Annotated in this window: 92 protein-coding genes and 1 pseudogene (1 of these 93 running past the window's edge); 33 read left to right on the top strand and 60 right to left on the bottom strand. The window is 70.6% G+C overall.

Annotation, left to right across the window (positions count from 1 at the left end; translation table 11 throughout):
• The 6 genes from ACH414_RS28935 to ACH414_RS28960 form a co-directional block, all read left to right on the top strand.
• On the top strand, positions 1-524 hold a 524-nt coding region (locus ACH414_RS28935), incomplete at its 5' end, for a methylmalonyl-CoA mutase family protein (protein ID WP_398943972.1).
• Positions 525-558: 34 nt separating this feature from the next.
• On the top strand, positions 559-969 hold the full coding sequence (locus ACH414_RS28940; RefSeq protein WP_382547207.1) for a cobalamin B12-binding domain-containing protein: 411 nt from the start codon (positions 559-561) through the stop codon (positions 967-969).
• Entirely contained in the window at positions 966-3830 is a 2865-nt protein-coding gene (locus ACH414_RS28945) for an AMP-binding protein (RefSeq protein WP_398943974.1), read from the top strand. Before ACH414_RS28940 ends, ACH414_RS28945 begins: the two co-directional genes overlap by 4 nt.
• Positions 3831-3842: 12 nt before the next feature.
• Positions 3843-4766 carry an NAD-dependent epimerase/dehydratase family protein gene (locus ACH414_RS28950; protein WP_382547213.1) on the top strand — a complete coding sequence of 308 codons (924 nt, stop codon included), beginning with the start codon at positions 3843-3845 and terminating at the stop codon, positions 4764-4766.
• Between the two features lie 13 nt (positions 4767-4779).
• Complete coding sequence (locus tag ACH414_RS28955; protein WP_398943976.1) at positions 4780-5856, top strand: methyltransferase; 1077 nt, start codon at positions 4780-4782, stop codon at positions 5854-5856.
• Positions 5853-7307, top strand: a complete 1455-nt coding sequence (locus tag ACH414_RS28960) for an FAD-dependent oxidoreductase (protein WP_382547218.1) — start codon at positions 5853-5855, stop codon at positions 7305-7307. The genes ACH414_RS28955 and ACH414_RS28960 overlap by 4 nt, the downstream gene beginning before the upstream one ends.
• A gap of 442 nt (positions 7308-7749) precedes the next feature.
• On the opposite strand, the gene drmC is transcribed toward ACH414_RS28960, so the two are convergent.
• The 6 genes from drmC to ACH414_RS28990 form a co-directional block, all read right to left on the bottom strand.
• Positions 7750-8511, bottom strand: a complete 762-nt coding sequence (gene drmC, locus ACH414_RS28965) for a DISARM system phospholipase D-like protein DrmC (RefSeq protein ID WP_398943977.1) — start codon at positions 8509-8511, stop codon at positions 7750-7752.
• On the bottom strand, positions 8508-10418 hold the full coding sequence (drmB, locus tag ACH414_RS28970) for a DrmB family protein (protein WP_398943979.1): 1911 nt from the start codon (positions 10416-10418) through the stop codon (positions 8508-8510). Before drmB ends, drmC begins: the two co-directional genes overlap by 4 nt.
• Positions 10415-14275 (bottom strand): DISARM system helicase DrmA, encoded by a 3861-nt coding sequence (gene drmA / locus ACH414_RS28975; RefSeq protein ID WP_398943981.1) that lies wholly within the window; start codon positions 14273-14275, stop codon positions 10415-10417. The genes drmB and drmA overlap by 4 nt, the downstream gene beginning before the upstream one ends.
• Positions 14276-14400: 125 nt before the next feature.
• Positions 14401-16656 (bottom strand): sigma factor-like helix-turn-helix DNA-binding protein, encoded by a 2256-nt coding sequence (locus ACH414_RS28980; protein ID WP_398943983.1) that lies wholly within the window; start codon positions 16654-16656, stop codon positions 14401-14403.
• 133 nt (positions 16657-16789) lie between these two features.
• Complete coding sequence (locus ACH414_RS28985) at positions 16790-17251, bottom strand: hypothetical protein (RefSeq protein WP_398943985.1); 462 nt, start codon at positions 17249-17251, stop codon at positions 16790-16792.
• Between the two features lie 15 nt (positions 17252-17266).
• On the bottom strand, positions 17267-18583 hold the full coding sequence (locus ACH414_RS28990; protein WP_398943988.1) for an AAA family ATPase: 1317 nt from the start codon (positions 18581-18583) through the stop codon (positions 17267-17269).
• Positions 18584-18700: 117 nt separating this feature from the next.
• Here ACH414_RS28990 and ACH414_RS28995 point away from each other — a divergent pair, with 117 nt between their 5' ends.
• Both ACH414_RS28995 and ACH414_RS29000 read left to right on the top strand, forming a co-directional pair.
• Positions 18701-20344: a restriction endonuclease fold toxin-2 domain-containing protein gene (locus tag ACH414_RS28995; RefSeq protein WP_398943989.1), complete on the top strand. Its 1644-nt coding sequence runs from the start codon at positions 18701-18703 to the stop codon at positions 20342-20344.
• Positions 20345-20413: 69 nt separating this feature from the next.
• Complete coding sequence (locus ACH414_RS29000; protein WP_398943991.1) at positions 20414-20866, top strand: hypothetical protein; 453 nt, start codon at positions 20414-20416, stop codon at positions 20864-20866.
• 1 nt (position 20867) lies between these two features.
• Here ACH414_RS29000 and ACH414_RS29005 read toward each other — a convergent pair whose 3' ends face one another.
• The 8 genes from ACH414_RS29005 to ACH414_RS29040 form a co-directional block, all read right to left on the bottom strand.
• The gene (locus ACH414_RS29005; RefSeq protein WP_398943993.1) at positions 20868-21713 is read right to left on the bottom strand and encodes a helix-turn-helix domain-containing protein; all 846 of its coding nucleotides are present in this window, start codon (positions 21711-21713) and stop codon (positions 20868-20870) included.
• 258 nt (positions 21714-21971) lie between these two features.
• Positions 21972-22175: a DUF397 domain-containing protein gene (locus tag ACH414_RS29010; protein WP_398943995.1), complete on the bottom strand. Its 204-nt coding sequence runs from the start codon at positions 22173-22175 to the stop codon at positions 21972-21974.
• Positions 22172-22999 carry a Scr1 family TA system antitoxin-like transcriptional regulator gene (locus ACH414_RS29015; RefSeq protein WP_398943996.1) on the bottom strand — a complete coding sequence of 276 codons (828 nt, stop codon included), beginning with the start codon at positions 22997-22999 and terminating at the stop codon, positions 22172-22174. The genes ACH414_RS29010 and ACH414_RS29015 overlap by 4 nt, the downstream gene beginning before the upstream one ends.
• A 391-nt stretch (positions 23000-23390) precedes the next feature.
• Positions 23391-27602: an Eco57I restriction-modification methylase domain-containing protein gene (locus tag ACH414_RS29020; protein ID WP_398943997.1), complete on the bottom strand. Its 4212-nt coding sequence runs from the start codon at positions 27600-27602 to the stop codon at positions 23391-23393.
• Positions 27599-30847 carry a DISARM system SNF2-like helicase DrmD gene (drmD, locus tag ACH414_RS29025; RefSeq protein ID WP_398943999.1) on the bottom strand — a complete coding sequence of 1083 codons (3249 nt, stop codon included), beginning with the start codon at positions 30845-30847 and terminating at the stop codon, positions 27599-27601. Before drmD ends, ACH414_RS29020 begins: the two co-directional genes overlap by 4 nt.
• 125 nt (positions 30848-30972) lie before the next feature.
• Entirely contained in the window at positions 30973-32154 is a 1182-nt protein-coding gene (locus ACH414_RS29030; protein ID WP_398944001.1) for a hypothetical protein, read from the bottom strand.
• Entirely contained in the window at positions 32151-32612 is a 462-nt protein-coding gene (locus ACH414_RS29035; protein WP_398944003.1) for a DUF4365 domain-containing protein, read from the bottom strand. Before ACH414_RS29035 ends, ACH414_RS29030 begins: the two co-directional genes overlap by 4 nt.
• 193 nt (positions 32613-32805) lie before the next feature.
• Entirely contained in the window at positions 32806-35430 is a 2625-nt protein-coding gene (locus tag ACH414_RS29040) for a DUF262 domain-containing protein (protein ID WP_398944005.1), read from the bottom strand.
• Between the two features lie 94 nt (positions 35431-35524).
• Here ACH414_RS29040 and ACH414_RS29045 point away from each other — a divergent pair, with 94 nt between their 5' ends.
• Entirely contained in the window at positions 35525-37717 is a 2193-nt protein-coding gene (locus ACH414_RS29045) for a UvrD-helicase domain-containing protein (protein ID WP_398944007.1), read from the top strand.
• Positions 37718-37769: 52 nt separating this feature from the next.
• Here ACH414_RS29045 and ACH414_RS29050 read toward each other — a convergent pair whose 3' ends face one another.
• The 14 genes and pseudogenes from ACH414_RS29050 to ACH414_RS29115 all read right to left on the bottom strand — a co-directional run bounded on the left by ACH414_RS29050 (position 37770) and on the right by ACH414_RS29115 (position 62147).
• Entirely contained in the window at positions 37770-37964 is a 195-nt protein-coding gene (locus tag ACH414_RS29050; protein ID WP_398944009.1) for a hypothetical protein, read from the bottom strand.
• Positions 37965-38057: 93 nt separating this feature from the next.
• Positions 38058-38567 (bottom strand): annotated as a pseudogene (locus ACH414_RS29055) (DUF6602 domain-containing protein); the annotation flags it as partial.
• 344 nt (positions 38568-38911) lie between these two features.
• Entirely contained in the window at positions 38912-39313 is a 402-nt protein-coding gene (locus tag ACH414_RS29060; RefSeq protein WP_398944011.1) for a hypothetical protein, read from the bottom strand.
• Positions 39313-41085 carry a hypothetical protein gene (locus ACH414_RS29065; RefSeq protein WP_398944013.1) on the bottom strand — a complete coding sequence of 591 codons (1773 nt, stop codon included), beginning with the start codon at positions 41083-41085 and terminating at the stop codon, positions 39313-39315. Before ACH414_RS29065 ends, ACH414_RS29060 begins: the two co-directional genes overlap by 1 nt.
• A 509-nt stretch (positions 41086-41594) precedes the next feature.
• Positions 41595-43580 (bottom strand): serine/threonine-protein kinase, encoded by a 1986-nt coding sequence (locus tag ACH414_RS29070; RefSeq protein ID WP_398944015.1) that lies wholly within the window; start codon positions 43578-43580, stop codon positions 41595-41597.
• A gap of 522 nt (positions 43581-44102) precedes the next feature.
• The gene (locus ACH414_RS29075; RefSeq protein ID WP_398944017.1) at positions 44103-45416 is read right to left on the bottom strand and encodes a TIGR02679 family protein; all 1314 of its coding nucleotides are present in this window, start codon (positions 45414-45416) and stop codon (positions 44103-44105) included.
• Positions 45413-49546, bottom strand: a complete 4134-nt coding sequence (locus tag ACH414_RS29080) for a TIGR02680 family protein (protein WP_398944019.1) — start codon at positions 49544-49546, stop codon at positions 45413-45415. The genes ACH414_RS29075 and ACH414_RS29080 overlap by 4 nt, the downstream gene beginning before the upstream one ends.
• The gene (locus tag ACH414_RS29085) at positions 49543-50844 is read right to left on the bottom strand and encodes a TIGR02678 family protein (protein ID WP_386570241.1); all 1302 of its coding nucleotides are present in this window, start codon (positions 50842-50844) and stop codon (positions 49543-49545) included. Before ACH414_RS29085 ends, ACH414_RS29080 begins: the two co-directional genes overlap by 4 nt.
• Positions 50841-52397 (bottom strand): TIGR02677 family protein, encoded by a 1557-nt coding sequence (locus ACH414_RS29090; RefSeq protein WP_367814125.1) that lies wholly within the window; start codon positions 52395-52397, stop codon positions 50841-50843. The genes ACH414_RS29085 and ACH414_RS29090 overlap by 4 nt, the downstream gene beginning before the upstream one ends.
• A 104-nt stretch (positions 52398-52501) precedes the next feature.
• Complete coding sequence (locus ACH414_RS29095; protein ID WP_398944021.1) at positions 52502-52966, bottom strand: hypothetical protein; 465 nt, start codon at positions 52964-52966, stop codon at positions 52502-52504.
• Positions 52953-55820, bottom strand: coding sequence for a pPIWI_RE module domain-containing protein (locus tag ACH414_RS29100; RefSeq protein WP_398944023.1), 2868 nt, complete (start codon positions 55818-55820; stop codon positions 52953-52955). Before ACH414_RS29100 ends, ACH414_RS29095 begins: the two co-directional genes overlap by 14 nt.
• Positions 55821-55889: 69 nt before the next feature.
• Complete coding sequence (locus ACH414_RS29105; protein ID WP_398944024.1) at positions 55890-59336, bottom strand: signal recognition particle; 3447 nt, start codon at positions 59334-59336, stop codon at positions 55890-55892.
• Entirely contained in the window at positions 59329-60525 is a 1197-nt protein-coding gene (locus ACH414_RS29110; RefSeq protein WP_097865988.1) for an HU-CCDC81 and SPOR domain-containing protein, read from the bottom strand. Before ACH414_RS29110 ends, ACH414_RS29105 begins: the two co-directional genes overlap by 8 nt.
• Positions 60522-62147 (bottom strand): PD-(D/E)XK nuclease family protein, encoded by a 1626-nt coding sequence (locus ACH414_RS29115; protein WP_398944026.1) that lies wholly within the window; start codon positions 62145-62147, stop codon positions 60522-60524. Before ACH414_RS29115 ends, ACH414_RS29110 begins: the two co-directional genes overlap by 4 nt.
• Before the next feature lie 139 nt (positions 62148-62286).
• Between ACH414_RS29115 and ACH414_RS29120 the strand changes: the two genes are divergently transcribed.
• The 4 genes from ACH414_RS29120 to ACH414_RS29135 are packed head-to-tail and all read left to right on the top strand — an operon-like array spanning position 62287 to position 67212.
• Complete coding sequence (locus ACH414_RS29120; RefSeq protein WP_093436642.1) at positions 62287-63186, top strand: hypothetical protein; 900 nt, start codon at positions 62287-62289, stop codon at positions 63184-63186.
• 53 nt (positions 63187-63239) lie between these two features.
• Positions 63240-64364, top strand: a complete 1125-nt coding sequence (locus ACH414_RS29125; RefSeq protein ID WP_376307668.1) for a hypothetical protein — start codon at positions 63240-63242, stop codon at positions 64362-64364.
• The gene (locus ACH414_RS29130; RefSeq protein ID WP_398944028.1) at positions 64361-65872 is read left to right on the top strand and encodes a hypothetical protein; all 1512 of its coding nucleotides are present in this window, start codon (positions 64361-64363) and stop codon (positions 65870-65872) included. Before ACH414_RS29125 ends, ACH414_RS29130 begins: the two co-directional genes overlap by 4 nt.
• A complete protein-coding gene (locus ACH414_RS29135; RefSeq protein ID WP_359386989.1) occupies positions 65869-67212 on the top strand; it encodes an AAA family ATPase in 1344 nt (447 codons plus the stop codon). The genes ACH414_RS29130 and ACH414_RS29135 overlap by 4 nt, the downstream gene beginning before the upstream one ends.
• A gap of 78 nt (positions 67213-67290) precedes the next feature.
• Here ACH414_RS29135 and ACH414_RS29140 read toward each other — a convergent pair whose 3' ends face one another.
• The 3 genes from ACH414_RS29140 to ACH414_RS29150 form a co-directional block, all read right to left on the bottom strand.
• Positions 67291-68226, bottom strand: a complete 936-nt coding sequence (locus tag ACH414_RS29140; RefSeq protein WP_398944031.1) for a tyrosine-type recombinase/integrase — start codon at positions 68224-68226, stop codon at positions 67291-67293.
• 213 nt (positions 68227-68439) lie between these two features.
• Positions 68440-68646: a helix-turn-helix domain-containing protein gene (locus ACH414_RS29145; protein ID WP_121827678.1), complete on the bottom strand. Its 207-nt coding sequence runs from the start codon at positions 68644-68646 to the stop codon at positions 68440-68442.
• Between the two features lie 315 nt (positions 68647-68961).
• Positions 68962-69246, bottom strand: a complete 285-nt coding sequence (locus ACH414_RS29150) for a helix-turn-helix domain-containing protein (RefSeq protein WP_398944032.1) — start codon at positions 69244-69246, stop codon at positions 68962-68964.
• Between the two features lie 270 nt (positions 69247-69516).
• On the opposite strand from ACH414_RS29150, the gene ACH414_RS29155 reads away from it, so the two are divergent.
• The 8 genes from ACH414_RS29155 to ACH414_RS29190 all read left to right on the top strand — a co-directional run bounded on the left by ACH414_RS29155 (position 69517) and on the right by ACH414_RS29190 (position 76861).
• Positions 69517-70407 (top strand): hypothetical protein, encoded by an 891-nt coding sequence (locus ACH414_RS29155; RefSeq protein ID WP_398944129.1) that lies wholly within the window; start codon positions 69517-69519, stop codon positions 70405-70407.
• Positions 70404-71105, top strand: a complete 702-nt coding sequence (locus ACH414_RS29160) for an ATP-binding protein (protein WP_398944131.1) — start codon at positions 70404-70406, stop codon at positions 71103-71105. The genes ACH414_RS29155 and ACH414_RS29160 overlap by 4 nt, the downstream gene beginning before the upstream one ends.
• Positions 71106-71212: 107 nt before the next feature.
• Positions 71213-72025, top strand: a complete 813-nt coding sequence (locus ACH414_RS29165) for a DUF2637 domain-containing protein (RefSeq protein ID WP_398944033.1) — start codon at positions 71213-71215, stop codon at positions 72023-72025.
• A gap of 63 nt (positions 72026-72088) precedes the next feature.
• Positions 72089-72697, top strand: coding sequence for a plasmid mobilization protein (locus tag ACH414_RS29170; protein ID WP_398944034.1), 609 nt, complete (start codon positions 72089-72091; stop codon positions 72695-72697).
• The gene (locus ACH414_RS29175; RefSeq protein WP_398944036.1) at positions 72694-74409 is read left to right on the top strand and encodes a relaxase/mobilization nuclease domain-containing protein; all 1716 of its coding nucleotides are present in this window, start codon (positions 72694-72696) and stop codon (positions 74407-74409) included. Before ACH414_RS29170 ends, ACH414_RS29175 begins: the two co-directional genes overlap by 4 nt.
• A gap of 103 nt (positions 74410-74512) precedes the next feature.
• On the top strand, positions 74513-74893 hold the full coding sequence (locus ACH414_RS29180) for a hypothetical protein (protein WP_398944038.1): 381 nt from the start codon (positions 74513-74515) through the stop codon (positions 74891-74893).
• Positions 74894-74913: 20 nt separating this feature from the next.
• Positions 74914-75267, top strand: a complete 354-nt coding sequence (locus tag ACH414_RS29185; RefSeq protein WP_398944039.1) for a hypothetical protein — start codon at positions 74914-74916, stop codon at positions 75265-75267.
• A 205-nt stretch (positions 75268-75472) separates the two neighbouring features.
• Positions 75473-76861, top strand: a complete 1389-nt coding sequence (locus ACH414_RS29190; protein ID WP_398944041.1) for a hypothetical protein — start codon at positions 75473-75475, stop codon at positions 76859-76861.
• Positions 76862-76916: 55 nt separating this feature from the next.
• On the opposite strand, the gene ACH414_RS29195 is transcribed toward ACH414_RS29190, so the two are convergent.
• Positions 76917-77468: a flavoprotein gene (locus tag ACH414_RS29195; protein WP_398944043.1), complete on the bottom strand. Its 552-nt coding sequence runs from the start codon at positions 77466-77468 to the stop codon at positions 76917-76919.
• Positions 77469-77793: 325 nt separating this feature from the next.
• On the opposite strand from ACH414_RS29195, the gene ACH414_RS29200 reads away from it, so the two are divergent.
• On the top strand, positions 77794-78723 hold the full coding sequence (locus tag ACH414_RS29200) for a phosphotransferase (RefSeq protein WP_398944133.1): 930 nt from the start codon (positions 77794-77796) through the stop codon (positions 78721-78723).
• Here ACH414_RS29200 and ACH414_RS29205 read toward each other — a convergent pair.
• The 10 genes from ACH414_RS29205 to ACH414_RS29250 all read right to left on the bottom strand — a co-directional run bounded on the left by ACH414_RS29205 (position 78720) and on the right by ACH414_RS29250 (position 86598).
• Positions 78720-79751 carry a glycosyltransferase gene (locus ACH414_RS29205; protein WP_398944045.1) on the bottom strand — a complete coding sequence of 344 codons (1032 nt, stop codon included), beginning with the start codon at positions 79749-79751 and terminating at the stop codon, positions 78720-78722. The genes ACH414_RS29200 and ACH414_RS29205 overlap by 4 nt on opposite strands.
• Positions 79752-79757: 6 nt before the next feature.
• On the bottom strand, positions 79758-80372 hold the full coding sequence (locus tag ACH414_RS29210) for an AAA family ATPase (protein ID WP_398944047.1): 615 nt from the start codon (positions 80370-80372) through the stop codon (positions 79758-79760).
• Complete coding sequence (locus ACH414_RS29215; protein WP_398944049.1) at positions 80366-81292, bottom strand: PIG-L deacetylase family protein; 927 nt, start codon at positions 81290-81292, stop codon at positions 80366-80368. The genes ACH414_RS29210 and ACH414_RS29215 overlap by 7 nt, the downstream gene beginning before the upstream one ends.
• Positions 81289-82020: a glycosyltransferase gene (locus tag ACH414_RS29220; RefSeq protein ID WP_398944051.1), complete on the bottom strand. Its 732-nt coding sequence runs from the start codon at positions 82018-82020 to the stop codon at positions 81289-81291. Before ACH414_RS29220 ends, ACH414_RS29215 begins: the two co-directional genes overlap by 4 nt.
• A complete protein-coding gene (locus ACH414_RS29225) occupies positions 82017-82796 on the bottom strand; it encodes an aminoglycoside phosphotransferase family protein (protein ID WP_398944052.1) in 780 nt (259 codons plus the stop codon). Before ACH414_RS29225 ends, ACH414_RS29220 begins: the two co-directional genes overlap by 4 nt.
• A gap of 101 nt (positions 82797-82897) precedes the next feature.
• Entirely contained in the window at positions 82898-83785 is an 888-nt protein-coding gene (locus tag ACH414_RS29230; RefSeq protein WP_398944054.1) for a glycosyltransferase family 8 protein, read from the bottom strand.
• A 65-nt stretch (positions 83786-83850) separates the two neighbouring features.
• The gene (locus tag ACH414_RS29235) at positions 83851-84045 is read right to left on the bottom strand and encodes a hypothetical protein (RefSeq protein WP_398944056.1); all 195 of its coding nucleotides are present in this window, start codon (positions 84043-84045) and stop codon (positions 83851-83853) included.
• Entirely contained in the window at positions 84042-84488 is a 447-nt protein-coding gene (locus ACH414_RS29240; protein WP_398944058.1) for a hypothetical protein, read from the bottom strand. Before ACH414_RS29240 ends, ACH414_RS29235 begins: the two co-directional genes overlap by 4 nt.
• A 193-nt stretch (positions 84489-84681) precedes the next feature.
• Entirely contained in the window at positions 84682-85884 is a 1203-nt protein-coding gene (locus ACH414_RS29245) for a helix-turn-helix domain-containing protein (RefSeq protein ID WP_398944060.1), read from the bottom strand.
• Positions 85885-85974: 90 nt separating this feature from the next.
• Positions 85975-86598 carry an HAD-IA family hydrolase gene (locus ACH414_RS29250; RefSeq protein WP_398944061.1) on the bottom strand — a complete coding sequence of 208 codons (624 nt, stop codon included), beginning with the start codon at positions 86596-86598 and terminating at the stop codon, positions 85975-85977.
• Between the two features lie 205 nt (positions 86599-86803).
• On the opposite strand from ACH414_RS29250, the gene ACH414_RS29255 reads away from it, so the two are divergent.
• The 3 genes from ACH414_RS29255 (at position 86804) to ACH414_RS29265 (ending at position 89508) form a co-directional block, all read left to right on the top strand.
• Entirely contained in the window at positions 86804-87490 is a 687-nt protein-coding gene (locus ACH414_RS29255) for a DUF488 family protein (RefSeq protein WP_398944063.1), read from the top strand.
• Between the two features lie 118 nt (positions 87491-87608).
• Complete coding sequence (locus tag ACH414_RS29260) at positions 87609-88394, top strand: hypothetical protein (protein ID WP_398944134.1); 786 nt, start codon at positions 87609-87611, stop codon at positions 88392-88394.
• Between the two features lie 613 nt (positions 88395-89007).
• A complete protein-coding gene (locus ACH414_RS29265) occupies positions 89008-89508 on the top strand; it encodes a very short patch repair endonuclease (RefSeq protein ID WP_352147780.1) in 501 nt (166 codons plus the stop codon).
• Positions 89509-89781: 273 nt separating this feature from the next.
• Here the strand turns inward: ACH414_RS29265 and ACH414_RS29270 are convergent, their stop codons facing one another.
• Together ACH414_RS29270 and ACH414_RS29275 are read right to left on the bottom strand one after the other, a co-directional pair.
• Positions 89782-91101, bottom strand: coding sequence for a class I SAM-dependent RNA methyltransferase (locus tag ACH414_RS29270; protein WP_382547221.1), 1320 nt, complete (start codon positions 91099-91101; stop codon positions 89782-89784).
• 61 nt (positions 91102-91162) lie between these two features.
• Positions 91163-93217 carry an APC family permease gene (locus ACH414_RS29275; RefSeq protein ID WP_382547224.1) on the bottom strand — a complete coding sequence of 685 codons (2055 nt, stop codon included), beginning with the start codon at positions 93215-93217 and terminating at the stop codon, positions 91163-91165.
• A 369-nt stretch (positions 93218-93586) separates the two neighbouring features.
• Between ACH414_RS29275 and ACH414_RS29280 the strand changes: the two genes are divergently transcribed.
• Both ACH414_RS29280 and ACH414_RS29285 read left to right on the top strand, forming a co-directional pair.
• Positions 93587-94255 carry a potassium channel family protein gene (locus ACH414_RS29280; RefSeq protein ID WP_382547227.1) on the top strand — a complete coding sequence of 223 codons (669 nt, stop codon included), beginning with the start codon at positions 93587-93589 and terminating at the stop codon, positions 94253-94255.
• Entirely contained in the window at positions 94255-94932 is a 678-nt protein-coding gene (locus ACH414_RS29285; protein WP_382547230.1) for a potassium channel family protein, read from the top strand. The genes ACH414_RS29280 and ACH414_RS29285 overlap by 1 nt, the downstream gene beginning before the upstream one ends.
• 90 nt (positions 94933-95022) lie before the next feature.
• Here the strand turns inward: ACH414_RS29285 and ACH414_RS29290 are convergent, their stop codons facing one another.
• The 8 genes from ACH414_RS29290 to ACH414_RS29325 all read right to left on the bottom strand — a co-directional run bounded on the left by ACH414_RS29290 (position 95023) and on the right by ACH414_RS29325 (position 102401).
• Positions 95023-95766, bottom strand: coding sequence for a DUF3159 domain-containing protein (locus ACH414_RS29290; protein ID WP_382547236.1), 744 nt, complete (start codon positions 95764-95766; stop codon positions 95023-95025).
• Positions 95767-95769: 3 nt separating this feature from the next.
• Entirely contained in the window at positions 95770-96168 is a 399-nt protein-coding gene (locus ACH414_RS29295) for an OB-fold nucleic acid binding domain-containing protein (RefSeq protein ID WP_132914891.1), read from the bottom strand.
• A gap of 46 nt (positions 96169-96214) precedes the next feature.
• Positions 96215-96901 (bottom strand): response regulator, encoded by a 687-nt coding sequence (locus tag ACH414_RS29300; RefSeq protein WP_382547240.1) that lies wholly within the window; start codon positions 96899-96901, stop codon positions 96215-96217.
• 124 nt (positions 96902-97025) lie between these two features.
• Entirely contained in the window at positions 97026-99575 is a 2550-nt protein-coding gene (locus ACH414_RS29305) for an ATP-binding protein (protein WP_391770227.1), read from the bottom strand.
• Between the two features lie 98 nt (positions 99576-99673).
• Positions 99674-100342, bottom strand: a complete 669-nt coding sequence (locus tag ACH414_RS29310; protein WP_382547536.1) for an ABC transporter ATP-binding protein — start codon at positions 100340-100342, stop codon at positions 99674-99676.
• 199 nt (positions 100343-100541) lie between these two features.
• Positions 100542-101303, bottom strand: coding sequence for a DUF3710 domain-containing protein (locus ACH414_RS29315; RefSeq protein ID WP_382547245.1), 762 nt, complete (start codon positions 101301-101303; stop codon positions 100542-100544).
• A gap of 1 nt (position 101304) precedes the next feature.
• Positions 101305-101817 carry a dUTP diphosphatase gene (gene dut / locus ACH414_RS29320; protein WP_017237679.1) on the bottom strand — a complete coding sequence of 171 codons (513 nt, stop codon included), beginning with the start codon at positions 101815-101817 and terminating at the stop codon, positions 101305-101307.
• Complete coding sequence (locus tag ACH414_RS29325) at positions 101817-102401, bottom strand: PaaI family thioesterase (RefSeq protein ID WP_382547248.1); 585 nt, start codon at positions 102399-102401, stop codon at positions 101817-101819. The genes dut and ACH414_RS29325 overlap by 1 nt, the downstream gene beginning before the upstream one ends.
• Before the next feature lie 58 nt (positions 102402-102459).
• On the opposite strand from ACH414_RS29325, the gene ACH414_RS29330 reads away from it, so the two are divergent.
• Positions 102460-102969: a DUF3093 domain-containing protein gene (locus tag ACH414_RS29330; protein ID WP_391770226.1), complete on the top strand. Its 510-nt coding sequence runs from the start codon at positions 102460-102462 to the stop codon at positions 102967-102969.
• Here the strand turns inward: ACH414_RS29330 and ACH414_RS29335 are convergent.
• The 4 genes from ACH414_RS29335 to ACH414_RS29350 all read right to left on the bottom strand — a co-directional run bounded on the left by ACH414_RS29335 (position 102966) and on the right by ACH414_RS29350 (position 106563).
• On the bottom strand, positions 102966-103964 hold the full coding sequence (locus ACH414_RS29335) for a hypothetical protein (RefSeq protein ID WP_382547254.1): 999 nt from the start codon (positions 103962-103964) through the stop codon (positions 102966-102968). The genes ACH414_RS29330 and ACH414_RS29335 overlap by 4 nt on opposite strands.
• Before the next feature lie 12 nt (positions 103965-103976).
• Positions 103977-104273: a DUF4193 domain-containing protein gene (locus ACH414_RS29340; RefSeq protein ID WP_003955561.1), complete on the bottom strand. Its 297-nt coding sequence runs from the start codon at positions 104271-104273 to the stop codon at positions 103977-103979.
• A 396-nt stretch (positions 104274-104669) separates the two neighbouring features.
• A complete protein-coding gene (locus tag ACH414_RS29345) occupies positions 104670-105905 on the bottom strand; it encodes a sensor histidine kinase (protein WP_382547257.1) in 1236 nt (411 codons plus the stop codon).
• Between the two features lie 4 nt (positions 105906-105909).
• Positions 105910-106563, bottom strand: a complete 654-nt coding sequence (locus ACH414_RS29350; protein WP_024758527.1) for a response regulator transcription factor — start codon at positions 106561-106563, stop codon at positions 105910-105912.
• A 359-nt stretch (positions 106564-106922) separates the two neighbouring features.
• Here ACH414_RS29350 and ACH414_RS29355 point away from each other — a divergent pair, with 359 nt between their 5' ends.
• The gene (locus ACH414_RS29355) at positions 106923-107096 is read left to right on the top strand and encodes a hypothetical protein (protein ID WP_382547260.1); all 174 of its coding nucleotides are present in this window, start codon (positions 106923-106925) and stop codon (positions 107094-107096) included.
• A 73-nt stretch (positions 107097-107169) separates the two neighbouring features.
• On the opposite strand, the gene ACH414_RS29360 is transcribed toward ACH414_RS29355, so the two are convergent.
• Both ACH414_RS29360 and ACH414_RS29365 read right to left on the bottom strand, forming a co-directional pair.
• Complete coding sequence (locus ACH414_RS29360) at positions 107170-107970, bottom strand: inositol monophosphatase family protein (protein ID WP_398944136.1); 801 nt, start codon at positions 107968-107970, stop codon at positions 107170-107172.
• A 27-nt stretch (positions 107971-107997) separates the two neighbouring features.
• On the bottom strand, positions 107998-109125 hold the full coding sequence (locus ACH414_RS29365; protein WP_382547263.1) for a ferrochelatase: 1128 nt from the start codon (positions 109123-109125) through the stop codon (positions 107998-108000).
• 158 nt (positions 109126-109283) lie between these two features.
• Between ACH414_RS29365 and ACH414_RS29370 the strand changes: the two genes are divergently transcribed.
• Positions 109284-110546, top strand: coding sequence for an MFS transporter (locus tag ACH414_RS29370; RefSeq protein ID WP_382547265.1), 1263 nt, complete (start codon positions 109284-109286; stop codon positions 110544-110546).
• Positions 110485-111825 carry a D-arabinono-1,4-lactone oxidase gene (locus ACH414_RS29375; RefSeq protein ID WP_386568708.1) on the top strand — a complete coding sequence of 447 codons (1341 nt, stop codon included), beginning with the start codon at positions 110485-110487 and terminating at the stop codon, positions 111823-111825. Before ACH414_RS29370 ends, ACH414_RS29375 begins: the two co-directional genes overlap by 62 nt.
• Before the next feature lie 3 nt (positions 111826-111828).
• On the opposite strand, the gene ACH414_RS29380 is transcribed toward ACH414_RS29375, so the two are convergent.
• A complete protein-coding gene (locus ACH414_RS29380; RefSeq protein ID WP_382547271.1) occupies positions 111829-112608 on the bottom strand; it encodes a hypothetical protein in 780 nt (259 codons plus the stop codon).
• 454 nt (positions 112609-113062) lie between these two features.
• Between ACH414_RS29380 and sepH the strand changes: the two genes are divergently transcribed.
• Positions 113063-114118: a septation protein SepH gene (gene sepH, locus ACH414_RS29385; RefSeq protein WP_382547274.1), complete on the top strand. Its 1056-nt coding sequence runs from the start codon at positions 113063-113065 to the stop codon at positions 114116-114118.
• Between the two features lie 116 nt (positions 114119-114234).
• Here the strand turns inward: sepH and ACH414_RS29390 are convergent, their stop codons facing one another.
• Entirely contained in the window at positions 114235-115062 is an 828-nt protein-coding gene (locus ACH414_RS29390; protein ID WP_382547277.1) for a sulfurtransferase, read from the bottom strand.
• Positions 115063-115276: 214 nt separating this feature from the next.
• On the opposite strand from ACH414_RS29390, the gene ACH414_RS29395 reads away from it, so the two are divergent.
• Positions 115277-115343: the beginning of a VOC family protein gene (locus ACH414_RS29395; RefSeq protein ID WP_382547280.1), read on the top strand. 713 nt of this gene lie beyond the right edge of the window; the window shows 67 of its 780 coding nt (coding positions 1-67); its start codon is at positions 115277-115279; its stop codon lies off the right edge, out of view.

A 115343-nucleotide genomic window follows, 5' to 3' on the forward strand; every position in this document is an offset into this window, starting at 1 on the left:
TGCGCACCCAGCAGGTCCTCGCCTACGAAACCGACGTCACCGCCACCGTCGACCCCTTCGCCGGCTCCTACGCCGTGGAGAAGCTGACCGACGACATCGAAGCCGCCGTCCTGGAACTGATGGCGAAGGTGGAGGAGATGGGCGGCGCGGTCGACGCCATCGAGCGCGGTTTCCAGAAGAACGAGATCGAGCAGTCCGCGTACCGGATCGCGCAGGAGACCGACTCCGGCGAGCGGGTCGTCGTCGGCGTCAACCGCTACACCATCGACACCGAGGAACCCTACGAACCGCTCCGCGTCGACCCCGCCATCGAGGCCCAGCAGGCCGAACGCCTCGCCCGCCTGCGCGCCGAACGCGACCAGCCGGCCGTCGACGCCGCCCTCACCGCACTCCGCAAGGCCGCCGAAGGCACCGACAACGTGCTCTACCCCATGAAGACCGCCCTCAAGGCCCGCGCCACCGTCGGCGAGGTCTGCGACGCCCTGCGCGCCGTCTGGGGCACGTACAGCCCCACCACCATCTGAGACACAGCGCACGCCAGAACACAGGGGGAATCCGATGGACACGCCCATCAGGGTCGTGATCGCCAAGCCCGGTCTCGACGGGCACGACCGAGGGGCGAAGGTCATCGCCCGCGCCCTGCGCGACGCGGGGGTCGAGGTCGTCTACACGGGGCTTCACCAGACCCCGCGCCAGATCGTCGACACCGCCCTCCAGGAGGACGCCGACGGCATCGGCCTGTCGGTGCTCTCGGGGGCCCACATGACGCTCTTCGCCGAGGTCCTGCGGCTCCTCGACGAGGCCGACGCGCGGGACATCACCGTCTTCGGCGGCGGCATCATCCCGGCGGCCGACGTTCCGGTCCTCCAGGAGATGGGGGTGGCGGCACTCTTCACCCCCGGTTCGCCCACCCGTGACATCGCCGACTGGGTGACCGGCAACATCCGCGCGCTGGAAGGGACACGATGAACACCGAGCTGGAGACGCCCGCTCGCCGGACCGCCCCGATACCCGGCGGCGCCCAGCACCCCGCAGACCTGGGCACGCTGCTCCTGAGGGCCGCCGAACGCTTCCCGGAGCACGGAGTGCGGTACGGGTCGGCGGAACGGCCGCTCGACTTCCGGCTCCAGACGTATCCCGAACTCCTCGGGGAGTCGCTGCGGTTCCTCGCCCGGCTGCGGCGGGCCGGGGCGGACCGGAACAGGACCGTCGCGCTGCTCCTGGAGCGGCCCGAGGACTTCCTGCCGGCGCTCTGGGCGTGTCTGCTCGGCGGGATCACGGTGTGTCCGCTGGTCCCGCTGCGCAACGACCCGCAGCGCTGGGCGGCCCAGCTCGACCACGTCGACAGGCTGCTCGACGGGCCGCTCCTGGTCACCGACGGGCGCACCCGCGAGGAGATGCCCGCCGTCCGGGACCTGACGGTGGTCACGCTGGAGGAGCTGGCGCGGGACGCCCGGGACACGGTCCGGGAGGGCCCGGAGGCGGACACGGACACCGGCGCGACCGCACTCGCCGCGCTCTCTCCCGTATCCCCTGAGGACGTCGCCCTCCTCGTCCTCACCTCCGGTTCCACCAGCGCCTCCAAGGCCGTCCGGCTCACCCACGCCAATCTGCTGGCCTCCATGGCCGCGAAGGCCGGTACGCAGTCGCTCACCTCGGACGACATCACGCTCAACTGGATCTCGTACGACCACGTCGCCGCGCTCCTCGAAGCCCACCTGCTGCCGCTCTCGGTCGGCGCCGTGCAGCTGCAGACGGCCCCGGAGTCGGTGCTCGCCGCCCCACTGCGCTTTCTGGAGCTGATCGACGCCCACCGGGTGACGATGACGTTCACGCCGAACTTCCTGCTCGGCCAGCTCAACAAGATCGTCGACCAGCTGCCCGACGGCACCTCCCTCGACCTGTCCTGCCTTCGGCACATCGTCTCCGGCGGCGAGGCCAATCCCGTCGCGACGGGCGTCGGCTTCCTCGACCGGCTCGCCCGGTACGGGCTGCGCCGCGGGGCCCTGTGGCCCGCCTTCGGGATGACCGAGACCTGCGCCGGCAGCATCTACAACCGGGAGTTCCCCGAGGCCGACCTCGACGCCGAGTTCGCGGCGGTCGGCCGGCCGGTCGACGGCCTGCGCATCCGGATCGCGGCCGAGGACACCGGCGCGCCCCTCGGCGCGGGAGAGACGGGCGAGGTCCAGCTGACCGGCCCGATGGTCACGAGCGGGTACTGGAACGACAAGGAGGCCACCGAGGCCGCCTTCACGGCGGACGGCTGGTTCCGCACCGGTGACCTCGGCCGTCTCGACGGGGACCGGCTGACCCTGGTGGGGCGCAGCAAGGACAGCGTCATCGTCAACGGCGTCAACTACTACAGCCACGACCTGGAGTCGGTCCTCGACGGCCTCGAAGGCATCGAGAAGTCCTTCGTCGCCGCGTTCCCGATCCGGCCGAAGGGCAGCGACACCGAGCAGCTGGCCGTGGCGTTCGCGGCCGCCCCCGAGGTGGCCCGCGACGAGCGGGCGCTGCACCGGCTGCTCATCGCCGTGCGCAACAGCGTCGTCCTGCACTGGGGCTTCCGCCCCGGGCTGCTGCTTCCGCTGCCCAAGGACGCCTTCCCGAAGACCAGTCTGGGGAAGATCCCGCGCGCCCTCATGCGCCGCCGGCTGGAGGCCGGCGACTACGCCGAGCACCTGGACTCGGTCCAGGCGCTGGTCACCCGGCAGCTCGGCGGGTACGTGGCACCCGAGGGCGCGCGCGAGGAGGCGCTCGCGGAGCTGTACGGAGAGCTCTTCGAGACGGATCCGGCGACGATCAGCGCCACGGCGAGCTTCTTCGACCTCGGCGGTACGTCCCTGGACATCCTGCGCCTCAAGAGCCTGATCGCCCGGCGCTTCCCGGGCACGGAGCCGCCGGTCCTGGCGATCCTCACCTCGCCGAGCGTGCGCGAGCTGGCCGCCCGCATCGAGGCGGACCTGAGCGACGCGCCCGCCGTCTACGACCCGATCGTCCCGCTGCAGACCAGCGGGGACGGCACGCCCCTGTTCTGTGTGCACCCGGGCGTCGGCGAGGTGCTCGTCTTCGTCAACCTCGCCAAGTACTTCGTGCACGAGCGGCCGTTCTACGCCCTGCGCGCCCGCGGCTTCAACCCGGGCGAGAAGCCGTTCGCGTCGTTCGACGAGATGGCCCGCACCTATGTGGACGCCATCCGGGCCAAGCAGCCGCACGGCCCGTACGCGATCGCCGGGTACTCCTTCGGCGCGGCGGTGGCCTTCGAGGTGGCCAAGCTGCTGGAGGCGGCCGGCGAGCGGGTCGACTTCCTGGGCAGCTTCAACCTCCCGCCGCACATCAAGTACCGCATGGACGAACTCGACTTCGTCGAGACGGCGGTCAACCTGGCCATGTTCCTTGACCTGGTGTCCGAGCAGCAGGCGAAGACCCTGCCCGCCGAACTCCGCCCGCTGGACCAGGAGGCGCAGCTGCGCCGGCTGATGGAGCTCGCTCCCCCGGACCGGCTCGCCGAACTCGACCTGGACCTGGAGCGGTTCACCGCGTGGGCGGAGCTCGCGGACAGCCTCACCGGCCTCGGCCGCAGCTACACGCCGTCCGGCGACGTCGCCCGGCTGAGCGTGTTCTACGCGGTGCCGCTGCGCGGCAGCAAGCGGGACTGGCTGGAGAACGAGCTGAAGCGGTGGAGCGACTTCACCCGCGAGGAGCCCCGCTATCTCGACGTACCCGGCGAGCACTACACGCTGATGGGTCCCCGGCACGTGAGCACCTTCCAGTCGATCCTGCGGGCCGAACTCGCCCGGTCGCTGTCCACCCCGCCCGACGCACGCTAGAGGGAGCCAGAGATGCCGACCGGCAAGAAGATCCTGATCACCGGCGCGACCGGGCTGGTCGCCCGTACGGCCGCGGAGACGCTCGCCCGGGACAACGAGGTGTGGTGCCTCGGCCGGTTCTCGGACCCGCAGGCCGAGGCCCGGCTCGTGGACCTGGGCATCCGGACCCGGCGCTGGGACATGGCGACGGACGGGCTGGACGGGCTCCCCGACGACTTCACCCACGTCCTGCACGCGGCCGTGGAGCGGGGCGAGGGGGACTTCGAGGAGGTGGTGACGGTCAACGCCGTCGGCACCGGGCGCCTGATGAGCCACTGCCGCGCCGCGGAATCCTTCCTGTTCCTCTCCACCAGCGCGGTCTACGCGCCGCGGGAGCTGGACCACCGCTTCACCGAGACCGACCCGCTGGCGGCGCACTCGGCCTTCCTGCCGACCTACCCGGTGGGCAAGCTGGCCACCGAGGGAGCCGTCCGCGCGCTCGCCGTGACCCTCGGCCTGCCGACCACCATCGCCCGGCTCAACGTCGCCTACGGGCCGCACGGGCACGGCGGGGCGCCGGTCATCTACTACCGGACGATGCTCGCCGGGCAGCCCGTCGCGGTCCCGCACCGCGGGCAGCACTACTGCTCCCCCATCCACACCGACGACATCGCCCGGCAGGTGCCGGGCCTGTGGGCGGCGGCCACCGTGCCGGCGACCGTCGTCAACTGGGGCGGGGACGAGGTCGTCGGCGTGAACGACCTCCTGGCCTACATCTCGGAACTCACCGGAGTGCCCGCCGACCTCGTCCCGAGCGACGTCACCCGGCCCCTCGTCGCGTACGACGACACCCGCCGCAGAGGCTTGGTCGGCGACTGCGCCTGGTCCTGGCGCGACGGGGTCCGCCAGGCCCTGGAAGCGCACTTCCCCGGCTGTGTCGCCGCAACCACCCGATAGAAAGGCCCTCCTCATGACCGCCTCCACCGTGACCTACTCCCCCGCGGCCACCGGCCCCCTCGTCGCCGCCGAGGCCGCCGATTCCTCCGAACCGCAGGTGCTCGGCCTCCTGGAACGCGCGCTGAGCTCCAGCTGCGCCGCCTCGCTGCGCGCCGCCGTGAAGCTCGGCCTCGCCGACGCCGTCGGCGACGGCCCGGTGACGGCCGAGGCCCTGGCGCGGACCGTCGGGGCCGACCCGGACGCGCTGCGCCGCCTGCTGCGCTCGCTCACCTGCCACCAGGTGTTCGCCGAGGACCCCGAGGGCCGTTTCGTCCCCACGGAGATCTCCCGGCTGCTGCGCACCGGCACCGAGGACAGCCTCGACCAGCTGGTGCTGTGGATGACCGAGCCGTGGACCTGGGAGCTGTGGGGCCGGCTCGACGAGTCGGTGCGCACCGGCAAGGACGTCTTCGTCGACCTGCACGGGCAGGAGTTCTTCGACCAGGTGCACTCCGCGTGGCCGGAGTCCGCGGCGGTCTTCGACCGGGCGATGACCCAGGCGAGCGTGCAGTCCGCCAGGGCGGTCGCCGCGGCCGTCCCGCTGTCCGGCGCGCGCACCGTCGCCGACATCGGCGGCGGCCAGGGCTGCCTGCTGGCCGCCCTGCTCGAACACCACCCCGGGCTGCGGGGAACCCTCTTCGACCGGCCGGACGTGCTGGCCGGCGCGGACGCCCGGCTGCGCGAGGGCGGCGCGCTCGCCGACCGGGCGCGCCTGGTCGCGGGCGACTGCCGCGAGGCGGTGCCGGCGGACATCGACGCCTATGTGTTCAAGAACGTGCTGGGGATGAACGACGAGGACGCGGTCGTCGTGCTCGGCAACGTCGTCCGGACGGCCCGCCCGGGCACCCGGGTGATCATCGTGGAGAACCTCGTCGACGACGGCCCCGGCCAGATGTTCAGCACCGGGATGGACCTGCGGATGCTGCTCACCGTGGGCGGCCGGAAGCACACCCGGCAGAGCCTGCTCGGGCTGGTCGAGCGGGCGGGCCTGACCGTCCGGGACGTCCGTCCGGTCAACACCTACCAGCACCTGATCGAGGCGACGGTATGACGGAGCACGACGCGGCGGACCGCACCGCGGACGTCCTCGTGGTGGGGGCGGGACCGACCGGCCTGCTGCTGGCCGGCGACCTCGCCACCGCCGGGGTGCGGGTCACCGTGCTCGAACGGCGCGAACGCGCCGCCGACACCGCGATGACCCGCTCCTTCGCGGTGCACGCCCGCACCCTGGAGGCGCTCGACGCCCGGGGTCTCGCCGACGAGCTCGTCGCCCTCGGCCGCAAGGCGCCGGTGATCGGCGTCTTCGGCCGGATCGAGCTCCGTCTGCACCGGCTGCGCAGCCGCTTCCCCTTCGCCCTGATCACCCCGCAGTACCACGTCGAACGCCTCCTGGAACGGCGGGCGCTGGCCGCCGGCGCCCGGATCGTGCGGGGCGCGGAGGTGGTGCGGCTGCGCCAGTCCGACGAGGCCGTCGAAGCGGAGACGGCCGACGGCGGGAGCTGGACCGCGGCGTACGCGGTCGGGTGCGACGGCGTACGCAGCCCGGTGCGGCGGATGGTCGGCATCGGCTTCCCCGGCAAGTCGGTCGTCCGCTCGGTGATGCTGGCCGACATCCGCCTCACCGAGATCCCCGTCGACGCCGTGACCACCAACTCCAACGCGCACGGCTTCGCCTCCCTGGTGCCCTTCGGCGACGGCTGGTACCGGGCGATCGGCTGGGTGGCGGGAGACGAACGCCCCGACGACGCCCCGGTCTCCGCGGACGAGCTCGCCGCGCTGCTGCGCCGGGTCCTCGGCTCCGACTACGGCATGCACGACCCGCGCTGGATCTCGCGCTTCCACAGCGACGAACGTCAGGCGGTGCGCTACCGCGAGGGCCGGGTGCTCCTGGCGGGCGACGCCGCCCATGTGCACTCGCCCGCCGGCGGCATGGGCATGAACACGGGCCTCCAGGACGCCGCCAACCTGGGCTGGAAGCTGGCCGCCGTGGTCCAGGGCCGCGCCGGCGGCCCCCTGCTCGACTCCTACGAGAAGGAGCGCCACCCGGTCGGCCGCCAGGCCCTCCGCGTCTCCGGAACGATCACCCGGGGCGTCCTGCGCTCGCCCCGCAGCCCCCTGGTCCGCGGCCTGCGCGAGGTGGCCCTCCCCGTCGCGAACCGGCTGAACCGCCTCACGTCAACGGGCGAGCGCCTGCTCTCCGGCGTCGGCATCGCCTACCCGGCCCCCCGGGGCAGCCACGTCCTCACCGGCCGCCGCGCCCCCGACCTCCGCCTCTCCGGCGGCCGCCGCCTCTACGAAGTCCTCCGCGAGGGCCGCTTCGTCCTGGTCACCCACGGCCACCCGGTCCCGGAAACCCCCTGGCTGACCCTGACCGCCCCCGCCGGCAACCTCCGCGGCCCCCTCCTGATCCGCCCCGACGGCCACATCGCCTGGGCCTCGGACACCCCGAACCCGGAGAGCCTGCACGAGGCCCTGAGCCAGTGGCCGCTGACGTCGGGCTGAGGACGGACGGGGCTCTACTTGACCGGCTCCAGGATGGCGACGCACTCCACGTGGTGCGTCATCGGATCCACGTCAACAGAAGATCTGCCGAGGAAAATCTGGAGGTCGGCAAACGTGCGCGAAACGAATCGGACTCAAGATCGATGTGCATGGCGTGCGCTATGGGCGCTACGTGCGCATCTTTGACGCGCACCATGCCTCCAAAAGGGACTCACCGCCGCCCGCGACGCTGACTCCCGGGGAATCCGGGAGCATTCGGGTACCCGAGCATCTCTACCGCTCGTTCGGCGACGGCCTCCGGAGCCGTGTGCGGGGGTTCGAATCCTGCCGGGGGCGCTTCGCGAAGAGTATCGAAAGGCCCCGTGATCGACGGAAACGCTGAAAGCGGGGGTTGTTGTCTGCCATTTGGTCTGGGGCCATTCACAGTGAACGGCCCCAGCCTTCACCAGTAGCGCTCGAGCACTCCCCGACGCTGGAGCTCCTGCACGTGCTCCGCCGCTCGCGCAGGTGCGGAGCCGCCCGTGATGAGCACGCCTGCTTCGATGTTGCGGTCGACTCCCGAGAGGGTGAAGTTCGCGCTCGTCGTCAGGAGCCTGCGTCGGTCGGCCACTGCCAGTTTCGCGTGGGTCTTGGCCCCCTTCTCGGTCCTGCGGCCTGGGGGCCAGTGCCAGAGGCGGATCCCGGTCACATCGGCGAAGGCCGTTGCGGGGTCCACTCCTGTGAGGGCGTTGCCCGCGCCTTGCAGGGTCTCAACGACGATGTCGACGACGACTCCCCGGGCGATCGCGGCCCGAAGGGCCTCTTCCAGCGGTGCGTAGCGTCGTGCCGAGTAGGTCATCAGGGTCAGCTCGGCCCTCGCCTCCGTGACGAGTTGGAGCAGCACTCGAGCGGTCGATCTCACGGGGACGCGATGGGTCGACGGTCCGCTCCATACGAGGGCGACGTCCTGTTCCAGCGCCCTGAGTTCATATCCAGCAGCAAGACCGTGCAGGTATGCCGCTGCCTCCTGCGGTGACGCCCCATCGGTCACCGCGGCGTCCAGGACCGTGACCGCTGCCTCCATGTAGCCCGTCGAGGCACGGGCCGTCAGCAGCTCTGCCCGAGGGCGGCCCGACGCCATGGCGTCGGCCAGCGTCCTGAGCGCTTCGGCACCTATCGCGGCCAGTGCTTGCGAGGCTGCCGGGTGCAAGGTCGCCGGCTTCATTTGAGGCCCTGGAGAAGAACGAGTTCCGGGTCGTCGATGGGGACGACGAATCGACGGTCCAGGAAGCGGTTGCCTCGTTCACATGTCGTTTCGGAGACGAAGAGGCAGACATGGCAGGCCGCGCCGTGCAGGAAGTCCTCGTGCGGGGGGCGGGGCAGCCGGTCGGCACAGAGCGGGTCGGAGGAACAGCGCTGGGCGTCCCTGAGCGCACGCTGGACGATGCGTACGAACTTCTCCGGTTCGGCGAGCGACACCAGGCCGCCCAGCGTTCCCTCCGCGTCCGGGACGGCCGTGTAGATGAGGATGCCGGTACGCCGGTCGTCCTCGTGGCCGGCGTAGATCCGTTCGGACAGACTCGCAGAGGAGTAGCCGCATTCCAGGGAGATCGCACGGATCAGCAGATGCGACAAGGTGTGCAGGGCGATGTAGCGGGCCCCGGGCCAACCGCGCAGGGGGTCGTCGGCGTCCTGCACCCGACCCGAGTACCGGTTGCGGCGGAACTCGATGTAGGCATCGCGATGCGCCGCGAGAGCGGCGGATCCCGCGACGCGCTGCTCCCAGTCGGCGACCAGGGAGTCCTCGACGCGCAGGAAGATCCCCTCGCCACGCACCTCGCTCGCCGGCACCCATGAGGGGACTCGGGCACGGGACAGCGGGGCACGGGCCACGAGGGTCGGATCCTCGGGGTCCGGCGCGTCGAGCCGAGTGAATCCAATGAGCGCGCGCACCTCTCGCAGCCGCTCCGCCTGGACCACGTGGGAGAACACTCCGCTCAGGGCGGGAGGGACAGGGACGTCATGGAGCGCGAAGTCCTCGGTCGGTTCAGGCACCTGCGGGCTGGTGAAGATCTCCCACTCGGGAGTCAGGAGGTCGGGATACGCCGGAGGTTGCACGGCCGGTGTGGCCTGAGCGCCCGAGCGCTGTGCCTCAATCGCCTCCCAGACCTCGGACTGGCTCCACTGGTGCAGATGGCGGAACTGCTGGAGCCCCCAGAAGGCATTGAGGATCTCGGGGGAGGTCGCTGCCTGGAGGTCCCCCCACAGCTGCTCGACCTTGCCCTGGAGGGCGCTGCCGCTCGTCGGGGGAACGGCGAGCACACTGAGCGTCTGCGCGAACCACTGGTTGGAGGCACCGATGACCAGCGGCTTGGGAGACTGACGGCATCCCTGGGGGGCGAACGTCGCCAGGTGGGGGTGTCTGCCACGGCAGCGCGGCAGAGTGGACTCGCCGCGCTGCCCCATGGCGTCGCGGATGTTGCGGTCCTTGCCGCAGTTCACACAGCGCACCTTGACGTTGGCGGCCTGGTTGCCGCCGTGGTCGAGCATCTCCAGGCGTGGATGACTCGCCTTGTCGCACTCGCCTCCCCGGTGCACGAACCAGGTGTAGGGAAAGTCGTCCAGGTGTCCGTCGGGGCAGGTCAGGACGAAGCGAGCGGCGACCGCGAGCGGACGCTTGCCCTTGCGCTTGGCCGTGCAGTTCTCGTGGAAGAAGCGGGCGTGGTCGGGACGTCGCGGCTTGGCGTTCTCGAACTTGAAGATCTTCGAGTCCAGTCCGCCGAGCGCGTTGCAGGCGGTGCAGCGAAGCCACTGCGGGAACGGGAGAACGGGCACTCCCACTCGGGCGGCGGGACCGCTGGGGTCGGAGTCGGTCCCGTCTGTCCAGGGGGCCGGCCGCAGCTGGGTGACCTGCGATCCGTTCTGATCTCCGAGGAGTCCGTTGACCGCCCGCAGCAGCCGAGGCTCCTTGAGGTCCGTGCAGTCGAAGGAGTCGTAGTTCCACTCGTCGATCCCCCGGACGAGTACGGCGAAGTTGGGCAGGTCGACGAGCGCGCCGACACCGCCGGTGTACATCAGGTGGCTGGGGCGCACCGAGCCGACGCGTCGGCGGTACTGGGGCTGGTCCGTCATGCCTGGGCCTTCTTCCCGTGCTGCCCGGCGGCTCCGGATCGGGTGTCCAGGACCGCGCCGGTCTCGTCTCCTTCGGGCGATTCCTCGTACCCGGTGCCGTCCGGTCCGCCCGAGCCGGGTTGGCTCCAGTCCGGGGCTCCGCCGACCACGTCGAACAGACCGCTGCCCGGCAGCAGCAGATTGATCTCGTTCTCCGTCTCACGCATCGACTGGGCGACTGTGAGTTCGTCCCAGCCGGCGCCCGTCGCCCGGTTGAGCAGTCCGCTGAGCTGCTGCCCCTGCCACTTGGCCTCTTCGTAGCCGAGACGGGCGCTGCCTTGCTTCTTGCGTGCCCAGGCGTCCTTGAGTACCTCGATGCGTTCGGCCAGGTAGCCCCGGGCCCGCGGGCCGCCCACGACGTCTGCCCGGGCCAGGAAGCGCTCGGTGACGCTCTGCGCGATCGCACCGTCCAGGTCGACGTCGTACGCGTCCTGGTTACGGGAATGGGGGGCGGTCGCGTTGCGCACGGCGGCGATCCAGGCGGCCGCGGTCGTGCGGTCCAGGGAGCGGCGCGCGAACGGGGTGACGGAGAGGGCCTCGACCTGACGGTAGAAGGTGGCGTGGTAGTGGCCGAAGTTCTCGAAGTGCGCCAGGTCCCGTGGCCGGGTCCAGTTGTAGAGCGTGACGACGAGCCCGGGGCGCTTGGCGTCACGGCCCACACGCGAGGACGCCTGGATGTACTCGGCGGTGTTCTTGGGCTGGCCCACCACCAGCATCAGGCCGAAGCGGGACACGTCCACACCGACCTGGAGCATGGAGGTGGCGAGCACCGCGTCCACGGCCCCGGCCCCCTCATTGCGGAGGCCCAGCTTCGAGACGTCCAGACGCTGCTTGTGCTGTGCCGCCGCCTTCAGTTCCTCGACGACCGCCTGGCGGCGGATCGTCGTGTCCATCTCTTCATCGAAGCCGATGTCCAGCCGGGCCAGCACCTCCGTGATGTCGCCCGAGGAGATGCGGGAGGTGAGCTCCTGGACGGAGAGCATCTCGGTCCGGCGGAGCAGGCGGTTCGAAAGGCCCTTGCGGGTGCCGTGGACGCGCACGCGCGTGGAGATGTCGTCGTCCAGGAAGCGCCGCATACCGGCCAGTTCACGGGTGGCGTTGAAGTAGCCGACGAGCGTCATGTACGGGTCGGTAACGGCGCCGTGCTTGTCGAACAGGGTCTGACCTGCCAGCAGGAGGATCTCCGCCACCCTGATCTCGGCCTGCTTCATCCTGACACCGTGGGCGCAGATGCCGAGGTAGCGACGGCCGGGAGCCTTCTCCGAGAGCTCGACCTGCTGTGAGAAGAACGTGTCACCGATGTCGATGACCTGGGGCGGGAAGATCGCCGACTTCCGTGCGAAGACGCCGGTGATCTGCTCCGCCGCGCGTTTGGTGGTCGCCGTGGAGGCGACGATCTTGGGTCCGACGAGCCGGAGGCCGCCGTCCGGGGAGGGCGCGCGCCAGGTGCACAGCTCGTCGACCGCCGCCTCGAAGAGCCCGACCGTCGTGCCCAGCGCACCCGAGATCAGGTGGAGTTCGTCCTGGATGATCAGGTCCGGCGGGCGCAGTCGGGTCACCTCCGTGCTCTTGACGGCCTCCAGCTTGCCCTTGGCGTGGTGCCTTTCGCCGCACTGCGTGCGGGCGTCGAGATCGGCGTGCCGGTAGCCGTGGCGCGGGCAGAGGTCGGTGACCCGTCCGAAGAGCATGCCCGCCGCTCCGCGCCACGGCAGCTGCGCGAGCTTGTCCACGGTGGCGATCAGCAGGCTGGGCGCCAGCCGGTAGATCTCCTCGTCCACGGTGAGGATGGGCAGACCCTCGCGGGGCGAGCGGCGCTTCGAGAAGGGGCAGGCGCCCTTGCCCTCGCCGTTGGCACAGTAGAGGAGGACCCGGCGCAGGTCGTCGTCGGGATGCAGGTCGTCCTGGGCGCTCAGGGCCGTGCCGCACCACGGGCAGGCGAGGGTCTGGAGCACCTTGGCGCCCCGCCCGCTGCCCGCCTGCTTCGCCTCGGCGATCTGCTGCGCTGCTTCCTCGTAGCGGTTCGGTGAGACCGCTCCACCGACCCACAGCCCGATACGGAAGGGGGTGGCGCCCCATCGGTAGTCGCCCCCGTCGTACGCCTCACGACGCACCACCTCGGCGGCGCAGACCAGCGCGGCGGCACGCTGGAACTGCTGGGCGGTGAGCAGGCGCAGGGTGTACCGCATCAGGACGGCCACGCCCGCGTCGCCGCTGCGGGCCTCCTCACCTGTGCCGATGGTGCCCTGGAGTCTGCGGATGGCGAAGGTGAAGGCGGCGAGTCCCAGGTACGCCTCGGTCTTGCCACCGCCGGTCGGGAAGAACAGGAGGTCGACCAGGGCCTCGGGAGAGGCTTCCCGCTCCGCCGAGGTGGGATTGGCGAGCGCCCTCAGGTTGAGCAGGAAGAACGCCAGCTGGAACGGACGCCAGGATGCGGCTTCCGGCCCCTGCTCCGCGACCCGCTCGCGCGCCGTCTCGAAGCCGAGGCCCTCCCGCTCGCGGAGGGCGGCGATGGCCGTGTGGCGCCGCTGGAGCGCCATGGCCCGGTTGGCGAAGCGGAATGCCTCCAGGACGTCCGGACGGTCGGGGTGCGACAGCAGGTCCACGCCGAGCGCGATGCGGACGGACGAGTCCCGGGCCTGCCGCACGGCGTCCAGAGCGCTGTCCCGAAGGGCTCCCGGCAGCAGCACGGCCTCGGACTCACGCTCGTCGAGCCACGCGCTGTACCCGTCCGCGAGCGGGGCGAGAGCCTCCCGCAGTGCCGCGGGTGGCAGCTGGGCGAGCTCGTCCATGGAGAGTTCGAGACCGTCCAGATGTGTCGTCTGCCCTCCGGACGGGGCGATCGTGGCCGGTACGTCGTGCGTAGGAAGCCAGGTCGTGGTGAGCGCGCGTGCCCGGCGGCTGCCGTCCTCGCGTACGACGTCCACGGCGACGTTGCGGCCCGCCGCGTGCTTCAGGCGGTCGCGGTAGAGGAGCGTGAGGTGCTGCTCCTCGGGGTCGTCGAGCCCCCAGGCGTCCTCGCCCTGCGACGCTTCGTCGAGAGGGTCGGAGATCGGCAGGAAGACGGCAGAGCTCCCGTCCAGAGCCGTGATGTGCAGCTCCGTCTGGAACAGCCAGGCCGTGTCCTTGGCCGCCGATGGCTCTTCCTGGGCGTTGACCAGGGCGAGCTCCACGACGCGGGTGGGGCCGGCGGACCCTGGGCGGTGCCGGACCTCGGCGAGCAGACGGACTCCGGGTGCCTCCGGGTCCTCGGAGGTCAGCGGCAGCACCTGTCGGGCCGGACCGTCGAGCCGAACCTCACGGGTCTCCTCGACCTGCTCCCGCGTCCACGTCGACCGCGTGGCACCCTCCTCGTTCAGCACCTGGGAACGGTGATAGCGGCCCCAGCGGGCTCTGACGGAGATCGCGTCCACCCCCTCGTCCGCCGGTACGGCGCACATGAGGCCCATCGAGGAAGCCCACATGCGCCCGGCGTTCTGTGTGGTGAGCCGTTCGGGAAGTCCCTGGTCGGTGCCGTCCCCCTCGCCGTCGGAGTCGTCCAGGGTCTGGGTGTCGGCGGCCGCGAGCGAGGTGGTCAGCGCCCGCTTGGGTCCGATGAGCCCCACCAGGTAGCGGTCCCGGGGGCCGGCGGCCCGGTGGTCGAACTCCTCGCCGGAGCCACCCCAAGGCCCCAGCAGGTCACGGCTGATGAGCTCCCCCAGCTCCTCCCTGACCTGGTAGGACGTCGCGGGGCTGAACGACTGCGACACCTCACGGACCCGCTGGAGGAGGTCCTGCTCCAGCGATCCGGGCGACACGTCGGCGTTCTTGGTCGGCGGCATCCGCGGCGTCCTCTTCTCGTCCCTCGTACGTGGCCCCGTGCGGGCCGTTCGGTCGTGCGGCTGCGCCGCCGGGACCGTGACGACCCACCACGGTCCCGATGCTAACGGCCTGCTCCGACAGTCAGTCAGTTCACCAGAACGGTCCCGGTCAGCGCCTGCTCGAGGAGCCCGACGATGTCCCGGTCTCCTCGGTCACCGAGGTGCTGGAGAAGAGCGGTCGCTTCCTGTCCCGGACCCATGCCGGTCCGGAGCCCGATGACGTCGATCGCCTCGGCCGTGGTCACGGCGGCGGTCCAGCCGGTGAGCCGGGCCGCTCTGGCCTCCGGGCGGGCTTCCGGCTGCGCGGCCGGCAGCCGCAGCGCCGTCAGCTCCCCATCGGTCGCGTTGAGGAAGACCTGGTCGCCGACGGTCGCCCCGATGTGCTCCATCAGCGGGCGGATCGATCCGAGTACGGGCTGCGTCCGCCACTGGAGGACGCTCTCGCCGGCCTCGTGTCGCAGCGGGATCGGCTCGCAGGCGGGCGCGGCACCGAGGTGTGCCGCCCAGCCGGACGGGACGGGGGCGCCGGAACCGCGCAGGTGGTCCCCGGTGACCTCGAAGCGGTACCACCAACGGCCGTCGGTGCCGACGAAGCACCGCCTGGTCCTGGCCACGTCCTTGCGCGGGTTGTAAGGAGCGGCTTCGTCCTCCGTCGGCTGCTCTGCGGCAAGCCCCACCCAGCCGCGTCGGGTGCGGGTGAACTCGGGCGCGCCGAGGTTCGTGCGTACGGAGGCCGGGACGACGTCGAAACGGCCGCAGATCGTGTCGACGAGGGCGTTGACCTCGATCTCCCCGCCGGCCCGCCGGATCTCCCGGGTGATCATCTCCCTGATGCCCAGGTACTCTTCTCCGCCCCACTGACGCAGCCCGTACAGGTTCCGGTCGAGCCGGACGAAGCGCTCGTCGGTCCAGATCTGGTTGCGCATGCTGTTGATGGTGGTGCCGTCGGCGAGCCGGTCGTGGATGTCCTCCATGGACATCGGCTCTCCGTGCAAGGAGAGCACGGCCACCGCGCGGTCGTTGACGGATCGGCCCCAGTACAGCATGTGTCCGTCCATGGTCCTGAACCGGCCGATCTCGGCCGCCCAGTCCGCGAGGACCTCGGCCCGGACCCCATGGCGCTCACCGACGGCCACGGCTTCATCCCACGCGAGCGGGGTCTCGCCGCAGGCGGCGAGCAGGTTGTCCGCCATGGCCGTCCTCAGCGCGGCGGCATCCCCCTGGACGATCCACTCGCCGTCGACGGCACGGTCGGGCAGGAGGCGGGCGACGACGTCTCCGAGCGGCAGGCCGAGCGCATCCACGGGCCGGAGGTGGTCGGGGTGCATCGTACGGACCTCTGCGGGGCGTCCCACCGCGCCGAGACGTCCCGCGACGGCGGCCAGGTGCGCGGCGAAGGAACGGCCTTGCTCGTCGTACGCGAGCCACTGCGCGATCGAGTCCAGAATGGACCGCTCCAGCTGGCGGACGCGCTCCCGGCTGACCTCGAAGCGGTCGCCGAGCGCCGCGAAGGTCTCCGGCTGCTCGGCGAAGATCCGCCGCGCGGCGATCGTGCGCTCCCTCTCGTCCCAGGTGGAGGCGTAAGCGGCGAAGGCCGCGAGCGGGGTGTCCGCCAGGTTCAGGTGGGTGGCGGGGGGCTCGCTGCCGGGCTGAGCCTCTGCATCCGCCGGCTCGGAAGCCGTCGGCTCCGAATCCTCCTCCACCACGTCTTCCGCCGCCGGTTCACCGGCCTCGACGGCCAGTGGTGCGACGACTTCCTCGTGGGCGCGCTGCACGGGCAGGGCGACGGGCTCCGGCACAGCGGCCGAGGCGGAGCGACGCTCGGCACCGTCCTGTGCCCCACGCTCCTCCGGAGCCTCGGCGGGATCCTGTTCCAGCTCCCGGAGCACCGCGAGGGCCGCGCGCACCTCGGCCGGCGCGTCGGCGGGCAGCCACTCGGAGATCACGGCCACCGCGGCCCGGACGCCGAGGGTGGCGCGGGGCACGCCGCGCCCGTGGAGCCGATCGAGCAGCACGCGCACCAGAGCGGCGAGCGCCTCCTCGCCGGCCTCTTCCGCGCTCGTGTGCGGCAGGACCACTTCAGCATCCAGGAACCGCGATGCAGGGAGGAGTTCGCCGGTCCGGATCTGCGGCCACAGGGCCCGAAGCGCCTGGGCCACCACGGAGGCCAGCGCCTGGGATCCGATCGTCCGCTCGGCCGTCGTGAGCGGGGTCGCGTACCACCAGCCGAGCGGGAGCCGCTCGTCGTCGAGCCGCTCCGCGAGCGCGTGCGGGTCGGCGTAACGAATGGCGGGAACGAGGTCGGCGAGGCAGGTGGACGCGTGGGGCACGGGCGAGGTCATGATCGGGCGACACTCCTGGGGAGGGGACGACGGCCACGGCTGACGTGTTGTCCACGACCTTAGGAGCCCCCACTGACAAGCCCCCATGATCACGGCACATCGCCGCTCTGACCAGGGGTGGAGCGGATTTCCGTCAGGTGTGCGCGGCCAGTCCCCCGTCGAGCGTCCACACCGTGGCATCCACACCGGAGGTGCGGGCGAGGTAACGGTCGCGCTCGATGAGGATGTTGACGTCTCCGCAGCCGACCCTGTTGACGGCATGGTCGACGAGGCTCATTCCCGAGCTGCCGCCCGCGATCAGCGCTTCGAGGTGGGCCGCGTTCCACTCGACCTCGTTCAGTGCCCACGGCGCCTCACCCGCCACGACCAAGCGCAGCACGGCGACGAACTTCTCCGCGCAGGTGCGGCGCTGAAACCCGTCGGCCAGCTGCGCGATGTGGTTGCCGGTCTCGATGACGGCGGTCACCGGGAGCAGGAGGTCGCAGTCGTGCGACGCCAGCTTTCCCTGCAGTTCTTCCCTGACCTTCTCCAGGTCCTGGCATTTGCCCGGCACCTCGAGGAGGTTGCACAGGATCGACGTGTCGACGAATTCCACTCTGCGGGCCATGCCTCACCCGATCCCGAAGAGCCGGTTGAACTCGCTGTAGTCGCGCTCGGCCCGACCGGCCAGGTCGAGCCGCCCCTGGGTGACGACGTCCCCCAGTGACCCGGCCGCCATCGCCTTGGGGTAGCCGTCGAGCTCGGTGAGCCGGGTGAGTCTGCTGGTGCCCGTCTTCCGGTCACGGGAGCACACCACGACCCCTTCGTGGTCGGTGCTCTCGAGGGCGGAGAGGAGTGCCGGACTGTGGGTGGTGACGAGGACCTGGGTGCCGTTCGCCGCGCTGGCGTCCCGTACGAGCCTGAGCACTTGGGAGGCCTGGGTGGGGTGCAGTCCGTTCTCCAGCTCCTCGACCACCATCATCAGGAACGTCCCCTCCTTGAAGCTGGAGGAGGGCGAGGACCCCAGGTCGAGCCCGTCGCCGCCAGTGAGCAGCGCCGTGGTGATGGCGAGGAAGCGGAGCATGCCGTCGCTCATCTCACGGGCGGGGGTCAGCCCGAGCATGCCTTCGTCGAGTGCGAGCATCACGTCACCGAGTTCGGACTTGGTGACGGACAGTCGTTCGATGTCGTGGTCGGCCAGGTCCCTGAGCTGGTGCACCAGGGACTCGAACAGCTCGGGCTGGGTCCGCTGGATCCCGCCGACGGCGGCCGAGAGGTTCTCGGCGGTACGGCGGAGGCGGCTGTCCCGGGCCTGGACGTACTGGCGCATGAGGTGCGGGACCGGGTCGAGGTGGAAGACTCCGACGAGCGCGGCCAGCATGGCCTCGGCGCACCAGATGGTCTCCCACTCCCCCTCACTCTCGCCGGCGACGCGGCCGGGGAGCTGGGAGGTCAGCAGACGGGAACCGCGGAAGGGACCGCTGGGGTTCTTGCCGGGCTTGCCGTTGTGCCAGGACGCCTGGATGTCGCCGGAGTACGGGCTCGGCTCGCCGCTGACGAGGATCTTCCGGGGCCCCTTGGCCGTGCGCCTGGTCAGGCGCTCGTCGATGATCCGCACCTCGGGCTCCACCTGGACCGTCACGTCCAGGTCCAGAGGCCCGTCCTCGGTCCGTACCGTGCAGCCGAGGGAGAACCGGTCGGACCCGTGCGGCACGCATCCGGCGAGGCCGCCGCGCACCGGTCCGGAGGAGCTGCGCCGACTCTCCAGGGCCTCGATGACGTCCTCGCCGCGGGCGAGCCTCGACAGCACTTCGAGGCCGTCGAGCGCGTTCGACTTGCCGCTGCTGTTGCGCCCGATGAGGACGGTCAGCGGCGCGAGCGGGAACCTCTCGTCCCGGAAGCTCTTGAACGCGGTGAGGCGAACCTCTTCGATGGCCAGGGCAGTCACACCGGCCAAGTTACCGCAGCGCACCGCCGTCGGACCCGGTTGTCGTCGCCGTGCGTTAGAACTGTCGTCGCACGTTCCATTGTTCGCACCCGCGACGCGGGGTACGGGAGGGGCGAAGTGACGAGCGGACTGGCACCACATCTCAAGTTCATCGCCGAAGGAATGATCAAGGGCGCGATGGGCCTGACCGACACCATGCGGGGGGCTCGGGACACCGCCATCGCCCTGTACCACGAGCTGGACCGGCAGCGCGGGATGGCAGGGGACGACGACGCCGGGCGGGCGTTCGCGAAGGTGTATCGATCGGCGGCCGCCGCCACGCTGGACAAGATCGGCTCCAGCTCGTACGTGCTCGGCGAGGCCAGCCGCGGGCTCATGCGCAACGCTCGCGAATTCATGGCCCAGGAGAGCGCGGTCGTGGCCGCCCTCCTCGGCAGGCAGGCCGATCTGACCGCCGGCATGGGCGACCCCGGGGACGGCTGCCCCGAGAACTACCTCGGCCTGGGCAGGGAACTGCCGGAAACGGTCGGGGAGACCGCGTGGTACGAGCAGTACGTGCCCGGCGGCGGCAGCGACCGCTACCGCGGATCACCCGAGAAGCTGCGCGAGGTGGCGGGGTCCTGGCGCCGTGGGGGCAGGCTGATGCTGCGATTCCTGGAGGACGCCCGGGCATCGGCCCTGACGGCCGACAAGGCGCACTCGGGTGAAGCCGTCGACGCGTTCCGGGCGTACTTCAAGATGTCCGTCGGACTGACCTGCCCGCCCGGTCAGGTCCAGGAGGACGAGCCGCTCGTCGCCAACCTCGTGGCCGCCTGCAACGAGATCGCGAAGGCCTGCGACCGGTACGCCGAGCACGTCGAAGCGGCCGAGTCGGCGATCCGGCAGCACAAGCTGGACCTCTTCGCGATGGACATGCCCTGGGACAGCCCGATGTTCGGCGGGAACGGCTTCGACGGGGGCCTGCTCGACGCCGTCCTGGGCGACCCGTGGATCCGTCGCCTGGGCGAGGTGGGGCATGCCCTGGACTCGGCCGAGAAGCGGGTACGGCTGCCGGAGGGCGGCGGGAGCCCGAGCGCGCCGGGTCTGCCGTTCCTGCCACCGCTGATCCCTGCTCCGGTGCCGGCTCCTGTGCCCCTCGTCCTCGCCTCGTACACCGGCGGGATGCCGGGGATCGTGCCCGCGGTCTACCGGGACCCCGATCCGGGCATCCCGTGGCGGGACCCGATTCCGCCGGCCGCCGTGCCTCCGCCACGGTTGCTGACGCCGGAGGAGCGGAAGGACTTCGTCAGCTGGGTCAACGGCCTGAAACCGGCGGGCTTCGGGGGCAAGCCGGACGCCACCACTCCGGAGAACGCCTACCAGCTGCGGATCGCCGGGTACCCCGAGCGGATCATCCCCCTGCCCGCCGACTACGAGAAGCCCGCGATCGGCGCGGACGGCATGCGGCCAGCCGACGGGATGATGGTGGATGCCAAATACGTCAAGGACGCCGACGACGACTGCCGGAAGACCACCTGGCGTCGCCAGTCCACGTTCGAGATCGAGGACGAGTACAAGGAGGACGGGACGAAGAAGTGGAGCAAGAAGGACGTCCTCATTGGCAGGGACGAGGGCGAACTCGAGAAGTACCGCCAGGCGATGAACGAGCACGACCAGATCCGGGGTCTGGAGATCGTCACCAACGACAAGGAGGCCGTGCCGTACTGGCAGACGCTCATGGCCCTCCAGCAGGTGCCTGGCACGGCCCGCTATGTGAAGTGACGCGGGGTTCGTCGCCGCCCCGTTCCCCTTGCCTTCCTCCTGACCGTCCCCTCTCCTAAGGACTTACTCGTGACGCCCGATGACGACGACCGGACCACTTTTCTCTTCTACGCGCCGGAGCGGCAGCCGCACGCCTGGTCCCTGGACCTCGCCGGCCTGGGCGAAGCGCTGCGGCAGTCGTTCACCGAGGCCCGCTACAAGGTCCGCCAGGACCACACCCACCAGGGCGAGCCGTACCTCTCCTTCTGGGCCGCCACCGACGACGGCACCGAATACGACGGCACGGCCACCGTCCACGGGCGGGACTGCGTGATGCTGGCCGACACGACGGCCGGTGAGGCCGCGCCCTTCCTCGTCTGGCTGCGGGACCACCACCTGCCCGCTCCCGACCTGATCCGCTTCAGCAGCGAGGCGGCCGTGGACCAGGGCATCGAGACGGACTGGCGCCTGCCGGGCGCGGGCGACGCGGCTCGAGTGGCCGACGAGCTGCGCCATCACCTGGCGGTCGTGGACGGGGCCTGACTCAGGCGGCGGCCTCGCGGCAGTCCCCGCAGGACGCGTCCGGGTCGTGACTGCGGAAGGCCCGCTCGCAGCCGTCGCAGGTGACGAGGGGCGCCGGGCCGGGCGGCCGTGACTCCTCCGCGGGCAGAGGCGGCGGGAGGAGACGGCCGAGCCGGTACTCCAGGAACCGGGCCGGGTGGTGGATCGCTACGGGCTCGGGCGGAAGGTGCGCGGTCAGGGTCCGGGTGATCTGGGCGGGCGTCGCGGCGCGGGAGAGCCAGGTCTCGACGGCGGGCGCGAGGCGCTGGACGTCTCCGGTGGAGAGCAGGAGGCGGGGGTCGGCGAGGCGGAGGTGGGCGAGGAGGTCGGCAGCGGGGCCGGTGGGAGGTGGCGGTGGCTCTGGACGGGCCGAGGGTTGCGGCTGTGCCTGGGGCTCGGTCGGTGGGGGTGGGGCCACAGGGGCGGAGGCAGGTGCGGGAGCCTGCGCGGGGGCCGGTTTCGGCCTCGGCTTCGGCTTCGACTCCGGTACGCAGCCGGGCTTGTCGTACGCGAGCGTGCGGGTGGCGAACCTGCCGCCGTCGAGGGGGACGCGGGGGCGGGCGATGTATCCGGCGCGCTCCAGTTCGTTCAGGGCCCGGCGGATGGTCGTCTCGCCTTCGCTGAAGTGGAGCGCCAGGGCTTTGGCGGTCACGGAGACGCCGTCCGGGAGCGACTGGATGTAGACGGCGATGCCGATCGCGGCGGCGGAGAGCTCGGCGTGCTGGGCGAGGTGGTTGCCGACGACCGTGAAGCGCTCGGTGTGGCGGTACCGGACGTGGATCACGCCGGAGGGCGGGGCGTCGGCGGGGATCTTGGAATACGCGGACATGGCCGCGTTAGACTGCGGGTCAGCCATCGGGAAGGTATCGCTTCCTGATCGGTCAGGCCCTCGTCAGGATTGCCGTCCTGCCGGGGGCCGAATGCGTTTATGGGGTTGTCAGGGCCGTCCGTACCGCACCTGTCCGGGTTCCGGACGAACCGTCACCCGTTCGATTGGGAGCGGGGATTGGTTGGGTGGGTTCTCACCGGTTCTTTTTCTTTGGGTGACGCGCGGGACCGGGGCGCGCGGGAGCGCGCCCCGGTGGGATCACCCGTACTTGACCACCTCGATGAAGGCCGCCCAGGCGGGGGCGGGGATGAGGAGGGCGGGGCCGGCGGGGTTCTTGCTGTCGCGGACGGGGACGGTGTGGGGGATGTTGTCGGCGATCTCTACGCAGTCGCCGCCGCCCCCGTCACTGAACGAGCTCTTCCGCCACGACGCGGCCGCCAGGTCGACTCGGGTGTCCGTCATGCTCCGAATTCCTCCATCGCCTGCTGGATCAAGGCTGTTGACGCCTCGGGCGAGAGTGCTTGGGCGTGCACAAGATCGTATCGATACGAGTGCCGCGCGACCATGGTTCGGTCTTCGACCAGCTCACCTGAGTGCCCGGCATCCAGGTAGGCCACATCGGGCCGATTCTCGAAGGACAGGACGGTGAGTGAGCCGCCCATCGCGGAGTGCCCTCCGGCGGAGAAGGGGAGCATCTGGATCTCAATGAACGGCGCCCTGGCCGCTTCCAACACCACTGCCAGTTGCTCGCGCATGACTGCCTCGCCCCCTACCGAGCGTCGAATCGCCGACTCGTCCAGGACAACCCAGAGCAAGAGCGGCCGCTGCTTTCGGAGCAGCGACTGCCGCTTCATCCGGGCCGTGACCTTCGCCTCGATCTCCCCAGAAGTGCACCACGGCTGACCACGATGCAGGACTTCCCGGGCGTACGCCGGCGTCTGAAGCAGGCCGGGCACGCTGGCCGCCACGTACTTGTGCATGGCGATGGCCTTGCTCTCGTACTCCATGAACTTGCTTACCCAGTCCGGGAACGGCGTCCGGTGGATGTGGCCCCACAGGTCCGTCAGGTCACCGTCCGCCCCCAGGATCTTGTCCAGCTTGGCGTCCACATCCTCCTGCGGGACCTCGTTGCCCAGTTCGAACTGAGCGATCCGGTTGTGTGCGATGGGGACCTCAGCGTCTAACTGGCGTTGGGTGAGCCCGGCTCGCAAGCGTAGTTTGCGCAACTTTGCGCCGTACAGGGCCGCGAGGGAAGCCGATGGGTCGAGTTCCTTCGGTGCGGGCACTCGCGGCCCCGCGTTTTCGCTCTGCGGTTCCGAAAACCGTTACCCCTAGTGATCATAGCCGTACGCATCCATGCTCGTCACAGGAAGGCACGGATGACGAGAAAGGTGCACGAACTATGGGAACGGCGAGTCAGGGGGCCGCTGTTGAGGCGATCGCGGACGCGAAGGCCGCGCGGGACGAACTGCGGCAGGCGCTGACAGAGATGGACGTGCTGCCGCCGTCCCTGGGACTCGACACCGTGTCCCTGGCCAGTGCGTACGGACCCGTGCTCGTGGACCTCGGGCGGTGTCGGCCGGATGTGGCGAGGCGGCTGGCGTCGCTGTTGCGGGAGTGTGCGGGGTGAGGGTGGGGTGGCGGCGTCCTGGGACGCCGCCACCCTTCTTCTGCGGGTCAGAACAGGCTCGGCGGCTCCTCGGCCGGAGGCTTCGGCTTCCGCTTGGCGGAGGCCGCCGCCTTCTTCTTGGCGCCCTTCTTGTCGTGCAGGCCGGCCGCGACTTCGGCGGCATAGCGGCGCTGGTTCTCTTCGAGGAGCCGGTCGAGGATTTCCTGACGGACGACGGGGCCGACGGTGTAGCGGGGGCCTTGACGGGTGTCGTGGAAACCGTGGTCGAGCCCGCCGGGCTGGGTGAGGAGGTCGTCCCAGCCGTAGGCGCGGGCGACTTCCTCGTCGATGGCGCGGTGGATCTCGCGGAGTTCGGCGATGTCGGGATCGGTGCAGGTCTCGTCGTGGACGAGGTTGTAGGTGGCGGTGAGGCCGCCGCGCTTGAGCATGATCTCGCGACGGCGGGTATCGAGCTGTTCACCCAGCTCGCGGAGGCCGGGGGTCAACTCGGGGCGCGCGAGGGTCTCGAACACGTCGGAAGGGCCATAGCGGAGGTCGCCCTTCATAGTGCCCGCGTGAGTAAGAGCCCACCAGTAGTGGACAGCACCGCTGAGCACCGCAAGCATTGCGGCGTCCATAGAAGCGAAGACCACCGTTGCCTCACTGGCAACTTGGCCCGCAGGCACGAACAGAGGCATAACCGACTTACTGTGCCTAGTGATTACGATCATGCGATCCAACTGCTCAATCGCACGGAGCAAGCCAGTGGCACGCTCGGCATACTGCCACCAGCGTTCCCTTCGGGCCGCTCGCTTGTTCTTATCGCGGTCTGGCTTGACCAGCTGTCGAACCTGCTCGTAAGCAACCGGGTACCGCTTCGCGCGCTCTTCGTCCCAGTCGTGAAAGTTAATGACCCAACGGCTCGCAGAGCCATCCGGACGAGAGTTCAAATCCTGCCCGTTAAGGTACGGAAACAGAACCTTCCGGTAGCGCTCGTCTGCCGCGATCCACGCTTGCGCAACTTCTGGTTCCAGCGTGAATCCGGTACCCAGAACGATGGATCCCTGAAATGCAAGCCTCTGGTTCTCGACGAGCCTGCTGGGCTCACACGTGATCCGTGACCCGCCTTCAAGTGCCGGGGTAATCACCTTCGCATTCCGACCGTCTGCCAGGCGCACGGCACCCTCTGCCAACGCCGCACTACTCGTCCACACCGCGCAGTACTCGAGCACCGCACTCCGCGAAGGCCACGCCTTACTCTTCACTGCCTGCCGAATCTCTACGCCGTCCGCAACGATCTGGTCCAAGCCCACCTGGCGCGTATCCCCTTGCGCCAGCGTGTTCGTCGCGACCAAGCCCGCCTGCCCACCTCCATTCAGCAACTCATGCACCCGCAACAAGAAGTACGCAACCAGGTCCGCGCTCCCCCTCGCCCCCCGGCCCAACTCCCCCACCAGGTACTCCCGGTACGCCTCTCCCATAGCGCCCGTGAGCTTTTGTCCGCCCAAGAACGGCGGATTCCCCACCACCGCGTCGAACCCGCCCCGTTCCTCCCACACCTCCGGGAACACCAGCGGCAAGTGCACCGGCTCCCTGTCGAACGCCCCCTCCGGCTGCCCCGTAGCCAGCCACCCCCGCGCCAGCCGCTCCGCAGCCCGCAGTTCCTCCGCCTCCGTCTCACCCTCCGGCGCATCCGCCACGTTGTGCGCAGCGGTCACCGCCTCGAACGACAGACGTTCCTGCTCCTTCTCGCCTCGGCCCGCACTCGCCAGCGCCGCACCCACCACCAAATCGGCGTACACGCTCGCCTGCCGGGTCTTCTCCCGTACCCGCGCCAGGATCGCGCGCTTCTCCGCCAACTGCTCCAGGTCCGTGCCCGGGATGCCAGCCAGCTTGCGGCGCTCGTCCGCGACCTCGGCAACGATTCGCCGTACGCCGCCCGTGAAGTCGAGCGAGTTCTCGTGGATCTGGCGGCCCTTCACCGGGTCCAGGTGCATCGCCTCCAACTGGTCCACGGACGTGACGCCCAGCAGCGAGTCACCCGCCACCAGCCTGTCGTCCAGGAACGTGAACGGGCGCTCCCGGTCCATCGAGACCAGCCACAGCGACAGCTTCGCCATCTCCACGGCCATCGGGTTGATGTCGACGCCGTACAGGCAGTGCTCTATGACCTGCCTACGCGCCTCCACCATCACCGGGTCCGCCTCCGCGTCCACCGCCGAGGCGGACAGCGACTCTGCCGCCTCCAGGTAGGCGGCGGCCCGCTCGTCGCCCTCGCGGCTCCAGGCCTCCACCAGCGCCTTCGCCAGGTAACGGCACGCCGCCACCAGGAACGCCGCCGAGCCCATCGCGATGTCCGCGACCTTCAGCCTCAGCAGCTCGCTCGACGGCTTCGGGCGCCACTGCGTCCTGTCCGCCGTCTGGAGCGGGCCGTATTCGTAGATCAGCGGCTCCAGCGCCCCGTCCGCGACCTGCTGGGCCAGGGTCTTCGGGGTGTAGTGCGTGCCCGTGTTCTTGCGGAGCGAGGACTCCGTCACGTATAGGGCTCCGGACTGGATGACGACCGGGAGGCCGCGCAGGTCCGGGCGGATGATGCCGTAGAAGGGGAGCAGCCGCTCCGCGAGCTCCGCGTCACCACCGGTCGCGGCGAGGAGCTTGCGCCGGGCCTCGCCAAGTGCCGGCTCCTCCAAGGGGGCCAGCGCCTTGGTCACCTTGGCTGCCGCGCCCAGGCCCGTCGTCTTGTTGTACTCGTCCGCGAGAGCCGCGCCCAGGCCGTCCCCGTGCGTGCGGGCCAACGACTCAAGGCGGGTCAGCAGGACTTCCGCCTCCAGGCCCGGCTTGCCCACCAGGCCCACGATGGTGTCCTCGGCGCGCCTGCCCTGGTACGAGAGCAGGCCCTCGTACACGTAACCGATCTGCTCGACGTCCAGGGTGCGGAAGGTGAGGCGGCGGCGCTCGCGCTTCTTGCCCGTCCCGATGGAGACGTACTGGACGGACTGGAGCATGTGGAGGACGGTCCGGTCGTCGATCGGGAGCGGGTCCGTGGGGTCGTCGGCGCCCGTGCCGCGGCCTTCGAGCCAGGGGAAGGCGTTGGGGTCGAAGATCGATCCGTCGTAGGCGTGCATCGACAACGACGGGTGGTCGACTCCGCCGTAGACCGCGTTGAAGAGAGCGATGAGCCGGTGCCAGCCGGCCCAGGAGAGCTCCAGGTCCTCCTCGGTGGTCTCGGCGGCCCGGTCCTCGAGGTCTTTGCTGAGCCTGCCGGCCGAATAGGACTGGACGTACAGCTCGTTGTCGCTGGGGAGCAGGCCGCGTTCCTCGGCGAAGAGGAGGAAGACGACGCGCATCATGATGGCGACGGCGCCCCGGTAGACGTCGTGGGCGGGGACCTCGGCAAGCCCGCGGCGGCCTTCGGCACGTTCGCTGATGTCGGCGCGGCCGATGGCCTCGACGAGGAGTTCGACGGCCTGGCGGACCTGGACGCCGAGGGCGTCGGTGACGTCTTCCTGGCTGTCCAGGGACTCGCGGAGCAGCGGCAGCAGCATCTCGTCGTCCTCGACGGAGAAGAAACGGCGGCGGCTGAGGAGCGAGCGGAAGGCGCGGACGACCACGCGCTCGGCGGGTGAGGGCCAGTCGACGGTGTCGAAGACGGCGGAAGTGGTGACGCCGCCGCGCGGCGCCCACACCAGGGCCCACCAGCGGCCGTCGGTGACGAGGCCGAGCTCGATGCCGTGGTGGCGGCAGAGGTGGGCCATGCGGTCGATGGGGGTGGCCGACCAGGTGGAGGCGGGGACGCGCTTGGCAGGGTGCTGGCCGGCGGGGACGGACAGGCCGAGGATCGCGCAGTCGGCGACCAGGGAGGCCGTGTCGGTGGCGGTGCTGCCGGGCTCCAGGAGGGCGAAGGTGGGGGCCACCCGCTCGCCGTCGTGCTCGGGGATGTCGACGGCGAGGGGCTCGGTCAGGCCCTCGCCAGTCCGCAACGCGTCTCCCCAGCCGAGGAGTTCGCCGAGGATGAAGTCGGTCCACGCCTCCTGGCCGGCCGCCGGGTCGGAGAGCCAGACGCCGTGTTCGTAGCGGAGGCTCGTCCGCAGGGGCTTGTCGATGGCGTCGAGCTGCGGCCAGGCCTTGAGCAGGACGGGCAGCGTGAGGAAGGGGCCGGACACGTCGACCAGGCTGAGCCAGTCGAGGTGCTGCTGCTTGCCGTCGGGAGCCGCCGGGCGGAAGGCTCCGCCTCGGGCGTGGCCGCGGCCGCCGGTGCCGTTCGTACGGTTGGTGCTCACTTGACGGCCTCCCGGCGGGGAACGACGAAGACGACGGCGACGGGGAAGAGGAGCGGCTTGGGGTCCGCGTAGCGCGCGGCGACGGAGGCGAGTTCGCGCTCCTTCTCGCTCTCCAGGGCGTGGACGCGCCGCTCCCAGTTCTCGCGGTCGCGGCGCTGCTGCTCGGCCTCCTCGAACTCCAGCTCCAGCTGGCCCTCCTCGATGTCCGTCCTGCCGATGGCCGCGCGCAGGGAGTCGCGGAAGCGGTCGATCTGGGCGGAGATCCGCTCCGCCTCGTCGCGGCGGCGGTTCTCCAGGCGGCTCTCCAGGGCGGTCTGGCGGTTGCGGGCGCGCCACTCCAGCGAGGAGACGAGGCCCTCGCCCACGTGGGGCCAGGCCGCGGTGAGCCGGTCACGGAGCAGTGGGGAGGCCTGGGTGGAGTCGGTGAGGGCGTCGTCGAGGATCTCGCGGACCGTCGTGACCTTCTCCAGGCGGCTGAAGCGGGCCGGGGCTCCGGCCTCCTCGCGGAGCCAGCCGCCGGCCTGGAGCACCTCCTCATGGAGGCGGATGCCGTCCGCGCCGACGAGGACGAAGCGGGCGAACGCGCCAACGAGGGTGGTCTCCAGCTCGGGGTGGTCGCTGACGACGGCGGCGACCCGGGCGAGGCCGGCCTGGTTCTTGTTCCACACGGCGGCGCGCAGCAGGCGCGTGGACATGGAGACCAGGGGGTGGCCGAGGTGGGCGAGGACCACGTCGTCGCGACCCTTCGCCGAGGCCGCGTCGAAGGTGATGGGGCGCTGGACCTCGGGGCGCAGCTTGTCGGCCAGGCCCTGCGTGGCACGCTCCCAGGAGCTGGTGAGCGTGGGGACCTCGTAGAGGCCGTCCGCGCGGCCCCGCTCGTCGGGGACCGGGCGGATGTCGTGCTGGCGGGCGAGCGGGAGGGCGGTGGAGACGACCCGGGCCACCCTGCTCGGGGTGATGCCGAGCGTGTCGACCGTGGCATCGACCTGCTCCTTGAGGCGCTGGGCCTGGGCCTGGGCGTCGCGCTCGGCGGCGACGTTGCCGCCGCGCCGGGCCTTCTTGTTCGCGTACATCTCGGCCCGGTCGACGTCGAAGTCGGCGCCGAGGTCGCCGGTCATCCGCCGCTGGACGGCCTCGGCGAGGACGGCGTTGACCTTGCCCAGGTCCTCTTCCATGCGGGCGACCTTGATGGCGACCCTGGAGAGGAACTCGAGGTCGGCGTCGTAGGTGTCGAGGGTCTTCTCGAAGCCGCTGCCGATGAAGTGGACGATCTCGGGGGCCGTGGTCTGGCCGTAGCGGTCGATGCGGCCGATCCGCTGCTCCAGCTTGTTGGGGTTGAAGGGGATGTCGTAGTTGACCAGGCGGTGGCAGTGCCGCTGGAGGTCGATGCCCTCGCTGGCGGCGTCGGTGGCCAGCAGGATGCGGACGTCGTTCTCCGCGGGCTCGGCCTGGAAGGCGAGACGGAGCCGCTCGCGCTCCTCGGCGTTCATGCCGCCATGGAGGAGGGCGACGCGGTCGCCGCCGAGGCCGTGGTCGCGGAGGAGGTTCTGGAGCCAGATCTGGGTGTCGCGGTACTCGGTGAAGACGACCACACGCTCGTTGAGCCAGTGCCCGCCGTCGGCGGTCAGGCACTGCGCCTTGAGGTAGTCGATCAGTTCGCGGGCCTTGGAGTCGGCCTGGGCCTGGTGGCGGACGGCCCACTCCCGCATCTGCTCCAGGAGGCCCGCCTCGTCGCCGTCGGTGCCGGGCTGGAGGGTGGTCGCGCGGGCGATGGCGTCGTCCTCGGCGTCCGCCAGGGGCTCGTCGTCGTAGTCCGCGTAGTCGTCGAAGAAGGTCTCCTGCCAGTCCTCGATCTCCTCGGCCGCCTCCTGTTTCCTGGTCCGCAGGGTCTCCAGGTAGACCTCGATGGTGCGGGCGAAGGCGTCCGGGGAGGAGAAGAGGCGCTTCTTCAGGAGCAGGGTGACGAGGTCGGCGGCCTTGCGTCCGCCCTTGAAGCGGGTGCCGAGCTTGGCGCGGCGCAGCGCGGCGTACTCCTTGAGGAGCCGGTGGATGCGCCGCTCGTCCTCGGTGTAGTCGACGGGCAGCGCTTTGGTCCCGCGCTTCAGGAAGCGGCGTTCGCCGGTCTCCGGGTCGCGGATGTCGTCCTTGAGACGGCGGACGACCGTGTCCTTGACCGCTTCCGGGTCGGGCTCGACGCCCCGGGCGAAACGCTGGCCGTCGATGATCTCGAGGAGGGCGGTGTACGACTCCTGGTAGCCGTTGTGCGGGGTGGCGGACAGGAAGAGCCGGTGCTCGAAGTACGGGGCGAGGCGGCGGATCAGCTTGGTCTGCTGCGAGTCGACGGGGTACAGCTGCTTGGGCGCGGAGGGGGCCACGTGGTGCGCCTCGTCGAGGATCAGCAGGTCGAAGGGGCGCTTGGCGGGTACGGCGGTGTCCGCCTCGGAGTCCTGAGCGGGCAGCACCTCGGAGAGCAGGCGCTGGGCCTTGGCGCCGCGCAGCCAAGGGAGGCTGACGATCGACAGCGGGTAGATGTTGAAGGGGTTGGCGGCGCTGCCGTGGGTGCGGCGGACCTCGGCGCTGCGCTCCGAGTCGATGACCGTGAAGTCCAGGCCGAACTTCTCGGCCATCTCGTCCCGCCACTTCACGGTAAGACCGGCCGGGCAGACGATCATGACCTTGTGGGCGCGGTTGCGGAGGATCAGTTCGAGGGCGACGAGGCCGGCCTCGATCGTCTTGCCGAGGCCGACGTCGTCGGCGAGGAGCAGGTTCACGCGGGGCGCCGCGACAGCCCGGGACACCGGTTCGAGCTGGTAGGGCTCGATGGCGACGCCGGACCGGAAGGGCGCCTGGAGCGTCCGCACGTCCGCCGAGGTGACCGCCGACCAGCGGACGGCGTCGAGGAACGCGGCGAGACGCTCCGGCGGGTCGAACTTCCCGGCCGAGACGTCGGGGAGGGAGCCGGTGGGCAGCCGTCGTCGCCCCGGCTCGACCTCCCAGATGACGGAGAGGGTGTCGTTGTAGCGGCCCTCCTCGACGCTGTTGAGGGTCACGAGCGAGCCCGCACCGGGCCTGCCGGTCCCGCCCGTGTCCGCCCCGCCCTGGTCGACCTCGGCCACGACCCAGCGCAGGCCCCGGACCTCGACGAGGTCGCCGATCTCGGGGACCACCCGCTCGTCGCCGGCCTCGGCGCTGCGGCGGACCGCCCGCTGTGCCACACCTGCCAGGTCGGTGGTCGGCGTCGTCATCGCTCTCCGCACTCCTCTTACCGCCCCGGCCTGGGCGAATACGTCAAACACAGCCATTCAAACACGTGGGCGGAGGCCCACCGGGCCCACTCTGGCACGGCCGGACACCCGGCGTACCGGTGTTGTCACAGCACGTCGAATCCGGTGATCCGGGTCAGTTCGTGGTAGTTGCCGCGCCGTGTCAGGTCGCCCTCGATCCGAAGGTCCCGCCGGTCCCGGTGGGCTTCGGTGGCGCGGTCGTACTCGGCTTCCGTGAGGTGGATGTGGATCTGCCGTTCCTGGCCGACGAGGTCGCCGTTCTCCCGCATCAGCCGGGCTACGACGGTCACATCGCCGGGACCGATGTCGGCGGCGCGCTTGAGCTTCGTGGTCCGGCCCACGATCGTCACGCCGCGCTCGGGCGCCTGGCGGCGGAGGTCCTGCGCGCCCTCACGTAGGACCTGGACGTCTCTCGGGGAGAACGACACAGGGAGGGTGTCGGCGGGAGCCGGCCAGGCTGGGGACCAGGCGAACGAAAGGGAGAAGCCGTGGAGCATCTGCGAGTCCCGCCCATCGTGACCGCCCATGCCGGCGAGGGCCTCGCAGAGGTCCGCCGAGATGCCGAAGCGGGCGCCCGCCACGAACGGCTCGGAGTCGCCTCGACTGTCCGCGAGCCCCACTGCCCAGCGCGCGGCCGACACCGCCCCATACATCCGGCGCGAGACCTTACGGGCGAACGGCTCCGGCGCCATGTCCCACTCGGGCGCGTCCTCGAAGAGCTGTCCCTGCGGCGCCGCCGCCTCCGGCAACGGCACCTGGACCTGAAAGACGTAGCTTCCCGGCGCCGACGGGCCGAATCGGGCGCTGTCGACGAATTCCTTGGCCCGCTGAGGCTTGCGCCGCGGATGGACCAGGCGCGGCCCGTCCAGGACGGTGTCGCACGCGGCCGCCATCAGCAGGTCCCGCGCACTCGTGACCGCGAGCACCGCCGCCTGCACCGGGATGGTGCCCGAGGGCGTGCGCGGCATGGTGCGGATGTACTGCACGTCGAGCCCGGACAGGGTCAGGTCTTGGTGGACGGCGGCCGGGGGCCGCCCCTCCAGCTCGGCGAGCGCGCCGATCAGATCGGCCATGCGGTCCGCGTAGTCGGCTAGCTCGCTGTCCATGGGAAGCAGTACACGGCGTGGCCGGCCGTCCCACTCCCGCTCCCAGCGGGTGCTGTAGCGGACGCGGCCGCCCGGGCGCCAGCCCCTCTGGTACAGATAACGCTCCACGTCGCGCGGTCGCAGCCGCTCCAGCTCACGCTCGGGCACCCCTACTGCCGTCATGGTGCGGGCACCTCCTCGCACGCCCGGTGGAAGAACTCGTGCAGCGCGTCGACCGTGAGCAGATTCTCCCTCGGGACAGTGACGGTGACACTCTTCTGTCCCTGCTGAATCGGGAGCGGTCGGTTTTCCAGCGAGACCCAGTACGCCGAGTGCTTCAGGGTCAACTCGGGCACGCCCACGCTGATGTAGTCGGCAGGGTCTCTCGGCACCAGGACGATCACCAGGTAGCAGGGCACCTGCCGACGCCCCCGCAGGCGCTTGAACTGGTCGATGGACAGAGTGATACCGATCCCGGATCCTGTGAGCGCGGCTTCGCCGATCCTCCGGGTCTTCACCTGGAGGGCGATCTGGACGTCGAGCTCGGGGTCCTCGTGGTCCCGCCCGAGGATCATGTCCTTGCCGATGTCCGGATAGGGCACAGCCACCTGGAATCCCGCCGCGGCGGCGATGGCGGCCACGAAGGTCTCCCCGTACCACCCCTGGTGGTTGTTGTGCTCCATCCGCCCCCGCGCTCCGGTCGCAGGCCACCCACCACGCGCACACGCCCGGAGTGACACCGATCACTGCCCGGGAGAGTAACCGAGCAGTGATCTTCCGTTAAGAGTAGATCCGGCCAGGGCCCTCGACTGTGTCAGGTCTCGTCGGGCGGGTTCACGCGGGACCCTCGGGAGCGTCGTCGACCGGCCGGCGGGCCTCCGCGAGCGCGACCGTGTGGACGAACCACTCCAGGACGCCGCGCAGTTCCTCACCGTGGTCGGCGAAGACCTCCAGCGGGAACGAGGGGCGCAGGTCCAGCTTCGCCTCCGCGAGGTCGACGCCCTCCACCTCATTCAGCCGCGCCATCAGCTCGCGCCGCAGCACCTCGTCGTCGAAGGGCGGCCGCCGCTTCAGGTGCTGGAAGACCACCTCGGCTGTGCCGGTCACCGGATACAGGGCCAGAGGCCAGAGCGAACGAGGGCGCGCACCGCCCAGGGACAGCATCGGGAAGCAGCTGGTCTCGCTCTTCTTCCCGTAGTCGAAGGAGCCGCCCTGCTCCTCCCAGAACCGCAGGGCCGTGAGCACTGCCTCCGCCGTGCCGGGCGTCTGGTTGTCGCGCAACAGCGTCTCGAATCGTGCCGCCGCGGTCTCCCCGTCGCCGATGCCCCCGGAGTCTCCTGCCCCCTCGGCGGTTCGAACCGGTGTCTCGTCCTCGAAGTCGTCCTTGCCCACCAGAGCGGCCAGGTCCGCCGCTGTGAGTCGATGGGCCCGGCGAGCGCGACCCCACTCGTCGAACGGAACGCCCTCGGACTCCAGAACGCTCCGCGGGTCGGGCGCATTCTCCTGTCCCTCGGGCCAGCGGAAACCGGGCGAGATCTTGCCGTCGGCCATCAGCACGCGATAGGCCCCGTGCAGCGCGGGACGGGTGCTGATATGGCTGCCGACCGCGACGGCATGGGTACCAATGAGGGCGGCGAGGTCACCGTACGTTGTCCACGTACCGGCCGGCATGCTCAGCAGTGCCTGGCGCAGCTCTCCCCAGCCGGCCCACTCGGCGTCGGCGTGGACCACCCCGTCGATGGGTCCGGGCCACAGCTCCACGGCCCGGTCGCTCATCTCCTCGGCGCGCGCGAGGATCTCCGCCCTTCCCCAGCGCTCCTGGGCCGCGATGCGCTGATTCATGCGCAGGGCGCTGGATTCGAGGATCTGCTGCTTGCGGTGGAAGGGATGGTTGGAGAGCCGGGTGTTGTCACCGGAGAGCGTGAGGTTGCCGAGGGTGTGCACCAGCTGGGTGTGCAGCTCCTCCGGGCTCTCGGTCTCTCCGGCCTCCTCCGCGAGGAGGTCGAACCACTGCTGGGCGGGGTGCTGCGGCAGCACGTGCTCCACGGTGAGCTTCGCCTTGCCGTAGTCAACGGGCTCGCTGGCGGCGTAGCTCTCCTCGAAGCGGCGCAGGATCTCGAAGCGCTGGTGCGAACGCCCCGACTTGTAGAAGGGGCGGCTGCGGATCGACTCCCGTGTCACCGCGTCGGAGGGCCAGACCCGCGTCCCCGTCTTGGCGGACAGGGCGTGTCGTACCGCGTCCGCGAGCGGACGCCCGTTCTCCAGCTCCTTCTCCACCTCCTTGGGCAGTTCCATGAAGGTGCGGTTGTTGCCCGTGGTGGAGTTGCCGGCGAACAGACGACGCACCAGGTAGCTCTCGGCGTACGCGAGAGCGGCCGTCGCCTCCTTGGGGTCGCAGTCCCCCTCGTCCAGCCGGTCGAGCAGCTGGAGCGCGAGCGGATAGTGGGTCTGGCCGCCCCAGCGGGCGAGCCGCTCCAGGACCTCGCGCAGACCGGGGTCGCTCTCCCGCGACGGCTCGACGATCCGCATGAGGCGACCGGCCCGCACGTACAGCCGCGAGACCTCCGCCTCCAGTGCGTCCTCGTCCGAACTGATCGGTTCGAGACGCCTCTTCTGGTCCCGGTAGATGTCGCTCTGCTTGGCCCGGTTGTCACCGTCGACGACCAGGTCGAGCCAGACGAGCAGCTCCAGCCTGGCCGGGCCGAGCAGCTCCTGCATCGGCAGCCACAGAGTGCGGTAGACGGTCTCGCCACGCTTGGGAAGGCACATGAACAGGTAGTTGCGCAGCAGATCGCTCTGACTGAGGCCGACACCCGTGTTGTTGATGGACTCGAAGATCCGATACACGTTGTCGCCCTCGGCGGCGGTGATCGACACGATGGAGAGGAAGTCCCTGAGTACGGACTCCACGGCGGCAGTCCATTCCTCGGCGGCGCGCTCCTCACCCTCGGTCAGAGCGGCCAGGAAGAACCGGTAAGCACCACCGATGTTGCCCGCGCCGCCAGCCGTGGGGAGCGATTCCACACAGGCGACGAACGCCTCACGGTCGGCCTGCGTCGGCAGGAGACGGTAGTGGTCTTTCCCGTCCTGGTAGCCGTTGACCAGGATGAGGTCGTGGATGCGGGCGGCCTTCTTCTCTCGCCCGCGAGCGCGGTGGTGATCCCGCAGGGCGGTGAAGGCGAGCATCAGCGTGGTCAGCCGCTGCTGGCCGTCCACGACGAGCCAGCGCTGCATCCCGCCCGCCGCGACGCGCTCCGGCGCGAGCACCACCGACCCGAGGAAGTGAGCCGCCGGCTCCCTGTCCTCCAGCTTGTCCTCGACGAGTTCCAGCACGTCGTCCCACAACTGCCGCAGCTCGTCACGCTGCCAGGTGTAGGTGCGCTGATACAGCGGGACCTGGAACTGCGTCTCGCCGTGGACCAGCTTGCTGAACGTCGTCTCCTGCGCGTGCACGCCCATCCCCTCCCCGACTATTGCCCCGCCGGTCCGCCATTGTGCCGTACCCGGGTACGGTGATCAGCGGAATCGACAACCGTACGACCGGGGGCGCACGATGGCGACACTGGGAATCCACAAGGACTTCCTCCTGGAATTCGCCAAGTTGGAGAAGCCTGTCCAGAAACGTGTGCATGAGGTCTTCGACAAGTTCCGGGAGCACCGGCACGCGGGCCTGCATCTGGAGAAGCTGGAGAAGTCCCGCGACCCGCGCATCCGGACCATCCGCATCAACCAGTTCATGCGCGGCGTGGTGCTGGCTCCGGAGGTGGGGGACAGCTTCCTCCTGCTCAAGGTCATGCCTCACGACGACGCCATCGCCTGGGCGGTCAAGCACCGGGCGACCGTCAACTCGGCCACGCACGGCATCGAGTTGCGCGACGACGTCGCTCTGGAACGCGCGACGGCCGGCATCGACGCCCTTCCGGGCGACCGATCCGGTGCCACCGATGGCACCGAAGGGCTGTTCGGAGGGGTCGCCGACAAGGACCTGATCAGGCTGGGTATCGACGCCGACCTGCTCCCCCTGGTCCGGCATCTCGGCACCGAGACCCATCTCGACGCCCTGCACAAGGTCCTTCCCGAGCAGCAGTACGACGTGCTGGCCGGGCTTGCGGCGGGCATGACGCCGGAGGACGTGTGGCGCGAGGTCGTCGCCGTACAGCTGGAGCAGCGCTCCGCGACCCCGCGGGAAGCCCGGTCGCCACGGACCGAGCCGCCCGCGACCCCGGTCGAGGACGAGTTCTCCGCGGCCATGGCACGGTCCCAGGGACGGATCGCGCTCGTCTCCGGCCCCGACGAGTTGACGGACATCCTGTCCCGGCCCTTCGACGCCTGGCGGATCTTCCTCCACCCCAGCCAGCGCAAGCTCGCCTACCGTTCCTCGTACACGGGCCCGGCACGCGTCACCGGCGGTCCCGGCACAGGGAAGACCGTGGTCGCGCTGCACCGCGCCCTGCACCTCGCCCAACAGCTGCCGGCGGACGCACCCGACGAGTCGATCCTCCTGACCACCTTCACCCGCGACCTCGCGGCCGACCTGCGCAGCAACCTCGAACTGCTGATCCCCGAGCCCGCACTGCGGGCAAAGATCCGGGTCGTCAACGTGGACGCCCTGGCCAACCAGATCGTCCGGGAAGAGCGCGGCGCACCACTGGCGCTGGTGGCCGCACAGAAGGAGATCCTCGCCCGCTGGAGCCGGGCGGCCCAGAGGCTGGAGATCGATTTCACCGACGTCTTCCTCGACCAGGAATGGCGGCACGTCATCCTCGCCCAGGACCTCCGGTCGCCGGAGACGTACCTGAAGGCTTCCCGCTCCGGGCGTGGAGCCGCACTCAGCCCTCTCAAGCGGGCCCAGGTGTGGCGCGCCGTCGAAGCGTTCACCCAGGAGCTGCGCCGGGCCGACGAGTGGACCTTCCTCCAGGTGTGTGCGGAGGCCGCGCGCATCCTCCAGGACCGAGGCGGGGACCGCCCCTTCCGCCATGTGGTGATCGACGAGGCGCAGGACCTCCACCCTGCCCAGTGGCGCATGCTGCGCGCTCTGGTCGACCCGGGGCCGGACGACCTCTTCATCGCGGGCGACACCCACCAACGGATCTACGGGAACCGAGTGTCCTTGCGCGGTCTCGGCATCTCGGTGGCCGGCCGATCAACCCGGCTGCGCATCAACTACCGCACGACGAAGGAGATCCTGACCTGGTCGACCCGGCTCCTCGCGGACGCGAACGTGGACGACATGGACGGCGGGCAGGACTCACTCGTCGGCTACCGATCCGCGTACCGGGGCGCCAGGCCGGAACTCGGAGGCGCGGCCACCAAACCGGAGGAGATCGCCGGCCTGGTCACCCGGATCTCCGAGTGGATCGGGACGGGGATCGCGCCGCACGAGATCGGTGTCGCCGTGCGGTACGTCCAACTGGGCAAGGACATCGCCCAGGCCTTGGAACAGGCGGGGATTCCCTCGCTCGTCCTGGGGGCGTCGGCGGCGGCCGGTGACGGCGTCCGGATCGGGACCATGCATCGCATGAAGGGGCTCGAATTCCGCTGCGTGGCCGTCGCCGGTGTGAGCGACACGGTCGTGCCGATGCAGAGCGCCCTCACCCCGGAGGAGGTCGACCCCCAGCAGCACCGGGAGGATCTCATGGGCGAACTGAGTCTGCTGTTCGTCGCCTGCACCCGGGCAAGGGACGCCTTGCGTGTCTCCTGGCACGGTATCCCGAGCCCCTTCCTCCCCGAGCGGATCACGGTCTGATGCCGTCGGTCCATGGGACTGAGCGGCATCGGAACGGCCTGTCGGCCCTGGTTCACTGCTCCTCCCGGGCGGCCAGGCGGAGATATGCGGTGAGGTGCACGTCTCTCTCAAGCCACGACGGAGCCGTCGCCGGCACCTCTGGCCCGATGATGTCACCCGTGCCGAACGGTAGGTTTCCCATGTAGTCGCCGATTCGGAGCGGCCGCCTGAGCGTCGACTGGAAGACAGCCTGCAACTGCATGGTCATGAGCGGCAGGGGAGATCCTCCTGGCGGCGGCGAAATCCGCCGCAGCCACGGGTCGCCAGCCTGCGCAGTCAACCACTCGCCGGCCGCCGAGAGTCACGTGAGCGATCCCTTGTCGAGGATCCACACCCCATCCAGACGATGCTCGGGATCCGTGTTCTGGGCAAGCTCCCACATGACTTCGCTCAGTCTCTGCAGCGACGTTGGCGTGGTGAAGGCAAAGACGAAGCCCAGAGTCGGGAAGTAGTCGTACTCCTTGCCGTACCTCTGGAGCATCGGTTTGAAGATCGGTTCGGTCGCCCTGGGGATCCAAGCTGTCTTCGCGTATCGCTTGATGGCGGCGGCGTCCTTCCACGCCTTCCGCAGCTCGCCTTCCGTCAGGACAGACTTCACTTCAATCAGGCCGTGCACGCACTCAACGGGAACAACATCGACGCCACGTGCAGACCACATCGGTGGCGTCGAGGGATCACAGATGAGTACGTCGCACTCGGTGGAGTGGTCGCCTGCACTGCTGATGATCTCCGCGTTCTGACGTACCAGCACGGTGGCAGGGAGATACCTACGGAGGAATTCGGTGACCAGGTTGTTCTCGGCACTTTCCCCCTCAGCCCTTTGTGTTTCACCAAGACGCGCGTCGTCTCAAAGTCGTCCTGCATGCGCCTAGCGATGGAACCGAAGATCGCATCCAGTTTGTCCTGCTGGCTCATTCACACAGTCTGCACGTTTCCAGGGGGCTTCGGCTCGAAAAGCCTGCAGCCACCCAGCCCGAACCAGCGAGGCGAGGTCGTCTCGGCAACGGGTGAAAGACCAGGCCAGGGGCCCTATCCGCGAGAGCGGGGCAGGCCCCTGAGTGGTCTCTGGGGCCGCTTGGGAGCCGAGTGCGAGATTCCTCCTCCTGCCCCGGCTCCACATGCCTCCTGATCGGGCGATGGATGCGCTCCCCAGCTTCAGGTCAGCAGCCCGCCGATGGCCGTGGCGAGGGCTTCTCCGCTCTGCTGGACAGCGGTCCCGAGGACAAGCGCGGGCAGTGCCTGTGCGATTCCCCTCAGCGTGTGCGCCTGCTCGGCCGGAGCCGCAAGTGAGTCGTCCGCAGTGCCCGCCATGGCTCTCAGAGCTTCCATGTGCTGCAGACCCGCCGCGTTGCGCTCCAGATCCACCCGGAACGCGACGAGGAGGGATCGTACGGCGTCGACGTCGGTGACCCCGTGGGCCGATGCAGCCTGGTGCACATGAGAAATGTTCTGCCCGACGACGTTCTGGAGTGGGGCGTTGTTGTTGCCGCCGATGCTGATGCCCGAGCCGTGCCCCGACTCGGGTGTGGGGTCAGGTCGACGTCGTCCAATGGCCATCACTTTCCTCCTTGGCTGGTAGAGCCCTGACCGATGTTGCTGTTGCCGTTACCGACGACGTTCTGGATCGGCGCGTTGTTGTCGCCGTAGATCTGGATGTTGTTGGTCACAGCAGCCACCTGCTGGTCGTAGGCTGTTGTGTCGATGCCCAGGTCCCGCAAGTAGGCAGCGACAGTGCGGAACACGCAGGTCTCCATGAGGACGACATGTCGCTTGGCGTCATCACTCTGATGCATGTCAGTGACTTCCTCAGTCGAGTACCGGTCCCGCAGGCTCACAGGATCCTCCTCCTCGGCCCGACCCTCGATGCTCTCTCCGAGCGCGATCCGGGCGACCAGGCGCCACAACGCCAAGGGGCCGGCTGCCGCGTCCAGGAGGGCTTGGGTCGTCACCCACCTGAGCAGCCGCACACCGCGCTTGCCGACGGGGGCTGCTGTCACCTTCAGTTCGTTGTAGAGCGGGGTCATGACGTGCGGCCGTACGGTGAGACGCAACTCGCCTGCCTCCAGGGCAGCGTGAACGAACACGCTGACCACAACCTGGCCGTCCCAGGTGATGCACTGCGCGCGCAGATAGAGTCGCGTCGGCTCGCTGGAGGGCGACTTACCACCCCGGCCAGTCAGGTCCGGCGCTTCCCCGTTCGCCTCCCGGGTCCGCTGTAGCCAGAGGTGAGCCGGCAACCCGAGAACTCGCTCCATGGAGAACCCTGGCAGCGGGTCCGTGATCTCCCGTTCACCCCGGCCCAGTTCGTCGAGTGCCGCACCCACGCGTCGCAGCAGTTCCGCCTCGCCGAAGGGCTTGACCGACTCCTCGGGGTCTACGGGTTTCAGAGGGATGTTGATGTGGGCGGCTCCCCAGAGATCGCGTCCGGCGCCGATGAAGTGCTGCGAGGCGTCATAGGGCAGCTGACGCCCCTCCTGCTCCTCCCTGATCTTCGCGAGCCTCCGGGTGGCCCTCGGCGCCGTCCACGGCAGCGCGTCATGGGAGACCCGCTTGCGACTCAGCACAGACAGAGCGGCCCTCGCCACCAACCGGTCCCCGACGTACACCACTGCCATCCCGGCAAGTAGGCCGGCCGGCACCGCGGCCAGCCCGAGCCTCACCTCCGGCGCCGGCTCGTACGGCACCAGCGCCAGCATCCACGGAGCGACGAGAGGCAGATACGCCAACCACGGGCGGCGGGCCAGCCGACTGTTGAGCTTCTTCTTGCGCTGCGCTCGAAACGCCGCCCACCTCATGGTGAGGGCGACCGCGACCGCGATTACCCAGATCGCCGTCGCCCACGAAGAGACATACCCGGCCGCTGTCAGGAGCAACAGGAAGCAAAGACGCCGTAGCCACCGCCCGCGACGTGCGCGCAGGCTGTGCGCCACCATAGGGACAAGATCGAACCCATACGACGGCACAGGCGCCGGCGGGCCGTTCAGCACATGGTCAATGACCCATTGTGCCGTCGGCTCGCCCAGCGGAGGGCAATCGTCACTGCCTTCCAGGTAAATGGGCCTGCGTGTACTACGCCGCGGCTTCTTCGGGGCCATGCTCTTGCCCCGAAACTTACGCCACCACGCCTTGAGCTCCTTCACTCGATCCGGCCGCGCATAGACCGCCTGGCACAGTAACCGCGTCACCTCGGTGACAGTCGGATCCACCTCCGCGGGACGAGGCGTGTCGGCCGTCCGGGCAGCCCGCTGGACGGGCACACCGGGCCACCCGTCCGTGCACGCCTCCTCCCGCTTCTTCTCCCGAGCTTTGGTGCCCCAGGCGATTCCCATGCCGCTTCCCCGTTCGCTCGTACGGCGGGCATCTTCACGACGAACGGCGGAAGCCGCCAGATCACAAAGGCGACATTGCGCGTAACAGGCCGCGAGGCAGGTAGATTGACCGAAACCTGATCAGGCAAGCCGGACGAAGCCATTCCATTTCGCAAAGGCACATGGCAGCGACCCAGGCCATCACAACGTCGACGGCTCACCGCAGGAATCACCACCAACTTCGTGATCTCCACGGCGGCAACCACCCGTAGCGCGTCCTCGCCACACCCGCGGACCCGATAGCCACCACGCCGGCCACCTAGCCGCCTCGCTGAGCACCGCGTCCCATGGGGAGCCATCTGGGAGCCGACCTACTCCCCGAGCCTCCGCCAGACCACGCCTCACCGAACCTCGATGCCAGCCCAGCGGGGTGCACTCGCTGGGCTGGCAGGCCCAAGGTCCTCCGATCGGATCGACAAACGTCGCGTTCGGTTGACTTCTGCCAGGTGCAACAACGACTTGGAGGGAGGTCAGCTCGTGCAGCTGCCGGCCGTGCCCCAGCGAAGGAACTCTGTATCTCCAGCGCCGTCGAGGATCGCCACGGCGTACTGGGCGTAGCCCCACTCCTGCCCCGCGCGAGATTCCGCGAGAACAGTCCGGCAGGCCACGCCGGCGGCGGCCTCTGCCCATTCCTCTCTTGTGCTCTGGTCCCACTCGGGCTTCGTGGCCCACACGTACATCACACCTTCGTGCGGAGCGAAGCCGATGCTGGTGTCCTCGTCGCTGATATAGCGGGGGTCTTCGAACAGCCGGGAGTTGGCGTTCCAGTCGACAAAGAGCTGGTGGACCGCCTCGGTTGCCACTCTGATTTCGCGCTTGTCGACGCTGGGGATCCGGGCCGCGGCCAGTCCTTCTTCGGTGGGGTGCCAACTCGGCTCCTGCCCGGGGTCGGCGGCGGTGCGGTCGATGGTCTGCGTGATACAGCCGGTGTTGGCGCGGAAGTCGTCCTCCCACACGATCGCCGGCGCCGTGGACGTGGTGTTGTCGACCAGGACGTACTCGTCGTACGGAAGGGACTTGTAGATGCCCGTCATCATGCGCAAGGTGAGGCAGGCGTTCTTGGCCACTCCCTGCACGACGCGTGACTCCACGGCCGGGCCGCTGATGGCTATGTAGAGCTCTCTCCGGGACGGGGCGTAGCCCACGTCGTACTGACCGCTGTAGTTGTACTCCTCGCCCATGCCGTAGCTGAGGTCGTGCCCGAGTGCGGCCTCGGTCTCGATCTCCGCTTCTCCTTTGGCACGACGAGCTGCACGCCACGTGGCGATCGTCGCCTCGTCCGGGTTCGCAGGAGGAGGGGATGACGCGGCTTCCGCCACAGCCTGGGAGCTTGCGGGCGAAGCGGAAGCCGGCATGGTGGCAGTCTTGCTGGGGGATGCGCTGGAGGGAGGACGGGAACTCGTCGAAGTCGTCTCCGTCTTGTCGGGCTGCAGGGCCAGCGCTCCGCCCGCCAGGCCACCTATGACAGTGCCCACCACCGCCGCGATGCCGACGAGTCGTCTGCTGGAACGGGCAGGACGACTCCAGTTCGGGTCGTCCAGAGCGGGGACGTCCCACTGGGCAGCGACGGGATCGCCCACCAGTGTCGGCTCCGCACCCGTCGGCGCGACCTGTGTGGCCTGTGCTGCGAGGAGGACGGCACATGTCTCGGCAGCGTCCCACGCGGTGGCTCGGTCCCGCGGCTCCTTGGCGAGAGCGCTGCGCACGATGGCGTGGAGTTCGCCAGGAAGGCCACGCAGATCAGGATCCTCGGACATGACCCGGTAGGCGACCGCGTCGGGGGCTCCCCCGCCGAAGGGCGCGCGACCGGTGGCTGCGAAGGCTATGAGGGCGCCCCAGACGAACATGTCGCCCTCGGGGCCCGTTGTACCGGTGCGGTAGTGCTCGGGGCTGATCCATCCTGGGGTTCCGGTCAGAATGCCGGTGCGCGTCACGGATGTGCCGTCGGCGGCATGGGCGATGCCGAAGTCCAGGACTCGGGGACCGACCGGGGTCAGGATGACGTTCTGCGGCTTGACGTCCCTGTGGACGACACCCGCGGCGTGGATGGCTGCGAGGGCCTGGGCTGTGCCCGTAGCAAAGGCGTAGAGGGTTCCACCGGCCAGCGGCCCGTGCGCGGCGATGTACCGATCGAGGGTGAGCCCTGGGGCATAGGCAGTGGCCAGCCACGGTGACGGTGCTTCGGCGTCAGCCGCGATCAGGGGTATGAGGCAGGGGCCCTGGACACGGGCGGAGAGCTGGACTTCTCGGCGGAAGCGCGCCCGGAACTCCGCGCCGTCCGCCTGGGCAGGGTGGACGACCTTGACCGCGACCCGCAGACCGGCGGCGTCGAGGCCGGCGAACACCGTGCCCATGCCCCCTGAGCCGAGGCGCCCGATGATCCGGTAGGGGCCGACGCGCTTGGGGTCACCGGGGTGGGCAACCAGCACCCGCCCACCAGAACGAGCACTGCTCACCGGGCTTCCGTTCTCCTTCAGACGTGCAGCAGGCCAAAGGCCGGACGCATGCCGGTACCTGAGAGCTGGATATTAGCCGCGCGTCGAGGTGATAGGCACTGCCTTCTCAGGCAATGGTCGGCAACGCTTCCTCATCGAGCGCACAAGAGCGAAACGGAGCCGACGAGGCTCGCTCGCCGTGCTCCGTCGCTTTCGCCGCAGCGCGTCTGTTCATCGGTGCGCCCCGCGGCCTGGCTCTCCCCGACAATCGACTGACGCCCCATCAGAACGAGCGTCAAAGGAACGACGCGAGCGTCATCTCAGCGTCAAGATATCGCCCGTAACGCCCACACGGCACCTACCGCGCACCCGCAAACCCCAGGTCACGCGTCCTTCTTCACCGGCTCCAGAATCGCCACGCACTCCACGTGATGCGTCATCGGAAAGATGTCACGCAAAACGGCAGTCGTCATAGCCGCAGGTCAGCACCGGTATACGGCTCCTCTGAGCGCCCCTTCGGTCGCTTGGAGCGTCAAATGAGCGTCACGAACAGCCAGCGGGGTGCTCCTGGCGAGCCGCAGCAGCGAGATCTTCCAACAGTGCATCGGCTACCAGCTCCTCGACCACGGCGATGTCGTGCTCCGCCATGGCTTCGGCCAACTCGGGATCCCACGGTGCTCCGGTGATGCGCCCCGGTCGAGGACCGTGCGCGTTGCGGACGATCGCGGATCGGTAGTCTGCCGCCGTCATGCGCCAGGGGTGCGCCCCTGTTTTCTCCATGACGTATGCGGCAATGCGGATGCCTTCGCCATCGAAGTCACCGTGGTAACGGAGAGCAGCGCCTTGGTCCGCGAGTAGGCGCAGGAGCTGGATAGCTGCGCTGTTGGGCCAGCCGGACGTGCAGACAAGCGGTGGGCAGTTGGAACCGAAGCGACGGAGGGCTAGAGCCAAGATGCTGGGGTTCTCCACGACGTGGACGATGGGTGGGGCAAGGGCGGCGGGCAGGGTCACCTCGCCCGGGTTCCTGACGTGGGCGAGGGTCAGGCTGGCGGCCTGGCCGGCCTCCGTGCACAGGCGGGCCACACGGGCGAGAAGGCCGTCGCCGCCGGGGCGCAGTCCGCCGGCGATGACGGTGGCGGACAGCTCGTCGTCGGCGACGCCAGCGCGGGACCACAGGGCGCGCCGTTCCGCTGCGGACTGCGGCGGAGCAATGTCGTACAGAGTCGCCAGGGCACGCAGGACGAGGGTGGAGACGGGTGCGCCGTCGTCGAGAGCGTGGGCGTGGCCGTTCAGGACTCGGGCGGCGAAGACGGGCAGGGGTTCGGCCTGGCCCGGTAGTTCGGCGAGCACCTTGAGCGTGTCGGTGAGGAGCGTACGGGTACGTTCCGCCGAGCCGCCGACCAATCCCGCGGCTCGACAGGACGCAGCCCAGTCGGCGAGCACCGGCTGCGCCCGTACCGTGTCGTGACCAGCCAGCCAGGCCCACAGACCGGCGCGTTCGTCCTCCTGGCGGCGGCGTTCACCGGCTCTGTCGCCGAGCGGGCCGATGAGTTCGGCGACGACTTCTCGTACTGTGCGGCCGGAGAGCTCGGTGACGGCCTCCTCCAGGCGGGCCAGGGCGACGGAGGGCCGGGGGTCCGGCAGGCGGTCCAGGCCGAGGAGGTCTGCGAGGGCTTCGCGCTGGGTCTCGTCCAGCAGTCCGAGGCGTACGCGTGTGACGGGGCGGCCGGAGGAGAGACGGTCGTGGACCGTTTGCCAGACGGGATGGAGTTCGGGGCGGCGAAGGGTCGCGTCACCCGACGCGAGATGCTCCCGAGAGGTCGTCCCGCCGGACACGGGGTGGTCTCGCAAGGTCATCCTTCCTCCATTCCGGTGCCGTTCCAGACGAAGCGCGCGCTGGTGACGGCGTCGTCTCCGTCGGTCAGGAGTTGGTGGACGGCGATGCCGGGCAGTTCCCTGTAGTTTCCCCACTCGTGGTCGGAGGTGATCATGAGGTCCAGGTCGAGTGCGGTGAGCAGGGCGAAGACCTGTCCGCGGTTGACGGTGTCGACGCCGACGAAGACCTCGTCGAGGAGGATCGGGCGGGGGGCCAGGGGCACGTCCTCGTAGTGGGCGGCGACGGCGGCGAACAGGGGCAGGTGCAGTGCGATGGCTTTCTCCCCGCCGGAGAGCGCGCCGTGCAGCCGCTTGGTCAGGGGCTGCCAGCCGCTCCCGTCCGCCCGGTCGAGGCGGACGGTGAAGGTGTGCCAGGCGGTGTAGTCGAGCACCTCGCCGAGGTGTTCCTCCCAGCTCGCGGCCGTGTCACTGCCCTTGGCCTCCTCGATGCGGGCGCGGAAGAAGGCGTGCAGGGCCTCCCGGTCGGACTCGGTGACCCGACCGGGGTCCTTCAGGAGCAGTTGGCGGGCGGTGCGGGTGCTGTCGGGGAGGTCCGGGCGGACGTCCCAGACAAGCTGGACGGCGACGTTGGAGGCGGTACGGACCCGTTCCAGGTGCCCGTTCATGTGCGCGACGAGTTCGCCGGCCCGGCGGATGCGGGCGGCGAGGTGGCGGCGGATGTCACCGGTGAGGATCTGGTCGAAGAGGCGCCGTTCGGCGGTGCTGATGTCGTCGCGGCTGCGGTCGCGCTCCTGGGTGAGCGCGGCGAGCAGACCGGTCGCCCCGACGCGGACGCCCTCCAGAGTGGCGGTGAAGAGCTGGACGTCGTCATCGGGCTCCAGCTCCAGGTCGGCGCGGACGCCGAGGTGGCGGCGGGCCTCGTGGACGGCTTCGGAGAGGCGGGTGGCGGCGTCGCCGAGGTGGCGCGGGGCGTGCGGGACCTGGGGCCACCGTGCCGCCATGGCGCGCGCGGCCTCCAGAGTGGCCTTGGTGCCGTCCCCGGCGTCGAGTTCGGGTACGACGCCCGCGTCCTCGGCCAGACCCACCAGGCACAGGTGCCGGAACCGCCGCGCCGCGCCGTCGCGGGCCTCGGCTGCCTTCTCCTGCCGGTCGGCGTCCTGGCCACTGGTGGCCCTCAGCTCTCCGATGCGGCCTTCCAGGCCCAGGAGGAGCTCGGCTGCCTGGCGGGCTTCCTTGCCGCAGCGGATCCGCTCGGCACGGGTCTCCGCAACGCGCGCGACGATCTGCCGGTAGTCCGCGCCGACCGTCTCCTCCACCGCCTTCAGGCGTGCCGTCATACCAGACGCCTTCGCTTCCGCAGCGGCCGCGTCGGCGGTCTGCTTCTCCGCGCGAAGGCGTGACCGGTCCGCCCGTGCGGCCGTCTCACCAGCCCTTTCAGCGGCCGCGATCGCGTCGATGCGGGCGTCCGTCCAGGCATCGGCGAGGTCGCGGAAGCTCTCCACGTCGCGGCCGAGTTCGCGCAGCCGGTCGCGGTCCGTGGGCAGTCCGTATTCGGCGGCCCTGCGGCTCAGCGTGCGCAGCGCGCCGGCCACGTCACCCTCGCGTGCGGCCAGATGCTCGGTCGCGTCACGCACGGCGTCGTCCCGGGCGGCCACCTTCTCCTCGGCCCGGTCCCAGCCCCGTCGGCAGGCGTCGAGTTCCCGGTGGTCGGGCCGGGCGGTGCGGTCCTCCGCCAGCCGAGCGGCGCGGGCTCCGAGTTCCCGCAGCCGGTCGGCGAGGGTGGCCAGGGAGGCGTCCTTCTCGGCGATCAGCTCGGTCAGTTCGGCGATCTCACGCTGCTTGGCCCGCTGCCGGGCGAGGGCTCCGATGTGGGCGGGCTCCGGCTTGCTCCAGGAACCCGTGGCCGGCGCGAGGCGCCAGGCGCCGTCGGAGGAGACTGCCGCAGGGTGACCGCCGGGCAGGGTGGTGCCGTACGCGATGCCGGCGAGGATGCGGGTCACCGTGCCGGCCGGTACGGGAATGTCCTCCTCGGGCCTCAGCACGTCCAGCAGGCTGGAGCCGGGGGCGGTCGTGGCGAGGCCGACCTCGACACGGGTGTCGTGCCCAGGAAGGGTGAGCCCTTCGGATGCGCTCACCCATGCGTCCAGGAGGCCCGACGCCTCCAGTGCCGCTTCCACCCCGGCCTGTACGGGGAGCGGGACGTCCTCGTGGAAGGCGATCAGCCGCCACAGCGGCGCGCCCGCCGCAGCCGTGCGGACGGTGGTGCGGGTGGGTGGAGCGACGGGCTGGAGATCGGTCTCGCCGCTGAGCTTGCGCCTCCGCGCGTCGAGCAGGTCACGTTCCTGCTCCAACCCCTGTTGCGCCGTGCGGACTCCGGCCCGCTCCGTGGTGATCTCCTGGTCCAGCGGTCGTGCGACCGTTTCGACCAGCTCGCGCACGTCTGCCTCGACGGCCGCCCTGGCGGCCAGTTCATCGAGGTCGGGGATGCGCAGCTCCGTGCAGTCCCGGGCCCAGGCGAGCAGCCGCTCCGCCTGGGCTGCCAGGGCTTCGTCCCAGGCGGCGGCGGTCGTGTCGCGGTGGGTGATCGCGTCCGCGAGCCGGGTTCGGGCCTCGTCCAGCAGGCCCTCGGCGGTACCCCGGTCGCGTACCGCCCGGTCGTGGGCGTCGATCGCGTCGGTGATGTCGGCGACCTGCTGCCGTCGGGCGGTGACCGCGCCCCGGAGCAGTCGGCGGGCGGCGGTGCCAGGAGCATCGGACCGCCTGCTCCCCGTCCTGACCGGGGTGTTCGCCGACTCGTTGCCGAGGGGCTTCACCTCCCCTTCCGCGTCCAGCATCGTCTTCACCTCGTGGTGAATGGACTCCATGCCTGCGGCCCGGGCCGAGCGGTGTGCCTCGTCCGCAGTCGCGCGGGCGTGTTCGTCGCGCGAGCGGGCGTGTCCCGCGACCTCGTCGGCGTGCTTCCGGTCCTCCTCCGCCTCGGCCTCGGCGGACCGGGCGGCGGTACGCAGCTCCGCGGCGGCCGCGACCTGTTCCTCGGTGCCGCGGCGGAGCCGGTCGAGCTCCTCCCCCTTCTGGTAGGCGTCGCTCTCCCGAAGCCCTTCGACGATCTCGTCCAAGGCGTGCGCCCGCAGTTCCAGCTCCTCGCGCAGGGCCAGGGTGGAGGCGCGCTCCTCGCACGCCTTCTCGTACTCCTCGGCGCTGACGCGGGCGTTCCGGGTGAGGTCGTCCATCTCGGTGGTCGCAGAGATCAGCGCTGCCGCGCCGGCCCGCAGGACCCGACGGGCGTAGGCGCGCTGCCGGGAGGCGACGTTCTCGGTGGCCGTCACCTCGGCGTCGAGCCGGTCGAGGTGGTCCCGCTGTCGGTCCAGGCGCTCGAAGCCCTCGGCGAGCTCGGTGATCTCTCCTTCGCCGAGCGGGGGCAGGGCGCGGGACAGCAGGGTGGACAGGAGGGAGGGGTCGAGCCGTTCGGACAGCTTGGGCTGGCGGAGCTGGAGCAAGGCGGAGAGCAGGGACTCGTACCGCTGCTCGCCCATGCCCGCGAAGAGTTCGCGCCGCACAGTGGCGCGGTAGTCGTTGGCTGCCGGATGTACCTCGCCGCGGTCGCGCAGGGCTTCGGTGAGGGCCGCCTTGGTCAGGGGCTGTCCGGTGTCGTTGACGAGGTGAACCCCGTCGGGGTAGGCAATCCGGGCGGTGGTGGTGAAGTAGTCGGCGTGCGCCGTGGTGGTGTGCACGCTCGCGTGCAGGCGGGCTCCGCAGCCGAACCAGTGCTCGGTGCCGTCGTCTCCGACGCGGCGGAACTCCATCCACACATACCCAACACGGGTCTTTCCGGACGCTCCCTGGCCGAGCAGGTTCCAGTGCATCGTGCGCTCCGAACCGCCGAACGTGGAGAGGCGGTTGGGGCGGAGGCTGGCGTCGAAGAGGAAGGGGAGCAGCAGTTCCAGGGCCTTGGACTTGCCGGTGCCGTTCTGACCGCGCAGCAGCAGGCGACCCTGGTGGAAGGTGAAGGTCTCGTCGTAGTAGCGCCAGACGTTGAGGATGCCCGCGCGATGGGGCTGCCAGCGTCCGCGGCCGGTGTCCGCCTCGTGAACGGGTGACGGTTCGATGGTCTCCTCGGGCCGTCGCTGGAGGGGGAGTTCCGTCACGCTCACTGCTTGTCTCCTTCTCCGACGCTGCCGGCGGTGGTCACGGCTAGCGGATCGTTCTTCGGGGCTGGGCCGGTGGTCTCCGTCAGGCGGTAGCGGTACGCGGCCGGTCGCGCGACGACACGGTCTCGGGCCCTGCCTGCCAGGCCGACGTCGAGCAGGATCCGTACGGCGTCGTCGGCAAGGCGGGCCGGGCCTTCCTCCGACTGGTACGCCTTGGCCCAGCCCGGGAAGCGGCGCAGCAGCTCCGCTCCGGCTTCGGCCAGCTGCTCGGGCAGCAGGCCCGCGGGCGTGGCGCAGAGCGGTGCGAGGAGGAGCAGCGCGGCGACTCGGGCTGTGGAGCTGTCGTCGGGGAAGCGGACGTCGGTGGCGATGGCGTCCGGGTCGACGAGTAGAAAGCCCTCCGCCCGTTCCTCCAGGAGGAAACCGGCCTGTTCGACAGAGCGGCGCAGGATCTGGCGTCCGGTCAAAGAGGTGACGTAAGCGAGCTCGTCGTCGGCGAGATCGGCCCGGTAGAGCACGGGGTCGTCGAAGAGGCGGCGCAGCACCGAGTGGCGCAGCCTCAGGTTGCGCTGGGCGTCCGTGATCGCGGTGGTCTCGGCGTGCGTGTCGTCGGCAGAAGCGCCTCCGTAGCGGCGCTCCCTGACCAGGCCGACAAGGAGGTCCTCGAACCGCGCGGGCACCTCCTCCGGAGGCACGGCGAGCCGGGAGGCGCCGACCGGTGCGGCGGGCAGCCGCATGAGCAGCGTGTTGTCCACGCGGTAGAGGACCTTCGCCTCCGCGGAGTCGACGTACGTCTCGGTCGTGCCGTCCACCACACGCAGTACGTCGTACGACTCCAGCAGCTTCAGGACGTCGACGAACGCCATGCGCTCCGGCCGGTGGACCGGGTCGAACCCCGCCAGCGCGCGGTCGGCCGCCATGGCCTGGACGACGCGGTCGGCGAGCATGCCGATGGTCGTCATCGGCATCGACAGCAGCTCCGCGGCGGCCACGCACAGCAGGACGTACCGTCGGCGGTCGAACGGGGCCCGGCCGGAACGCGCCCGGCGAGCGGGGCGGGAGCCGTCGGGGTTGACGCGGACCTTGGTGAGGCGGGCGTAGCCCCGGCGGGGCTCCACGACCAGATTCCAGCCGCAGGTGTAGTCGAACCAACGAGTCAGCGGGTCACGGCGGCGGCGCACCAGATCGAAACCGGTCGGGTCGGCTGCCTCTGTGAGCAGCGGGCGGGCCAGAAGGAGGCGGATGGCACGGGCGACCTCCTCCCGTTCCGCGGAGGCCAGTTGGTTGGCGAGGGTGCTCATCCTGCGGCCTCCTGCCCCGTGGCGGCGCGGACTGCCGGGAAGGAGATCGCCCCACCCACGGCCGTGACGTGGATGACGTAGTCCGGTCCTGCCATCGTCCCCTGCACGGTACGCAGTACGGCGGTGCGCCCGTCGGGGGGCGGCGACAGCGCCACCTCCACCCGGCCGTCGCCGGTCGTGGCCCGTCGCCGGCCACCCGCGTCCGGCCGGGCGGCCAGCGCCCGGCCCAGCAGATCGAGGAGACGGTCGAAGGCCGCGGGGTCGAGGGTGCTGAAAGAGGAGAGCCGTACCGGGCCGTCCGTCTCCAGCGCCTGCCAGGCGCGTGCCAGCTCCGCTCGCTCCGCCCGGGCCCGCTCGGCGCGTTCCGCCCTGACCGCCGCAACGTCCCGCACCGTGGCCGTACGAGTGAAGCGTTCGGTCCGTCCGCTGGTCCTCAGCAGGGCCGACACCTGTACCGGCGGCGCCTCGGACCAGGAGTGGGACGAGGGGATCAGCTCCGGGTCCGGGTGGGCGAGGTGGGCATGGCGGGCCGGGCCGAGGCCGAAGGCGGCCGACCACAGCCGGTGCAGGTCCTCCTCGTCGGGAGCCGCAGCGAACCAGCGCGCGAGCTCGCGGAAGTCCTGTACGGCGCTGGAGGGGCGGCGCCGGGACTCGTTGATCCGCTCCAGCACCTGCAGGAGGGAGACGATGGCGCGCCGGGCGATGTCGTGCAGCTGCTCGATCCGGGGGCGCGCCCCGTCGCCCGGCAGGAACCAGGCCCTCAGCCCCGCCCAGCGCGCCCGCCGGCTCTCCAGCCAGCCGGCTGCCGGGTCCTCTCCCGGGGTCGGAGGCAGCTCGGCACCGCGCAGGGCCCGCTCACGCAGCACCGCGATGCCCCGCTCCTCCACGCGGGCCACGGCGGCGGCCACCGTCTCGCCGCGCCGGTCGAGATTGACCAGGAACTCCTGGAGATACGCGACGGTGGCGGCCTTCACCTCACGGAACACGTCCAGATCCACTCCTTCGGTGCGAAGGAGCCTCTGCAACTGGCCGTTGAAGGCCTTGGTGTTCTCCACCAGGCCCTCCAGATGACCCTCCAGCTCCCGCAGGGTGCTGAAGATCCGTCGGTCGGCCGCGGCAGGCTCGCCGGACAGCACGGTCAGCTCGTCGAGCCGGTCGGCGATCGCCTCCAGCACCGCGGTCTGCAGCGCCCCTGTGGAGGCCAGCACCTCCAGGGCGTGTCGCACCCCGGCGAGCGCGGCCTCGCCCCGACGGGTCAGCGAGTAGTGCAGGTTGCGCCGCTCGTACTCCTCGGCCGTGCGGTAGTTCTGGGCGTGGTTGTGAACCACGTCGAGGAGTTCCCACTTCACCAGCCGTTTCAGCGTCTCGTGCAGTTCCTCGTCCTCGAGGTCCGAGACCCAGCCGACCGCACGCAGCCGCTCCCGTACGCCGTCGAGCCCGAGCGCGGTCTCCAGGTGCTCGCCGGCCACCCCGAAAGCCTCGAGCACGGCCCCGTTCAAGTCGGCCGTCTCCCCCGTGGTGAACCGGAACATCTCCGGCGGAACCCTGCGCATGCTGGTACATCCCCTCCGCCGCCACCCCTGCGGCACTGCGATCTCCACGGTAGGGGGCGGCCCCGGGTCCCGGCCTCGGTTTGCTGTCATCGTTGTGATAGCTGTCATGACGAGGCCTGCTCCGTGCTTTCGAACGGGTAGGCAAGGCTCTGCGCACTTCGGATGCCGGAGACCAGCACGTTGCCACTTGTCCGGTAGGGCAGGTGCTTCAGTGGCTCCAGGATGATCCGCACGGTGCCCGGCACCGTTCCGGCGAGGAGATCCCTCTCCCTGGTGAGCAGGCGTACTCCGGAATCTCCGAGGTCCTCAGCGTTCTGCACGATCTCAGAGAGGCCTTGGAGCGGATCGCTGGACAGATTGCCGTCGCAGTCCCGGGTCCGGTCGAAGGCGTGACGGATTATCCTGGGCAGGCCCTCGAACAGCCCGCCCAGATGTGCGACGGCCACTGCCGTCGCCGCGCCTCCCTTCGATTCCGGTACGTCGACCGCGTCCCGCATCTCCTCCTGAGCGAGGAGCAGTTCGGCGGACTGAACGGCCTGTTCCACCGCCTCCGTACTACACGTCGCCATGTGCCTGGTCCTCACTGTCCTCGTCCGTGTCGAAGTCAAAGGTGAGCTGCCCGGACCCGTCTCCGGGGACGGGCACCGCCGTCGGGTCCACCGCCTCCTCCTCGTCGTGCGGCAGCGCGTACTCGTCCGCGAGCCGTGCGAGGTGGAGAACGAGCGGCAGGCCGAGCACGTCCCGGTAGTCGTCCTTGCAGATGCGCTGTTGGTGGACGAACGCGGCCCATGCCTCGGGGTCGTCGCCGGGCTGAAGGCAGGCCAGGGTGAGCTCCAGTAGCTCGGGGTTCCACGCGTTCACCGTCGGCCGGTGGGCGCTCCGGCCGGCGGGGTTGACGTGAGGGGTCAGCTTCGCGTCGTCGTTCGTCAACTTCGTCTGCGTGCTCGCCTTGTCCGCCGTGCTGTAGAAGACGCGGCCGGGGGCTCCGGGCTCGTCGGGCACCCACAGTCCCATGCCGAAGCCGCCCCGCTGTTGCCCGGCCAGCTCTTCCTCGCGCTCCTCCCGTTCCGCCCACCACTGGGGCGTCTCGTCACGGCCGCTGTCAGCGACCCTGACGACCCGGAGGTGCTTGCCGTAGAGACCGATTCGCTGCGCGGGGCCCCCGTCGAGGCCGATCCGATCCACCTCGAGCCCGCCGTTGGTGAGCCACGGCCAGCGCTTGCGCACGTCTTGTGCGTGGGACAGGACCAGGGTCGGCGTGCCGCGCAGACTCGCCAGGGTCCTCCTGATGAAGGCAGCCGTGACTGCCGACTGCTGCGCCGAGGTCCTCAGGTCATTCCCCCGCACTCGTCCGGTCAGGATCCGGAGCAGGTCCGGGTAGGGCATCCACTCGGAGGTGTCCGCGGTCCGTCCGAGGACACACGGTGCGTCCGGCCGGAGCAGCACGGCGATCGGGGTGAACTGTGCCCTGCCCGTGGGACCGTCGACCCGGCGCTCGACCAGATGGAAGGCCACCTGGTTCAGACCGGAAGGGATGCGATCGCCGAGAGTGTGCTGGGGCACCAGGCGCATCCCGGTCTGACGAAGGCCGTCCGCCCAGGCCGCTTCGGCCCGCAAGGCAGCGTCCTTCTCGGCGTCAGCCGTGTCCATTGCAGTGTCCAGGGGGCGGATGAACTGGGTGACCAAGCCTGCGTCCGCGCACCCGAGCCGGATCGCGTACTTGGGGTCGGTACGCCTCGCGGGACCTTGGAACGCTTCGCTTCCTTCCAGCTCGACAAGGGCGATCCGAGCCCCGGGCACCTGCTCCCTCAGGCGGGTCATCGCCTCGGCGACCCGTCCGCGCCGCTCACGGATGGCCTGGTCGTGTTCCTGTCCCGCGCGCGGCGGCCGGTCCTCCGCTCCGAGCGGGGATCCCAGCTCGCCCAGGGGGTGGGCGTGGAGCCGCACGGTGAGCTCCTCGGCCTCCCACACCCATGTCTCCGGTCCTCGTTCACGCCGAAACTCTGTGAGTCCGAGCGCGCTCTCGGCGGTGGCGACGAGCCTGTCCCGCTGGTCGTCGGTCTGGTGAACCAGGAAGCCGACGAGATCGGTGCCGTCCAGCGTCGCGGCGAGCGCCGCACGCCGCACCCGCGCGTTGTCCGCCGCGGTCCGTTCCGTCCGTTCCAGGAGGGCGGCGAGCTCTTCGGCGGTGGCGCTCTTTGGCATGGAGGGCCGCTTCGTGAGCTGTCTGACAGGCGGGCGACCGTACCGGCTGCGCTGGAGCTTCGGGGCGGGGACGAACTCGGGGGCCAGCGCTTGCTCGGCCCACTCGATGAGACGGCGGCGTTCGCTGGGCATCAGTCCGGTCCCGATGGGGTGTCTGCCCATGGCGGCCTGGTGGCCGACCGCCAGCCTGATGCCGTCCTTCCCGTCCCCGATCCAGTGGTCGGCCTCCTTGACCAGTCGATCCACCGACGGGAGCCCGTCGAGCGCGGCGACGGCGGCGAGCATGCCACTGGGGCCGCCCTGCCTCCAATCCGTGGTTCCGTTGCGCCACTGCAGCATGGCAACCGAGAGTCGCCGGGACACCGGTGCGTCCGGCACGAGCGAGATCTCTGGCAGTAGGTAGACCGAGACCCCCTTGCGGAAGGGCATCCAGACCTTTCCGGTGACGAACCGGCGGATTCCCGCGCTGAGGTGAATCCGAGGAACCGGCGAGAACGGGACGGTGCGCACGCCGACGCGGAGGGTGGCCGCGTAGTACGACGGCTTGCGCTCGCCGCCCCTACCCGCGGGTCGGTATTCGATCGGCGGCCACGACATCAGTTCCGCGCTGCTGCTTCCGGCGTCGTACCCGCCGCCGGCGCCGGCGACCTGGTGGAAGGTGAGTTGCCGGCCTCCGTGCTCGTAGGCACCCTGACGTGCGATGCGTGCGGCCAGTTCGTCGGGGAGCAGTCGGTACACCAGACGGGTGGGCTTGGCGGTGCCACCGGGAGAAGGCTGTTGTTCGAGCAGGTCGATGGTGTCTGCGCGCCAGGTCAGGCTTCCGGTGTCCAGCTCGCGGAAGCACTCCGCGAGCAGACGCCGTGCGTCCGGATCATCGGGATGGCGGGGGAGGTTTCTGAGCCAGGTGGCGGCGTAGAGGTTGGTCACCGGGGTGGGAAACGGCTCGGTGCAGTAGAGCCAGGGGGAGTCCGTTCCGAAGGTGGCGTTGGACGCCACGGTGACGACGTCCGGGGCGGTGGTGCGGATCAGCTGGTTGATCTCCCGGGTGGGGATGCGGCGTGGGCCGTGCCATCGGCCTTCCGGCCGGCCATGGTCACGCAGCTGGCCGAGCGGCTCCTCCCAGTGAGCGGGCAGCGAGAGGGTGTGCCGTAGGACGGGGAAAGTTCCCTGTGCCGGGTCAGGCATGTACGAGGCGGTCCGTACGTGCTGGTACGCCATCTTGTGAGTCTCCTCAGATCGGAGGAAGGTGCGGGAACGGGTGCTGGGTGCGGGCGGGCAGCCGCGGTCTCAGCCCATGTCGACGAGGGCGCGGTAGAGCGGCTCGTACAGCTCGCGGACGAGCGACTTGTCGATCGGAGAGGGTTCCGGCGGAGCTTCGGCACCTTGAGCGACGATGCCGGGCTCGTCGAAGTAGGGGGCCAGCACGGCGCGCATGCTCGCCAGCAGGCTGGTGTCCGGGGTGTCGACAGCCTCGAATCCCGCCTCGCGGGGTGAGAAGGCGGCGTCCACGAAGGCCACCCTGGCAGGCACACCGCCACGTACGAGGCGGCCGATCACCTGCCACATCACGACCAGCTGGTCCCAGGTGAAGGCGACCTTCTCGTCGTCCCGGAGACTGGACCAGGCCATTCGGCGGGTGAGGTACCGGTTCCACTGGCGGCGGGCGCGACTACGGAACCCGATGGCGGCCTGGTGCGGCGTGGCAGCCGCGAGCGTCGCCTGTGTGAAGACCCTTCCGGTGTCCCGGAGCTGGCGTACCGCCCAATCGTTGATCGACTGGATGGCGAGGGCGATGTCGTCGGGCCGCGGGTGGGGCCGGGCGAGGAAGTAGACGCTGCCGATCGCGGCCTTGCCCGTGCTCAGCACGATGTTGTGCCCTCGTTCCACCGCGAGCAGCGGCGCGATCAGGAGTTCGCCGCCGATCTTCGCGAAGGAGTGCACGTCACCTCGGGTGAGGGTGCGCACCGCGGGGTCCTCCGGCAGCCGGGCCCAGGCGGTGTCGGCGTCCGCGTCGTCCGAGACGAGCTGGACGACACGGCCGTTCCACTCGGGGATCCCGTTGAGGTACTCGGCCGCGCGCCGCGCCTCGTCGTAGCTGCCGACGAGGAGCAGGATGCGGCGTCGATCCTGGTCGGGGATCTCGTCCAGCTCGGTGTCGAGCATGCTGGACGCGCCGGGCAGGCTGCGGTCAGGAACCGCGAGCTGCCGGAGCATCTCGACGAGCGCCTGGGGCCGCTCCTTCGGGGGGCAGCCCGACAGCCGCAGGGGCCGCGGCCCTTCGCTGCCCGGCCAGTGGAGGAACTCCTTGCGGAACTCGGTGCCGAGGACGGCCTCGACCTCCTCGTCCCGCGGGCGAAGCACGGCTCCCACATCGGCGTGCAGGTGGTACCGGCTGGAAGTGCCGGCCCAGCTGGTCGCGGACATGAGCAGAACGTGGGGGGCGGGTCGACTGTCCACCCGACACAGGTCGCCCATTCGCATGAGGAGTTCGCGCCCCACACCGTTGCAGTGGAAGAAGCGCAGCTCACCGCTGCGGTCACCGTCGCGCTCCGAGTCCGTGAGGCGAAACTGGAAGCCGAGGACGTTGCCCATCGGTGATTCGGGGATGACCGCCTCGTAGTCCTTCGGAGGTCTGCGGGAGAGGACGTTCGACGCGTTCTCCAGGTGGAGTGCGGCCTCGACGCGCGGCCACAGGATGGTCATGAAGTCGAGTCGGCTGTGGAGCGCGGCGAGGAGCAGGGTGAACTCGAAGCGTCGGGCCTGTACGTCGATCCGGTCGAGGACTCCGGAGTCGTGGCCCACGACAGCAGTGAGGGTGGAGCGGAGCCGTTCCCGGGTGCGGGCGCCCTGGGGGGCGTGGAGCAGTTCGAGGGCCAGGTGGACGAAGGTGTTGACCAGGGGGGTCACCTGGTCGCCGTCACCAGTGCTCTCGTGCTCGTGGAGGGGGTCGTCCCGGAACCGCAGCAACGCCTCGTCCAGCAGCCGTGCCGCCGGCGGTGGTTGGTCGCCCGCGTCCCGTCCGGGGAACCAGCTGTCGATCAGCAGGTTGTGCAGGGTGAACGCGCTGAAGTAGTCGACGCTGATCCACTGCCGCAGCTCCCCGTCCTTGACCAGGAGCGAATAGAGCCGGTCGGTGGCGGCGCTCACGGTGTTGACGGCGTTCGTCCAGTCGTCGACGTCGCGTTCGGACAGCTGGAGCCGCCCGTCTCGGGCCATCTGCTGGAACTTGTGGACGGCGACCTCGTCGAACCATGAGTTCGGGTAGGTGCCGACGAGGGTGCTGGCCGGAGCGAACACGGTGTCGAGCTGCATCTGCACGCGGTCCGCCTCGTCGACGATGATCAGGTCGCTGAGTCGGCAGGCGAGTTCCAGGTAACGGATCTGCTCGTCGTGCTGGTGCTGGGGCACGGAGCTGTGCACCAGCCCGGCGGGGGTCGCAACCCAGACGCGGGCATCGACGAGGTCCCGGGCGCCGCGATGTCTCGGACAGCGGTTCCACAGCGGGCACAGCTTCCGCTGGGGCTTGGGGCGCGACCTTCGGCCGGCCGGGTTCTCCGCTTCGACCAGTGGATCGTCCGGGGTCTCTTCCTGGTCCACAGCGGGGTACAGCCCGAGGCACGGGGCTTCCCTGATACCGAGGGGCCTGCGTGCCTCCATGCCGCGCAGCACGTCCACGGGGCAGGCACTGCTCAGGTATGCGAAGCCGGGGTGGTCGTGTCCCAGCATGGTGTCGGCGCCCGCCACCGCGGTGCGGCGGTGCAGGCGTCCGATGTTCCGCTCTCGCGTGGAGTGGCCGAGGATGGGTGCCGCCGCTACCCCGAGCCGCTTGAACAGCTCCACGACGGCCAGGGTTTCGGCGACGTCGCCGACGACCAGGGTGACACGGCGCGACGTCCGGGTGACCAGGTGGTAGGTGAGGATGTCACGGAGGGTCGACTTGCCCGCACCGACCATGCCGACCAGGTGGAGCAGCTGGTCGATCCTGAGGCGCTCGCCCCGCGTGAACCGACCGAGGGCCTCGTCCCGGACGAGTAACCGGACACGGCTCAGTCGACCGCGCCATCCGCTTCGGGAGCCACCGATGACCTCCTCCTTCGCGTCCATGGCTGCGGCCGCCGACTCGAGTTCTTCCCAGGTCACGTCCACGGGTTCCCCGCGCCCGGCGGGTGCCGCGTCGAGGGCGTGCGACCTGGGGAGGGCGCCGAGCAGCAGGTCGTCGGTGATCTCGACCGAGTGGAGCCGGTCCTGGGCCCGGAAGGTGTGCTCGCCCGACCCAGCGAGCGGAACACGGCGGGTCGCGAACTCGGGTCCTGTGGTGAGCAGCCCTTCGAACACCTCGAAACGACGCGCTGCCCGGGCGGGTACGCGTTGACGCGGGACCGCGTCGACGCTTTCGAGGTCGTATCCGCGCAGCTGCTGCGGCACGCGTAGGTACGACTCCAGCGCTTCAGACCAAGCGTGTCCGCGTCTGAGGACCCACAGGTGGTGGCGGGCGCGCAGGATGCGCAGCCGCTGTTCGTCGGAGCGGACGTCCCCGAGCGCTTCGCTGTGGGGGTATCCGCCGAGGAGGGGCCACACGTCGAGTGCGGCGCGCGTGGGCGCCACGCTCTGCAGCAGATAGAGGCCCAGTTCGACGTCGAGGAGATCGGCGACCCGGAACGCACCGAGGTCATCCGGCCATACATCGGTGAGCTGGCGGGAGCAGCGACGGTGCCAGCTGCTGCGATCACGCATGGTGGTCTCCTTGGCGGCGAGGGGATCCGGCGGCTTCCGTCCGGTCGGCGATCTGCTCGGCCACGAGACGCAGGAAGGTCCGGTCGTCGAGCAGGGTGATGTTCCCTGCCAGATCTTCGGGAAGATTTCGGCGGAACTGTCGTCCGTACGCCTCGTTCTCGCGGAATCGATAGCGGGGCACGACCAGGAAGGCTCGGTCGAAGGGCGGGTCGGCCCGGAAGCGGGTGAGTGTGCGTGCGAGCAAAACCGGGTTCACCCGGTCCTTGACGTCCACGGCCCAGTACCCGCCTCCCGGCAGCGGGACGCGCAAGTCGTACGCGTCGAACTGGGGCCACATCTCGGCGTCGATGCCGAAGCGTCTCTTGAGGGTTGACCCGATGTCGTTCTCTGCCAGGCCCGGACTGGTGACGAACATCCGCAGGGGGCGGCTGAGCTGGTGGAGCCCGCTGCGGTCGGGACGTACCGGAACGGGGACAGCCGCGGTGGCGTCACGGCGGCAGCGGTCCAGCTCGCAGCGGTGACCTCCGCCGGGCAGTGGCACCATCAGGCAGCGGCAGCGTCCGCACTGCTGGTACCCGCCGTCGCGTCGATAGGTCGCAGGGACGGGTTCGTAGCACTGTCTGATGACGTGGTGGAGCAGGAGTCCGCACTCCGGGTCCCCGCCGAGCAGGGCGAGCTCCGCGCCGGTGAGTACGGGCCGGGTGGTCAGCAGGGACCGGAAGGCGGTGTACGCCGCAGGATCGCCTGCTGCCCGGCATACGGTGAGTGCCTCCAGCATGCGCTGGTTCTCGAAGATCTCCGCGGCGGGGTCCGCCGCATCCACCTCCCACTCGAGGCAGAGCTGGTGCGGCAGTCTCGTCTGGGGATCCACGAGCGTGCCAGCGGCCCCACGGGCTTCGGGAGGCAGGTCCAGCGGCCAGCCCGTCAGCGGTCGTTCGCAGGCCCAGCGCACCATCTCGGGAATGCTGCCCGGCGGTTCGACTCCGTGTCGCAGGCAGTGCAGGACGAGTCGGTTGTAGGCGTTCTGGACCTGGGCCGGATAGATCGGGTGGGGCACGCCGCGCTGCCGGGACAGACGGACCAGCGCACTGGCGATCTCCCGGAGCAGGGGTTCGTCCGAGCCCGCGGACGGTCGGGAGACCAGGCCGGATCGGGCTGCCCCGGAGTTCGGTGGGGTCTGGGTGATCATGCCTTCTCCTCCGCGTCGGCAGGGGCTTGGGCGCTCGGGCACCACCGCGAGACCGGGCACTGGTGGCAGTGCCCGCCCGGCCGTGCCTCCCACGCACGGTCCTCCCGCCAGGGGCCGGCGTACCGTTGGAGCACCGCTCGCGCCTTGGCCAGGCGCTCCGCGTCCATCGGGTCGATGACGTGGGGGTCGGATCCATCGGGACGGAGGACCTCCAGTTCCACCCTCGATCCGGAGGGGTCACCGCCCAGCTCCCCCTGGGCAAGCAGGACGACGGCCAGGGCGAGCTGCGGATACGCGTCCAACGGATCCTTGCCGATGCGGGCAGGAGTGCGGGTGGTCTTGAGCTCCCGCCATACCCAGGAACCGTCCTCCCTGTAGAGCAGGTCGGGTTTGGCCACGACCAGCGCCTGGGCCGCCGTGTCGTGAAACACCCGGGTCGGTTCGCATTCGACCCGCTCGATGGCCTCGGGGAGCTGGAAGGGGCACGAGTCCACATGCTGCAGGAGCATGGCGCGGCCCGTCTCCGCCTCCTCGTCCGGGACCCTCCACCGGCCGGCGGTCCAGTTCTCCCCCGGCGGGGGCATGTCGCCGCGCGTGCAGGGAATGGGGCCGGTGCGGCGGTGGAGCGCCTCGACCCAACCGTGCACGGCCTGGCCGAGCTTGGCCGCGTCGCTGTACTCGCCTGTTTTCGGCAGGTGCAGGGAGCGCAGCAGGGACTGCGCAGGGCAGGCGGCGTGGTACCTGAGGTCGCTGATGGACACCTTCCGCAGCGGTAACCGGCGGGAGGGCAGTGCCAGTACCCCCGGAGACCGGGGCACCGCCTCACACCCGGTGAACTGCTTGCAGTCGAAGCAGGCCGCCCCGGGGCGCTCCGGACCGCCCCTGACCACATTCCTCACGTGGGGGCCGCCGTGCGCCTCGTAGTACGCCTTGGCCTCCTCCGCAGTTCCGTCGAACTGAACGGTCCGCGACCCGTCGCCCAGGCCGATCTCGATGATCCTGACCCTCGCGACGGGCCCGGGAGAGCCGTGGATCACGAACTCCTGGTTCCAGCGGCGCGGCCACGCCGCGTCGGCTCCGAACGCCGCGGTGTACGCGGCGACCGCGATCTCACCCCGGCTCGACGCACGGGCGTCCCCGTGTCTCAGCCGCCGGTACTCGCGCACCGTGCCGTCGGCCGACTGGTAGCGGCGCCACCATGCGTAGAGCTCCCAGCGCCGACCATTGTCCTTGCGCACCGCCCAGTACGGCTGGACGGGCACGAAGGCGTCCGGCCCCTGGCTCGTGTACTGCCGCACCGCGTGCTCCACGTAGGTCCGGTGCCCCTCGTGCAGAGCAGGCCGGTGGCCGGACAGGGCTCCGAGCGCCTCGTCCACCGTGGCGCCGCCGAACTCGATCCGGTCCAGTGCCGCGCACACGGGACCGAGCGTGAAGGTCTCGTGCTCTTCCTGGGGAAGCTGCGACGGCACCCGCGCCCGAAGTCCTGGCCGGGCCTTCGCCGCGTCGCGGGCCAGGCAGACGTGCGGCTCGTCCGCTCCCCCTCCTGTGCCCGGCCCGATCCGGACCGGCCCCTCGTCCCCCGTCATCCACTGCGGCACACGCCACGGCACATCGCACGTCATGTCGTTCCCCCTCCCGGCCGAAGCACGGAGTTAGGCCGGCCGTCGTGAACCCCGAGGCCGTGCCGCCGAGCGTAGCGCACAACTTTGGAACTCTTTGGAGAACCTTGGAAATCAAAGGGATCGGCGGTACAGTGCGCCCATGACCGCATCGCTGGAGGAGCTCGAGGAACGCCTGTCGCGCCTGCGCGCCCTCCTGCGAGAGGCTCGACGCGCCCGCGACAACGCGGCCACCGCCCGCATCCGCGCCGAACTGCGCGAGGCGGAGGCCGCGTGGGAGCGAGCCCTCGACGCCGAGGAGGCGGAGGGGGCCGCGCCACCTGCCGCGGCTCCTTCCTCACCCGCCGGGTCCCCGGCACCTGCCACCACCGCCGGGACCGCATCCTCGTTCCGGCTCCAGGCCCACGGGAAGCAGTCCACCCACGGCGCCGTCCCGGTCCGCGAGCAGGTGCACCAGGCACTCACCCTGCTCGGCGCTCCCGCGTCGCCCAAGCTGATCTCATCCGTATACCAGGCCTTCTTCACCGAGCCGCTGGTCGCGACGAAACTCGCCTCCCTCCGCCGGGACGAGGAAAGGTCCTTCACCGCACAGGGCTACGCCCGCCCCTACTACATCTGTGCCGCCCTCACCCACGACCGGCTCACCCCCGCCCGCGGTCTCCTCGCCGTATCCGTCTGGCCCCTGGAGCAGCGCATCGTCGGCCCACTGAGCCCGCGTGCCGACTTCCTTGTCCACGCCATCGGCACCGCCGAGCAGATCCTGCGGCTCGACGTCGCCGGGCACGCGCCCTCCGGCGCAGCCCGCCAACTGTTGCGCCGTTTCGCGCTCAACATCCCCGGCGCGTACGACGACGAGGAAATCGACCCCGAACGCGTGATCTCCGCAGCACGCACGGAGGCCGCAGTGCACCAGGAGGCGGACTACTCCCTGCGTCGCACGACCGCCGACCGCGCACGCGGCCAACTCACAGAAGTACAGCAGCTCTTCGGGGCCCCGCCCCTGCACGATGCCCTGCGCGGTTCAGCCGGCTTCACCATCTGACCGACTACCGGATTCCTCCGGTGCCGCCACAGAATTCCGCGTAAGAAGAGAAGATGCCTCCGCAGCACCCCTCTCCCCCCTCTCCGGGAAGGCTCGCCGTCCTGCGCGGACCGCGGCCCCCGCAGGAGTACACGGCACGCAAGATCACCGCCCTCACGGCCAACCCGGCCTGCTCCCGCCGCGCCGTACTCGACGCAGCGGGCGTGGACAAGGCGTTGCTCGCCCAACGCCTTGGCCATGAGCCGCGTTTCGGCCAGTCCCCCTTCGCGATCCGGCGCGAGCAGAGCTTCGAGGCCCTGGTCAAATGGGGCGGCTACGCGGAGCTCATCCGCCTGCTCCGGGAGCAACTCGACGTCCCCGTCGAGGAAGCCGCGGTAGCCGATCTGACCGAGGTGGGCGGCGACGCTTCGCTCGCGGTGCGGGCGGGCGAGAGTCGGCGGCTTCTGAACCGCCTGGCGGCCGGCGCCGACGAGCGGCTGATTCTGGACCGCCCCGTCCTGACCCTGGAGGTCGCCGGTCAGACCGCCCACGTGATACCGCAAGCCCTCAGCCACCGCACCGGCGGACAGTTCTACGTGGTGGAGATCCGCTCCTTTCCGGCCATCGACGGCCAGGCGAACCCCTCGGCGGTCGCCCAGACCACGAAACAGGCCGCGGTCAGCGTCCTCGCCCTGCGACAGACCTTCACCGAACTCGGCCTCGATCCCAAGGCGATCGCCCACAGGTTCCTTCTCATCTGCCCTAAGGACTTCTCCAACCGGCCCTACGGAAAGCTGATCGACCTCCGCCAGGAACTCGACGCCCTGCGGTTCCAGTTATCGCGTCTGCGCCGGGCCGAAGACCTGGCCCACGCCCTCTCTCCCGACGCGACGCTCGACACCGAACGGCCGAAGGCCGAGATCGACGCCACGATGCGGGAGCTGGACGCAAGCTTCACCCCCGACTGCCTCTCGTTCTGCGAGATGTCCCGCTACTGCCGGGACGAGGCCACTGACTGCGCCTCCCCGGCCCGACTGGGTGGAGTGGTGCGCAACAGTCTTCCCGGCATCGACTCCACCCGGACCGCCCTCCGCCACCTCGACGGCACCAGCGCCCCGGGCCCCGCCGAGGAGGCGGTCATCATCCGGCTGCGGGCCGCCGAACGACTCCGTCGACTGCGTGGAGGTGCGACCGCGTGAGCGTCATCGCCACGGTGGCCGCCCTGCGGGCATCCACGTCGGAATACGCCGAGCGGCTGACGACCGTGCGCCACGAGCATGTGGACGACACCCCGTTCGTCCTCATCCCGCTCACCCTCGCCGGCGAGGCCTGCGCGCCACTCGCAGCTCTCGCCGGGACGGATCCCGACCACCCGGTGCTTCTGACGGTTCGCCGCCCCCACGACCGAACCGAGCGCTTCGGCTTCGTCGAGAGCCTCGCGGACCTCCTCCTGCCCTACTTCGAGGAATGCCGCGCCGCGCCGAAAGAGCCGTACACGGTCGGGCGCGGCAAGGACAAGGAGGAGCGGGAGCGGCCCCTGCGCGCACCCCAGCTCCTCGTCCCGAACGCTGGGGGGATCACGTACGTCCGGCTGCTGGGCCGTCTGACCCGGCTGCGCGCGACAGATGGTCCGCATGCCGTCTCCCCATCCGTACCCCTGCTCGGAAAGTGGCTGACCTGGTTCGCCGACCGGGCCGAGTTCCCGGATTCCGCCCTGCTCCAGGCCATGACGCGGTCCCTCTCTGCCCACTGGGCCACCGGGCAGAGCCCCACCGAGAACGCGAACCTGGCGTCCCTGCTCGGCTGGATCGATCCCCCCGCCGGACGCACCGGGGCCGAGACCGCCCGGGAGCGCGAAGACCCCGCGGCGTGGCCGCCCGCCGGGCCGACGACCGACCCGGTCTTCGACCGCACGCTCGACGAACTGATCACGAAGTACGACGGCGCAACCGGAGAGCGGGCGCGGGACGCCGCCGCTCGCACCATCGACCGCGAGCTGCACGCCCAGATGCTGCCGACCTGGCAGCTGATGTGGCACGGCGTCCGCCTGTTGCGCGAGCTTCCCGCAGGGGACCACGTCGCCGAACGGCGGGCATACGACCGGCGTCTGTTCGGCGAGTACGCGACCTATCTGGACGATGACGGGCGCCCACAGGCCCGCCGCGATCACGCGGTGGGCGCAGCCCGCCGCCTCGCCCGTATGGAGGAGGCTCAGGAGCGGTACGACGCCGAGCGCGCGTATGACGATCCGCTGGTGATGGCGGAGTACGAACTGACGGGCGAGGCGTTCACGGGCGTGGTCACGGCCCGGGAGGAAGAGCGCACCATCCCCGGGGCGCGGCCCGGATCCCCGCTGTGGCGCCCGACGATCACCGTGCACTGCGAAATTCCCGTGTCCATGGCGGCGGGGACGGCGGTCAAGTCCCCGGCAAGACCGAGGCAGAAGGCCGAGATCCTAGACGTCACCCCCGACGGAGCCGGGTCCGCCGTGCTGATCCAGCTGAACGGCGGCTTCGGCAACAAGCGCAAGCCGCCCGCGCCTGAGGGGACCATGGCCGACCTCGGCGAGACGATCACCTTCACGTCGATCGATCCCAAGAACATGCCGTCCTCGCTCCCGGCTGAGGAGGACACCCCCTGGACCCACGGCGGTCCGCCACAACCGTACGAACCCACCGACGAGGACGCGGAAGAGGTCTGGGAATGACAGCCACTCCGGAACCCGACAGCGGCACGTCACCCGGCGCCCTCGCCGACCGGGCGGTCGCCGACGTGCTGTCCGGCCTGGACTCGGCCACCGGACGCGGCATCGTGGTGGACTCTCCACCGGGCGCGGGAAAGTCCACGCTGGTCAAGCGCGCCACCGGCCACCTGACATCGACCGGCCATCAGGTGATGATCGTCGCGCAGACCAACGAACAGGTCGACGACCTGGTCGACAACATCGCCCGGGAATACCCGGACCTCCCCGTCGGCCGCCTCCACAAGAAGGACTTCGTCCTGCCCGAACGGGTGCGCCGGCACGCCAACGTGCGGGGCAGCAACGAGGCACCCGCCCTCCGCGAGCTGCCGGTCGTCGTCTCCACTGCCAAGAAGTGGTCGCACGTCCCCCGCGAGAAGTGCGCGCCATGGCGCTGGGCCATCGTGGACGAGGCCTACCAGATGCGGTCGGACGCGCTGCTGGCGACGGCACCGCTGTTCTCCGAGAAGGACTCACAAGTCCTCTTCGTCGGCGATCCCGGGCAGCTGGACCCCTTCGCCACAGTGGACACCGACCGCTGGCAGGGACTGACCTGGGACCCGCTGCGCAACGCCGTCGACGTGGCGCTGGCGCACAACTCCGACCTGCTGCGACACGAGCTCCCGGTCTCCTGGCGGCTGCCGGAGATGGCAGCCCCTCTCGTGCAGAAGGCGTTCTATCCCTTCTACTCCTTCATCTCCGGCACCAAGGCGGCTGACCGCGTCCTCACCTACGGCACCGCACCTCACCGTGCAACACCGTCGGACGCCGTCCTCGCCTGCGCGGCCGGGTCGGGCTGGGGTCTGCTTGAGCTTCCGCCTCGGCACACCCTCGACGATGACCCCGAGGTGGCCGAAGCCCTGGCAGAAACGGCGGCCCGGTTGCTGGAGCGAGGGGCGCTGGTGAACGGAGAGCCGCTCATCGAGTCCCGCATCGCGATCGGAGCCGCCCGTACGATCCAGGCGGACTCGGTACGGTCGCGACTGGAGAAGCGGGGTCTCACGGACATCACCGTGGACACCGCCAACCGTCTCCAGGGCCGCGAGTTCGACGTCACACTGGTCTGGCACCCGCTCTCCGGCCGTCAGGATGCCTCCGCCTTCCATCTGGAGACGGGTCGCCTGTGCGTCCTGCTCTCCCGCCACCGCTTCGCCTGCATCGTCGTGGCCCGCGCCGGCATCACCGACCTCCTGGACCGGCATCCCCGCAGCAGCCCGGTCTACCTCGACGTACCACCGAAGTTCCCGGACGGGTGGCGGGCGCACCAAGTGGTCATGGACTACCTGGAGAAACAAGCTCGTCCATAGCTGTAGGCCGCCCTTCAGCTCGCCCTGTACGTAGGCGCAGCGCGCATCCGACGCACGCCAGTGGACAGGACGAGTTATTTACGCTGCAAAGGTCAGCGGGACGTCCAAACGCTCCCAAGCTGCCAGCACTGCTTTGTGCGCGTCCGGCTGCAGGTGGGCGTAGCGCTGGGTGGTCTGGAAGCTCTCGTGGCCGAGGAGGTGCTGGACCTCGTAGAGCGAGACTCCCTTCTGGACTAGCCACGAGGCGCAGGTGTGACGCATGGAGTGGGGCGGATAGTGCGGGACGGGGAGCTGCTCCCCGTCGGTGTCGAAGTAATGGGCGTCCTCGATGGCCGGCCACCAGGTCTGGCGGCGCCAGTTGCCGTCGTCGAGCCGACGACCGGCGCGGCCCTTGGTGATGGTGGTGAAGACCAGTGCGTCGCGGTCAAGCGGGTGAATGTGCCGTTCGAGGGCGTCCAGGACGTGCGGTGGGAGCGGGACCTCCCGGCGGCTCCTCGAACTCTTGGGGTACTCCTTGATGCCGCTCTTGGTGTTGACCTCCACCACGAACAGGCGGGAACGGCGCTGGTCAATCCGATGGCAGTGCAGGCCGGCGAGTTCGCCCCAGCGCAGGCCCGTGTAGAAGCCGAGCAGGCACATGGTGCGCCACGGCGCCGGGAGCTCGTCGACGATGCTCTGCGCCTGGTCGAGGGTGAACCATTGCGGGGGCTTGATCGCGATCTGCGGCAGGTCGATGTTCCTGCAGGGGCTGACCGCGATGACATCGTCGTCGACGGCCGCACGCATGATGGACGACAGCAGGTTGTACGCCCTCTTGATCGCCGAGGCGCCGACCCCCTTCTCGACCAGTCCACGGATCCAGCTCTGGACCTCCATGCGGGTGACGGCCCGCATCTCCCAGTCGGCCCAATGGGGCAGCACGTGGTTCTTGATGCTGGAGGCGTCGCCGCGCAGCGTGTGGGGCTCGACGACACGGGCCTGCCACCAGCGGGCGTGCCACTCGTGAAACGCCATTTCGCCGGCTCGGGGGTCCCGCATGCTTCCGCGGGCGAACTGGGTCTCCATCTCGGCGCCCCAGGCACGGGCCTGTGCCTTGAGGGGAAACGACTCGCTGAACCGGTCTCCAGCCCGGTTGCGGACGGTCGCCTGCCATTTGCCGGAGTTCAGCTTCCGGAGGTACGTGGTTCCGTTCCTTCCTGTTTCGCGTACGGAGGGACTTGGTCCTGGTCAGCGGCGGCGCGCGGGCGCGGAAACCGCCCGGCTGTTGATGAAGTCGTCCAGGCTCGCGGCGGGGACGCGAACGCGAGAGCGAGCCGGTCCTGTGCGCAGGTCGACGACGGGCAGCTCGCCGGCGGCGATGAAGCGGTAGACCGTTCGTCGGTCGACGTCCAGGGCTGCGGCGACGGCAGGTATGGACAGCAGGCGCGGGGCCATAGGCGGTTCCTTTGCGGGAGAAATAGCGACAAGAATTGAGAGATCTACCTGGGCCGGGAAGCAACAAGCCCAGCCGATGCTGCGAGACCGCCGAATAGGGCTTCTACGTACGGCCGAGATCTCCGAGCGGATCAGAAGAGGAAGCGAGCAGGGCTACGTGTGCGCGGCGGGGAACCTGAAATCGGCACGTAGGCGAATCAAGCAAGGCGTCCTCCGGGAATGTGGGCAGGCTTCTGGCAGGGACCGACACGACGGGCGTTCCGGGACGCACAATGATCCGGAGAATCCCCGGTTTCCCTAACCGGGGATCGTCGGCTATATTTCGCCCGCCGCGGCCGCCCCCGGGGGCGCGAGGGGGTCGGCGAGGAGAGTCTGCGGCGCAATTCCGAGGGCTGCGGCGATGGCGACGAGGTCGTCGATGTCGCAGCGGCGGACGGTGCGTTCGATGCGGGAGAGCGCGGTGAAGGTCATGGGCTGGCCGAGCGCGGTGACGCGGGCGGCGAGCTGGCGCTGGGAGTAGCCGCGGGCGGTGCGGGTGCGTTCGATGACGTGGGCGGCGGCGTGTCCGGCGGGTCCGATGGCGAGGGGGCGTGGCGGCATGGGTGGTGTTGTAGCTTGCCCGTCAACCGGTCTGGAAGGGCATTCCCGTCTGCCGTGAGCGATGCGGACCGCGTAGCAATTTCCGGCGGCGATTTCGCCAACCGGGAATCCGGCCCTAAAGTGACCGGACCTGTCGGCGCGTCGTGTCGGTGGGTTTTTCAGAATTCCTGTGGAAAGTCTGGACTTCTGCGCACTGGGTGTGGCTGTGTTGGCCACGCACCCCGGCGAAGCCGGATTCCCCCACCCCCTCCTGAAAGGCGGTCGATCGCCATCGCCCGTATCCGCACCATCAAGCCCGAGGCGTTCTCGTCCGAGTCCCTCGCGGCGGTGTCGCTGTCCGCCGAGCGCACCTTCTTCGGGCTGCTCACCCAGGCCGACGACCAGGGCCGGTTCCGCGACCAGGCCGCGGTCATCGCCGGCCACCTGTGGTCGCTGCGCCGCGAGCACGGCCCGGAGGCGGTCGAGGACGACCTCATCCAGCTCGACAATGCCGGGCTGATCTGCCGTTACGAGGGCGGGGATGGCAAGCGGTACCTGCACATCGTCACCTTCGCCAAGCACCAGAAGATCAACCGGCCCAGCGGCGTCCGGACTCCCCCATGCCCGCACCACGACTCCGGGATTCCGCGTGAGCCCTCATCGCAGGCACGGGGAGCCCTCGCGGAGACCTCCGCGAATCGTCCGGGAGGACTCACGGAGCCCTCCGTGAACGGCGAATCCGCAGGTCAAAGCCGATTTCGTGAGCGCTCACCGCAGCCGCACGAAGGGCTCACCGAGCCCTCCGTGAGCCCTCACCGTCCGGATCTAGGACCTAGGAACAGGGATCTAGGATCTACCCCGTTGGGGGGCGCCAGCGCCCCCGCACCCCAATCGGTCTCGGCGAAGGACCTGATCGGCGAGTACGCCGCCGCGTGCCCCCACCGCCCGCCGCAGGACGTGCTCGGCCACCTCGGCCGCGAGGTGAAGAAGCTCCTCGCCGAGGGCATCTCCCCGGACCACATCCGCGCCGGCCTCGACCGCCACCGCGCCAAGGGCCTGCACCCGAGCACCCTGCCCAGCCTCGTGCACGAGGCCATGAACGCCACCCCCGCCCTCGCCGCTGCCCACCGGCCGTGGACCAACCCCGCCGACACCGCCGCCGCCTACGGAGGCGACCTCTGACCACCACCGCCCTCACCCGCGCTCCGCAGCAGCCCGCCCGGATCTCCAGCCGACTCGGCGACATCCTGGCCCGGCGCGGCATCGCACCCGACACCACCGCCCAAGAACCGGTGGCTGAGCCGATCACCGGGCTGGAACTGGCCGCGGCGCGTATCCCCGCCCGTTACCGGCACGCCCTCGCGGACCACCCCCAGGTCACCGCCTGGGCGGACGCGATCGCCCGCGCCGGACGCCCCGGCCCCGCTGGTACACGGGGCATCGCAGAGGGCCCCTCGCTGCGCATCGTCGGCCCCACCGGCACCGGAAAGACCCACCAGGCGTACGGGGCAATCCGCAGCCTGCTGACGGCCGGGGTCCGCCTGCGCTGGGAAGCCGTCACCGCCGCCGACCTGTACGCCCGGCTGCGCCCGCGCCCCGGGTTCGACAGCGAGCGTGACCTGCAGAGCCTGATGCGCTGCCCGCTGCTGCTCCTGGACGACCTCGGCGCGGCGAAGACCAGCGAGTGGACCGAGGAGCTCACCTACCGGCTGATCAACCACCGGTACGAGCACCTGCGCCCCACCCTGATCACCAGCAACCTCACCACCGACGTCCTGCGCGCGGCCCTCGGCGACCGCGTCGCCTCCCGCCTGGCCCAGATGACCGAACGCGTCACCCTCGAAGGCGAGGACCGCCGCCGTCAGAAGCCCGTCGTCTAGCCCGACGGCACCCATCCCGCCCTTCGCACCACACCCGGAGATTCCTGCTCTTGCCCTCCCCTGCCCCGATACGCTCTGCCTTCGAACGGCAAGGCCGTCCCCTCCTCATGGGGATCACCCTGATCGCCGCCGTCGGCTTCGTCCTCTCCTACGACGCCCTACGGCAGATGGCCGTCGCCGCCCACATCAGTGGACCGCTGACCTACCTCTTCCCCCTCGTCATCGACGGCTTCATCGCGCTGGGCGTCACCGCCCTGCTCATCCTGCGCACCGCCCCTCTCCGCTCCCGCCTGTACGTGTGGACGCTCGTCACCCTGGCGACCGGCGCCAGCATCTGGGCCAACGCCCTGCACGCCATCCGCCTCAACGAACAGGCCCGCCTCCACCTCAACAACGCCACCGTCGGCGCCCTGTCCGCCATCGCCCCACTCGCCCTCGCCGGCGCCGTCCACCTCTACCTCGTCATCAACCGCCATCTCACCGCCAACAAGTCGATGGCGGCCGGACCGCCAACCGTCAAGGCACCCAGTGGCGGACCACCACCGCCCGCCGCCGAGACCACCGCCACCGCCACACCCGCCAAACAGCGCTTGGCGCAGCCGACCGCCACGCCAGAGCCGAAGCCGCCCGCCGCACCGACTTCCCCCGCCACGACCGCCACGGCGCCGCCTCCCGCCACCGCCACACCACCGAGGAAGGCAACCCCAAAACCTGGCGGACGCAAGACCAGCGCCCCTGACGCATACCTCCTGGAGCTCGCCCACCAGATGCGCAACGAGACCGGCACCGTCCGCCGGACCGACCTGGAGCGCACAGCCCGCGCCCAGGGCTACACCGTCGACAGGGCCCGGGCCCAGAAGGCCGCCGACACCGTCCTGGACGAAGCGGCCATCGCCAAGAATCTGGCGGCCACCGCCTGACGTCCCCGTCACCCCAGGCCCACACGGGCGCCCCTCCAGCACTCGCTCCGAAGGAACACTCCGATGCACGACAGCCACACCGAGGCCCTCACCAACCAGCCGCTGGTGCCCACCGACCCTGCCCCGGGCGGAGCAAGTTGGAGGTTCGGACACTCCCCCGTCGGGGGTGCGTCCGAACCCGTGCCCGCCCCGGGGGTGGCGGGCACCCTCCCGCGCCAGGGGGCGCGGGAGGGAGGCGCTGCGGCCGAGGGCGGACCGCAGCCGGTGCGGCGTCGCCGGGGCAAGTCCCGCGTACGCGCTCGTACGCAGCGCCGCGCGCACAGCGTCCGCCTCAGCGATGCCGAGCACGCGACCGTTGCCGCCGGCGCCGAAGCGGTCGGCATGAGCGTCGCCGGCTTCCTCGCCCACAGCGGACTCGCCGCCGCCCGCGACCTCGACCGCACCGCAGCCGCCATCGCCACCCGCCAGGACGCTCTGACAGCCCTCTTCGCACTCCGGCGCCAGCTCGGGCACGCGAACAACAACCTCAACCAGGCCGCCCACGCACTCAACAGCGGCGCCTACCCCGGCGGTCTGGAGGACACCATTGCCGCCGTCCGCCATGCCGTCGACGAGGTCCGCCACGTCTCCGCCCGCCTCACCGACCCGAACTCCGAAGGCACCGCCGCTTGATACCCCGCATCCACAAGCAGGGCCGCAACACCGCCCGCCTGCTCGCCTACCTCTACGGCCCCGGCCGCCGCGAGGAACACACCGCCCCCCACCTCGTCGCCTCCTTCGACGGCCTCGCCCCCGACCCCGGCCGCGACCGGAGCACCACCCTCGTCGACCTCGCCCAGCTCCTGGACGAGCCCCTGCACCTCCTCGATGAAGACGCCCGCCCCACCACCCACGTATGGCACACCTCCGTCCGCGCCGCCCCTGGCGACCGCACTCTCACCGACGCCGAATGGGCGGACGTCGCCCGCCGCGTTATCGCCGCCACCGGGATCGACCCCGGCGACGGCGCGGGCTGCCGCTGGGCAGCCGTCCGCCATGCCGACGACCACATCCACCTCATCGCCACGCTCGTCCGCGAAGACGGCCGCCGCCCCGACCACCACCGCTCCGCCAAGCGCGCCCAGACCGAATGCCGCCAGATCGAAGTCGACTACGGCCTCCACCGCGTGGCGGCGGGGGACGGTACCGCCGCCACGCGGCCCACCAGCGCCGAACGCCACAAAGCCGCCCACCTCGGCCGACAGCGCACCCCACGCGAGGAGCTGCGCGAGGAAGTCCGCCGCTCGGTGGCCGGCGCAGCCAGTGAGGAGGAGTTCTTCGACCGCCTCGCCTCGGCCGGTCTGCTCGTCCGGCGGCGCATCGCACCCTCGGGCGACACCCTCGGCTACACCGTCGCCCTCCCTGATGACCGCAACGGCAAGGGCGAGCCGGTCTTCTACTCCGGTTCCAAGCTCGCCCCAGACCTCTCGCTGCCCCGGATCCGTGAACGCTGGACCACATCCGCGGAAGCCCTCTCCTCGGAGCCCTCCCAGCCGTGGGTGACCGGGCCCGCGTCCGCACGCCGACGTGCCACCACGGCCGCCTGGCAGGCCCTGCTCGTCATCGACCACGGCGACGACGGTGTCATCGCCGCGCAGATCGCCGCCGCAGGGGAGGTCCTGGACGCCCTCGCCAAAACCTCTGCCGTCCACACCCGCCACGAACTCCAAGCCGCAGCAGCCGCCTTCGAACGCGCCTCCCGCTCCCACGTCCGCGCTGCACGCGGCCACGATCACGCCTTGCGCCGAGCCGCCCGCGACCTCGTGCACAGCGGCCCGGCCCTCGGCCGGGGCGAGGACGGCGCCACCACCGCAATGGTCATCGACATGCTGCTCTTCCTGACCACCGCTGCCGCCCACTGGCACGCCAGGAAGCAGCACTTCCAACAGGCCGAAGCCGCCCAGCGGGCCGCCGCGCACCTCCGCGCCGCCTATCCCGCCGCTGCCGACCTCCCCATGGCCTTCCTCCACCAGCGGGGCAGCCGTCTGACCCCTGCCTGGCAACGCCATCACGCCGCCACCCTGCGCCAAGCCCTGCCGGAGTTGGCCGACCAGGTCCTCGCCGAACGCGGATGGCCCGCCCTCGCAGCCACCCTCGACGAAGCCCGGACCACCGGCCACAACCCCACCGCTCTGCTGGTGCAGGCAGCCGCTCGGAGGGAGCTGGACGCGGCGGAGCGCATGAGTGACGTGCTCGTGTGGCGGCTACGACGGATGGCCGACCTCCCCGCCGATCCCCAGAACTCCCGCAGCACGCATGGACGAGGCAGCGCTGCCGCCTCCTCGCAGCAACGTGCGGCACACCTCGACGCCAGGACCTCGAACAACACCCGAAGGCAGCGCTGACCCGCGAAACGAGGCGGAAAGATAGCCCAGAATCGCCGGTTAGCCTAACCGGCGATTCTCCCAACAATTGACCTTCCGACCAACCCCCCGGAAGGAATCCCGCATGCCCCCGTCCGAAGCGCGCCCCGAGATCGTCGCCCTGCTCTGCGACGCGAACTTCCAGCACTTCCGCGAAACCGGCTCCTGGTCCCATCGAAACGGCTGCCCCTTCACCCAGGAGGAACGAGAAGCGGTCTTCAAGGCCACCCGTGCCGACCTCGAAGAGCTGAAGTCCCAGCACTCGCGCTACCTGGAGTACCTCCAGACGCACGAGGAAGCACCCGAAGCCATCCAGCGTTTCCTCGCCCCGTTCATGGAACAGCTCGACGAGAAGAACCTCGGCAACGCCCACGCCCTCATGACGGAGGACGAACGAGCCGAGTTCGACCGCCTGCTCAAGCTCATGATCGAACCCGCTCTCCCCTTCACCCCGTACACCTTCTGACCAGTCACAAGGAAACCTCCATGCCCACCCCTTCCCCCGCACCCCGCCCCCACGTCATGGCCCTGCTGTTCGACACGGACTTCGACCGACCGTGGGGCACCCGCACCTTCCGTCATTTCGACGGCCGCCCCTTCACCGACGAAGAGCAGGCAATCGCCGATGACGCGAATCTCGAAGAATTCCAGGCCGCCGGCGTTCGTATCCACGACCCCGAAGCAGGAACCGAAGCCAAAGCAGCCGTCACCGAACTCGCCAAGCTGATCTATTCCTACGCCTTGGACCATCACAAGACCCTCGTCCAGTTTATGACCCACGAGGACATGATCGAATACGACCGCCTGTGCGGCATCGTCGCCGCAGGCTCCGATTCATGACCTGAGAGAGATAGCAGGAACGGGCCAGATCCTCCATGCAAACAACCAGCCGATGGCGGGGGCCTTCCCTGCCACCGGCTGCACACCGTCCGCCGCCGTGCCGAAGTCCAGACCACGCGCCCCTGCGCACTTGCGTGCGCCGCTCCTCCCTTCCGTACGGTCCAGCTGATGGGGAACCGCCCTCGCACACCGTGAAGGAGAGCTGTTGAAGCCGACCGAGGAAGTGCTCCAGGACCTGACCCAGCCGTCGAATATCTCCGTCCACTCCGACAACGCACTCGTCGGCAAGGTGGAAGCCGCCATCACGGCGGACGACAAGAAACGGAAGGAGAACGAGGACGAGCCGCTCCGTCGGAAGCCCGCCCTCGTCCCGATCCCGTCGACGGAGCTGCCCCGGCAGTTCGAAGTGACCCTCTGGGACGTCCTCCACACCCTCGCCCGGGCCACCGCCCTCTCGTGGCGTGGTGCGGGCCGGGGTCTGGCGGAGCACTGGGGCGCGCTGAAATATACCCAGGCCCTGGCCGGCGGCAGGGACTCCTTCCTCGGTCTCACTGACGAGGGCCACCGCATCGCGGACCACTACAAGTCGCTGCAGTCCGGCGAGCTCGGCATCGGCTTCGCGCTGACCCTCGCGGGGCACGTGCTGCGCAGCCGTTTCCCCGACCATTCGGTGACGATCGTCCCCGCCGACACGGTGTTACGCGCGGGCTGGGCCCTCACGAGCAGGGACAAGGGCGAGAAGGTGAAGTACCGCTACCGCCCGCAGTACTTCGCCGAGGTCTGGCGTCCTGGCGAGCCGTCTCTCGTCATCCCCCTCGCCTGCAAGGGCAACCACGGCGACGCCGCCACCTCCGCCGACCAGCTGGCCTCCGCCTCCGCCCACGCCGAAGCGGTCCACATCGGCGCGTGGAACGAGACCCCCGGCCTGCTGTTCAGCACGCAGCTCCCGACGGACGGCGGCACGATGACCGTCCACGCCCTCCAGGCACCCGGCAGCGGTGGACAGCTGTCCCCCGCGGAAGGTCGTGAGCCGAACCTGAACGCCCCGCCGTTCCAGGCGAACGTGATGCCGGACATCCACCCGCCGACCACGGGGCTGGTGGCACCGGAGCCCGTACGGGGCTGCCACGTGCAACCGAACGACTACGCCTGGTTCCAGGAGTCCCTGGCCCACACCACCGCGGCGGGCCTCATGGCCTTCACCGGCTCCGGCCACGCCACCGCCCGCCACCTCACCGACCGGCAGGGCCGCAAACGCTTCACCGGCCTCGAACACGCAGCCGGCATGAGCGTCCAGGACGCCGCCCACGTCCTCTTCGGCACCGCGTACGTCGGCACCGACCACGTCTTCCGCCTCAACGGCCCCCGCGTCGAGGCGTTCTCCGGTGTGGACGAGGAAATCTTCCGACTCCTCGCCAGGGGCGACGTTGAGGAGTACCGGGCCCTCGTCCACGCCGGCCGCCACGCCCGCCCCCACCTCAGCTACGACAAGGACTGGGGAGGCCCGGTCTCCGTCCACGCCGACGGCTCGGTCCTCGCCCTGCGACTGCTGATGGGGCAGGACGAGGAGCCGCGTCCGGGCTCCGCCCACTGACGAAAGATCCGCCCGGTCCTCCGTCCGACGACAGGCACGCGGGTCTCGATCCGGATCACCGTCCGAAGAGACCTGCGCCCCTGCCGTCCAGGAGCTCTAGCGCCTCCTCCCACCGGAAGCGGTCCGCTCCCCCACCCGCCTTCGGCCGGTGCGGCTCGTACGACCCGACCAGCACGCCCATCTCCCGCAGCTGGTCCAGGCTCCGACCGTACGCCGGATGCGCGGCCATGGCCGCGTTCACGTACGGCAGGACGACCGTCGGGATACCCATCCCGTACGCCTCGCACAGGATGCCCAGCGCAAGGGTGTCGGCGATGCCGGCGGCCCACTTGTTGATCGTGTTGAACGTGGCAGGCGCGACGGCGATGGCGTCGGCGGGCGGGAGGGGGCGCGGGTCGCCGGGACTCCGCCACGCCGAGCGGATCGGGTAGCCGGTCTGGGTCTCGATCGCCTTGGTGTCGAGGAAGCCGAGGCCCTGGGGTGTGGCTACGACGCCGACGCCCCAACCCTGCTCCTGCGCGGCGGTGATCAGCCGGTGCGCGTCGCCCGCGATGCCGGCGGCGCAGACGACGACATACAGGAACGGCTTCTTCGGCCGGTCTTTCATGGCTTTGCCCCTCGTTGACGCGCTCCCCCGCAGTCACGATTCAGACCCTAGCCGTCGGCATCCGCGGACGGGGCCGGGCTGGAGAAGCCGCCTGCCACCTGCACGAAGGACACGGTGTCTGAGTACAAGCGCCAGCCGGACCACTGATGCCGGTGCCGCGCGGTGATCCTTGTGCGCCCGGGTGCCCGGCTCACGTATCGTCGCCAAGGTGACCAACGCGCATGTGGCGAGCAGGCACCGCATTCCCTCCGATGATCTTGCGGAACTGATCAAGGAGTTCGGCCTCGGGGACGTCGTCGACTGGCGTCATCTGGCTGACGGCCTCATGAACGTGAACTGGCAGTTGGCCACGCCGCGAGGGACCTTCGCTCTCAAGCGGGTCACGGATGTGCCACTCGACAAATTGCGCCGCAATCTTGCCGTGTTGCCGACCCTGGCTGAGGCCGGCATTCCGGTGATCGTCCCTGTGGTGTGCTCGTCGGGTGGGGTCGTGGTCGAGGTCGGTGGGAGCGGGTACTGCCTGTTCCCCTGGGCACGAGGAGCGCACGTTCATGGCGTGGACCTCCCCCACGCGCAGGTGCAGCGGCTCGGCGCCGTCCTCGCCAAGCTCCACCTGGCGCTCGGGGACGCCGCCGAAGCCGGGGTCCTCTCCGCTGTTCCCGTCAACCTCACCGCGGACGTCGTCACTCCGGAACAGGCGTCGGAGAAGGCCGACCGGCTCGCCGCTGCTGCGCGGGCCCACGGTTCGGGCGACACCTTCGACGGGGCAGCGCTCGACGCCCTCGCCAAACGTCGGGTGCTGCTCGCCGAGTACGCGGCCCTGCGCCCGGAGGGAGACGTTCCCGCAGGGCCGTACGGCTGGACGCACGGCGATTTCCAGTACCGGAACCTCCTCTGGGCCGACGGCGAGCTGACGGCTGTCCTGGACTGGGACCGGCTGGGCGTCCGCCCGTACGCCGAGGAGGTCGTCCGTACGGCACAGGTGCAGTTCGGGGTGGAGGGCGTCTTCGACCTGGAGCGGGTGGCGGCCTTCGTGAGCGGCTACCGGTCGGTGGTCCCGTTGGAGCCGGCCGCGCTGCTCGACGGCGCACGCCGTCTGTGGTGGAAGCGAATGACGGACTTCTGGCAGCTCGAATTCCATTACGACCGGGGCGACCACTCCTGCGACGACCTGTTCATCGCCGACGAGGCGCTCCTCCACTGGTGGACGGAGCGGCTCGACGAGGTGGAGCGGGCGTTCGGCGGCGCTCTCTAGATCCCCAGTTCCCGGAGCTCTGGGAGGCACGGGCGGGTGAAACGTGCCGCTCTGGCCCGTGCCCGCTCCCCCAGCGCTTCGCAGTCCACGTCGCGGATCACTCGCGCCCACGCCTCGGGGCCGGCGGTGGCGGGCAGGACGATTCCGGCGTCGCCGATGGCTTCAGGGATCCCGCCCCGGTTCGTACCGATGGTCGGGACGCCGTGGAGGGCGGCCTCGACGATCACGCGGGGGAAGGCGTCTTCCACGGTGGACGGGACCAGCAGCAGGCGGTGTCTGCGGTACAGCGGCTCCATGTCGTAGACACGGGGCACGTATGTGACGTTCGGATAGGCCGCGAAGTCGGCAGACGTGTTCCACCAACCCTCGACCAGGGTGAAGGGCTGCTCCGGCATGAGGCGGATGAGCTGGTGCAGCAGCTCGGCGCCCTTGGCTGGAATGGGGTTGACCATCAGTACGGCCGGGGTGCGCTCCGTGTCCGTAGCCGGTCGTGGGCGGGCGAACGGCGGATACACCACGTCGATGCGGGTGCCGGGCGTGCGGGGTGCCCGGTCGCGGACGAACTTCGACACGGCCAGCCCGTAGTGGGGGCGGCCGGCGAGCACGCCCAGGCCGGTGGCGGAGACGGAGTGGAGCAGGCCGGCGACGAGGGTGGTCGGCTTCGCCAGTTCGGCCAGCTTCGCTGATCCTTCCTGGGCGGTGAACACGACATCGGGGCGGATCTCCCCCAGGAGGCTGCCCAGTGCGTGCTCCACGTTGTTCTGTGTGAACGCCGTGCACTCGACCCCGTTCCACCGGTAGCGCAGGGTGTCGTCCGCTTCGTCGTACGGGACGCGATGCCTCTCGAGATGGGCGCGCATGTCGGTGAGCTGGGTGGCTCCGTCCCACGGCGCCTCGTGTGAGCCGAGGTAGGTGACGCGCCAGCCGACGGCGGCAAGTTCTTCGGCGAGGAGCTGCTGGGTGACCTCGGCGCCGCCGATGAGGAAGGGGGGCGGGGTGCGGCGCCAGGCGAAGAGGGCGGTGGGCACCTGCGGTCACCTCGCCCAGAAGCCGACGAGGGTTTCCACGGCCCAGGCGACTTCATCCGGGTCGGCGTCGGCGGCGAGGACCGCGAGCTCTCGCGTCATGGGCCGACGGGCCGTGTGAACGAAGTAGTCGCGTGCGTGGCGGAGGAAGTCCGGCTCGTGGAGGAAGTACTCGGACTCGGCGGCGGTGTGGCCGGCGGTCTTCCGGCGGAGGTGGAGCGTCTCGGCCGGTACGTCGAGGTAGAGGGTGTGATCGGGGCGCAGGAACGGCAGCGACTGGAGCCGGTGGCGGAGCTGGTGGTGCACGCCGTACCCGAACAGGGCGTCCAGGGCGTACGCGTGGGCAAGGAGGGTGTCCACGGAGCGGTCGAGGATGACGAGCTGCCTGCTGCTCGCGGCGGCCTCGGCCACTCTGGTCGCCTCGATCTCCATGAACCTCTCGAAGGCGGCGAGCTGGGCGGCCGCGGAGTCGGTGCGGGCCGGAGGGATGTCGTCGCGGTGGGCGATGTGCTTGACGTAGCAGTCCGAGACGTACGCCCGTGAGCAGAAGGCGGTGCGGCGGAGGTGGCGTATCGCCGTGGACTTGCCGGCGTAGGAGGGCCCCTCCAGGGCGATGATCAGCACGTCGGCGACTCCGTCCGGTAGAAGCGTTCGGCGTACGGGCCGGGCCCGTCGGCGAGGTCGGCCGCCGTGGTGAAGGCGTGCCGGATCGGCCGGTACATCTTCCGGGCCGGGTGCATCTGCGAGCCGTGCATCCTCAGGACGGTGACCTTGTCCAGGACGACGTCGGTGATGTCGACCAGCTCGGACCGCATGTCCGCCCCCGTACGCGTACGGAACAGGTGCTGGTCGCAGCCGGCGAGCGCGTACGTCGCCCAGAAGGCGAGGTCCTCCCAGAACCAGGTGCAGCCGAGACGGACGGCCGCCTCGTGGACGAGGAGGTGGTCGGGGTGGCGGGTGACAGCGGCGGGGGCGAGGAGCTCAGCATCGGGGTGGAGCGCGGCGATCCGGCGCAGCTCCTCGGTGATCCGGTCGAGCAGCTCGGGGTCGTAGGGCCTGTACGGCGGCTCGGCGTCCTTGTGTCCCAGAAGGAGTCGGCGTGCGGCGAACGGTGCAAGCGCGGCGGCGCCCTCCCGGTCGCGCAGCTCGGACACCGTGCCGACATCGGCGTACGTGGCTTCCAGGGCGGGGTGCACGCTCCGGGAGCGGGTGAAGACGGTGACCACGGTCAGCGGTCGGGGGCGGGCGAGGAAAGCACCCGAGGCAGAGAGGGCGAAGTCGTCGTGGTGAGGTTCGATGACAAGGACCGGGCGGCCGGCAGGGGTGCGGGCCTCGACGTAGTAGGGGACGCGGGTGTGGGGCGCCGTCACCTCCAGGACACGGTGGTCCATGGCCCGGTGGCGGGCGGCGAGCTTCTGGGTGTGTGTCCGGTGGGCGCGGTGGAGGTCGTCGGGAAAGGTGTAGATGCCGCTGCCGTCCGGAACCGGCAGGTCGGCTGCGGGCAGGGTCTTGGGCTGGGGCCGCACAGGGGTCTCCTTCGTCATCGCACGGTGGTCTCGTACCAGTGGCGCCACATGCGGGGCGACCGGAGCCGCAGGCGGGCGGTGATGGGGTTCTGCCACCAGAGCATCCGCAGGCTCGACCACTGGTCGTAGCGGCGGGTCGACGGGCGTACGCGCAGGTCGTCGAGGATCGCCACGGGCCGTCCGGTGGCCTGGCCGTGGGCAGTGAGCCGGGCGAAGAACTCCACGTCCTCGCTCATGAACAGGTCGTCCCGGTACCCGCCGACGTGGTGGAAGGCGTCGGCGGTGCAGAACTGGTTGACGCCCTGGGCTCCACCGCGCCGGGTGCGGTAGTGGTCCCAGTAGGCGCACAGCAGCCGGGCGCCGAGCCGCTCGGGCGTGTAGAGCGGCGGAATGGCGCCGCCGACGGCGCCGGCGTCCATGGCGGCAGCGGCGGCCGTGACCGCTTCCAGGGGTAGGGCCACGTCGGCGTCGGTGAAGAAGAGACGGCCGCTGCGGGCGGCGCTCGCGCCGGTGTTGCGTACCCGGCCGATGTTGCGGACGGACTCGGTGACGACGCGGGCGCCGAAGGAGGCGGCCATGTCGGCGGTGGCGTCGGTGCTGGCGTTGTCGACGACGATCACCTCCCCGGTGCGGCCGGTGACCTCCTCCCAGCGGGCGAGGGAGGCGAGGACGGAGGGCAGGTAGCGGGGCAGGTAGGCGACCTCGTTGAAGGCCGGGATCACCACCGACAAGGCAGGGGTGGTCATCGGTACGTCCTTTCGGGACGGGGTACGCGGAAGAGGTGCGGGGTCCGTCGGCTCAGCTCGTCCAGGCGGCCGGCCCACCGGGCGCGGTCGTCGCCGGGTTCGGAGTGGGCCCAGCAGCGCAGCGTGTGGAAGACGGCCCAGGCCGTCAGCTGGTGGTGGTCCAAGGCGAGTGGATAGGCGTCGGTGACCGTGCGGGCTCGGGCGGAGGCGATGGCGCCGGTCATGACCAGGGTCTGGGCCACGTCGGACTCGCGGGGGCCGGCTACGGCGTCGGTGAAGTCGACGAGGTGGCGGACGGCTCGGGGCCCGGCGAGCACGACGTTGTCGCCGTGCAGGTCGCCGTGGCACCACACCGGGGCGGCCGCGGGGGCGTCGGCGATGGCGGCCAGGGCGGGCGCGATGCGGTCCAGAGCGCTGGGAGGGCAGCGACGGCCGATCGAGGTGACCTGCTCATGGAGCGGCCGGCGCGGGGCCCACGGCTGGACCGGGGCCCGGTGAAGGCGGCCGAGCAGGCCGCCGAGGTCTCTCAGGGCTCGCTCGTCGCCCACCCGGCCGGACCGTACGGCGCTTCCCAGGGTGAGCGGGCCGAGGTCGGCGGTGATGAGAGCGGTCACCTCGTGACCGGGGACGTGTCCGTGCACGAGGACGGCGGGCACGGGGACGTGCTTCGCCACGGCCCGGACCGCCGCCGCCTCGGTTGCCGCGTTGCGGCGGGCGGTGACCGCGTACAGCTTGATCACCACGCTCCGGCCGTCGGCCAGGAGAGCCCGGTACACGACCGTCCTCGACCGTGCCGACAGGCGGTGTGCGGCACGAACCGGAACTCCCACGAGACCGAGGGCGGCCCGCGCGACGGCCGCGGGTACGTTCGTCGTGCTCACCACGCACCCGCCGGTTCCGCCCCGAAAGCGCCCAGGCGGCGGACGTGCCGAAGGGCGACCGCCAGGTGCCGCCGGTACTCGGCCACGTCCTCGGTGACGGGGCAGTTCGCCTGCCAGGGCTTTTCGGGGCCGACGAAGTGCACGAGGGCCGCGGCCGGGTCCGGCCTGAGCGACCGGGTGACGACCCGCCGCACCCAGTTGCCCCGTTCCAGGAACCGGCCGGTCTCGAACCTGTTGAGCCCGGCGGCGGCCGGGCGCACGCGGCCGGAGTGCAGGAGCCACAGGTTCAGGGCGTCCTGGTCGTTGTGGAGGATGTGGCGGTGGCCGTGGACGAGCATGTGCTCGACGCCCCTGCGGACGACGGGCATGTGGCCGGTGCGGGTCCAGAGGACTCCGGCATTGAAGTAGGGACGGCCGCGCAGGTGGGGCCAGCGTTCGGCGGCCCCGGGCAGCGCCGGGCACTCTCCTACGGCCGGGTTGAACTCGTCGCGTACGGCACCGATCTCGTCCTCCCGGAGGGACCCGAGCGGATCGGTGACGTCTCCGCGTACGAGCACGTCCGCGTCCACGTAGATCAGGTAGGGCCGGCGGACGAAGTCCGGCGTGAACTCGAACCGCAGGTAGGTGGTGACGGTGATGTACGAGGCGTCCGCCATGCGCGAGGCGCGCAGCGGGGCGCAGCGCCGGAGGTCGAAGGAGCCGAAGCCGGTCCGCTTGGCGAAGTCGGAGAGGAGCAGGGCCTGTGCCGGGGCGAGGTCGAGGGTGAGCACCCGTACCGCCGCGTTGCGGCGGGCGACGAGGGTGAGGCCGTCGGCCAGGCCCGCGATCGCGGCGAGGCCGGGTACGAGGTACTGCTGGTCGATGCAGAGACCGAACGCGTACACGGGGCGTCGCCTTTCAGGCGTGGTGCACGGAAGGGAGTGAGGGACGGGACGGTGAGCGCGGAAACTCACCGGTTGTCCTCGCCGCCGGAGGGAGCGAGGACCTTGAGGCTGTCGGGGTCGTCGGTCTCCCAGTAGGGCCCGCCCCCGGTCGGCGGCCGCAGCACCCACACGGTGCCGCCGGCACGGACGTCGGTGACGATCGCCCGCCGTCCGTCTCCGTCCCTGACGAGGTCGCCGACCCATGCGCGCCGGGCGGTCACGAGGTGCCCTCCTCGGGTGCTTCGGTCTGGGTGAACCAGCCCGACGCCGCGTCCGCGAGGCCGCGGCGGCGTCGGGCCTGAGCCGGCGTACGGCGGGCCGGGGTGCCGCTCGACGCGTCCGCGAGGAACCCTCCCCGATCGCGGAGAAGCACGCTGAGGGCCGCGAACTGGGCCGCGTCGGAGGCGACATGGGCCGCCGCGCTGACGACGACGCCCCGGATCATCCCGGCGGACAGGGCGGCCGTGACCGCCTGCCATCCCGGCCGCTCAGCGAGCGGCAGCGCCGGGTCGGAGTCGGACCAGGCCCCGGCGACGTGCCAGTGCCGGGCGTCGGCGTAGTAGCGGCCACGCTCCTCGCTCTCGCTGAGAGCGGTGGAGGACGGGGCGCAGGAGTAGACGGCAACGGGCACGTGCCCGAGACCGCCGGGCGGGTTGTTCGGCATGCCTCCAGGCTGCTGGCCTGCGATGCTCGGGCCCAGGCATGGCCCGTCGCAGCGGAGGAACCTCGTACCGGACTCGGCTGCCACGTCCCGTGGCAGCGGATGCGGACTCCGCCGTGGGGCTGGCACGGCCCGTAGCAATCACGCTGGTGGAACCCGCGGAGCTACTACGGACCGTGGTACTGCGACCCGTCCCTCAGCGCACCCCGAGCGGGACGCCTGCGGAGTTGGCGAGCCCGCGCAGCCGGTTGACGGACACGCCGGCGAGCCTGCTGATGATGACGCCGGGAAGCATCTGGTGGCGCACCCAGCCGGGAGCCATCTCACACACCGTTTGGAGGGTGTCGGCGGCGGTCTCCCACCGTCGGCATTCCACCTGGGTGAGAGCGACGTCCAGGCCGAAGCGGGCTCGGGTGGCCAGCGGCACGCTGGCGTCCAGGCGGACGGTGTCCATGAGGCGTAGAGCGCCACCTGTGTCGCCGAGGGCCACCGCGATGCTCATCGCCTGCGTGGCGGCGTACATCGGCCCGTACGGCTGGGCGTGCGAGCCACGGGCGTGTTCGTCTCCGATGCGGGCAGCGACGGCGTGTGCCTGGGAGAGGTACTCGCGGGCGTGGTCCGCGCTGGCCCCGCCCCGGGAGGCGGCGACGGCGGCGTTCGTGACGAGCTGGCCATAGACGCTGAGCCGGTCCGGGTCGTGCTCGCTCATCTTGGGCTCGATCCGGTCGGCCTGGGCCGCTGCGAGGAGGAAGCCCTGCTTGGTACGGCCATCGCGGAGGTTGACCCATGCGGTCGTGGCAGCGAGATGGGCGTCGCGCAGTTCGTCCCCGCCCTGGACGGCGATCTGCCGTCCGTACGTCAACGCCGCGTACGCCAGGTCTCGCGAGCCGAGCACGTTGGCGGCCATGCCCGCGGTCTGGAAGGTGTCGATCAGGACGCCGGCAGCGGCCTCCCGTTCATCGAGACCGGCGGCGTCGAACCTGGCGCGGGCTTCTGGAAGGAGCCGCCCGAGGAGGGTGCCGAGCTCGGTGTACCGCCCCTCCCAGTAGGCGGCGTCCGCCCGACGCACGACCGCTCGAAGTTCCTCGACACTGCCCGGCTCGACATCGGCGGGGATACCGATGGCAGCGTCGTGGGTCGCTGCGGAGACCAGGCGCAGCGCGGCCCTCTCGTCGCGGTCCATGGAGCGGCGCGGCGCCTGCTGCCCGAGGAGCACGGCGATGTCCGTACCGAGCGCGTCGGCGATCGACAGCAGCGACGGCAGGGAAGCCGACCCGCCACGTTCGAGCTTGCGGACGACGCCGACGGACACACCGGCCGCCTCCGCTAACTGCTCCTGCGTCATGGCACCGCGCAGCGCCTTCAAGCGCTCAGAGGTGGTGTACTCCGACCACTGCATGCTCCAGAACCTCCGCGTGATGGGCCCCACACGGACAGTACTCACAGAAATGGGGCGGCGGACAGCCTTCGGCCAGGCGGCAGTTGACGCTCAGACCGTGAGCACAGCTGTGACGCCGAGAAGAGCCTCCAGCTCCGCCACGGCCCTGTCCTCGTCGGTGACGTGAACGGTCGTGATGCCCAGCTCGGCAGCCGGCGGCAGGTTCACCTCGTGATCGTCCACGAACACGCACCGCTCGGCAGGCAATCCGATCCTCTCCAGCGCGAGCCGGTAGATAGCCGGGTCCGGCTTCGCCAGCCCCTCCAGCTCGGACACGACGTGCACGTCGAAGAGGTCCCAGATACCCACGTGCTCGTACGGGTTGAACGGATCGAGCCCGAAGCTGTTCGACAACAGCACGAGCCGGTGGCCGGCGGTCCGCGCGGCACGGCCGAGCGCGATCATCCGACGCGCCGGAGGAACATTGGCCCAAGCCCGTCCCATCAGGTTCACGGGGTCCACGTGCTCTCCCAGCAGCGCCGCTGTGCCCTCGTTCCACTCGGCCTGCCCGATAGCCCCGATCTCCAGCGCCGCGTACAGCCGCCGACCTTCGGGGTGATCGTTGAGCGTTGCCCGCCACGCTCCAGGTTCCAGTCCCTCCGACACGCACCAGGTCCGATGGACCTCGATGGGGCTGGCCGTCAGTACCCCGGCGAAGTCGAGGATCAGTCCCATCGGCTCCTGCCCATCGGCCGTGTTCCTGTGCGCCACCGGCTGAACGTCCCTTCCGAGATCGGACTCGTACGAGGACGCTATCGCGTGAACGGGGACTCACGCGAAGGGTGCGCACTGCCCAACAGAACTGGTGACGGAAGCCTCTCGATCGAGTTGAACAGGGTGGCAGTACGGTCTAGTTCGAGTCCCGTTAGGATCACAGCCCATGGCCGGTCGACTTTCAGCGAACAGCTTTGACCCCACTCATTCTCGTGCGCTCGCACGACAAGTGAAGGCACTTCGCGAGGCACGGGGATGGTCACCGAAGCGCCTCGCGTCGGAGGCCGGAATCGGCCTGAGCACGCTCAGGAGGCTGGAAAGCGAAGGTGCGATCCAGCCAGGATTCTTCACGGTGGGAGCCGTCGCGGAAGCGTTGAACGTCTCTCTCGACGCGCTCTTCCGCGAAGCGAGGCCCGCCCCTGGACTCTGGTCGGCAGGCTATGAAGGCCGGAACATCGACTCCTTCGTCTCATCACTCCTCGAAAGCGACATCCAGGTCGTGGCCGACGTCAGGCTCACGCCGATCAGCCGCAAACCCGGCTTCAGCAAGACACGACTTGGGCAGGCACTCGCCGAGGCCGGCATCGAGTACACCCATCTGCGCGCCCTGGGAAACCCCAAGGACAACAGGGCTCCTTTCTGGGACGGTCGCGTGAGCGTGGGACGGGCCCGCTTCCGAAGCGTGTTGCGGTCGGACGAAGCACAGTCGGACCTCGACCGCCTGGCCGAGCACGCCGCCCAGTCACGCGTCGCGGTGTTGTGCTTCGAAAAGGACGAGGAGCGATGCCACCGGAAGGTCGTTCTGGACACCGTCCGAAAGCGGACCTCGGTAGATGTGCGACCGCTGGCCTGAGATCAACGGTTCCCCATGTCTGCGGTCTTGACCGGGGGCCGTCCCTCCTTTCCCATCTGAATCGGGGCGATTCATCGAAGGGGGAAGCGTGGCCGAGAACTGGCAACGGGCTCGAATCATGATCACCGTCAAGACGTACCCGGAGCTCTCATCCAAGTACCGAGAGACGAGCTGCGTCGCAGGCATCCGGCTGGATCAGGGAACGCCACAGCACGTGCGCCTCTTCCCGGTCCCCTTCCGTCTCCTGCAGCAGGAGGCCCAGTTCCAGAAGTACTCGATCGTCGAGGTCGATGTCCGGCCTCACCCCAAGGACAGACGTCCCGAGAGCCTGCGCCCCAACCTCGAAACGCTGAGCGTCGTCGATCATCTACCGACCTCCGACGGCTGGAAGCAGCGGTATGCACACATCGAACCACTGGTCGCTCGCTCCTTGTGCGCCATCAAGCGTGACCAGGAGGCGAACGGAACGTCACTCGGTGTGTTCCGTCCGGCAGAGATCACCGACTTCCGATTGGAGGCGGCGGAGCCGTGGCCGGCGGGTAAGGCCGCACTCGCAGACCAGCTGGATCTCTTCGACCAGGATCTACAGCGCCTCGACTGGGTCCCGTACGAGTTCCGCTACCGCCTGCGCTGCGTCGACGATGACTGCCCCGGACACCGCATGGGGCTCAAGGACTGGGAGGCCGGACAGTCCTACCGGAAGTTCCTCCAGAAGTACGGCGAGCGAGCCGTCCTGGACAAGCTGCGCGAAAGATGGTTCGACCGCATGGTGACCCCGGGCAAGGCCGTGCACTGTTTCGTTGGCAACATCGCCGCCCACCCGCGGACCTTCATGCTGCTCGGGTTGTTCTACCCCCAGCGGCATGTGGTCGACTTCGTCCAGGGCGACCTGTTCTCCGTGTGACGCACCAACCCCGCCGGCTCCCTTGCGAGTCGTCCGTCCCGAGAACGCCGGAAATCCGGGCCAGCTCACTGAGCCTAAGGGAAAAACAGCAGGTCAGAGGGATGATCCTTCCCGATCCACCAAGTGCCTTCTAAGCACTTGGCCGCAGGTCGAGTCCTACGAAGAGCAAGACGGAAAGCTTTCTTCGGTTACGCACAGTTCCTCAATGACAATCGGAGGAGCGGCACAGCCGGCACGTGGGACCGCGTGTCCGACTCCCAAGCTTCGGAGGAAGTTCAGGGACGGCCGCCGACCGCCCCCAAGCACTCGATTCGGCCTGAAGATGACTCCCCTCTGTGTCCGCCCCAGATCTTCAGCGTGGTCGGCCCGGAGCCATCCCCAGCGTCCTCGCGGCGGCCCAACTCGTTCAATCCACGGTCACGACGCTGCTATCCGGCTCCTGAGGCCTGCCCGTCGCACAATCACGTCCGACCGCTGCCCACAACCCCTCGGTGAAACCGGGAAGGAGCACGATGCCGAGTTCGGTCGCAGCATGAGCAGCGGTCGTGAACGGCCCGGGCGGATCACCGGTACGACGCCCGTAACGGCGAGGCACCCCGATGGTTGATCAGACGTGAGAATTCAGGAACGCCGCAGGGGGACGCCGGCGCCGCGCGATGCCAACGCGCGGAGGGTCATGGTCGCTCAGCGAAGCCGGGACACGGCTCCGGAGCTTGCGCTTCGCCGGGCTCTGCACTCATTGGGCTTCCGCTACCGCGTGGACCTGCCGATCGTCGGCATGCCGCGTCGCCGCGCCGACGTTACGTTCACGAAGTGGCGCACCGCCGTGTTCGTACAGGGCTGCTTCTGGCACGCCTGCCCGAGTCACCTGCACGCGCCCCGGCACAACGCGGAGTGGTGGCGGCAGAAGCTTCGGGGCAACGCCCGCCGCGACGAGGAGACCGATGCCCACCTCACGCTGATCGGTTGGCTGCCCCTCCGCATCTGGGAACACGAGACCGTCGACGGCGCGGTCGAGCGGGTGACGGCGGCGCTCGCCACCCGGGGGCATCCCCGCGCCTTGGCCATCAGCACCTGGACGCCCATGGCGGAACGGGCAACCGAGGGCTCGTAGAGGAGCGCGTGCGGCATCCAAACACACGCGGGACGGGGCTCTCAGCCGTAGGGAAGCCGCCACAACGCCCAGCGCCACCCAGTGGACGTAGAAGACGCCTTGCGTAGTCAGCAGGACAGGGAGGGGAACGACCTGAGCAACCCAGCCCTGACCTGACATCCCATCAGAACGAGCGTCAAATGGGCGTCACGAGCGTCATCTCAGCGTCAAGATATCGCCCGTAACGCCCACACCGCACATACCGCGCACCCACAAAACCCCAGGTCAGAGCCCTTACTTAACCGGCTCCAGGATCGCCACGCACTCCACGTGGTGCGTCATCGGAAACAGATCGAACGCCCGCAGCGTCCGCACCCGGTACCCGCCCTCGCGGAAGTAGCCCAGGTCGCGGGCGAGGGCCGCCGGGTCGCAGGCGACGTAGGCGATGCGGCGGGCGCCCAGCTTGGCCAGGTGCTGGACCGTCTGCTTGCCGGCGCCCGCGCGGGGCGGGTCCAGGACGATGAGGTCCACTTCGGTGATGCCGGTGCGCGGGAGGACCGACTCGACCTTGCCCTGTTCGATGCGGACGCGCGGGAAGCCGGCCAGGTTGTGGCGGGCGTCCTCGACGGCGCGCTTGCCGGACTCGATGCCGAGGACGGCGCCCGCGTCGCCGACGCGGTCGGCGAGGGCGCCGGCGAAGAGGCCGACGCCGCAGTAGAGGTCGAGGGCGGTCTCGCCCTTGCGCGGGGTCAGGCCCTGCATCACGGCGAGCATGAGGGTCTGGGCGGCCTTCGGGTGCACCTGCCAGAAGCCGCCGCTGCCGACGCGGTAGGTGCGCTCGTCGGCCCGCTCGCGGACGAAGGCGCGGCCGTGGACGCGGTGGACACCGCCGTCCTTCTCGTCGACGCGCATCACGGAGACCGGCTTGTCGAGCTCCACCAGGGGCAGCCGCGCGCCCGGGCGCGGGGTGAGGATGACCTGGCGGTCGTTCGAGCCCGAGGCCGCGATGGCCTCGACCGACTCCATCCCCTCCCAGGTGCGCTTCTCGACGCCGAGCTCCGAGACGCCCTCGGCGGCGATCATGCAGTGGTCGATGACCTCGACCTCGTGGGAGCGGTGCCGGCGCAGGCCGGGCCGGCCGAACTCGTCGACCGCGTACTGGACGCGGGTGCGCCACTGTGGGACCTCGCCCGCGGGGAGCTTGTCGCCCTCGGCGGGCATGACCGTGCCGTCCCAGCCGGCCTCCTCGGGCGTGAGCCCGGCCAGGCGCTGCAGCTGCTCGGCGATGACCTCGCCCTTCAGCCGGCGCTGGGCGCCCGGCTTGGCGTGCTGCCAGTCGCAGCCGCCGCACTTGCCGGGGCCGGCGAAGGGGCAGGGCGCCTCGACGCGGTCCTTGGAGGCGTCCAGGATCTCGATCGCGTCGGCGCGCAGGAAGCGGGAGGTCTCCTCGCCCTCGGTGACCCGGACCCGGACCCGCTCGCCGGGCAGCGCGTGCCGGACGAAGAGGACCCGGCCGGCCTCCGTGCGGGCGATGCAGTGACCGCCGTGGGCCACGGGGCCGACCTCGACCTCGTACTCCTCCCCGACCAACGACGAAACAGGGGTGTTCTGCATGGCGGGGAGTCTCCAAGGGAAAGGAAGAAGTGGGCTGCCGTTTGGACGGCAGCCCACCAGTCTAGTTGCTCTTCTCGGCCGGTACCTTCGCGCCGCCCTTCTCGACCGGTCCGCGGCGGACCGATCCGGGGGCGTTCCACTCCTGGCGCTTCCTCGCCCGCTTCTTCGCGGCCTCGGAGGACTGGAGCTGGTACGGGACCGAGGTCACCATGACGCCCGGGGTGAAGAGCAGCCGGCCCTTGAGGCGCAGGGCGCTCTGGTTGTGCAGCAGGTGCTCGTACCAGTGGCCGACCACGTACTCGGGGATGTAGACCGAGACGGCGTCGCGCGGGCTCTCCTTGCGGAGGTTCTTCACGTACTCGATGACCGGCCGGGTGATCTCGCGGTAGGGCGAGTCGAGGATCTTCAGCGGCACGTTGATGCCGCGCCGCTCCCACTCCTCCTTGAGCGCCTTGGTCTCGGCCGGGTCGACGCTGACGCTGAGCGCCTCCAGCTCGTTGGCGTGCAGCAGCTTGGCGTAGGCGAGGGCGCGCAGCGTGGGCTTGTGCAGCTTGGAGACGAGGACGACGGAACGGACCCGGGAGGGGCGCACGTACTCGTCGGGGCGCTCCTCGGCGGCGGCGATCTCCTCGGCGACGGAGTCGTAGTGCCGGCGGATCGCGGTCATCGTCGCGTAGAAGATCACCATGCCGAGCAGGGCGACCCAGGCGCCGTGGGTGAACTTGGTGGCGAGGACGACGACCAGGACGAGGCCGGTGAAGAAGGCGCCGAAGGCGTTGATCGCGCGGGAGCGGATCATGTGGCGGCGCTTGGCCGGCTCCTTCTCGGTCCGCAGGTGCCGGTTCCAGTGCCGGACCATGCCGATCTGGCTGAGGGTGAAGGAGACGAAGACGCCGACGATGTACAGCTGGATCAGCCGGGTCGAGTCGGCCCCGTAGATCCACACGAGCAGGGCGGCGGCGCCGGCCAGCAGCACGATGCCGTTGGAGAAGGCGAGGCGGTCGCCGCGGGTGTGCAGCTGGCGGGGCAGGTAGCGGTCCTGGGCGAGGATCGAGCCGAGGAGCGGGAAGCCGTTGTACGCCGTGTTGGCGGCCAGGAACAGGACGAGCGCGGTGGCGGCGGCCAGCAGGATGAAGAAGAACGTTCCGTCGCCGAAGACGGCGGCGGCGACCTGGGAGATCACCGGGTCCTGGACATAGGACTCGCCGACCGGCACGCCGTTGTTCAGCAGGTCCGTGGCGGGCTTCTCGGCCATCCGGACGTCGGTGGCCATGGCCAGGAAGATGATGCCGCAGAACATGGTGACGGCCAGGCCGCCCATGAGCGCGAGCGTGGTGGCGGCGTTCTTCGACTTGGGCTTGCGGAAGGCGGGCACGCCGTTGGAGATGGCCTCGACGCCGGTGAGCGCCGCACAGCCGGAGGAGAAGGCGCGCAGCAGCAGGAAGACCAGCGCGAATCCGGCCAGACCCTGGTGTTCGGCCTTGATCTCGAAGCCGGCGGTCGGCGCGCGCATGGTGTCGTCGAGGACCAGACCGCGCCAGGCACCCCAGATGATCATGACGAAGACGCCGAAGACGAAGACGTACGTCGGGATGGCGAAGAGGCCGCCGGACTCCTTCACCCCGCGCAGGTTCATGAGCGTGAGCAGCACGATCACCGCGATGGCGGAGGCGACCTTGTGCTCGACGACGAACGGCACCGCGGAGCCGAGGTTCTCGATGCCGGAGGCGATCGAGACGGCGACGGTGAGGACGTAGTCGACGAGCAGCGCGCTGGCGACGGTGAGTCCGGCCTTCGGCCCGAGGTTGGTGGTGGCCACCTCGTAGTCGCCGCCGCCGCTGGGGTACGCGTGCACGTTCTGCCGGTACGAGGCGACGACCGTGAACATCAGGACCACGACGGCCAGTGCGATCCACGGGCTGAAGTGGTAGGCCGACAGGCCTGCGACGGAGAGGACGAGAAGGACCTCGCCCGGGGCGTACGCCACCGAGGACAGCGGGTCGGAGGCGAAGACGGGGAGGGCGATGCGCTTCGGGAGCAGGGTCTCGCCGAGCTTGTCGCTGCGCAGGGCCCGCCCGATCAGGATCCGTTTGGGCACGTCGGTCAGTTTGGACACGCAGAGGATCGTAAGCGTTCGAAAAGGGCGGCGCCGACCGGCACCCCCGATCCGCACGGAATCTCCCTGGATACCACCTCCGCAGAGGCGGGCGCGAGTACCCGCTCCCGTTACTGACGCGGGCATGACGTCGCCTTGACGGTTTCCTAACGAGGGCTGCGTGAGGTCCCGGCCATCGTTGCCGCATAAGCTCGGACCGGACAGCACGTCGGTGCGCGTCCGCCACGGCCCGGGCCGACCGGGCCGGGTCATGGCCGCCCTCCGGGGCGACCACGGTGACCGAGCTACGTGGCCGATGGGGCCAGGAAAGTTGTGAGAAGCGTGTTTTCGCAGGTCAGCAAGGCGATCAGGAGTGCGGGGTAAGGGGACGTGCACATCGTCATCATGGGCTGCGGCCGAGTGGGAGCCGCTCTCGCGCAGACCCTGGAACAGCAGGGCCACACGGTCGCGGTCGTGGACCAGGACCCGACGGCTTTCCGCCGTCTGGGCTCGGGGTTCGGCGGCCGCCGTGTCACGGGCGTGGGCTTCGACCAGGACACGCTCCGCGAGGCGGGGATCGAGGAGGCCGGCGCCTTCGCCGCGGTGAGCAGCGGCGACAACTCGAACATCATCGCGGCGCGGGTCGCGCGCGAGATGTTCGGCATCGAGAACGTCGCGGCCCGGATCTACGACCCGCGGCGCGCCGAGGTCTACCAGCGCCTGGGCATCCCGACCGTCGCGACGGTCCGCTGGACCGCCGACCAGATGCTGCGGCGGCTGCTGCCGTCCGGCGCCGAGCCGCTGTGGCGTGACCCGAGCGGCGGTGTGCAGCTCGCCGAGGTGCACACCTCCACCGCGTGGATCGGCCACAAGGTCAGCCGGCTCCAGGAGGAGACCGGGGTGCGCGTGGCGTTTCTCACCCGACTGGGCGAAGCGATTCTCCCCACCTCGCAGACGGTGCTGCAGGAGGGCGACCTCGTCCACGTGATGATGCGGACGGACGAGATCGCCAAGGTCGAGGCGGCCTTCGCCGAGGGTCCCGAGGAGGGCGGTCACTGATGCGTGTCGCTATTGCCGGCGCGGGCGCCGTGGGCCGTTCCATCGCGGGCGAGCTCCTGGAGAACGGGCACGAGGTCCTGCTCATCGACAAGGCGCCGACCGCCATCTCGGTGGAGCGGGTGCCCCAGGCCGAGTGGCTGCTGGCCGACGCCTGCGAGATCACCTCGCTCGACGAGGCGGCCCTGCAGCGCTGCAACGTCGTCATCGCGGCGACCGGCGACGACAAGGTGAACCTCGTCGTCTCGCTGCTCGCCAAGACCGAGTACGGCGTGCCGCGGGTGGTCGCCCGGGTCAACAACCCGAAGAACGAGTGGCTGTTCAACGAGGCGTGGGGCGTGGACGTCGCCGTCTCGACGCCGCGTCTGATGTCGGCCCTGGTAGAGGAGGCGGTGAGCGTCGGCGACCTGGTCCGGCTGCTGCGCTTCAGCCACGGCGACGCCAACCTGGTCGAGCTGACGCTGCCGCCGGAGTCCGCGATCGCGGGCACCGCGGTGGGCGATGTGGCCTGGCCGCAGGACACCTCGCTGGTCACCATCATCCGCGGCTCGCGGGTCCTCACGCCGAGCGCGGAGGAGACCCTGGAGGCGGGCGACGAGCTGCTGTTCGTGGCCACCCAGGCGCGCGAGGAGCAGCTGGAGGACCTGCTCTCGGTCCGCCGGGAGACGACGGAGAGCTGACCCGTACACCCACCTGTACGTGGCAAGGGGCCCGGGACCTGTGACGGTCCCGGGCCCCTTTGCGGCAGCTTTACGGCAGAGGAGTAAGGCTCACGCGTCCGTGTGCCCCTGGGCGGCGGCCTTGCGGGCCTTCTCCGCCTTCTCCTCGGCCTCCATCTCGGCGAAGACGTCGATAGGCGGCGGCGCCTTGGCCAGGAACACCCAGGTCAGGTAGACCGCGAGCAGGAACGGCGGGATCTTCAGGGCGACCAGGACCCAGCCGAGCTGGGTGGTGTCGGCCCACCAGTACAGCGGGAAGAGGATCGCGCACTTGGCGAGCAGGATCAGCCCCCAGGCCCAGCTGGCCTTGGCGTACGCCTTCTTCCGGCCCGGGTTCCGGGTCCGCCAGGAGAGGTTCTCCTTGAAGACCGGCCCCAGGATGAGGCCGATCAGCGGGACGCCGGCCAGGGTCGTGACGATGTACGCGAGGGCCAGGCCGAGCGTGTAGAGCATGCCCGGCAGGTAGAAGTCCTTGGCGTTGCCCGTCATCATCGCGAAGACCACGCCGAAGGCGACGCCGAAGACACCGCTGAAGGCGTGCTTGAGGGTGTCGCGGCGGATCAGCCGGACGGCGACGAGGACGAGCGAGACCGCGAGGGCGGCGATCGCGGAGGAGCGCAGGTCCTTGTTGATCGTGTAGATCGTGACGAAGAGCAGGCCGGGCAGGACCGTCTCCACCATGCCGCGCACTCCGCCGAACGCCTCGAAGAGGGCGGCCTCGGTCACCGCCTTGTCGGCCCGGGCGTCCTGGTCGGGGATGGGCTTCTCGGTGGTCGGCTTGTCGACTGACGTCACCGGCTACTCCTGTCCGAGCGGTCGGAGCTCGTATTTGGGATTGAAGAGGACCCGCCGGCCGTGGCTCATGGAGATCCGGCCGGAGGCGATCAACTTACGGCCCGGCTCGATGCCCACGATGGACCTGCGGCCCAGCCACACCACGTCCAGCGGCGCCGTGCCGTCGAACAGCTCGGCCTCCAGCGCGGGCACACCGGCCCGGGGACGCAGGGTGACCGTCCGCAACGTACCAGTCACCTTGACTATCTGGCGGTCGGAGCAGTCGCTGATGCGCGTGCACCCCGACGCTGCGGAGTCCTCCTGGAGCTCGACCGACTCGAGCTCCTCCTGGGAGGTGGACAGGCGGTCGAGCATCCGGCGGAACCGCCCTGCCGGCTTCTCTGTACGCGGTGCAGCACTCATACAGAAAGCGTACCGGCCCCCGCCGACACGGAACCCGGCACCGGAGTCAGTGTTCGAAGCGGTACCCCATGCCCGGTTCGGTGACGAAGTGCCGCGGGTGCGAAGGGTCCTGCTCCAGCTTGCGCCGCAACTGCGCCATGTAGACCCGGAGGTAGTTCGTCTCGGTGCCGTACGAGGGCCCCCAGACCTCCTGGAGCAGCTGCTTCTGGCTCACCAGGCGGCCGCTGTTGCGGACCAGGACCTCCAGGAGGTGCCACTCGGTCGGGGTCAGCCGCACGTCCTTGCCGTCGCGGTGGACCTTCTTGGCGGCCAGGTCGACGGTGAAGTCCGCGGTCTCGACGACCACGACGCCGTCCTCGCCGCCGCCGACCGGCTCGGCCCTGCGGACCGCGGCGCGCAGCCGGGCCAGCAGCTCGTCCATGCCGAAGGGCTTGGTGACGTAGTCGTCGGCGCCCGCGTCGAGCGCCTCGACCTTCTCGTCGGAGGTCTGCCGGGCGGAGAGCACCAGGATCGGCACCCGGGTCCAGCCGCGCAGGCCCTTGATCACCTCGACGCCGTCCATGTCGGGCAGTCCGAGGTCGAGGACGACGACGTCGGGGTGGCGCTCGGCGGCGAGCCGGAGGGCGGTGGCGCCGTCGGGGGCCGCGTCGACCTCGTACTTCCGCGCCTTGAGGTTGATCACCAGGGCGCGGACGATCTGAGGTTCGTCGTCGACCACGAGGACCCGGGTCATGAAGGGGGGCCTTCCTTGTCGTTGGTACGGGGCGTGGGGCCGGGGGATGTGCGGGGCGGGTGAGGCTACGGGTACGGAGTCCGGGGCCGCCCGGGAAGGGTGCGGCCGCGGGGCGGGGCCGGGGTCACGTCATGATGTGCGCCGGCATCGCGGGGGCCGCGGTGTCCGGCGGCGGGGGCCCGGCGGTCCGGAGGGTGAGGACCATGGTCAGCCCGCCGCCCGGGGTGTCCTCGGCGGTGATGGTGCCGCCCATGGCCTCGACGAAGCCGCGGGCGACGGCGAGCCCGAGGCCCACTCCGGCACCGCGCGGGGCGTCGCCGAAGCGCTGGAACGGCTCGAATATGCCGTCCTTGGCCTCGTCGGGGACGCCGGGTCCTCGGTCGGTCACCCGCAGTTCGAGGCGCTCGCCGAGGACGCTGGCGCCGACGGCGACCGGGACGCCGTCGGAGCTGTACTTGACCGCGTTCTCGACGATGTTGGCGACGGCCCGTTCGAGCAGGCCGCGGTCGACGGCGACCATCGGGAGCGTCTCGGGGATGTCGAGCTCGACGCTGCCGTCGGGGACGCCGCCGAGGGCCATCGGCACGACCTCGTCCAGGTCGGTGGGGCGGATGAGCGGGGTGACCGTGCCGGTCTGGAGCCGGGACATGTCGAGGAGGTTGCCGACCAGGTGGTCCAGGCGGTCGGCGCCGTCCTCGATGCCCTCCAGCAGGACCGCCCGGTCCTCCTCGGACCACTCGACGTCGTCGGAGCGCAGGGAGGAGACCGAGGCCTTGATACCGGCCAGCGGGGTGCGCAGGTCGTGGCTGACGGCGGCCAGCAGCGAGGTGCGGATCTTGTTGCCCTCGGCCAGCTTGCGGGCCTCCTCCGCCTGGTCGACGAGCCGCTGGCGGTCGAGGACGACGGCGGCCTGGGCGGCGAAGGCGCCGAGCACCCGCCGGTCCTCCGCGGGCAGCACCCGGCCGGTCAGGGCGAGCGCCAGATGGTCGCCGACGGGCATGTCGACGTCGGCGTCCTCCGGCCGGGCCACCGTGCCCGTGCCGACGCTCGCCGCGCAGGTCCACGGTTCGAGGTCGCCGGTGCGCTCCAGCAGGGCGACGGAGTCCATCGAGAAGGTCTCGCGGACCCGTTCGAGCAGCGCCTCCAGGCTCGTCTCGCCCCGCAGGACGCTGCCGGCGAGGTAGGAGAGGACCTCGGACTCGGCGCGCAGCCGGGCGGCCTGGTGGGTGCGGCGGGCGGCCAGGTCGACCACGGAGGCCACGGACATGGCGACGCCGAAGAAGACGGCGATGGCCACGATGTTCTTGGGGTCGGCGACGGTCAGCCGGTGCAGCGGCGGGGTGAAGAACCAGTTGAGCAGCAGCGAACCGAAGGCGGCCGAGGCCAGGGCCGGGAGCAGGCCGCCGACCAGGGCGGCCGCGACGGTCAGGGCCAGGAAGAGCAGCATGTCGTTGGCGAGCCCGAGGTTCGCGTCGACATGGGTGAGCAGCAGGGCGAGCAGCGCGGGGCCGCCGACGCCGACGAGCCAGCCCCACACGATCCGGGCGCGGCCGAGCCGGGCGCCGCGGGCGACGGGCAGGCCGCGGCCCTTGGCGGCCCCCTCGTGGGTGACGATGTGGACGTCGAGGTCGGGCCCGGAGTCCCGGGCGACGGTCTGGCCGACGCCTGGGCCGAGGACGTACTGCCAGGAGCGGCGGCGGCTGGAGCCGAGGACGATCTGGGTGGCGTTGACACCCCGCGCGAAGGAGAGCAGGGCCGCGGGGATGTCGTCGCCTATGACGTGGTGGAAGGTGCCGCCCAGGTCCTCGACGAGGGTGCGCTGGACGGCGAGCTCCTTCGGCGAGGCCGAGGTGAGGCCGTCGCTGCGGGAGATGTAGACGGCGAGGACCTCGCCGCCCGCGCCCTTCTCCGCGAGCCGGGCGGCCCGGCGGATCAGGGTGCGGCCCTCGGGCCCGCCGGTCAGGCCGACGACGATCCGCTCACGGGCCTGCCAGGTGGACTGGATGTTGTGCTCGCCGCGGTACTGGCGCAGGTACTCGTCGACGCGGTCGGCCGTCCACAGCAGCGCCAGCTCGCGCAGCGCCGTCAGATTGCCGGGGCGGAAGTAGTTGGAGAGGGCCGCGTCGACCTTGTCCGGCTTGTAGACGTTGCCGTGCGCCATCCGCCGCCGCAGCGCCTGCGGCGACATGTCGACCAGCTCTATCTGGTCCGCCCGGCGCACCACCTCGTCCGGCACCGTCTCCCGCTGCCGCACCCCCGTGATCGCCTCGACCACGTCGCCCAAGGACTCCAGATGCTGGATGTTGACCGTCGATATGACGTCGATCCCCGCCGCCAGCAGCTCCTCCACGTCCTGCCAGCGCTTGGGGTTGCGGGAGCCCGGCACATTGGTGTGGGCGAGCTCGTCCACCAGCGCGACGGCGGGCTCCCGGGCGAGGACCGCGTCCAGGTCCATCTCGGGGAAGGTGGTGCCCCGATAGTCGATCTGCCGCCGTGGCACCTGTTCGAGGCCGTGCAGCATCACTTCCGTGCGCGGCCGGTCGTGGTGCTCCACGAACCCGACCACGCAGTCCGTGCCTCGCTCGACGCGTCGATGCCCCTCGGAGAGCATCGCGTACGTCTTGCCGACGCCCGGCGCCGCCCCCAGGTAGATCCGTAGCTTGCCGCGTCCCATGGCTCGACCTTACGTCCAGCCAAACGGACATTCCGCACGGGTGCGGGAGGTCAGGGCCGTATTGACGTGATCCTGACGCCCCCACGGGGGCCGTCGGCTCAGTGCTCGACGATCTCGCCGTCGCGCAGCTCGAGGACGCGGTCGGCCAGGCCGAGCAGCTGGGAGTCGTGGGTGGCGACCAGCGCCGTGCAGCCCTCGCTGCGCACGACGGCCCGCAGCAGCTCCATGACCGCGAGGCCGGTCTCGGCGTCGAGCTGCCCGGTCGGCTCGTCGGCGATCAGCAGGGCGGGCCGGTTGGCGAGGGCGCGGGCGATGGCGACGCGCTGCTGCTGCCCGCCGGAGAGCTCCCCGGGCCGCTGGGCCGCGTGGTCGGCGAGGCCCACCAGGGCGAGCAGCAGGGCGACCCGCTCCTCGCGCTCCCTCGGATCGGCCTTGCGCAGCCGCATCGGCACGCCGACGTTCTCGGCGGCGGTCAGGATCGGTATGAGCCCGAAGGACTGGAAGATGAATCCGATCCGGTCGCGGCGCAGCTCCAGGAGCCCCTCCTCGCCGAGGTCGGCGAGGTCGGTGCCGTCGATGACGATGCGCCCCTCGTCCGCGGCGTCGAGGCCGCCGACCAGGTTGAGCAGCGTGGTCTTGCCGGATCCGGAACGGCCCTTGAGGGCGACCAGCTCGCCGCGCGGGATGTCGAAGGAGACCCCGCGCAGGGCGTGGACGGCCGCTTCGCCCGTCCCGTACGACCGCTTCAGGTTCTCCACCCGGACCATCGGCGTGCCGGCCGGGTCGTCGATCACGGCCGTGCCGGTCCGTGCGTTGCTCTCACTCACCGTGGTGCCCCCCTCGATCGAACGTGTGCGCCGTCAGTATGGGCACAGCGGAAGGGCGGCTGCCAGGCCTGTGGAAAAGCCGCGGCCGGTCGCACCGGCCGCGGCTGTGGAAAACCCTTGCCCCTGGCGGGGCGGTACGTCAGCGGACCTCGGAGATCTCCGGGCCGCGCTGCAGCTGACCCATGCCGCCGGAGAACCGGGAGCCGGCCTGGTCCTCCTGCTGCACGCCGTCCGGCACCATCTGGGCGTCGTTCGGCAGCTTGAGGACGATCGGGTCGCGCGGGGCCATCGGGCCGTCGCCACGGACGACCACGGTGTCCCGGACGATCTGCTCCAGCAGACCGGCGGCCTCGGGCTGCACCGCGCCCTGGCCGGAGATCACGCCGCGCAGGAACCAGCGCGGCCCGTCGACGCCCACGAAGCGCACGAGCTGCACGCCGCGGTTGCCGTCGGGGAGCTGCACCGGGACCTGGGCGCGCAGCTCCCAGCCCAGCGGGCCCTCGACCTCTTCGATGGCGCCGCCCTGCTGGGTGATCCCGCCGGCGATCTCCTCGCGGACCTCGCCCCAGATGCCCTCGTTCTTCGGGGCGGCGAACGCCTGGAGCTGCACGGCGCTGTCGCGCAGGACCACGGTGGCCGCGACGATCGCGTCGCCCGCCACCTCCACGCGCAGCTCCATGCCCTCGACTCCGGGCACGAAGATGCCGCCCAGGTCCACCCGGCCCTCCTCGGGCGTGGTGACCTCGGAGATGTCCCAGGGACCGTCGGGCCGGGGCGCGGGCGGAAGGTTCACGCGGCGCGGAGCCGCGTCCGCCTCGTCCTCGTTCACCGCGTCGACGACCTGCTCGGCCTCGCCCGCTGCGTCTTCAGCGGCACCGCTCTTCTTGCGACGTCCGAACACGTCACTGTCCTTCCCGGTCGGATACGACCGAAGCGTATCGATTCCCACCCGTAGTGCCGTCCACGGCGGCATGACCGCCGGTGGACCCGAAGCCCCCCTCGGCCCGCGCCGAGCCGGGAAGCTCCGCCACCTCGTGGAAGCGCACCTTCTCGACCTGCTGGACGACCAGTTGGGCAATCCGGTCGAAACGTTCGAACCGCACGCTCTCGCGCGGGTCCAGATTGACCACGATCACCTTGATCTCTCCACGGTACCCGGCATCGACCGTCCCCGGGGCATTCACGAGCGCGACGCCGCAGCGGGCGGCGAGGCCGGAGCGGGGGTGGACGAAGGCGGCGTAGCCGTCGGGCAGCGCGATGGAGACCCCGGTGGGCAGCACGGCCCGCTCTCCGGGGGCCAGCACGGCGGCCTCGGTGGTCACCAGATCGGCTCCGGCGTCGCCGGGGTGCCCGTAGGCCGGGATCGGCACCTCCGGGTCCACACGGCGGATGAGTACGTCGACGGGATTGCGCATCAGGGGTTCACCTCGAAGGCGCGGGCGCGCCTGACCTGGTCGGGGTCGGACATGGCGGCCTGGATCTCCTCCGGCCGGCCGTTGTCGATGAAGTGGTCGACCTTCACCTCGATGAAGAGGGCGTCGGCGCGGACGGCGACGGGACCCTCGGGCCCGCCGATCCGGCCGACGGCGGTCGAGTAGATCTTGCGGCCGTGCACCGCGGTGACCTCGGCCTCCAGGTGGAGCACGGTGCCGACCGGAACGGGCCGCGCGAAGTCGGTCTCGAGCCGGCCGGTGACGGCGATGACCCGCAGCAGCCAGTTCAGGGAGCCGAGGGTCTCGTCGAGCGCGGTGGCGAGCACGCCGCCGTGCGCGAGGCCGGGGGCGCCCTGGTGGTCGGGGGTCACGGTGAACTCGGCGGTGACGGTCACGCCCTCGCCCGCCCGCGCCGCCAGGTGCAGCCCGTGGGGCTGTCCGCCGCCGCAGCCGAAGCACTGCGCGTAGTGCGCGCCGAGCAGCTCGCCGGGGGCGGGCGCGTCGGGGTGGCGTACCGGCGGTATGGCGTCGGCCGGCGGCGTGAGAGCGGCAGATGTTCCAGTCACAGGCGCAGACCTTACCCGCGCGGCCGGGCGCCGGTCTCGCCATGCCAAGCTGGAAGGCATGCAGCCTTCCGCACACTCCTTGGCTCCGAGCTTCGACGAGCGCCTCACCGCGCCCCGTTCCTGGTGGGTGATCGTGGCCCTGCTGGGCGTCTCCGGCGGTCTGATCATGTTCCCGTTGGGCACGGTCCCGACGCTCGGCGGACTGATCGCCGCGGGGGCGCTCGCCGCGGTCGCGGTGTCCTCGTACGGTTCGGCCCGGATCCGGGTGGTGGCCGGCTCGCTGGTCGCGGGGGACGCGCGCATCCCGGTGTCGGCGCTGGGGGCGCCCGAGGTCCTGGACGCCGAGGAGGCGCGCGCCTGGCGCACGTACAAGGCGGATCCGCGCGCGTTCATGCTGATGCGCAGCTACGTGCCCACGGCGGTGCGGGTCGAGGTGACGGACCCGGCGGACCCGACGCCGTACGTCTACCTGTCCAGCCGGGACCCGGAGGGCCTCGTGGCGGCCCTGGAGGCGGCCCGCGACGAGGCGCGGGGAGCCCAGGAGGCGCCGGAGGCCCAGGACGCCTAGAAGTCGATCTCCTTGGGGTTCTCCGGCTGCTCCAGCGGGGGCAGCGGCGGGAGGGCGTCCCAGGGGATCTGGCGGCCGCGCAGGTCCTTGCGGATGTGCGCGGCGAGCTTTCTGGTGTCGCGCCGGTTCATGACCGCGCCGACGGCCGCGCCCACCATGAACGGCGTGAGGTTCGGCAGGTTGCGCACCAGGCGCTTGGTGATCTGCTGGCGCAGTTCGCGCTTGAGCTGGCCGCCGAGGGCAGCGTTGACCGTGGTGGGCTTGGTGGGGTCGATGCCGCGCTCCTCGGCCCAGGAGGTCAGGTACGCGGTCGAGCGCTGGGTGAGGTTGCCGGGCGGGCGCAGTCCGTAGACCTCGTGCAGCTCGGCGATGAGCTTCAGCTCGATGGCGGCGACGCCGGTGATCTCCGCGGCCAGCTCCGCGGGCATCGCGGGCGGCACCGGCAGCATCGCGGCGGCGCCGATGCCGGCACCGACGGTGGCGCTGGCGTTGGACGCGCCCGTGACGAGCTTGTCGGCGATCTGTTCGGGGCCGAGCCCCGGGAAGTGCCGGCGCAGGGTCGCCAGGTCCCGCACGGGGACCCGGGGGGCGAGCTCGATGACCCGGTCGGCGAGGTAGCCGATGCCGGCCTTGGCTCCCTGGCCACCGCGCTTCACACCGCGCCGTACGGCTTCGATGCGGGCGCTGTCGAGTTTGATGCGGTCCAGCTGGAGGCGCGCCGGGTTGGCGACGCGCCGCAGGGCGCTCCGCTTGGTCCCGTCGCCCCGCTCCTGCGGGACGGGCGAGTGGTCGCCCGGGGGCGGCGCCTGTGCTGCTTCGAGCGAGGCCGTGGGGCCTCGCCCGTCGTCACGTGCGCCAAAGGCGGGCAGGGGGGCGGAGTGCGCGGCCGAGGAGCCCTGCTGAGGGTCCTCTGCCGAGCCTGAGCCGCCCCGGTACGCCTCCGACTTCCCAGGAAGCCGGAGCCGCCGCTTCCGAGACGGTGTGTCGCCTGCCACGGCCACTCGATCTCAGTCGCAGTCGCGGCAGATCGGCTGGCCGTTCTTCTCCCGCGCCAGCTGGCTGCGGTGGTGCACGAGGAAGCAGCTCATGCAGGTGAACTCGTCGGCCTGCTTGGGCAGGACCCGGACGGCCAACTCCTCGTTGGAGAGGTCGGCGCCGGGCAGCTCCAGGCCCTCGGCGGCCTCGAACTCGTCGACGTCGACGGTCGAGGTGGACTTGTCGTTCCGGCGGGCCTTCAGTTCTTCAAGGCTGTCCGAGTCGACGTCGTCGTCGGTCTTGCGTGGGGTGTCGTAATCCGTTGCCATGTCGCTCTCCCCCTCTGGGTGGTTTGCGGTGTCTCCAGCGCACGTAACGCGTGAGAGGCCGGACTTGTGCCCGACCCGAGGCGGAGATTTTGCCTCACATCAAGGTCTGTTACTCAATCGACACCCAATCCGCCCTCTCACGAGTGAGCGGCTTTGGGTGGCGAACCGGACCGTACACGGTCCGTCGGCCGTCCCTCACGGGCGCCACCCCGTGTACTTCCCGCCTTTCGGACCCCCGGAAACCCGGACTTTTCCGGGTTTTTTGCGGGAATTCGCGATCACGGAGAGTGGGGGGTCGGACACCCATTCCTGTGATCGATCACACAGGATCGTCTCAGGAACGAGAACCGGAAATTCCGCGCAAAGCGAACAGATCCGGTCGGCTCGTGCAGTGTGTCAGATCGGCAGAGTGACACGCATCACGAGGCCACCGCCCTCGCGGGGCTCCGCGATGATACGGCCGCCGTGGGCCCGAGCGACGGACCGCGCGATCGACAGGCCGAGGCCGACGCCCTTGTCGCTCCCGGTGCGCTCCTGCCGCAGGCGCCGGAATGGCTCGAAAAGATTGTCGATCTCGTACGCGGGGACCACCGGGCCCGTGTTCGCGACCACCAGGACCGCCTGGCCGTTCTGGGTCTCGGTCGTGACGTCCACCCAGCCGCCCTCCGGGATGTTGTACCGGACGGCGTTCTGCACCAGGTTCAGCGCGATCCGCTCCAGCAGGACGCCGTTGCCCTGGACGACCGCCGGGGCGCGCTCGCCGCGGAGCTCCACGCCCTTGGCTTCGGCCTCCGAACGCACCTGGTCGATGGCACGGGAGGCCACCTCGGCCAGGTCCACGGCCTTGCGCTCGATGATCTGGTTGTCGCTGCGGGCCAGCAGCAGCAGGCCCTCGACCAGCTGCTCGCTGCGCTCGTTGGTGGCCAGCAGCGTCTTGCCCAGCTGCTGGAGCTCCACCGGCGCGCCGGGGTCGGAGAGCTGGACCTCCAGCAGGGTGCGGTTGATCGCGAGCGGGGTGCGCAGCTCGTGCGAGGCGTTGGCCACGAAGCGCTGCTGGGCGCTGAAGGCCCGCTCCAGGCGCTCCAGCATCTCGTCGAAGGTGTCCGCGAGCTCCTTGAGCTCGTCGTCCGGGCCGTCGAGCTCGATCCGCCGGGACAGATCCGATCCGGCCACCTGGCGGGCGGTCCGGGTGATCCGGCCCAGCGGGGAGAGCACCCGGCCCGCCATCGCGTATCCGAAGGCGAAGGCGATGATGCTCAGCCCCAGCAGGGCAAACAGGGAGCGGCGCAGCAGGTCGTCGAGGGCGAGGTCGCTCTGGTGCCGCAGACACATCGTGACGGCGTTGTTGAGCTGCTCTCCGGTGGACTTCTCCGGGAGCTCGCACCAGTCGGTGGTCGGCTGGACGGTGCCGCTGACGACCTTGAAGGGCAGCTGGGAGGTGCTGTCCCGCAGGGCCTGCGCGGTGAACAGGTAGATGATCGCCAGCAGCAGGATGCCGGCGATCAGGAACATTCCGCCGTACAGCAGCGTGAGTCTTATCCGGATGGTCGGTCGCAGCAGCGGCCTGACCGGGTCGCGGGGGTCCCAGGTCGGTTTCGGGGGCGCGTTCAGGGGCGCCGGGGTCTGGGCCATCGGGTCAGATCCGGTATCCGGAGCCGGGGACGGTGACGATGACCGGGGGCTCGCCGAGCTTGCGGCGCAGGGTCATCACGGTGACGCGTACGACGTTGGTGAACGGGTCCGTGTTCTCGTCCCAGGCCTTCTCCAGGAGCTGCTCGGCCGAGACGACGGCGCCCTCGCTGCGCATCAGGACCTCCAGGACGGCGAACTCCTTGGGTGCCAGCTGGACCTCCTTGCCCTCGCGGAAGACCTCGCGGCGGTTGGGGTCGAGCTTGATGCCGGCGCGCTCCAGGACGGGCGGGAGCGGCACGGTGGTGCGGCGGCCCAGGGCCCGCACGCGGGCGGTGAGCTCGGTGAAGGCGAAGGGCTTCGGCAGGTAGTCGTCGGCGCCCAGCTCCAGTCCCTCGACCCGGTCGCTGACGTCGCCGGAGGCGGTCAGCATCAGGACCCGGGTGGGCATGCCGAGCTCGACGATCTTCCGGCAGACGTCGTCGCCGTGGACGAGCGGGAGGTCCCGGTCGAGCACGACGACGTCGTAGTCGTTGACCCCGATGCGCTCCAGGGCCGCGGCGCCGTCGTACACGACGTCGACGGCCATGGCCTCCCGGCGCAGTCCGGTGGCCACCGCATCGGCGAGCAGCTGCTCGTCCTCGACGACGAGTACGCGCACGTCTGTAAGTCCTTTCCTGGGTGCCCTGGTCCTGGGCGTGGACGGGCGGTTCTGCGCACTGACTGTGCGTGTCCATCCTGCCCCGAACGCGCGTAAACCGGCTGTAAGACGGCGGTGCGGGGCCCCGGGGGCCGGTCGCGGGGCGTGTCCCTCCGATGGCTCAGGGAAGAATTCACCTGATTCACGGGCCAGTTGAGGTTTCTGTGAGGAAAGGTCTGGGGAGGACGACTGCACACCCCGCGATCACGCCCTGTAGGTGGCACGCCACCTACCGCTCTCTGTCCCCCAGAGGTAGCAGTGTGTGATCCACCCACCCCCGGCACTCCCCGTGCCAACGACCCACGACGAGGGGGCGCACGATGGACGCTTTCACCGCAGGGCTGCTGCACCGCATCAGGACCGCTCAGTCCGACCTCACGCGTGCTCGTGAGACGGGCGACGACTTCCTCGCTGACGTCGAGCAGGCCGAGCTGGACGACCTGCACCGCCTGGCCGCCGAGCACGGCGTGGAGGTCGGCGCGGCCTGCGCCTGATCCCCCGGACGGACAGGGGTGGGCCCCCGGAGTCGTCGACTCCGGGGGCCCACCCCTGTCCGCTGGACGGCCGTCAGTCGTGCCAGGCCCCGGCCTCCTCCAGGAAGGCCTGCAGAGGCCCGAAGACCCCCTCGGAGGCGGCGAGGACCAGCTCGCCCGAGGCGCGCTCGCCCGGCCGGCCGCCGGTCAGGGCGCCCGCCTCACGCGCGATGAGATCGCCCGCGGCCAGGTCCCAGGGGTTGAGGCCGCGCTCGTAGTACGCGTCGAGGCGGCCGGCCGCGACGTCGCACAGGTCGATGGCGGCGGAGCCGCCGCGGCGGATGTCGCGGACGCGCGGGATGAGCCGCTGGGCGATGTCCGCCTGGTGGGCCCGGCGGGTCTGGACGTACGCGAAGCCGGTGCCGACCAGGGCCTGGTCGAGCTCCGGGGAGGGGCGGACGGCGAGCCGCCGGTCGCCCAGCCAGGCGCCGCCGCCGCGGACGGCGCGGAAGGTCTCGCCGCGCAGCGGGACCTCGACGACGCCGACGACGCTCTCCCCGTCGCGCTCGGCGGCGATGGAGACGGCCCAGGTGGGCAGGCCGTAGAGGTAGTTCACCGTGCCGTCCAGCGGATCGATCACCCAGCGGATCCCGCTGGTGCCGGGGCTGGCTGCGCCCTCCTCGCCGAGGAAGCCGTCCTGGGGGCGGTGCTCGGCGAGGAAGCCGGTGATCAGCTTCTCGGCGGCGATGTCCATCTCGGTGACGACGTCGATGGGGCTGGTCTTGGTCTTGGCCACGGCCAGGTCGTCCGGCCGCCCGTCGCGCAGCAGCGCGCCGGCCCGGCGCGCGGCCTCCAGGGCCAGGTCGAGCAGCTCTCGCAGCAACGGGTCGGTCACGAGGGGATCGGTCACGAGAGGGGCTCCTTAGGCATACGGGCTGTCGGCGCCGGCGGCGGCGGGGCGTTCCGCGCGGGCGGGGCAGCAGCCGATGGGGCAGAGGTCGTGGGAGGGTCCGAGTGCGCCGAGCGCGCAGCGCTCGACGCGCGTGCCGCGCTCGGTCGCCGCGCGTTCCAGGAGCAGCTCGCGCACGGCCGCGGCGAAGCGGGGGTCGGCCCCGACGGTCGCCGAGCGCCGCACGGGCAGCCCGAGCTCGGCGGCCTTGGCGGTGGCCTCGGTGTCGAGGTCGTAGAGGACTTCCATGTGGTCGGAGACGAAGCCGATGGGGACCATGACGACCGCGGGCGCCCCGGCTTGGTGGAGTTCCTCCAGGTGGTCGCAGATGTCCGGCTCCAGCCACGGGATGTGCGGGGCGCCGCTGCGCGACTGGTAGACGAGCCGCCAGGGGTGCTCGACGCCGGTCTCCTCGCGGACGGCGTCGGCGATCAGGCGGGCCACGTCCAGGTGCTGCTTGACGTAGGCGCCGCCGTCGCCGTGGTCGGCGAGGGGTCCGGAGGTGTCCGCGGCGGAGTCCGGGATGGAGTGCGTGGTGAAGGCGAGGTGCGCCTTGTCCCGGACGGCGGGGTCGAGCTCGTCGAGGGAGGCGAGGACGCCCTCGATCATGGGGCGGACGAAGCCGGGGTGGTTGAAGTAGTGCCGGAGCTTGTCGACCCGGGGCAGCGGGAGCCCTTCCGCCTCCAGCTCGGCGAGGGAGTCGGCCAGGTTCTCCCGGTACTGGCGGCAGCCGGAGTAGGAGGCGTAGGCGCTGGTGGCGAGGACGGCGATGTGGCGCCGGCCGTCGGTGACCATCTCGCGCAGGGTGTCGGTGAGGTACGGCGCCCAGTTCCGGTTGCCCCAGTAGACCGGCAGGTCCACACCGGCCTCGGCGAAGTCCGCGCGCAGGGCGTCGAGCAGCGCGCGGTTCTGGTCGTTGATGGGGCTGACGCCGCCGAAGAGGAAGTAGTGCCGGCCGACCTCCTTCAGCCGTTCCTTCGGGATGCCACGGCCGCGGGTCACGTTCTCCAGGAACGGGACCACGTCGTCCGGACCCTCCGGGCCACCGAAGGAAAGCAGCAGCAGGGCGTCGTACGGGGCGGGATCGAGCTCGTCGGACATGGCACCGATCTTCCCACCCGCCTCTGACAGCCGGTGGCGTGCCCCGACCGAAAAAGTGGGTGACCGGAGCAGTTCAACACCGTAGGCTTTAGCTATTAATTACACGTGTTCCGCCGACACGTGTGAGCCGCGTCCCTGCACGAAGCCCGGAGATCCCCTTGCCCAGTCCCTATCGCGCGATCTTCGCGGCCCCCGGCAGCACGGCCTTCTCCCTCGCCGGCTTCCTCGGCCGGATGCCGCTGTCCATGATGGGCATCGGCATCGTCACCATGATTTCGCAGGTCACCGGCCGGTACGGACTCGCCGGCGCGCTGTCCGCGACCCTCGCGACCTCCGCCGCCGTGCTCGGCCCGCAGATCTCCCGCCTGGTCGACCGCTACGGCCAGCGCCGGGTGCTGCGCCCGGCCACCCTGATCTCGCTCGCCGCGGGCGCGGGCCTGCTGCTCTGCGTCCAGCAGAAGGCCCCGGACTGGACCCTGTTCCTGTTCACCGCGTTCGTCGGCTGCGTGCCCAGCGTCGGCGCGATGACCCGGGCCCGGTGGGCGAACATCTACCGCGGCGAGGCCCGGCGCCTGCACACGGCGTACTCGTGGGAGTCGATCGTCGACGAGGTGTGCTTCATCTTCGGCCCGATCATCTCCATCGGCCTGTCGACCATCTGGTTCCCGGAGGCCGGGCCGCTGCTCGCCGGCGTCTTCCTCGCCCTCGGCGTCTTCTGGCTGACCGCCCAGCGCGCCACCGAGCCCGCCCCGCACCCCCATACCGACCAGAGCGGCGGATCCGCCCTGCGCTCCCCCGGTCTGCAGGTCCTCGCGCTGGCCTTCGTCGCCACCGGGGCGATCTTCGGTTCGGTCGACGTCGTCACGGTGGCCTTCGCCGACGAGCAGGGCCACAAGGCCGCCGCGAGCCTGGTCCTCGCCGTCTACGCGCTGGGCTCCTGCGTGGCCGGCGCCGTCTTCGGGCTGCTCCACCTCAAGGGCGAGCCGTCGGTCCGCTGGCTCGTCGGCGTCTGCGCGATGGCCGTGAGTATGATCCCCCTCCTACTGGCCGGGAACCTGCCGTTGCTGGCCGTGGCGCTCTTTGTCGCGGGCCTGTCCATCGCGCCGACGATGGTGACCACGATGGCCCTCGTCGAAGCGCACGTACCGCGCACCCAGCTGACCGAGGGCATGACCTGGACCGGGACCGGCCTCGCGATCGGCGTGGCGCTCGGCTCCTCGGCCGCCGGCTGGGTGGTCGACGCCTCAGGGGCGGAGGCGGGGTACGTGGTGCCCGTCGCCTCGGGTGCGCTCGCGGTCGCGGTGGCACTCCTGGGCTACCGCCGGCTGCGCACGCCGGCGCCGACGCGGGAGGGGCAGAGTGGGCGAGAGCCGAGCACAGCGGTGGGGGAACAGCGGGACGACGAGCGGCACATGGCGTAACTGGGCGGGGAACGTCACCTCCCGCCCCGTGCGGGAGGTGAGCCCGGCCTCGGCCGAGGAGCTCGCCGACGCCGTGCGCAGGGCCGCCGAGGACGGGCTGCGGGTGAAGACGGTCGGCACCGGCCACTCCTTCACCTCGATCGCGGCGACGGACGGCGTGCTCGTCCGGCCCCATCTGCTCACCGGGATCCGCCGGATCGACCGCGAGGCGATGACCGTCACCGTGGAGTCCGGCACCCCGCTGAAGCGGCTCAACGTGGCGCTGGCCCGGGAGGGCCTGTCGCTCACGAACATGGGCGACATCATGGAGCAGACGGTCGCCGGCGCCACCTCCACCGGCACCCACGGCACCGGCCGCGACTCCGCCTCGATCGCCGCGCAGATCCGCGCGCTCGAACTGGTCACCGCCGACGGGCGGCTGATGACCTGCTCCCCGACGGAGAACCCGGAGGTCTTCGCGGCCGCGCGGATCGGCCTCGGCGCGCTCGGTGTGGTCACCGCCCTCACCTTCGCCGTGGAGCCGGTCTTCCTGCTCACCGCGCGGGAGGAGCCGATGTCCTTCGACCGGGTGACCTCCGAGTTCGACGCGCTGCACGCGGAGAACGAGCACTTCGAGTTCTACTGGTTCCCCCACACGGACAACTGCAACACCAAGCGCAACAACCGCAGCGCCGGCCCCGCCGCCCCGGTCGGCAGGCTGAGCGGCTGGGTCGAGGACGAGCTGCTCTCCAACGGGATCTTCCAGGTCGCCTGCGCCGTGGGCCGGGCCGTACCGCCGCTGATCCCCTCGATCGCGAAGGTCTCCAGCCGGGCCCTGTCGGCCCGTACGTACACCGACATCCCGTACAAGGTGTTCACCTCGCCGCGCCGGGTGCGCTTCCTGGAGATGGAGTACGCGCTCCCGCGCGAGGCGGCCGTGGCGGCCCTGCGCGAGCTGAAGGCGATGGTGGAGCGCTCGCCGCTGAAGGTGAGCTTCCCGGTGGAGGTGCGCACGGCGCCCGCCGACGACATCGCGCTGTCGACCGCCTCGGGACGGGAGTCGGCGTACATCGCCGTGCACCTCTACAGGGGGACGCCCCACCGCGGGTACTTCACCGCGGTGGAGCGCATCATGACCGCGCACGGCGGCCGGCCGCACTGGGGCAAGGTCCACACCCGGGACGCCGCCTACTTCGAGAAGGCCTATCCGCGCTTCGGCGAGTTCACGGCGCTGCGCGACCGGCTGGACCCGGACCGGCGGTTCGCCAACGACTACCTCCGCCGCGTTCTGGGCGACTGACGGTCACTCGGCTCCGCCGGCGGCCGGCGCCTCGGCGGTCGGCGGGGCCGTGGGCGGGGTGGTCGGCGGCGGCGTCGGAGGCGGGGTCGTACCGCCGTCGGTCGGCTCGGTCGACCGGGAGGGCGTCGGCGTGGGGGTGGGCGTGACCGGGTCGTCCGGGGTCGGCCGGCCGGTCGGGGTGGTGTCCGGCGTCGCGGTCCCGCCGTCCTTGCGCTGCTGCCGCCCGTCCTCGCTCGGCGTCGAGGACGGGGTGCCTCCCTGGTCCGGCCGCTCCTGGCCCTGGCCGGCGCCGGAGCCGCGCACGGCTGAGCCGAAGGTCGTGGTGCCCTTGGTGCCGCTGAGGTCCTGACCGGAGGTCAGCTCGTACGCGGTGATGCCGCCCATCGCGATCAGGAAGACCGCGGCGGCACCGGCGGCGGAGCGCTTCCAGCCCCTCATGCGGGTGCCGTGGGTGGTCGGCTCGCCGAACTCCTCGCTGTACGGCCGCTCGGCGTGAGAAGCCGGTGCCGAGGCGGCGTGTGCCGTCTTCGGCCGCGTCGCGGCGGTGGCCTCGCGCATCTGCTCGCCGGTGCGCTTGAACAGGTGCTGGAGCAGGGGGCCGCCGCAGGTGGCGATGACACTGATCACACCGGCGCCGAGGATGGTGCCGTAGACGCCCAGCGTGGACGCGAGCTTGGCGGCCACCACCGCCGCGACGGCACTGCCCGAGACCTGAGCCACGCTCAGGTCGAATCGTTTCTTCTCTTCCTTGGCCGCCGTGCCGGAATCCGGCGTGTGACGCATGTCCAACCCCTGCTTGTTCATTCGTTCCACCGTGCACCCAGAAGGGACAAACGAACGAAGGGATTAGTTCCGTTTCTGGTGGTTCTGTGAAGAGGGACACGCACGGGGGGAGATCGCGGAGACTCAACTCCCGTACCCCCCGAGAAGTTGGGCGGCGCGCCGGTCCACCCAGGTGGCCCGAATGGAGTACTGTGGCGAACCCTGGGTCCGGATTCCCCCACGGGTGTCCGGAATCGACGGAAGGGGGCCGAAGGTGGCACTCGAACCGACGGCGCCACGGCACCGTACGGGCACCCGCGACACAGCGTGACGTTCGGTCACTCTGCGTCGCAAAAGGGTAACCGTGCCATAACGGCGTTCCAGGGTCCAGGCCCGACACGCCGGGCAACTCGGCAGGGTTGTGGCAGGCTGCACCCGGGCAGGCCACACTCGACTAGCGGAAGCAGCGACGCACGTGACGTCGGCAGGCACCACCCGGGAGGTTCCCATGCCCGAACTGCGTGTCGTGGCCGTCTCGAACGACGGCACACGACTGGTGCTGAAGGCTGCTGACAGCACGGAGTACACGCTTCCGATCGACGAGCGGCTGCGAGCCGCCGTGCGCAACGACCGCGCGCGGCTCGGCCAGATCGAGATCGAGGTGGAGAGCCACCTCCGCCCCCGCGACATCCAGGCACGGATACGTGCGGGTGCGTCCGCGGAGGAGGTCGCACAGCTCGCCGGCATCCCCGTCGACCGGGTACGGCGCTTCGAGGGCCCCGTGCTCGCCGAGCGCGCGTTCATGGCCGAGCGGGCCCGCAAGACCCCCGTGCGCCGGCCCGGCGAGAACACCGGACCTCAGCTCGGCGAGGCGGTGCAGGAGCGGCTGCTGCTGCGCGGCGCCGAGAAGGACACCGTGCAGTGGGACTCCTGGCGCCGTGACGACGGCACCTGGGAGGTGCTGCTCGTCTACCGCGTCGCGGGCGAGGTGCACACGGCGAGCTGGACGTACGACCCGCCCCGGCGGCTCGTCCAGGCCGTCGACGACGAGGCGCGGGCGCTGATCGGCGAGACCGACGACACCCTCGCCGCGGTGCCGGAGCCGAGCTTCCCGTTCGTCCCGCGGATCGCCCGGCTGCCCCGGGACAGGCCGCTGGACCGCGCGCTCGACCGGCAGCTGGAGCGGGCGCCCGCGCCGGCTCCCGAACCGGAGGAGGAGCGCGACTCCCTGACCAGCCTCCTGGAGGCGGTCCCGAGCTTCCGCGGCGACATGGTCGTCCCCGAGCCGACCGACACCGAGCCCTCCGACGAGGTCGAGGCCGAGGAGCCGCCGGCTCCCGCCGCCTCCGCCGGGGCCGGCTCGGCCTACGCGGACGTGCTGATGCCCCGCGCGGTCTCGGGCCACCGCGACCGCCTCACCGGCACCACCGACCGCCAGGCGGAAGCGGACGGCGTCCGTCCCGGCCGCCGTGCGGCGGTGCCGAGCTGGGACGAGATCGTCTTCGGCACACGGAGGAAGAAGCAGGACTGACGCTTCCCGTATGAGGAAGGGGCCCGCGCCGTCGAACGGCGCGGGCCCCTTCCTCATACGGCGTACCGGCTACGGCGTACCGGCTACCGGCCATCCGGGTTCAGCCATCGCTCCGGCTACTGCGGGTCCGGGCCCGTGGCCACCGGGCGGGACGGGTCGGAAGACCACTCGGACCAGGAGCCGGCGTAGAGGGCGGCGCGGAATCCCGCGATCTCCAGGGCGAGGACCTCGTGGGCGCCGGAGACGCCCGAGCCGCAGTAGACCGCGAGCTCGGGGGCCTCGGCAGCGCCCAGGGCGGCGAAACGGGCCGCGAGGGCCTCCGCGGGCAGGAAACGCCCGTCCGCGTCCACGTTCTCCGTCGTCGGGGCCGAGACCGCCCCCGGGATGTGACCGCCGACCCGGTCGATCGGCTCGACGTCGCCCCGGTAGCGCTCCGCGGCCCGCGCGTCGAGCAGCAGGCCCGAGCGGGCCAGGGACGCCGCGGCGTCCGCGTCGAGCAGCCCGAGGGCCCCCGGTGCCGGCGTGAAGTCACCGGGCTCGGGAGCCGGGGTGTCCTTCGAGAGCTCCCCCGTCCAGGCGGCCAGGCCGCCGTCCAGGACCCGGACGTCCGGGTGGCCCGCCCAGCGCAGCAGCCACCACGCGCGGGCGGCACCCCAGCCGAGACCGCCGTCGTAGACGACGACGGGGCGGTCACCCGAGACACCCGCGCGGCGCATGACGGCGCCGAAGGCGGCGACGTCCGGCAGCGGGTGCCGGCCGCCGCTTCCGGGCGGGCCCGCGAGTTCGGCGTCCAGGTCCACGTACACGGCTCCGGGGATGTGGCCGGCCTCGTACTCGGGCCGCCCGGGCGGTCCGCCGAGCGTCCAGCGGACGTCCAGAAGGACCGGCGGCGTCGTCCCGGCCGACTCGCTCACGAGTTCGCTTGCGGAGATGATGGGCTTCATGGGTGCCATCCTCGCGCAGCCCGCCCCCTGAGAAAGGCCTCTCGGCACACCCGCCTCCGGGGCGCGCGGCACGCTTCGCGGTGCAACGATCTGCACGGAGGGCGCGACCGGTCCGCGTGTACGACGGGCGGACGGCGGGCAGGACCCCGCCGGGGAGCCACAGTGCGGCCCGCCGGCCCCACCTCGTACGGCTACTGGCGAGGAGACGAAGACGATGACCGAGGCGACTCGGCGCCCACCCGGTACACCCTGTTGGGTGAGCTTGATGGTGCATGGACTTG

The sequence above is a fragment of the Streptomyces sp. NPDC020422 genome (assembly GCF_044386705.1).
GTDB lineage: Bacteria > Actinomycetota > Actinomycetes > Streptomycetales > Streptomycetaceae > Streptomyces.

What these genes read in the sequence shown, in the direction of transcription:
- ACH414_RS28940 (WP_382547207.1), top strand. Translation starts at nt 559, where the DNA reads ATGGACACGCCCATCAGGGTCGTGATCGCCAAGCCCGGTCTCGACGGG.
- ACH414_RS28945 (WP_398943974.1), top strand. Translation starts at nt 966, where the DNA reads ATGAACACCGAGCTGGAGACGCCCGCTCGCCGGACCGCCCCGATACCC.
- ACH414_RS28950 (WP_382547213.1), top strand. Translation starts at nt 3,843, where the DNA reads ATGCCGACCGGCAAGAAGATCCTGATCACCGGCGCGACCGGGCTGGTC.
- ACH414_RS28955 (WP_398943976.1), top strand. Translation starts at nt 4,780, where the DNA reads ATGACCGCCTCCACCGTGACCTACTCCCCCGCGGCCACCGGCCCCCTC.
- ACH414_RS28960 (WP_382547218.1), top strand. Translation starts at nt 5,853, where the DNA reads ATGACGGAGCACGACGCGGCGGACCGCACCGCGGACGTCCTCGTGGTG.
- drmC (WP_398943977.1), bottom strand. Translation starts at nt 8,511, where the DNA reads ATGAAGCCGGCGACCTTGCACCCGGCAGCCTCGCAAGCACTGGCCGCG.
- drmB (WP_398943979.1), bottom strand. Translation starts at nt 10,418, where the DNA reads ATGACGGACCAGCCCCAGTACCGCCGACGCGTCGGCTCGGTGCGCCCC.
- drmA (WP_398943981.1), bottom strand. Translation starts at nt 14,275, where the DNA reads ATGCCGCCGACCAAGAACGCCGACGTGTCGCCCGGATCGCTGGAGCAG.
- ACH414_RS28980 (WP_398943983.1), bottom strand. Translation starts at nt 16,656, where the DNA reads ATGACCTCGCCCGTGCCCCACGCGTCCACCTGCCTCGCCGACCTCGTT.
- ACH414_RS29005 (WP_398943993.1), bottom strand. Translation starts at nt 21,713, where the DNA reads ATGTCCGCGTATTCCAAGATCCCCGCCGACGCCCCGCCCTCCGGCGTG.
- ACH414_RS29010 (WP_398943995.1), bottom strand. Translation starts at nt 22,175, where the DNA reads ATGACGGACACCCGAGTCGACCTGGCGGCCGCGTCGTGGCGGAAGAGC.
- drmD (WP_398943999.1), bottom strand. Translation starts at nt 30,847, where the DNA reads ATGACGACGCCGACCACCGACCTGGCAGGTGTGGCACAGCGGGCGGTC.
- ACH414_RS29030 (WP_398944001.1), bottom strand. Translation starts at nt 32,154, where the DNA reads ATGACGGCAGTAGGGGTGCCCGAGCGTGAGCTGGAGCGGCTGCGACCG.
- ACH414_RS29040 (WP_398944005.1), bottom strand. Translation starts at nt 35,430, where the DNA reads ATGGGCGTGCACGCGCAGGAGACGACGTTCAGCAAGCTGGTCCACGGC.
- ACH414_RS29045 (WP_398944007.1), top strand. Translation starts at nt 35,525, where the DNA reads ATGGCGACACTGGGAATCCACAAGGACTTCCTCCTGGAATTCGCCAAG.
- ACH414_RS29050 (WP_398944009.1), bottom strand. Translation starts at nt 37,964, where the DNA reads ATGACCATGCAGTTGCAGGCTGTCTTCCAGTCGACGCTCAGGCGGCCG.
- ACH414_RS29060 (WP_398944011.1), bottom strand. Translation starts at nt 39,313, where the DNA reads ATGGCCATTGGACGACGTCGACCTGACCCCACACCCGAGTCGGGGCAC.
- ACH414_RS29065 (WP_398944013.1), bottom strand. Translation starts at nt 41,085, where the DNA reads ATGGGAATCGCCTGGGGCACCAAAGCTCGGGAGAAGAAGCGGGAGGAG.
- ACH414_RS29075 (WP_398944017.1), bottom strand. Translation starts at nt 45,416, where the DNA reads ATGACCTTGCGAGACCACCCCGTGTCCGGCGGGACGACCTCTCGGGAG.
- ACH414_RS29085 (WP_386570241.1), bottom strand. Translation starts at nt 50,844, where the DNA reads ATGAGCACCCTCGCCAACCAACTGGCCTCCGCGGAACGGGAGGAGGTC.
- ACH414_RS29090 (WP_367814125.1), bottom strand. Translation starts at nt 52,397, where the DNA reads ATGCGCAGGGTTCCGCCGGAGATGTTCCGGTTCACCACGGGGGAGACG.
- ACH414_RS29095 (WP_398944021.1), bottom strand. Translation starts at nt 52,966, where the DNA reads ATGGCGACGTGTAGTACGGAGGCGGTGGAACAGGCCGTTCAGTCCGCC.
- ACH414_RS29100 (WP_398944023.1), bottom strand. Translation starts at nt 55,820, where the DNA reads ATGGCGTACCAGCACGTACGGACCGCCTCGTACATGCCTGACCCGGCA.
- ACH414_RS29105 (WP_398944024.1), bottom strand. Translation starts at nt 59,336, where the DNA reads ATGCGTGATCGCAGCAGCTGGCACCGTCGCTGCTCCCGCCAGCTCACC.
- ACH414_RS29110 (WP_097865988.1), bottom strand. Translation starts at nt 60,525, where the DNA reads ATGATCACCCAGACCCCACCGAACTCCGGGGCAGCCCGATCCGGCCTG.
- ACH414_RS29115 (WP_398944026.1), bottom strand. Translation starts at nt 62,147, where the DNA reads ATGACGTGCGATGTGCCGTGGCGTGTGCCGCAGTGGATGACGGGGGAC.
- ACH414_RS29120 (WP_093436642.1), top strand. Translation starts at nt 62,287, where the DNA reads ATGACCGCATCGCTGGAGGAGCTCGAGGAACGCCTGTCGCGCCTGCGC.
- ACH414_RS29125 (WP_376307668.1), top strand. Translation starts at nt 63,240, where the DNA reads ATGCCTCCGCAGCACCCCTCTCCCCCCTCTCCGGGAAGGCTCGCCGTC.
- ACH414_RS29135 (WP_359386989.1), top strand. Translation starts at nt 65,869, where the DNA reads ATGACAGCCACTCCGGAACCCGACAGCGGCACGTCACCCGGCGCCCTC.
- ACH414_RS29140 (WP_398944031.1), bottom strand. Translation starts at nt 68,226, where the DNA reads ATGGCGTTTCACGAGTGGCACGCCCGCTGGTGGCAGGCCCGTGTCGTC.
- ACH414_RS29145 (WP_121827678.1), bottom strand. Translation starts at nt 68,646, where the DNA reads ATGGCCCCGCGCCTGCTGTCCATACCTGCCGTCGCCGCAGCCCTGGAC.
- ACH414_RS29150 (WP_398944032.1), bottom strand. Translation starts at nt 69,246, where the DNA reads ATGCCGCCACGCCCCCTCGCCATCGGACCCGCCGGACACGCCGCCGCC.
- ACH414_RS29165 (WP_398944033.1), top strand. Translation starts at nt 71,213, where the DNA reads ATGGGGATCACCCTGATCGCCGCCGTCGGCTTCGTCCTCTCCTACGAC.
- ACH414_RS29170 (WP_398944034.1), top strand. Translation starts at nt 72,089, where the DNA reads ATGCACGACAGCCACACCGAGGCCCTCACCAACCAGCCGCTGGTGCCC.
- ACH414_RS29180 (WP_398944038.1), top strand. Translation starts at nt 74,513, where the DNA reads ATGCCCCCGTCCGAAGCGCGCCCCGAGATCGTCGCCCTGCTCTGCGAC.
- ACH414_RS29185 (WP_398944039.1), top strand. Translation starts at nt 74,914, where the DNA reads ATGCCCACCCCTTCCCCCGCACCCCGCCCCCACGTCATGGCCCTGCTG.
- ACH414_RS29195 (WP_398944043.1), bottom strand. Translation starts at nt 77,468, where the DNA reads ATGAAAGACCGGCCGAAGAAGCCGTTCCTGTATGTCGTCGTCTGCGCC.
- ACH414_RS29200 (WP_398944133.1), top strand. Translation starts at nt 77,794, where the DNA reads ATGAACGTGAACTGGCAGTTGGCCACGCCGCGAGGGACCTTCGCTCTC.
- ACH414_RS29215 (WP_398944049.1), bottom strand. Translation starts at nt 81,292, where the DNA reads ATGACGAAGGAGACCCCTGTGCGGCCCCAGCCCAAGACCCTGCCCGCA.
- ACH414_RS29220 (WP_398944051.1), bottom strand. Translation starts at nt 82,020, where the DNA reads ATGACCACCCCTGCCTTGTCGGTGGTGATCCCGGCCTTCAACGAGGTC.
- ACH414_RS29240 (WP_398944058.1), bottom strand. Translation starts at nt 84,488, where the DNA reads ATGCCGAACAACCCGCCCGGCGGTCTCGGGCACGTGCCCGTTGCCGTC.
- ACH414_RS29245 (WP_398944060.1), bottom strand. Translation starts at nt 85,884, where the DNA reads ATGCAGTGGTCGGAGTACACCACCTCTGAGCGCTTGAAGGCGCTGCGC.
- ACH414_RS29250 (WP_398944061.1), bottom strand. Translation starts at nt 86,598, where the DNA reads ATGGGACTGATCCTCGACTTCGCCGGGGTACTGACGGCCAGCCCCATC.
- ACH414_RS29255 (WP_398944063.1), top strand. Translation starts at nt 86,804, where the DNA reads ATGGCCGGTCGACTTTCAGCGAACAGCTTTGACCCCACTCATTCTCGT.
- ACH414_RS29260 (WP_398944134.1), top strand. Translation starts at nt 87,609, where the DNA reads ATGATCACCGTCAAGACGTACCCGGAGCTCTCATCCAAGTACCGAGAG.
- ACH414_RS29270 (WP_382547221.1), bottom strand. Translation starts at nt 91,101, where the DNA reads ATGCAGAACACCCCTGTTTCGTCGTTGGTCGGGGAGGAGTACGAGGTC.
- ACH414_RS29285 (WP_382547230.1), top strand. Translation starts at nt 94,255, where the DNA reads ATGCGTGTCGCTATTGCCGGCGCGGGCGCCGTGGGCCGTTCCATCGCG.
- ACH414_RS29295 (WP_132914891.1), bottom strand. Translation starts at nt 96,168, where the DNA reads ATGAGTGCTGCACCGCGTACAGAGAAGCCGGCAGGGCGGTTCCGCCGG.
- ACH414_RS29300 (WP_382547240.1), bottom strand. Translation starts at nt 96,901, where the DNA reads ATGACCCGGGTCCTCGTGGTCGACGACGAACCTCAGATCGTCCGCGCC.
- ACH414_RS29305 (WP_391770227.1), bottom strand. Translation starts at nt 99,575, where the DNA reads ATGGGACGCGGCAAGCTACGGATCTACCTGGGGGCGGCGCCGGGCGTC.
- ACH414_RS29310 (WP_382547536.1), bottom strand. Translation starts at nt 100,342, where the DNA reads ATGGTCCGGGTGGAGAACCTGAAGCGGTCGTACGGGACGGGCGAAGCG.
- dut (WP_017237679.1), bottom strand. Translation starts at nt 101,817, where the DNA reads ATGCGCAATCCCGTCGACGTACTCATCCGCCGTGTGGACCCGGAGGTG.
- ACH414_RS29330 (WP_391770226.1), top strand. Translation starts at nt 102,460, where the DNA reads ATGCAGCCTTCCGCACACTCCTTGGCTCCGAGCTTCGACGAGCGCCTC.
- ACH414_RS29340 (WP_003955561.1), bottom strand. Translation starts at nt 104,273, where the DNA reads ATGGCAACGGATTACGACACCCCACGCAAGACCGACGACGACGTCGAC.
- ACH414_RS29345 (WP_382547257.1), bottom strand. Translation starts at nt 105,905, where the DNA reads ATGGCCCAGACCCCGGCGCCCCTGAACGCGCCCCCGAAACCGACCTGG.
- ACH414_RS29355 (WP_382547260.1), top strand. Translation starts at nt 106,923, where the DNA reads ATGGACGCTTTCACCGCAGGGCTGCTGCACCGCATCAGGACCGCTCAG.
- ACH414_RS29365 (WP_382547263.1), bottom strand. Translation starts at nt 109,125, where the DNA reads ATGTCCGACGAGCTCGATCCCGCCCCGTACGACGCCCTGCTGCTGCTT.
- ACH414_RS29380 (WP_382547271.1), bottom strand. Translation starts at nt 112,608, where the DNA reads ATGCGTCACACGCCGGATTCCGGCACGGCGGCCAAGGAAGAGAAGAAA.
- ACH414_RS29390 (WP_382547277.1), bottom strand. Translation starts at nt 115,062, where the DNA reads ATGAAGCCCATCATCTCCGCAAGCGAACTCGTGAGCGAGTCGGCCGGG.